At 64.9% G+C, this 114020-nt stretch carries 95 protein-coding genes and 10 pseudogenes (1 of these 105 running past the window's edge); 47 read left to right on the top strand and 58 right to left on the bottom strand.

The window, feature by feature from the left end:
• The 5 genes from HAP54_RS28450 to HAP54_RS28430 form a co-directional block, all read left to right on the top strand.
• Positions 1-336: the 3' end of a flagellar biosynthetic protein FliO gene (locus HAP54_RS28450; protein ID WP_166308505.1), read on the top strand. Its footprint begins 606 nt before the window's first position; only the last 336 of its 942 coding nucleotides appear in the window; its start codon lies beyond the left edge, outside the window; it ends in the stop codon at positions 334-336.
• Positions 333-1085, top strand: coding sequence for a flagellar type III secretion system pore protein FliP (gene fliP / locus HAP54_RS28445; protein ID WP_166306059.1), 753 nt, complete (start codon positions 333-335; stop codon positions 1083-1085). Before HAP54_RS28450 ends, fliP begins: the two co-directional genes overlap by 4 nt.
• An 89-nt stretch (positions 1086-1174) precedes the next feature.
• The gene (locus HAP54_RS28440) at positions 1175-1960 is read left to right on the top strand and encodes a hypothetical protein (protein ID WP_224741757.1); all 786 of its coding nucleotides are present in this window, start codon (positions 1175-1177) and stop codon (positions 1958-1960) included.
• Entirely contained in the window at positions 1930-2061 is a 132-nt protein-coding gene (locus tag HAP54_RS28435) for a hypothetical protein (RefSeq protein ID WP_283843186.1), read from the top strand. The genes HAP54_RS28440 and HAP54_RS28435 overlap by 31 nt, the downstream gene beginning before the upstream one ends.
• 300 nt (positions 2062-2361) lie before the next feature.
• The gene (locus HAP54_RS28430; protein ID WP_166306056.1) at positions 2362-2715 is read left to right on the top strand and encodes a hypothetical protein; all 354 of its coding nucleotides are present in this window, start codon (positions 2362-2364) and stop codon (positions 2713-2715) included.
• Here HAP54_RS28430 and HAP54_RS28425 read toward each other — a convergent pair.
• The 9 genes and pseudogenes from HAP54_RS28425 to HAP54_RS28385 form a co-directional block, all read right to left on the bottom strand.
• On the bottom strand, positions 2712-3953 hold the full coding sequence (locus HAP54_RS28425) for a YbfB/YjiJ family MFS transporter (protein WP_224741758.1): 1242 nt from the start codon (positions 3951-3953) through the stop codon (positions 2712-2714). The two genes, HAP54_RS28430 and HAP54_RS28425, sit on opposite strands and share 4 nt — an antisense overlap.
• Positions 3954-4072: 119 nt before the next feature.
• Positions 4073-4327: a tautomerase family protein gene (locus HAP54_RS28420; RefSeq protein ID WP_166306053.1), complete on the bottom strand. Its 255-nt coding sequence runs from the start codon at positions 4325-4327 to the stop codon at positions 4073-4075.
• A 20-nt stretch (positions 4328-4347) separates the two neighbouring features.
• Positions 4348-5058, bottom strand: coding sequence for an SDR family NAD(P)-dependent oxidoreductase (locus tag HAP54_RS28415; protein WP_166306050.1), 711 nt, complete (start codon positions 5056-5058; stop codon positions 4348-4350).
• Positions 5059-5146: 88 nt separating this feature from the next.
• A pseudogene (locus HAP54_RS28410) lies at positions 5147-6104 on the bottom strand (LysR family transcriptional regulator).
• A gap of 26 nt (positions 6105-6130) precedes the next feature.
• Positions 6131-6367 carry a hypothetical protein gene (locus tag HAP54_RS28405; RefSeq protein WP_166306047.1) on the bottom strand — a complete coding sequence of 79 codons (237 nt, stop codon included), beginning with the start codon at positions 6365-6367 and terminating at the stop codon, positions 6131-6133.
• A gap of 69 nt (positions 6368-6436) precedes the next feature.
• A pseudogene (locus HAP54_RS28400) lies at positions 6437-10244 on the bottom strand (tetratricopeptide repeat protein).
• A gap of 477 nt (positions 10245-10721) precedes the next feature.
• Entirely contained in the window at positions 10722-11525 is an 804-nt protein-coding gene (locus HAP54_RS28395; protein ID WP_166306044.1) for a MotE family protein, read from the bottom strand.
• Positions 11522-12001 (bottom strand): DUF6468 domain-containing protein, encoded by a 480-nt coding sequence (locus tag HAP54_RS28390; protein ID WP_166306041.1) that lies wholly within the window; start codon positions 11999-12001, stop codon positions 11522-11524. Before HAP54_RS28390 ends, HAP54_RS28395 begins: the two co-directional genes overlap by 4 nt.
• A gap of 19 nt (positions 12002-12020) precedes the next feature.
• On the bottom strand, positions 12021-13355 hold the full coding sequence (locus HAP54_RS28385; RefSeq protein ID WP_166294098.1) for an IS1182 family transposase: 1335 nt from the start codon (positions 13353-13355) through the stop codon (positions 12021-12023).
• A 288-nt stretch (positions 13356-13643) separates the two neighbouring features.
• Between HAP54_RS28385 and flgF the strand changes: the two genes are divergently transcribed.
• From flgF to HAP54_RS28345, 8 genes are all read left to right on the top strand, one after another.
• Entirely contained in the window at positions 13644-14408 is a 765-nt protein-coding gene (flgF, locus tag HAP54_RS28380) for a flagellar basal-body rod protein FlgF (RefSeq protein WP_029085396.1), read from the top strand.
• A 16-nt stretch (positions 14409-14424) separates the two neighbouring features.
• On the top strand, positions 14425-15213 hold the full coding sequence (gene flgG / locus HAP54_RS28375; protein ID WP_166306038.1) for a flagellar basal-body rod protein FlgG: 789 nt from the start codon (positions 14425-14427) through the stop codon (positions 15211-15213).
• 2 nt (positions 15214-15215) lie between these two features.
• Entirely contained in the window at positions 15216-16262 is a 1047-nt protein-coding gene (flgA, locus tag HAP54_RS28370) for a flagellar basal body P-ring formation chaperone FlgA (protein ID WP_175619496.1), read from the top strand.
• Positions 16263-16266: 4 nt separating this feature from the next.
• Positions 16267-17019, top strand: a complete 753-nt coding sequence (gene flgH / locus HAP54_RS28365) for a flagellar basal body L-ring protein FlgH (RefSeq protein ID WP_166306032.1) — start codon at positions 16267-16269, stop codon at positions 17017-17019.
• Between the two features lie 115 nt (positions 17020-17134).
• On the top strand, positions 17135-18199 hold the full coding sequence (locus HAP54_RS28360) for an IS630 family transposase (RefSeq protein ID WP_166204319.1): 1065 nt from the start codon (positions 17135-17137) through the stop codon (positions 18197-18199).
• A gap of 288 nt (positions 18200-18487) precedes the next feature.
• Positions 18488-18922 (top strand): hypothetical protein, encoded by a 435-nt coding sequence (locus tag HAP54_RS28355; RefSeq protein WP_224741760.1) that lies wholly within the window; start codon positions 18488-18490, stop codon positions 18920-18922.
• 96 nt (positions 18923-19018) lie between these two features.
• Positions 19019-19312, top strand: a complete 294-nt coding sequence (locus HAP54_RS28350) for an antibiotic biosynthesis monooxygenase (protein ID WP_166306027.1) — start codon at positions 19019-19021, stop codon at positions 19310-19312.
• Positions 19313-19466: 154 nt separating this feature from the next.
• A complete protein-coding gene (locus tag HAP54_RS28345) occupies positions 19467-19805 on the top strand; it encodes a hypothetical protein (protein ID WP_166306024.1) in 339 nt (112 codons plus the stop codon).
• A 45-nt stretch (positions 19806-19850) separates the two neighbouring features.
• Here the strand turns inward: HAP54_RS28345 and HAP54_RS28340 are convergent, their stop codons facing one another.
• The 6 genes and pseudogenes from HAP54_RS28340 to HAP54_RS28315 form a co-directional block, all read right to left on the bottom strand.
• Entirely contained in the window at positions 19851-20354 is a 504-nt protein-coding gene (locus HAP54_RS28340) for a GNAT family N-acetyltransferase (RefSeq protein WP_166306021.1), read from the bottom strand.
• 40 nt (positions 20355-20394) lie between these two features.
• Complete coding sequence (locus HAP54_RS28335; protein WP_166306018.1) at positions 20395-20826, bottom strand: DUF1801 domain-containing protein; 432 nt, start codon at positions 20824-20826, stop codon at positions 20395-20397.
• Positions 20827-20881: 55 nt separating this feature from the next.
• Positions 20882-21107: pseudogene (locus HAP54_RS28330) on the bottom strand (hypothetical protein).
• Between the two features lie 162 nt (positions 21108-21269).
• Entirely contained in the window at positions 21270-21701 is a 432-nt protein-coding gene (locus HAP54_RS28325; RefSeq protein WP_166306015.1) for an SRPBCC family protein, read from the bottom strand.
• Positions 21698-22021 carry an ArsR/SmtB family transcription factor gene (locus HAP54_RS28320; protein ID WP_166306012.1) on the bottom strand — a complete coding sequence of 108 codons (324 nt, stop codon included), beginning with the start codon at positions 22019-22021 and terminating at the stop codon, positions 21698-21700. Before HAP54_RS28320 ends, HAP54_RS28325 begins: the two co-directional genes overlap by 4 nt.
• A gap of 297 nt (positions 22022-22318) precedes the next feature.
• Positions 22319-23164 carry a c-type cytochrome gene (locus HAP54_RS28315; RefSeq protein WP_166306009.1) on the bottom strand — a complete coding sequence of 282 codons (846 nt, stop codon included), beginning with the start codon at positions 23162-23164 and terminating at the stop codon, positions 22319-22321.
• Positions 23165-24446: 1282 nt separating this feature from the next.
• On the opposite strand from HAP54_RS28315, the gene HAP54_RS28310 reads away from it, so the two are divergent.
• Together HAP54_RS28310 and HAP54_RS28305 are read left to right on the top strand one after the other, a co-directional pair.
• Positions 24447-25199 (top strand): carbonic anhydrase, encoded by a 753-nt coding sequence (locus HAP54_RS28310; RefSeq protein ID WP_166306006.1) that lies wholly within the window; start codon positions 24447-24449, stop codon positions 25197-25199.
• A gap of 114 nt (positions 25200-25313) precedes the next feature.
• On the top strand, positions 25314-25670 hold the full coding sequence (locus tag HAP54_RS28305) for a ClpXP protease specificity-enhancing factor SspB (RefSeq protein WP_224742037.1): 357 nt from the start codon (positions 25314-25316) through the stop codon (positions 25668-25670).
• 36 nt (positions 25671-25706) lie between these two features.
• Here HAP54_RS28305 and HAP54_RS28300 read toward each other — a convergent pair whose 3' ends face one another.
• Both HAP54_RS28300 and HAP54_RS28295 read right to left on the bottom strand, forming a co-directional pair.
• Positions 25707-26492 (bottom strand): 2-keto-4-pentenoate hydratase, encoded by a 786-nt coding sequence (locus HAP54_RS28300; protein ID WP_166306000.1) that lies wholly within the window; start codon positions 26490-26492, stop codon positions 25707-25709.
• 108 nt (positions 26493-26600) lie between these two features.
• Positions 26601-27629, bottom strand: a complete 1029-nt coding sequence (locus HAP54_RS28295) for an SDR family oxidoreductase (RefSeq protein ID WP_166305997.1) — start codon at positions 27627-27629, stop codon at positions 26601-26603.
• Positions 27630-27741: 112 nt separating this feature from the next.
• Between HAP54_RS28295 and HAP54_RS28290 the strand changes: the two genes are divergently transcribed.
• Both HAP54_RS28290 and HAP54_RS28285 read left to right on the top strand, forming a co-directional pair.
• The gene (locus HAP54_RS28290; RefSeq protein ID WP_166305994.1) at positions 27742-28116 is read left to right on the top strand and encodes a winged helix-turn-helix transcriptional regulator; all 375 of its coding nucleotides are present in this window, start codon (positions 27742-27744) and stop codon (positions 28114-28116) included.
• Between the two features lie 178 nt (positions 28117-28294).
• On the top strand, positions 28295-29398 hold the full coding sequence (locus tag HAP54_RS28285) for an ISAs1 family transposase (protein WP_166297973.1): 1104 nt from the start codon (positions 28295-28297) through the stop codon (positions 29396-29398).
• A gap of 166 nt (positions 29399-29564) precedes the next feature.
• Here HAP54_RS28285 and HAP54_RS28280 read toward each other — a convergent pair whose 3' ends face one another.
• From HAP54_RS28280 to HAP54_RS28270, 3 genes are all read right to left on the bottom strand, one after another.
• Positions 29565-30371, bottom strand: coding sequence for a phytanoyl-CoA dioxygenase (locus HAP54_RS28280; protein ID WP_166305991.1), 807 nt, complete (start codon positions 30369-30371; stop codon positions 29565-29567).
• A 237-nt stretch (positions 30372-30608) separates the two neighbouring features.
• Complete coding sequence (dksA, locus tag HAP54_RS28275; RefSeq protein ID WP_170991616.1) at positions 30609-30974, bottom strand: RNA polymerase-binding protein DksA; 366 nt, start codon at positions 30972-30974, stop codon at positions 30609-30611.
• 234 nt (positions 30975-31208) lie between these two features.
• Positions 31209-31820 carry an NAD(P)-dependent oxidoreductase gene (locus HAP54_RS28270; RefSeq protein ID WP_166305988.1) on the bottom strand — a complete coding sequence of 204 codons (612 nt, stop codon included), beginning with the start codon at positions 31818-31820 and terminating at the stop codon, positions 31209-31211.
• 103 nt (positions 31821-31923) lie between these two features.
• Here HAP54_RS28270 and HAP54_RS28265 point away from each other — a divergent pair, with 103 nt between their 5' ends.
• Positions 31924-32310 carry a winged helix-turn-helix transcriptional regulator gene (locus HAP54_RS28265; RefSeq protein WP_029085377.1) on the top strand — a complete coding sequence of 129 codons (387 nt, stop codon included), beginning with the start codon at positions 31924-31926 and terminating at the stop codon, positions 32308-32310.
• A 58-nt stretch (positions 32311-32368) separates the two neighbouring features.
• Here the strand turns inward: HAP54_RS28265 and HAP54_RS28260 are convergent, their stop codons facing one another.
• The gene (locus tag HAP54_RS28260; protein WP_166305985.1) at positions 32369-32782 is read right to left on the bottom strand and encodes a flagellar assembly protein FliX; all 414 of its coding nucleotides are present in this window, start codon (positions 32780-32782) and stop codon (positions 32369-32371) included.
• A gap of 264 nt (positions 32783-33046) precedes the next feature.
• Here HAP54_RS28260 and HAP54_RS28255 point away from each other — a divergent pair, with 264 nt between their 5' ends.
• From HAP54_RS28255 to HAP54_RS28245, 3 genes and pseudogenes are all read left to right on the top strand, one after another.
• Positions 33047-34171, top strand: coding sequence for a flagellar basal body P-ring protein FlgI (locus tag HAP54_RS28255; RefSeq protein ID WP_166305982.1), 1125 nt, complete (start codon positions 33047-33049; stop codon positions 34169-34171).
• Positions 34171-34526, top strand: a pseudogene (gene flgJ, locus HAP54_RS28250) (flagellar assembly peptidoglycan hydrolase FlgJ). Before HAP54_RS28255 ends, flgJ begins: the two are co-directional and overlap by 1 nt.
• Positions 34527-34548: 22 nt before the next feature.
• Complete coding sequence (locus tag HAP54_RS28245) at positions 34549-35046, top strand: hypothetical protein (protein WP_166305979.1); 498 nt, start codon at positions 34549-34551, stop codon at positions 35044-35046.
• Between the two features lie 304 nt (positions 35047-35350).
• Here the strand turns inward: HAP54_RS28245 and HAP54_RS28240 are convergent, their stop codons facing one another.
• Positions 35351-36694 carry an IS1380-like element ISBdi2 family transposase gene (locus HAP54_RS28240; RefSeq protein WP_166204320.1) on the bottom strand — a complete coding sequence of 448 codons (1344 nt, stop codon included), beginning with the start codon at positions 36692-36694 and terminating at the stop codon, positions 35351-35353.
• Positions 36695-36842: 148 nt separating this feature from the next.
• Between HAP54_RS28240 and HAP54_RS28235 the strand changes: the two genes are divergently transcribed.
• Positions 36843-37229, top strand: a complete 387-nt coding sequence (locus tag HAP54_RS28235; RefSeq protein WP_166207326.1) for a hypothetical protein — start codon at positions 36843-36845, stop codon at positions 37227-37229.
• A gap of 17 nt (positions 37230-37246) precedes the next feature.
• On the opposite strand, the gene HAP54_RS28230 is transcribed toward HAP54_RS28235, so the two are convergent.
• From HAP54_RS28230 to HAP54_RS28220, 3 genes are all read right to left on the bottom strand, one after another.
• Positions 37247-37612 carry a hypothetical protein gene (locus tag HAP54_RS28230; protein ID WP_166305976.1) on the bottom strand — a complete coding sequence of 122 codons (366 nt, stop codon included), beginning with the start codon at positions 37610-37612 and terminating at the stop codon, positions 37247-37249.
• A 24-nt stretch (positions 37613-37636) separates the two neighbouring features.
• Positions 37637-38002: a flagellar biosynthesis regulator FlaF gene (flaF, locus tag HAP54_RS28225; protein WP_029085370.1), complete on the bottom strand. Its 366-nt coding sequence runs from the start codon at positions 38000-38002 to the stop codon at positions 37637-37639.
• 204 nt (positions 38003-38206) lie between these two features.
• Positions 38207-39382, bottom strand: coding sequence for a flagellin (locus HAP54_RS28220; protein WP_414646149.1), 1176 nt, complete (start codon positions 39380-39382; stop codon positions 38207-38209).
• A gap of 363 nt (positions 39383-39745) precedes the next feature.
• On the opposite strand from HAP54_RS28220, the gene flbT reads away from it, so the two are divergent.
• The gene (gene flbT / locus HAP54_RS28215; protein WP_166305970.1) at positions 39746-40177 is read left to right on the top strand and encodes a flagellar biosynthesis repressor FlbT; all 432 of its coding nucleotides are present in this window, start codon (positions 39746-39748) and stop codon (positions 40175-40177) included.
• 172 nt (positions 40178-40349) lie between these two features.
• On the opposite strand, the gene HAP54_RS28210 is transcribed toward flbT, so the two are convergent.
• Genes HAP54_RS28210 through HAP54_RS28200 form a run of 3 tightly spaced genes read right to left on the bottom strand, consistent with a single transcriptional unit; the run spans position 40350 to position 45973 of the window.
• A complete protein-coding gene (locus HAP54_RS28210; protein ID WP_166305967.1) occupies positions 40350-42230 on the bottom strand; it encodes a flagellar protein in 1881 nt (626 codons plus the stop codon).
• 7 nt (positions 42231-42237) lie between these two features.
• Positions 42238-44115, bottom strand: a complete 1878-nt coding sequence (flgK, locus tag HAP54_RS28205; RefSeq protein ID WP_166305964.1) for a flagellar hook-associated protein FlgK — start codon at positions 44113-44115, stop codon at positions 42238-42240.
• A gap of 46 nt (positions 44116-44161) precedes the next feature.
• Complete coding sequence (locus tag HAP54_RS28200; RefSeq protein ID WP_166305961.1) at positions 44162-45973, bottom strand: flagellar hook-basal body complex protein; 1812 nt, start codon at positions 45971-45973, stop codon at positions 44162-44164.
• A gap of 3 nt (positions 45974-45976) precedes the next feature.
• Between HAP54_RS28200 and HAP54_RS28195 the strand changes: the two genes are divergently transcribed.
• Entirely contained in the window at positions 45977-46201 is a 225-nt protein-coding gene (locus HAP54_RS28195) for a hypothetical protein (RefSeq protein WP_176422205.1), read from the top strand.
• Positions 46202-46264: 63 nt separating this feature from the next.
• Here HAP54_RS28195 and msrB read toward each other — a convergent pair whose 3' ends face one another.
• Together msrB and HAP54_RS28185 are read right to left on the bottom strand one after the other, a co-directional pair.
• On the bottom strand, positions 46265-46765 hold the full coding sequence (gene msrB / locus HAP54_RS28190) for a peptide-methionine (R)-S-oxide reductase MsrB (RefSeq protein WP_029085364.1): 501 nt from the start codon (positions 46763-46765) through the stop codon (positions 46265-46267).
• A 76-nt stretch (positions 46766-46841) separates the two neighbouring features.
• Entirely contained in the window at positions 46842-48329 is a 1488-nt protein-coding gene (locus HAP54_RS28185; RefSeq protein WP_166305958.1) for an NAD(P)/FAD-dependent oxidoreductase, read from the bottom strand.
• 95 nt (positions 48330-48424) lie between these two features.
• Between HAP54_RS28185 and HAP54_RS28180 the strand changes: the two genes are divergently transcribed.
• Positions 48425-48967, top strand: a complete 543-nt coding sequence (locus tag HAP54_RS28180) for a SixA phosphatase family protein (protein ID WP_166305955.1) — start codon at positions 48425-48427, stop codon at positions 48965-48967.
• 157 nt (positions 48968-49124) lie between these two features.
• Complete coding sequence (locus HAP54_RS28175; protein WP_166305952.1) at positions 49125-49550, top strand: universal stress protein; 426 nt, start codon at positions 49125-49127, stop codon at positions 49548-49550.
• Between the two features lie 23 nt (positions 49551-49573).
• Here the strand turns inward: HAP54_RS28175 and HAP54_RS28170 are convergent, their stop codons facing one another.
• Positions 49574-49810: a DUF1127 domain-containing protein gene (locus tag HAP54_RS28170; protein WP_166305949.1), complete on the bottom strand. Its 237-nt coding sequence runs from the start codon at positions 49808-49810 to the stop codon at positions 49574-49576.
• Positions 49811-49992: 182 nt separating this feature from the next.
• On the opposite strand from HAP54_RS28170, the gene HAP54_RS28165 reads away from it, so the two are divergent.
• Positions 49993-51336: a PLP-dependent aminotransferase family protein gene (locus HAP54_RS28165; protein WP_166305946.1), complete on the top strand. Its 1344-nt coding sequence runs from the start codon at positions 49993-49995 to the stop codon at positions 51334-51336.
• 21 nt (positions 51337-51357) lie between these two features.
• Here HAP54_RS28165 and HAP54_RS28160 read toward each other — a convergent pair.
• Positions 51358-51968: pseudogene (locus HAP54_RS28160) on the bottom strand (hypothetical protein).
• 145 nt (positions 51969-52113) lie between these two features.
• On the opposite strand from HAP54_RS28160, the gene HAP54_RS28155 reads away from it, so the two are divergent.
• Complete coding sequence (locus HAP54_RS28155) at positions 52114-52548, top strand: hypothetical protein (protein WP_166305943.1); 435 nt, start codon at positions 52114-52116, stop codon at positions 52546-52548.
• Between the two features lie 19 nt (positions 52549-52567).
• Here HAP54_RS28155 and HAP54_RS28150 read toward each other — a convergent pair.
• The 3 genes and pseudogenes from HAP54_RS28150 to HAP54_RS28140 all read right to left on the bottom strand — a co-directional run bounded on the left by HAP54_RS28150 (position 52568) and on the right by HAP54_RS28140 (position 58623).
• A pseudogene (locus tag HAP54_RS28150) lies at positions 52568-54974 on the bottom strand (EAL domain-containing protein).
• A gap of 147 nt (positions 54975-55121) precedes the next feature.
• Positions 55122-57128: a S9 family peptidase gene (locus HAP54_RS28145; protein WP_166305940.1), complete on the bottom strand. Its 2007-nt coding sequence runs from the start codon at positions 57126-57128 to the stop codon at positions 55122-55124.
• Positions 57129-57204: 76 nt separating this feature from the next.
• The gene (locus tag HAP54_RS28140) at positions 57205-58623 is read right to left on the bottom strand and encodes an MFS transporter (RefSeq protein ID WP_166305937.1); all 1419 of its coding nucleotides are present in this window, start codon (positions 58621-58623) and stop codon (positions 57205-57207) included.
• A 616-nt stretch (positions 58624-59239) separates the two neighbouring features.
• Here HAP54_RS28140 and HAP54_RS28135 point away from each other — a divergent pair.
• The 7 genes and pseudogenes from HAP54_RS28135 (at position 59240) to HAP54_RS28105 (ending at position 68243) form a co-directional block, all read left to right on the top strand.
• Positions 59240-60316, top strand: a complete 1077-nt coding sequence (locus HAP54_RS28135; protein ID WP_166305934.1) for a lysylphosphatidylglycerol synthase transmembrane domain-containing protein — start codon at positions 59240-59242, stop codon at positions 60314-60316.
• A 103-nt stretch (positions 60317-60419) separates the two neighbouring features.
• A complete protein-coding gene (locus HAP54_RS28130; protein WP_166305931.1) occupies positions 60420-62378 on the top strand; it encodes a hypothetical protein in 1959 nt (652 codons plus the stop codon).
• 383 nt (positions 62379-62761) lie between these two features.
• Positions 62762-64347, top strand: a pseudogene (locus HAP54_RS28125) (ABC transporter substrate-binding protein).
• Positions 64348-64407: 60 nt separating this feature from the next.
• Complete coding sequence (locus HAP54_RS28120; RefSeq protein ID WP_166305928.1) at positions 64408-65343, top strand: ABC transporter permease; 936 nt, start codon at positions 64408-64410, stop codon at positions 65341-65343.
• 67 nt (positions 65344-65410) lie between these two features.
• Positions 65411-66232 carry an ABC transporter permease gene (locus tag HAP54_RS28115; RefSeq protein ID WP_166305925.1) on the top strand — a complete coding sequence of 274 codons (822 nt, stop codon included), beginning with the start codon at positions 65411-65413 and terminating at the stop codon, positions 66230-66232.
• Complete coding sequence (locus HAP54_RS28110; RefSeq protein WP_166305922.1) at positions 66229-67209, top strand: ABC transporter ATP-binding protein; 981 nt, start codon at positions 66229-66231, stop codon at positions 67207-67209. The genes HAP54_RS28115 and HAP54_RS28110 overlap by 4 nt, the downstream gene beginning before the upstream one ends.
• Positions 67202-68243 (top strand): annotated as a pseudogene (locus HAP54_RS28105) (ABC transporter ATP-binding protein). The gene HAP54_RS28110 and the pseudogene HAP54_RS28105 overlap by 8 nt, the downstream one beginning before the upstream one ends.
• 95 nt (positions 68244-68338) lie before the next feature.
• Here the strand turns inward: HAP54_RS28105 and HAP54_RS28100 are convergent.
• Positions 68339-68914, bottom strand: coding sequence for a DUF2147 domain-containing protein (locus tag HAP54_RS28100; protein ID WP_166305919.1), 576 nt, complete (start codon positions 68912-68914; stop codon positions 68339-68341).
• A gap of 126 nt (positions 68915-69040) precedes the next feature.
• Positions 69041-70069, bottom strand: coding sequence for an NAD(P)/FAD-dependent oxidoreductase (locus tag HAP54_RS28095; protein WP_166305916.1), 1029 nt, complete (start codon positions 70067-70069; stop codon positions 69041-69043).
• 163 nt (positions 70070-70232) lie between these two features.
• Between HAP54_RS28095 and HAP54_RS28090 the strand changes: the two genes are divergently transcribed.
• Positions 70233-70694 (top strand): acyl-CoA thioesterase, encoded by a 462-nt coding sequence (locus tag HAP54_RS28090; protein WP_166305913.1) that lies wholly within the window; start codon positions 70233-70235, stop codon positions 70692-70694.
• Between the two features lie 6 nt (positions 70695-70700).
• On the opposite strand, the gene HAP54_RS28085 is transcribed toward HAP54_RS28090, so the two are convergent.
• Both HAP54_RS28085 and HAP54_RS28080 read right to left on the bottom strand, forming a co-directional pair.
• On the bottom strand, positions 70701-71021 hold the full coding sequence (locus HAP54_RS28085; protein WP_029085343.1) for a 2Fe-2S iron-sulfur cluster-binding protein: 321 nt from the start codon (positions 71019-71021) through the stop codon (positions 70701-70703).
• A gap of 161 nt (positions 71022-71182) precedes the next feature.
• Positions 71183-71560, bottom strand: a complete 378-nt coding sequence (locus HAP54_RS28080; protein WP_166305910.1) for an Hpt domain-containing protein — start codon at positions 71558-71560, stop codon at positions 71183-71185.
• A 380-nt stretch (positions 71561-71940) separates the two neighbouring features.
• Here HAP54_RS28080 and HAP54_RS28075 point away from each other — a divergent pair, with 380 nt between their 5' ends.
• Positions 71941-78003, top strand: a complete 6063-nt coding sequence (locus HAP54_RS28075) for a negative regulator of septation ring formation (protein ID WP_166305907.1) — start codon at positions 71941-71943, stop codon at positions 78001-78003.
• A 353-nt stretch (positions 78004-78356) separates the two neighbouring features.
• Complete coding sequence (locus tag HAP54_RS28070; RefSeq protein WP_166298615.1) at positions 78357-79703, top strand: IS5 family transposase; 1347 nt, start codon at positions 78357-78359, stop codon at positions 79701-79703.
• A gap of 78 nt (positions 79704-79781) precedes the next feature.
• On the opposite strand, the gene HAP54_RS28065 is transcribed toward HAP54_RS28070, so the two are convergent.
• From HAP54_RS28065 to HAP54_RS28055, 3 genes are all read right to left on the bottom strand, one after another.
• Complete coding sequence (locus HAP54_RS28065; protein ID WP_029085341.1) at positions 79782-80651, bottom strand: MlaD family protein; 870 nt, start codon at positions 80649-80651, stop codon at positions 79782-79784.
• A gap of 108 nt (positions 80652-80759) precedes the next feature.
• The gene (locus HAP54_RS28060; protein ID WP_166305904.1) at positions 80760-81530 is read right to left on the bottom strand and encodes an ABC transporter ATP-binding protein; all 771 of its coding nucleotides are present in this window, start codon (positions 81528-81530) and stop codon (positions 80760-80762) included.
• Positions 81531-81532: 2 nt separating this feature from the next.
• The gene (locus HAP54_RS28055; RefSeq protein WP_166305901.1) at positions 81533-82666 is read right to left on the bottom strand and encodes an MlaE family ABC transporter permease; all 1134 of its coding nucleotides are present in this window, start codon (positions 82664-82666) and stop codon (positions 81533-81535) included.
• Between the two features lie 144 nt (positions 82667-82810).
• Between HAP54_RS28055 and dgcA the strand changes: the two genes are divergently transcribed.
• On the top strand, positions 82811-83812 hold the full coding sequence (gene dgcA, locus HAP54_RS28050; protein WP_166305898.1) for an N-acetyl-D-Glu racemase DgcA: 1002 nt from the start codon (positions 82811-82813) through the stop codon (positions 83810-83812).
• 72 nt (positions 83813-83884) lie between these two features.
• Here dgcA and HAP54_RS28045 read toward each other — a convergent pair whose 3' ends face one another.
• The gene (locus HAP54_RS28045) at positions 83885-84949 is read right to left on the bottom strand and encodes an IS630 family transposase (RefSeq protein ID WP_166204319.1); all 1065 of its coding nucleotides are present in this window, start codon (positions 84947-84949) and stop codon (positions 83885-83887) included.
• A 167-nt stretch (positions 84950-85116) separates the two neighbouring features.
• Here HAP54_RS28045 and HAP54_RS28040 point away from each other — a divergent pair, with 167 nt between their 5' ends.
• Positions 85117-86460, top strand: coding sequence for an IS1380-like element ISBdi2 family transposase (locus HAP54_RS28040; protein WP_166305895.1), 1344 nt, complete (start codon positions 85117-85119; stop codon positions 86458-86460).
• 223 nt (positions 86461-86683) lie between these two features.
• Here HAP54_RS28040 and HAP54_RS28035 read toward each other — a convergent pair whose 3' ends face one another.
• The gene (locus HAP54_RS28035) at positions 86684-88018 is read right to left on the bottom strand and encodes an IS1182 family transposase (protein WP_166202952.1); all 1335 of its coding nucleotides are present in this window, start codon (positions 88016-88018) and stop codon (positions 86684-86686) included.
• 63 nt (positions 88019-88081) lie between these two features.
• Complete coding sequence (locus tag HAP54_RS28030) at positions 88082-89518, bottom strand: IS701 family transposase (protein ID WP_166306603.1); 1437 nt, start codon at positions 89516-89518, stop codon at positions 88082-88084.
• Positions 89519-89688: 170 nt separating this feature from the next.
• Between HAP54_RS28030 and HAP54_RS28025 the strand changes: the two are divergent.
• Positions 89689-90440 (top strand): annotated as a pseudogene (locus HAP54_RS28025) (IS5 family transposase).
• 13 nt (positions 90441-90453) lie between these two features.
• Here the strand turns inward: HAP54_RS28025 and HAP54_RS28020 are convergent.
• Positions 90454-91547, bottom strand: a pseudogene (locus HAP54_RS28020) (MFS transporter).
• 234 nt (positions 91548-91781) lie between these two features.
• On the opposite strand from HAP54_RS28020, the gene HAP54_RS28015 reads away from it, so the two are divergent.
• Positions 91782-92894, top strand: a complete 1113-nt coding sequence (locus HAP54_RS28015; RefSeq protein ID WP_312022808.1) for a hypothetical protein — start codon at positions 91782-91784, stop codon at positions 92892-92894.
• 107 nt (positions 92895-93001) lie between these two features.
• On the opposite strand, the gene HAP54_RS28010 is transcribed toward HAP54_RS28015, so the two are convergent.
• Positions 93002-93910, bottom strand: coding sequence for a DMT family transporter (locus tag HAP54_RS28010; RefSeq protein WP_166305889.1), 909 nt, complete (start codon positions 93908-93910; stop codon positions 93002-93004).
• 88 nt (positions 93911-93998) lie between these two features.
• On the opposite strand from HAP54_RS28010, the gene HAP54_RS28005 reads away from it, so the two are divergent.
• Positions 93999-94601: a CGNR zinc finger domain-containing protein gene (locus HAP54_RS28005; protein WP_166305886.1), complete on the top strand. Its 603-nt coding sequence runs from the start codon at positions 93999-94001 to the stop codon at positions 94599-94601.
• 69 nt (positions 94602-94670) lie between these two features.
• Here the strand turns inward: HAP54_RS28005 and HAP54_RS28000 are convergent, their stop codons facing one another.
• The 3 genes from HAP54_RS28000 to HAP54_RS27990 form a co-directional block, all read right to left on the bottom strand.
• Positions 94671-95660 carry a threonine/serine dehydratase gene (locus tag HAP54_RS28000; protein ID WP_166305883.1) on the bottom strand — a complete coding sequence of 330 codons (990 nt, stop codon included), beginning with the start codon at positions 95658-95660 and terminating at the stop codon, positions 94671-94673.
• 117 nt (positions 95661-95777) lie between these two features.
• Positions 95778-96869 (bottom strand): glycosyltransferase family 4 protein, encoded by a 1092-nt coding sequence (locus HAP54_RS27995; protein ID WP_166305880.1) that lies wholly within the window; start codon positions 96867-96869, stop codon positions 95778-95780.
• Complete coding sequence (locus HAP54_RS27990) at positions 96866-97678, bottom strand: UDP-2,3-diacylglucosamine diphosphatase (RefSeq protein ID WP_026193024.1); 813 nt, start codon at positions 97676-97678, stop codon at positions 96866-96868. The genes HAP54_RS27995 and HAP54_RS27990 overlap by 4 nt, the downstream gene beginning before the upstream one ends.
• 367 nt (positions 97679-98045) lie before the next feature.
• Between HAP54_RS27990 and HAP54_RS27985 the strand changes: the two genes are divergently transcribed.
• Complete coding sequence (locus tag HAP54_RS27985) at positions 98046-99080, top strand: IS110 family transposase (protein WP_166294930.1); 1035 nt, start codon at positions 98046-98048, stop codon at positions 99078-99080.
• A gap of 361 nt (positions 99081-99441) precedes the next feature.
• On the opposite strand, the gene thiD is transcribed toward HAP54_RS27985, so the two are convergent.
• Positions 99442-100239 carry a bifunctional hydroxymethylpyrimidine kinase/phosphomethylpyrimidine kinase gene (thiD, locus tag HAP54_RS27980; protein ID WP_166305877.1) on the bottom strand — a complete coding sequence of 266 codons (798 nt, stop codon included), beginning with the start codon at positions 100237-100239 and terminating at the stop codon, positions 99442-99444.
• 181 nt (positions 100240-100420) lie between these two features.
• Between thiD and HAP54_RS27975 the strand changes: the two genes are divergently transcribed.
• Positions 100421-100666 (top strand): Lrp/AsnC ligand binding domain-containing protein, encoded by a 246-nt coding sequence (locus HAP54_RS27975; protein WP_016845986.1) that lies wholly within the window; start codon positions 100421-100423, stop codon positions 100664-100666.
• A 125-nt stretch (positions 100667-100791) separates the two neighbouring features.
• Here the strand turns inward: HAP54_RS27975 and HAP54_RS27970 are convergent, their stop codons facing one another.
• A complete protein-coding gene (locus HAP54_RS27970) occupies positions 100792-101724 on the bottom strand; it encodes a c-type cytochrome (RefSeq protein ID WP_166305874.1) in 933 nt (310 codons plus the stop codon).
• Positions 101725-101889: 165 nt separating this feature from the next.
• Between HAP54_RS27970 and HAP54_RS27965 the strand changes: the two genes are divergently transcribed.
• Positions 101890-102312 (top strand): CHRD domain-containing protein, encoded by a 423-nt coding sequence (locus HAP54_RS27965; protein WP_029085329.1) that lies wholly within the window; start codon positions 101890-101892, stop codon positions 102310-102312.
• 91 nt (positions 102313-102403) lie between these two features.
• Here HAP54_RS27965 and HAP54_RS27960 read toward each other — a convergent pair whose 3' ends face one another.
• Positions 102404-102850, bottom strand: a complete 447-nt coding sequence (locus HAP54_RS27960; protein ID WP_166305871.1) for a c-type cytochrome — start codon at positions 102848-102850, stop codon at positions 102404-102406.
• A gap of 102 nt (positions 102851-102952) precedes the next feature.
• Complete coding sequence (locus HAP54_RS27955; RefSeq protein ID WP_166305868.1) at positions 102953-105262, bottom strand: xanthine dehydrogenase family protein molybdopterin-binding subunit; 2310 nt, start codon at positions 105260-105262, stop codon at positions 102953-102955.
• Positions 105263-105862: 600 nt separating this feature from the next.
• Here HAP54_RS27955 and HAP54_RS27950 point away from each other — a divergent pair.
• Positions 105863-108304, top strand: coding sequence for a bifunctional diguanylate cyclase/phosphodiesterase (locus HAP54_RS27950; protein ID WP_248114439.1), 2442 nt, complete (start codon positions 105863-105865; stop codon positions 108302-108304).
• 1 nt (position 108305) lies between these two features.
• Here the strand turns inward: HAP54_RS27950 and murJ are convergent, their stop codons facing one another.
• The 4 genes from murJ to HAP54_RS27930 all read right to left on the bottom strand — a co-directional run bounded on the left by murJ (position 108306) and on the right by HAP54_RS27930 (position 113800).
• Positions 108306-109835, bottom strand: coding sequence for a murein biosynthesis integral membrane protein MurJ (gene murJ, locus HAP54_RS27945; protein ID WP_166305862.1), 1530 nt, complete (start codon positions 109833-109835; stop codon positions 108306-108308).
• A gap of 103 nt (positions 109836-109938) precedes the next feature.
• On the bottom strand, positions 109939-111090 hold the full coding sequence (locus HAP54_RS27940) for a DegT/DnrJ/EryC1/StrS family aminotransferase (RefSeq protein ID WP_166305859.1): 1152 nt from the start codon (positions 111088-111090) through the stop codon (positions 109939-109941).
• Between the two features lie 33 nt (positions 111091-111123).
• Complete coding sequence (locus HAP54_RS27935; protein ID WP_166305856.1) at positions 111124-112140, bottom strand: Gfo/Idh/MocA family protein; 1017 nt, start codon at positions 112138-112140, stop codon at positions 111124-111126.
• 247 nt (positions 112141-112387) lie between these two features.
• Positions 112388-113800 (bottom strand): mannose-1-phosphate guanylyltransferase/mannose-6-phosphate isomerase, encoded by a 1413-nt coding sequence (locus HAP54_RS27930; protein WP_166305853.1) that lies wholly within the window; start codon positions 113798-113800, stop codon positions 112388-112390.
• Positions 113801-114020 lie beyond the last annotated feature (220 nt).

Raw genomic sequence — 114020 nt, 5'->3', positions numbered from 1 at the left:
CCGCCGCCGCTGCGCGCGCCCGCGGCCGAGCGCGCCGTCACGCCACCGCCTCCCCCCGCTCCGCCACCGGTCGCGACGCAGGCGCCTCCGGCCCAGCCGCCCGCATCGAATGCCGACGCCAATCTCGCCGAGATGGCGCAGCGGCTCGAAGCTGCGCTGCGCCGCCCGACCGGCCCAGGCGAGACCGTCGCGCCGCCGGTTGCGCCCGCGGCGCCGCCGGTGCGTGCGCCGCGCAGCGAGCCGCCCGCCGCGCCTGCCCAGCCGAAGAGCGGGTTCGAGAATCTCGAGGACGAGATGGCCTCGCTGCTCGGCCGACCACCGAAGTCTCCTTCGTGAGATCAGGGTCCGTCCCGCGTAGAGTTTTTTTCATCGCTGTCCTGATCGCCGCCGGGTCCTTCGCTGATCCGGCGATGGCGCAGGATATCAGCATCAATCTTGGCGGCGGCAATGGCGGCGTGACCAAGCGCGCGATCCAGCTGATCGCGCTGCTCACGGTGCTGTCGATCGCGCCGTCGATCCTGGTCATGATGACGTCGTTCACGCGCATCGTGGTCGTGCTCTCGCTGCTGCGCACCGCGCTCGGCACCGCCACCGCGCCGCCGAACTTGGTGATGATCGCGCTCGCGATGTTCCTCACCGCCTTCGTGATGGGGCCCGTGCTGCAGAAATCCTATGACGACGGCATCAAGCCGCTGGTCGCCAACCAGATCGGCGTCGAGGAGGCGTTGCAGCGCGCTTCGGTGCCGTTGCGCGGCTTCATGCAGAAGAACGTCCGCGAGAAGGATCTGAAGCTGTTCATGGACCTCTCCGGCGAACCGCCGCCGGCGACGCCCGATGAGATGTCGCTGCGCATCCTGGTGCCGGCCTTCATGATCTCCGAGCTGAAGCGCGCCTTCGAGATTGGCTTCCTGTTGTTCCTGCCGTTCCTGATCATCGACCTCGTGGTCGCCTCGGTCTTGATGTCGATGGGCATGATGATGCTGCCGCCGGTGGTGGTGTCGCTGCCGTTCAAGCTGATCTTCTTCGTGCTGGTCGACGGCTGGGCGCTGGTCGCCGGCAGCCTGGTGCAGAGTTACGGGGGGTAGCAGCCCCGCGAAACATTCATGGCCCGTCAGCTGGATCGGCCGTGCCGTTGCACTATCATGCGAGGCACCGCATCCAGGGAGCCGTGCCCGTGCAGCAGCCATTCGACCGCGCCGCAGAAGATCTCGGCAATTCCATCCATCTCGAGCATGTCAACGTCCAGGTGCCGGACCAGCGCCTTGCCGCGCTGTTCTACGTCGCCGGCATCGGGCTGACCCGCGATCCCTATCTGATGGTCTCCGACAGCAACATGTGGGTGAACGCCGGCCGCAGCCAGTTTCATCTACCGACCGGCCGGCCACAGGTGCTGCGCGGCCATACCGGTATCGTGATCGCCGGACGGCAGGCCCTGCTGGCGCGGCTTGCCGCGGTCGCCCCCAAGCTCGAAGGCACCGCGTTCGGCTATCGCGAGCGCAACGATCACGTCGAGGCCACCTGTCCCTGGGGCAACCGCCTGCGCTGTTACGAGCCGGACGCCGACAGGTTCGGGCGCATCGCGCTCGGCATGCCCTATGTCGAATTCGCCGTGCCGCGCGGCACCGCCGAGGCCATCAGCCGGTTCTATCCCGAGATCATGGGCATCCCGGCGAGCGTTGTGAACGGCGACGGCGTCGTCGCGCGCGCCAAGGTCGGCAAGGACCAGTATCTGCAATTCCGCGAGACCGATCAGGCGCAGGGTGAGTTCGACGGCCATCACGTCCAGATCTACATCACGGACTTCTCGGGTCCCTACAAGCGGCTGCGGGAGCGCAATCTGGTCTCCCGCGAGGACAATCAGTACCAGTACCGCTTCTGCGACTCGTCGATCCCACCAATGGCCGGCATCTGTTCACCGTCGAGCACGAGGTGCGCAGCGCCACCCATCCGATGTATCTGAGGCCGCTGATCAACCGCAATCCGGCGCAGACCAACCGCACCTTCGCCAACGGCTATGACCAGGCACCTTGGGCGATGGGACCGGACCAGTATGACGGGTGAGCGCACGCCTCCGCATCACGCATCCTCCGCAATTTTAGCCACGAGACCACATGCTTCCCTCCCAGCGCCACCTCTTCGAGATTCCACGCGAGATCTGCTACCTGAACTCGGCGTCCTACAGCCCGCTGCCGCAGAAGACGCTGCACGCCGGCCGCGCGGCGGTCGAACGCAAGGGCCAGCCCTGGACCATCGATGCCGGTTTTGCCGGCCGCCAGCATGAACGCGCCCGCGCTGCGGCAGCGTGCCTGATCGGTCTATTTCGGCGATCTCACCTATGTCGACGACGCCCGCCGCTACGACATGGGCGAACGCGATCATTTCATCACGCTGGAGATGGCCTCGATCGGCATGGAGATGATGGCGGACTGGAGCGCCGCTGCCGTCAGCGCGCGGCTCGCGATGCTGACCGAGCGGATCGCCGACGGTGTGCGTGACCTCGGGCTCGACGTGCCGGCACGCAGCGTGCGCGCGCCGCACATCCTGAGCCTCGGCATGGCCGGCGGCATTCCGAAGGAGTTGATCGCGCGCCTCGCGGCCGAGGACATCCACGTCGCGTTGCGGCTCGGCCGGATGCGGATCTCGCCGCACGTCTTCAACGACGAGGCCGATGTCGACCGCCTGGTCGCTGTGTTGACGAAGGCGCTGCGCGGTTAACTCTGCTTGCGCCCCAGCGCAACGACGCTGAACAACTCAATCGCCAGCGCGACGGCGACGCCGGCCGCGCCGATCACGAACAGCAGCGCGTAATCGCCACCGCTGTGCGCGAACAAATAGGACAGGCCGTAGGCGCCGGCCGCCTGGAACAGCGCGAAGGTCGTGGTGGCCTGCGCCCAGGCGGAGCGCTGGCTCGCGGCCGAATGCGGGATCAGCTCGTGGATGCGGCCGATCACCAGCGGCACGATGCCGGGCGTGAAGCCGCCGACAATGAGGCTCGACACAATCATTGCGGCCGGTGACGTCGTCACGACAGGCAGCGCGACCGCTACGGCCTCGATCAGGAACGCCACACGGAGCGCAGCGGCAAAGCCTGCGCGATCGGCGAGATGTCCTGACAGCAGCGGACCGACCACGGCGCCGATGCCGTACAGCACCCAGTAATAGGAACCTGCCGCGATCCCCTGTCCGAGTCCGCGGGCCACGAAGTCGACCAGGAACACCATATGCGGCACCAGCGCCAGCGCATTGAGGCCGTATTCCAGGCACAGCGCGACCAGCAGCGGCGAGCGCACGCCATGCGACGCGACGTGCTGTTCTGCGGGAGCATGCGCGGCGGGCGCCTCGGCCGGCCACGCCTTCCAGCTGATCAGGGTCAACACCGCCGACAGGATTCCGAGCCCGTACCAGGCCTGCTTGACGCCCTGCTGCAGCAACAGCGGCACCAACGTGCCCGAGGCGGCGACGCCCAATCCGACGCCGGCGAAGATCACGCCGCCGATCAGGCCGCGCTTGCTCGGCGCGGTGTGCGGCAAAATCGCGGTCGCCGCCAGCACCATGATCACGCCGCCGCTGGCGCCGGCGAGGAAGCGGAAACCGAAGAACCAGATGAAGGAGACCGGCACCGCGCAGGCAAAGCAGGTGATCGCAGCCAGTGTCATCATACTGCGCAGCGCCCATACCGAGCCGATCCGCGCGCCGAGATCGCGCGCGATCAGCGCGCCGGCGAGATAGCCGGCAAGATTGGCGGCACCGAGATAGACCGCTTCCGCCGGCGTGAACCATTTGGCCGCGATCAGCGCCGGGATCAGCGGCGTGTAGGCAAAGCGCGCCAGCCCGAGCCCGACCAGCGAGGCGCACAGCCCTGCGGCCGCGGACAGCCACAGCGGTCCGCCTGCATCGCGATGGGGTCCGGCGTGATGGCGCCTGTCATGATCGACATTGGCTGACATGGACATCGCAGTAGGCCCTCCGGCCGTTCGTGAAAAATGATTAGTTGCGATCGCAGCAATCGTTGACAGCGATCACGCTCGCCTCTCCCGATCGGGAGAGGCGCCGGTTCGATTTTGCGCAGGGGTCAGCGGGAAGATGTCGGCGCCGCTGCAGCAGCCGCAAGCTTCTTGCGATAGTCCAGCGCGGGCAGCCCGCCCCAGCCCCAATTGTCGGTATCGACTTCCTCGATGATGACGAAGGTCGATTCCATGGGCTTGCCGAGCACGTCGCGCAGCAGCTCGCTGGCGCCCTTGATCAGCGCGGCCTTCTGCTCCCGTGTGGTGGACGACGCCCCCGGCGCCGTCCCCTCACGCGTGACCTGGATGGTGACGATAGGCATGACACGCTCCCGCTCGCACCTTAGTGACCTGCGCTCTGGCCGCCATCGACATGCAGGATCTCGCCGGTGACGAAGCCCGCGCCTTCCAGGAACAGCACGGCGTCGACGATGTCCTTCATCTCGCCCATCCGTCCGACCGGATGCTGCTTGGCGAGGAAGTCGTGGGTCTCAGGCGCGTGCATCGGGCTCTTGATCACGCCCGGCGCCACCGCGTTGACGCGGATGCCCCTGGCGGCATATTCGATCGCGAGCGACTTGGTCGCCGCATTCAGCCCGCCCTTGGTCAGCGAGGCCAGCACCGAGGGCACGTTGCTGTTGGCATGGTCGACCAGGCTGGTCGTGATCTGCACGATGTGGCCGGACCCTTGCTTCGCCATCTCCTTCGCCACGCGACGGGTGATGTAGAAGAAGCCGTTGAGGTTGGTCGCGAGCACCGATGCATAGTCCTGGTCGGTGTAGTCGGTGAACGGTTGTGCGACGAAGATGCCGGCATTGTTGACCAGCGTGTCGACGCGGCCGAAGCGCGCGAGCGCCTGCTTGACGACGCGGTCGGCAACCTCGGGATCGCCGATGTCGCCCGCGACCGCCAGCACATCGGCATCGGAGGACGGCCTGATGCTGCGGGAATTGGCGACGACGCGGTAGTTGCGGTCGCGATAGCCCCTGACGAGCGCTTCGCCGATTCCCTGCGACGCGCCGGTGATAATGGCAACCTTCTGCTCTTCACCCATGGTCTCTCTCCATCTGTTGGTGAGGCTGCAACAGCGCCGCCCCGATGGAGAGCAACCTAAATACGTTCAGTTTCCGCGCGAATGCCCGCTATTCGGCAGACACTCTTCCGCGGCGCGAACGACTGGCCTGGCTGGCTTCGCGCGACAACCGCTCGAAATAGCGTTTCAGCCGCGGCGTCGCGAAGTCGACGAAGGCGCGCCTTCGGCACGTCGAAGCGGCCCTGCGGCGCCAAGAGATGCACCGGAAGCGGCGGATGCTCGTCGCTTGCGAGCAGGATCTGCAGCCGCCCGTCGCGGATTTCCTCGGCGATGTGATAGGAGAACAGCCGGGTGATGCCGTGCCCTTCGCTGGCCGAGGCGACCGCCGCGCGCACCGTGTTGACCACCAGCCGCGGCGTGAACTGCACCGCGCGCGCGACCTTCGACTTCGCGGCCGGCGGAAAACTCCAGGAGTCGAGCCCGAAATGCGTCATCGCGATGATCTGATGCTTCGCGAGATCGGCCGGCTCGCCGATCACCGGGTGCTGCGCGAGATAGCCCGGTGATGCCGCGACCACGCGGCGCACCTCGCCGAGCTTGATCGCGACGAAATTGGAATCGGCGAGATGGGCGATGCGCAGCGCGACGTCGATGCCCTCGTCGATCAGATTGACGGTGCGATCGAGCATCACCAGCCGGGCGACCACCGCGGGATGCTCGGTCATGAAGGCATCAAGCACCGGCCGCAGCACATCCTCGCCGACCACGACAGGCGCCGTGATCGTCAGCGTGCCGCGCGGCGCCGAGCGCTCGCCGCCGGCCGAGATGTCGGCCTCCTCGAGCTCAGAGAGGATGCGCCGGCACGCCGCCGCATAACGCTGCCCGGCATCGCTCAGCTTCAGCGATCGCGTGGTGCGATGAAGCAGCTCGGCACCGACATGATGCTCAAGGAACGCGATGGCACGGCTGACCGCCGCCGGCGAGCGCCGCAACTTCCGGCCGGCGCCCGCAAGGCTGCCCTCGTCGACCGCCGCGACGAAAACCTTCATGGCGTCGATGCGGTCCATAAGCTTTCCTCGGCTCGCGGCTGCCGCTACCCCTGCACATCATACTGCTTGCTGAGGTGATCGCCGATCTGCACCAGCATCGCAACGCATTCGGGATAGCCGGGCCTGGCCACCGTGGCCTCGTCGGCGCTGGCACGGAATTCCCAGCTGTCGCCGTCGCGCAGCACGGAGATGTCGATGCCATCAGGGCAATCGGCATGCACCTTCAGCTCGGCGCGCGCCATCGCGATGAGTTCGGCTTCGGTCTTGATCGGCTTGCTCATATGACGACGTCCTCCCGGCTGGCGACTTCCGCCATGGTTGCCGATTTGATGGGCGTCTGTCGAGGGGCGCTACTGTGACGCGCTGGCGCGGCGCTCGCCCTTGATCGCCGGCAGCGTGCTCACCGGCGCGACCTTCGCACTGTCTGGCACCGATCCGGTCGCGACCGGATCGGGCAGCGGCGCGCGGGCGGTGGCGTCGGGGAAGCGGACCTTCATCTCGCGGATGAAGCCGTCGAGCGTGTCGACGCTGGCGGCCATCCGCGCGATCTGGGCGAATTCCGCGCTCGAGGTCGCAACGGGTTTGCTGGCCGCGTCGAACGCCAGCCTGTCGGCATCGCCCGACATCAGCGGCGCGTATTTCTCGCGGAACCGGGATAGCCCGATGGCGTCCTCGGCGAGCGCGTAACCGACCACGGCGCGGATGATGTCGGCCTTCTCGCCCGGGTTGAGCGGGGTGAAGTCGCGCCAGCGATCGCCGTAGTAGAGCTCGATCTGCTCGGACGCCTCGCGCCAGTGCCGTGACGCCCAATAGATGTCCGAGCGCAGCCGGATCGCCTCGCGGCCGGTGATGTTCGAGATGATGTCGAGCGCGAGGTCGTGCCGGCCGACGTCGCTCTGCGCGCGCGCCTCGAGCAACAGCCGCTGCTGGCGCAATTCGCCGGAGAGATCCGCGATCCGGGTCGAGCGCAGCGCGCCGATGGCGCGGTCGGGCTTGCGGTTCATCAGATAGACCATTGCAAGGCGCGCGGCGACCTGGGCGCGCGCCGCGCCTTCGAGACGCTTGTCGACCTGGTATTGCAGGAGGTCGGCGGCCTGGTCGAGCAGATCGACACCCACGAGACGGTCGGCGAGACGGCGGATCATCTCGTCGCCGCGGCGGCCGATCGGCGTCAGCTCGCGGTATTCGTAGAAGGTGCCGAGCGCATCGATCGGCGCCATCTCGTCGCCCTTGGGGCCGAGATAGAGCTGCACGAACAAGGCCGACGCGGCATCCTGCGCCAGCCGCGATTCCGGCGCGTTCGGCTGCAGCCGGGTCGCGGCACGCGTCACCGCGAAGGCGTCGGCATAGCGCGCGGTCTCGGCGTAGATCTTCGACAACACGTAGAGCGTCTTCAGCTCGATGGAGTCGCCGCGCCACAGCATCGACAACAGCTCGAGCTCTTTCAGCACATCGTCGCGCCCGATCTCGCCGCGCTTCTGCTTGAGCAGCGTCTCGAGCAGCCTGCCCTCGGCAGCGGCCTGACGGTCGGCCGAATTGGCGGCGAAGCGGTAGGCGTCAAGCGCGTCCTTCTCCTGGCCGAGCGCTTCGGCGAGCCGGCCGCGCAGCACCGCAACCGCGGGCTTGAGCTCATCGGGAACGCCGACCACGTCGAGATCGCTCTTGCGCCGCGCCGCGCCGGCATAGTCTTTGACCTCGAGCGAGGCCTTCATCGAGTCCAGGGTGACGATGCGCTGCAGGTCGGCAGGCAGCGTCGCGACGGCGAATTCGGCGTTCTTGAACTTCTCGCGCGCCTCGGCCCATTTGCCTTCGCGGGCAAAGGCGAGCCCCTTCCACAATTGGGAATCGTAGCCATTGCCGATCACGGGATTGGCAAGGTCCTTCAGCCCCTGCGCCGGATGCCCGATCAGGATGCTGGCGACCGCGTGCACCATCACCACAGGCGCCGTCTCGCTGCCGCGCTTGCTCTCGGACAGGATCAGATTGGTGACGCCATGCGCTTCGTAGTACATGCCGCGCGCCATGTAGAAATCGGCGAGATCGAGCCGTGCCTGCGGCAGTTGCTCGGCATTGGCGGCGCCGGCCGCCACGATCAGAGCGTCGAGCTGCTTGAGGAAAGTCTCCGACCGGTTCTTGCGCCACTCGTCCGGATCGAACAGCGGCTTCACCGCCGCGGTCGCGCGCTCCGCGGCGACGTCGGCCGACGACAGCGTCAACCCGCCGGGCCGGCCCAGCATCACCTTGTCGGCGCCAACCTCCGCCTTGACGTCGTCGGCGTTGGGATGGACCACGACGCCGTGGATCGATTCCAGCAGCGAGAGCTCGACGAAATCCTGCCGCTTGATGATGCCGCGGGTCGGCGGCGGCGCGGTCACCACCCAGAGCGTATCGCCGGCGTCGGGATCAACCAGTTTATGGAGCTGGCCGGGATTGGCGAGCGGCACGCTGACATTGGCGAGCGCGGGCTCCGAGATGTTGCGCACCACGCTGAGCGGCAGCGGCGGCTTCTGCACCCGGTCGGCAAAGGTCAGCGTCCAGCTCACGCCGCGCGAGCGGTCGTCGCTCTCGAGCGACGGCATCTGCGGCCGGTTGAGGCGGAAGCGCACCGCCTGCCCCTTCTCCAGCGCAATCCGGCTGACGTCTGATATCAGCGAGCCGGCCTTGGCGCGGATCGGATCGACATCGATCGCCTCAGGCGTGTCAAACACCATCCACACCGTGTCGGCGCGGCGGAACAGCGCCGCCGGCGTCGCGCCGGGGAATGCAAAGGTCACCCGCAGCCCGTCGCTGTCGCGCTGGGCATCGACCGCGGGCTTGCCACCGGCACGGGCATCAGTGGGCGGCGATGGTGCCGCGGCCGGCTTCGGCGCTTCCGTTGCCGGCGCGGCCGCGACGGCAGGCGCGGGCTTTGGCGCATCGCTCACCGGCGCCATGTTCGGTTCAGCCGCGGAAGCGGCGCTGCCTTCGCGCGGGGCCGGCGCAGCAGCGTTCTCGACGCCAACAGCCGGAGCAGCTGCGATCTTCGGCAGCTCGGAATTGGGCAGCTCCGATCTCGGCTGTTCCGTTTTGGCGGGCGCGGCTGCCGGCTGTTCGGTCTTGGCTTGCTCGGGCTTGACCGGCTCGGCTTGCGGCGGTTCGGATTTGACCGGCTCCGCCTTGGACTGCTCAGGCTTGGGCTGCTCAGGCTTGATCTCGATCTTGGCCTCTCGCACGATGCTTTCCGACGTCACCGGCGCGATCGCCGCAGCGCCTTTGGCCTTGCCGCGCGGCGTGGGCAGCAGCGCGCTCAGCGCGGGCTTTGCCGCCGGCTGCTCGTTCTGCTGGAACGCGACATCGACGATGTAGTTCTTCTCGTCGCGAAACGAATGCACGTCGACATCGCCGATCAGAGTCACGTCGACCGCCGAGGTGTCGGTGTCGGCGCGCGCGCTGATCGACGCGACGTTCGGGGGTGCGGCGATCTTGGCATCGGCAAGGTCGAAGCTCAGCACCGAGTTGAAGGCCAGCGTCAGCTTCTGTTCGTTCAGCACCGAGGAGACGCTGACACCGTCGGGGACCTCGAACACGAAGCGGACGAAGGTGGGCTGCACCAGCGCGCGAACGCGCACCGGCGGCTTTTTCTTGGCGGCGTCGGCGGCTCGCTGCGCGCGCAGCAACCGCTCGGCGGCGCGGGCGCGCTCGGCAAGCTCGCGGATCACCTCCTGCGGCAGCGACGGCGGCGGCCCGGTCCAGCTGTCGGGCAGGAAGTCGATGAAGATGCGTTCGCCGGCGGTCATGGTGTTGATGGTGACGCGGCGCGCCAGCGACAGGCGGATCGCCGAACCGTCCGGATCGCGGCGCGCGGCGCCGACATAATCGGGCACCGCATCCGACAGTTTCTCGACCGGGATATCGACCGGACGCTTGAAGCGGATCACGATGATCGTGCCGGCGGCGGTGACCTCGGACTCGACATCCTCCTTCAGCTTCAGCACCAGCCGGGCAAAGCCGTTCGCGGCCGAGAATGCCGCCTCACCCGGCACCGGGTCTTCGGCGCGCGCAGCGGGGCGAATATGTGAGGATTGTGAGAGCGAGGCCGGTGGCGAACAGGCACAGACGCGCAGTCCGCGCCCAGGCGCGGCCTAGCGACCATGTTCCAGCGGCAGCCGTTCGCGCCATCTCGAAACGTTTTCTCGGGACCCCAGCCATACCAGCGCGAAGCGCCCTCGCCCACGCGTCCCGATCTTGGATCGGGCGGCGTTAAGGAGCTGTTAACGTCAACGGATTGTTTCGGAGGGGGGTCAGCAAGGACCGAGCAAGTCTATAGGCGATTTCCGAGCTGGCTCCGCCCTGCGGTGCTCTGCCCCTAATGAGGCCGCGAGGTATTTCAGACCATTCTCGAATGCGTTTGCGGTATGGTTAAAGAATGCTTGCCATCACATTGGCCCGGCTTACGGAAACTGGCGACTTGAGATGCCGCTCAAGACAGCAAGGTTCGGCATCAAGGATCACCTGAAGAGACTCGAGCAAGCCGCACCGGCGCTGGACGATGCCGATCCATCTTTCGTCGCAAGAGCCATCGCCGACCTCACCGAGGCCCCGCCTGGCTCGCGGGCGCAAGCCTGCCGGAAGCAAGCCCTGCGCTATCGCGCCCCCTCAATTCGTCTTCGGTGCGAGGATCTTGCCTTCGATCTTGGGGAGATCGTCTGTTGAGGCCGACTTGTCGCCGCCGGCGCGGCGGGCGAGCTCGACGGTGAGCCGCTCGGCGGCCTCCGGCTGCATCAGGCCCAGAATGTCGGACATCTTGCGCGGCTGGATTTGCGAGGCGATCTGGTAGAGCACGTTCATTTCCAGGCGATCGAACACCTTGGCGGCGTCCTTCGGCTTCATGTTCTCATACATGGTGACGATGCCCTTGAAGCGGGCGGCCTCGGCTTCCGCCTTTGCCGCCGCATCGGCGTTCGACTTGGCGTCATTGGCCTTGGCCTCCTCGACCTTGGCCTCGATGCGCTTCTCGGCGGCCTTCAACAGGCCTTCGCGGATATCGACCTCGCGCGCGCGCGTCTCGAGCTCCTGACGGCGCGCCTGCAACCGTTCCAGGATCGCGCGCTCCGACGCCGACACCGGCGCGGGCGCATCCAGATTGACCACCACGCCGTCGGGCTTGGACGGCTCCGCGGCCGGGGCGGCCGGTTTCGGCGCCTCGTCCTTCTTCTCTTCCTTGCCGTGCACCGATCCCGTGATGTCGCCGGGATCGCCTTTGATCTTGCTGTCAGCCACCGCCTTGCCGGCGCCGGGGAAATTGAAGTTCTGCTGCGCCCAAGAGGGGCCAGCCGGCCGCGCCTCGTCAGCGAACACGTAACCGCCATCGAGCACGAGGCCCGCGACCTTCAGCACCATCAGGCCGAAGATCGCGACCAGCACCACTGGCATCACTCTGATGTCACGAAGCAACTTCATGCAGCGAGGCCGCCGGCCCTCCTGCGCTCGGTGAAGGCTTCAGCCGCCGCGGCAACCGCGCGGGCGGCGGAAACCCTGGGCGCCGGCGCCGCCGGTGCAACGGCGTGAGCCGGGACATGCGCGGGCTCGGGCGGCCGCGCGGCCTGCGCGATCTTGGACAGGCGGCGCACCACGCCATCGCCTTCGGCCAGCTGGGTCTTCAGCAGCGCCGACATCTGCGTCGCTGCATCGAGCCGGTTGCCGAGGTTCTCGTTGACGTCGCGCACCGCGTGCTTCAGCCCGCCGATCGCCCGCTCGGCGATCTCGGTCGCGGTGATCAATTCCGCGATCGTCGCCTTCAGCGAATGCTCGTCCGCCTTCAGCCGCTGCAGGCGCTTGTTGAGCAGCCAGCAATAGCCGATGGTCAGCATCAGCAGCACGGCCACCAGACTCTCGATCGCTAGGAGCCCGTCCAGATATGTTTTCGTGACGGGCATTTGTTGTAGAGTAGCAGGCTCAGGCTGCGTTTGCGAGGTTGAACAGCTTGAGGAGGTTATGGACGGTGCAGATCATTGTCCACTCGGCGCGCACTTTCTCGATGCCCCGCAACAGGAACTGGCGGAAGCCTCTTGCCTGTTTGATCTGCCCGAACACCGGCTCCACCACTTGCTTTCGCAATCGGTAGGGTGTTTCGAAGCCGCCATCGTCGATCTTCTTTCGCATGGCCTGTGTCAGCGGGCCGCCGACTTTTCCGTTCGCTACTGTCGGGTGCTTGGCGCGTCCGGGCGCGACATAGCCATCGATGCTGCGTGTGTCGAGCGCTTCGAGATTGGCTTCGCTGCAGTAGCCGGAATCCGCTGAGGCCTGCCGCGGCTTGCGGCCAAGATTGCTCTCGATGGCCTCGATCAGGGGCACCAACTGGCCCTGATCGCTGCCGTGCTGGGTCAGTTCTTGCGCGACAATGATCTGGGCATGTGCATCGACGGCCGCCTGGGGATTATAGGCCTGAACGAAGCCATCCTTCGACTTCATGATGCGGCTTTCCGGATCGGTGAAGTTGCGTTGCGCCTTGGGATTGGGTTCCTCCGATGGCAGCGCCGCCGGTTTGCCCGGCTTCTTGCGGCCTTCGGCCTGGCGCTGCTGTTCCTTTTCGGCCTCGATGCGGCGCTCTTCCTCCGCCGCCAGTTTGGCGTCCGCTTCCAGCGCCGCCATCGCTTGCTGGATCTTCGCCAGCCGTTTCTGCTTGTCGACGGTCCAGTCCGGCAGTTCGTCGCTGTTGCCGAAAGTCTCATCCTCCGAGGCATCCGCCGCCTCGGCGGCCGCCAGCATGCGAGCGACCTCGGCCTTCAATTCCGCCTCGCGCTTCTTCATGCGCTCATAACTCATCGCCTTGTGTTTCGACGCGTTCGCCTTGATCTTCGTACCATCCAGCGCGACATGACCGAGCTTGACCAGCCCGGCCGTCTCGCACAACTTCAGAACCTGCACGAATAGCGCGCCGAGCGCCTTCAAATGTCGCTTGCGAAAGTCGCTGATCGTCCGAAAATCCGGCGCATCCAGCGCCACGATCATCACAAAATCGTTCCGCTCCCGGCAGGCCTTGGCAATCCGACGCGACGAATACAGCCCACTCGCATAGCTATGCAGCAGCAGCGCCACCATCATCCGCGGATCAAACGGCGGCTGCCCAAGCCCGCTCACATAGCTGCCCATGATCTCCCTGAGATCGAGGCTCTCCCGCACCAGATCAACCATAAACCGCGAGACATGGCCTTTCGGCACGAAGTCCTGCACATTCGGCGGCAGAAGCAGCGTCTGATCGATGTTCCAAGGCCGAAAATACTTGCTCATCGCCCAATGTTGAATCAGACCCGACCAGATTTGAACAGCGACTATCCAGACAAGCTCCTAGGAAAAAACTGCCGGCAAACATGGTCAACAAGACCTTTCTGCCGCCCCGCGCACGACCCGGTCAAACATCTAAGATATTCAAATACCTGAATATTTCGAGTTGGCACGGCTTTCGCTGAGAGGACGTCGTAACGAACGGGTTTGGGAGAACCCAATGGTTACCGACGGTCCGGCGTGAAGGTTTGGGAGAACCTCTGCATCGGATCACCTCACAGGGGAGAACCACCGATGCAGAATACGCTTCTGGTCGGACTATCGAAGCAGATGGTGCTGGAACGGCAGATGGATGTCGTCTCCAACAACATCGCCAACATGAACACCAACGGCTACAAGGCCGACCGGTCGCTGTTCCAGGAATATCTGTCCTCGAACGCGCATGAGGACAATTTCGCGTCCTCCGACCGCCGCGTCTCCTTCGTGCAGGACCGCGCGACCTTCCACGACTTCTCGCAGGGGCCGACCGAAGAGACCAAGAACCCGCTCGACGTCGCGATCGACGGCAACGCCTTCCTGGTGGTGCAGACCCCGGCCGGCGAGCGCTACACCCGCGAAGGCAATCTGCAGATCAACGGCCGCGGCCAGCTCGTCACCGCCTCGGGCTACCAGGTGCTCGGCAACGCCGGCCCGATCACGTTCCAGCAGACCGACCACGACGTCAACATCGGCGCCGACGGCAATATCACCGTGCAGGAGGGCACGTCCCGCCTCGACTCGGTGCGCGGCAAGCTGCGCCTGGTCTCGTTCGCGCAGGCCCAGCGCCTGCTCAAGGAAGGCTCCAACCTCTACGCGCCCGGCGAGGGCACGCAGCCGCTGCCCGACACCAAGGCGCAGCTCCGCCAGGGCTTCATCGAGAAGTCGAACGTCAATTCCGTCGTCGAGATGAGCCGCATGATCGAGATCACGCGGACCTACACCCAAATCGCCTCGCTGCTGCAACAGCAGAGCGACCTGCACAAGTCGGCGATCGAGAAGCTCGCCGACGTGCCGAACTGATCCGGGGGATTGACCGATGCGCGCACTTTATACAGCTGCGACCGGAATGGCGGCACAGGAACTCAGCGTTCAGGTGATCTCCAACAACATCGCGAACCTGCGCACCACCGGCTACAAGAAGCAGCGCGCCGCGTTCCAGGACCTGATCTACGACCATGTGCGCCGGGTCGGCGCGCAGGCCTCCGATCAGAACACCATCATGCCGATGGGCATCGACCTGGGCGGCGGCGTCAAGACCGTCGGCACGCCGCGGATGATGACCCAGGGCACGCTGTCGCCGACCGGCAACGATCTCGACATCGCGATCCGCGGCGAAGGCTTCTTCAAGATCCTGATGCCGGACGGCACCTTCACCTACACCCGCGACGGTTCGTTCCAGATGGACAACCAGGGCCGCATCGTCAACACGCAGGGCAATTTGTTGCAGCCGACCATCACGATCCCGCAGAACGCCTCCGGCCTCACCATCAATGCGCAGGGCCAGGTCTCGGTAACGCTGCCGGGCCAGACTGCATCGACCAATGTCGGCCAGATCGGCCTGACCCGCTTCATCAACAAGGCCGGACTGATGCCGATCGGCGACAATCTGTTCCAGGAAACGCCGGCCTCCGGCCAGCCGCAGGACGGCATCGCCAACACCGACGGCTATGGCGACATGCAGCAGAGCAACCTCGAGCAGGCCAATGTCGAGGTGGTCTCGGAAATCTCCGACCTGATCGCAGCCCAGCGCGCCTATGAGATGAACTCGAAGGTGGTCTCCGCGGCCGACCAGATGATGCAGTCGACCTCCAACCTGTTCCGCTGAGGATGATGTTGATGATCGCCCGCTCACTCCTGATCGCAGCCGCGCTCCTCGCCGTCACCGTGGCACCAGCCGCCGCGCAAAGCCGCAGCGAGACCATCGCGGTGCCGACGCTGCGCGCCAGCATCAGGGTCGCGGACGACATCGTGCGGGTCGGCGACCTCATCGACAATGCCGGCAGCATCGCGATCTACCGCGCCCCTGACCTCGGCACCACAGGCACGCTGCCGGTCGCCCAGGTGCTGAACGTGCTGCGCAGCCACCAGGTGATCGGCGTCGACACCGGCGAGCTGAAGGAGATCACGGTCACGCGGCTGGCGCGCACCATCGACAACAAGGAAATCGAGCAGCAGGTGTCGCGCGCGCTCGAGGGCCGCCACGGCCTCGGCCGGGCCGGCAATATCGCGCTGACCTTCGACCGCGATCCCGGCGACATTCGCCTCGAGGCGACCAACACGGGCGCGATGCAGCCGATCGGCGTGCGCTACGACGCGCGCTCGACGCGTTTCGACGTGACCTTCGAGATCAGCAACGACGCCGGGACGGCGCCGTACAAGCTGCGCCTCACCGGCACCGCGATCGAGACCATCGACGCCGCCGTGCTGGTGCGCAATGTCGAGCGCGGCGAGCTGCTGAAGGCCTCCGACGTGCTGATCGAGCGCCGTCCGAAGGCCGAAATCGGCAACGACGCGGCGGTGCGCGACAGCACCATCGGCATGCAGGTCCGCCGCCAGCTCCGCGCCGGCCAGGCCCTGCGCGTCGCCGACCTGGTGAAGCCCGATCTGGTCACCCGCGACCAGAACGTCACGCTGATCTACCGCACCTCCGGTCTCTACCTCACGATCCGCGGCAAGGCGATCGACGGCGGCGCCGAGGGCGACGTCGTCAACGTGATGAACCTGCAGTCCAAGCGCGCCGTCTCCGGCGTCGTCACCGGCCGCGGCGAGGTCTCGATCTCGGTCGCAACCCCGCGCGCCGCGCCGGCCGCCGACGCCACCTCGTCAGATTCCGCTCCCGTCAAGCTGAGTTCAGTCGCACCAAACGCCGAGTAAGTTCATGTCCCAGTACCGTATCAACCGCCTCGTCCTGGCCGGTGCGCTGTTCGCACTCGGAGCGATCGCCAGCGGTTGCTCGTCGATCGACCGTCTCTCCCAGATCGGTGAAAAGCCGAAGCTGACGGAGATCGAGAACCCGACGACGCAGCCCGGCTACAAGCCGGTGCAGATGCCGATGCCGAAGCCCGAGGTCGCTTCCTACAGCCCCAACTCGCTGTGGCGCAGCGGCTCGCGCGCCTTCTTCAAAGACCAGCGCGCCGCGCGGGTCGGCGACATCCTGACCGTCATGGTGAACATCACCGACAAGGCCGCAATCGCCAACGAAACCCAGCGCAGCCGCACCAATTCCGAAGACTCCGGGGTCACCAACTTCCTGGGCTCGCAGACCATCACGCAGCCGAACAAGATTCTGCCGGGCCGCATCCTGACCGCCGACTCGACGGCCTCGAGCGACGGCAAGGGCTCGGTCAACCGCCAGGAAGCATTGCAGACCAACGTCCCCGCTGTCGTCACCCAGCTGCTGCCGAACGGCAACCTTGTGGTCGAAGGCAAGCAGGAGATCCGCGTCAACTACGAAATCCGCGAGCTGATCGTGGCCGGCATCGTGCGCCCGGAGGACATCCAGAGCGACAACACCATCGACTCCTCGAAGATCGCCCAGGCCCGCATCGCCTATGGCGGCCGCGGCCAGATCACCGATGTGCAGCAGCCGCGTTACGGTCAGCAGGTCCTCGACGTGCTGCTGCCCTTCTAACGGCATGATCCCAACCCGAAGGGCCGCGTGAGCGCAAAGTGGAAACCGGTTTTCGGAAAAGGATCATGCCTAGTACCTACTGTTCTTAAAGCGTGAGTCGTGATTCAAGGTCGGGATGATACCCGAAGCAAGAGAAGTCCACCTTTCGAGGAAAGATCGCAAGGTGCTTGAGGCGTGTTGCCGCTCCCCGGTGACGTTGCAGCGCGATTTGAAGCGGGCGCGGATAGTTCTGTTGGCGGCGGATGGACGCAGCACTCGGTCGATCGCCAAGGAAGTTGGGGTCCAGCCGCGGATTGTCAGCCTTTGGCGGCATCGCTATGCCGACCAAGGCCTTGAAGGGCTGCAAGACAAGCCGCGACCGGGCAAGCAGCCAATCTATACGAAGGCCACCGACAAGCGGATTCTGAAGCTGCTGGACAAGCCGCCGCCGGACGGGTTCGCACGCTGGACCGGGCCCCTGCTGGCCGGGGCGCTGGGCGATGTTGACGTCCAATATGTCTGGCGGTTCCTGCGCAGCCACAAGATTGACCTCGCGGCTCGTAAGTCCTGGTGTGAGAGCAACGACCCGAACTTTACGGCCAAAGCCGCCGATGTTGTCGGCCTCTATGTCGCCCCGCCCGCGAAGGCCATTGTGCTGTGCGTGGACGAGAAGCCCTCGATCCAGGCTTTGGAGCGAGCGCAGGGTTATCTGAAGTTGCCCAATGGCCGCGCCTTGACCGGCCAGAGCCACGATTACAAGCGGCATGGCACCACAACATTGTTTGCGGCGCTCGAAGTCGCCACCGGAAAGATCATCGCGGCGCATTCAAAACGCCGACGCCGCGTCGAGTTTCTCGACTTCATGAACAGCGTCACCGCGGCTTTTCCGAACCGGAAGCTTCACGTCATCCTCGACAACCTCAACACCCACAAGAAGAACGAGCATTGGCTCAAGGCCCACCCCAACGTGCAATTTCATTTCACGCCGACAAGTGCGTCTTGGCTCAATCAGGTCGAGGTATGGTTTTCGATCTTGCAGGGGCAGTCGCTCAGCGGCACCTCCTTCACAAGCCTCACGCAGCTTCAGGAGCACATCGATGCCTACGTCAACGCATACAACGACAGAGCCGAGCCCTTCGTCTGGACCAAGAAAAAGGTCCGTCAACGCCGTTTCAAAGGCCGCCGTATCACTCAGCTCTGATTCTGGGTACTAGGTAAGATTTTCACGAGCTCCCACATCTCGTCGCGAACCTAGGCGCGGCGCGGTGTACCAACACGGCCCTCGCTAGCTCCCCTGGCGAGGGCCGTGGCATTTTGTGACCGGTAGCGTGCGCTCGCGCGATCGGCGTGCACCAGTCGGATACCGCTTTCCGAAAGTCACGCGATCGCTTTCTCGGTTCGTTAACCGTCGCAGCAGCGCGCAGTGGAAGTCCGATCGATTGCAACGTAGCTAGGCGACAACGCAGGGTTTTCTATTTGTATGACAGTCATGCAAAGAGACGGTCGGTATGCGGCGTGGTTCCGGACGCCGCGCGGCGAAGGCACCGGAATAGTCCAGCTCGCAAATGGCAGGATCTCGGGTGGCGACGCCATGTTCACCTATGGCGGTAGCTATCAGCTTGAGGATGACCGCTTCACCGCGATCCTGACGACGCACAGATATGCCGACGGCCCGTTCACCACGGTGTTCGGCTGCGACGAGGTCGAGGCGCAGCTGACCGGCTCGTTCAACGGCAACCGGGCGGTGTGCTCGGGCACCGCCAAGCAGGCCCCCGGTGTGCTGTTCGAAGCCACGCTGTTTCTACAGCAGCACGAGCCGGAGCCCACCCCCGGCCCAAAAGCCACGACAACACGCGCGGATGTCGCGAGACTGCCAAAACTCCCCGACCGCCGCACGACCGTCGTAACCAGGCGTTTCAGCTGACCCGTCCGCAATGGCGATGGCGTCCCCGCCCTATCAGGCGTAGCATTGCGCATGCGCGAAGCGCAGCACGATCGATGCAGCCGGAAGGAGGACCGCATGTATGCCGCCATCCGTCACGCCAAGGCGAAGACTGGCAGCGCCGAAGAACTCGCGCGCCGGATCAAGGAAGGCGCTATTCCGATCATCAGCGACGTCGAAGGCTTCATGGCCTATTACGTGGTCTATGCCGGCGACGACACGGTCACCGCGATCAGCGTGTTCAACAATTACGCCGGCGCCGAGGAGGCCAACCGCCGCGCGCTGGCCTGGATCGATGACAATCTCGGTCCATTGCTGATCGGGCCGGCCACCGCTGTAGCGGGTCCAGTGATCGTGCACACCAAGGCGTAAGTGCCACGCCAGGCAGACTTCGCCCGGCAGAAGCTGCCCGCCGCGCGCCGTACGCGCATGGGAGCGCCGCGATCTCCTTGAAATCACTGGCGCGCCGGATGGCACGCCAATTGCTCCGCGGTTGCAGCATTGCAAACGGGGACCGCGCGCACAGATGACGTCGATCTCAGCCTTCGGATCGGTCGCGGCCGGCATGACGACCGGCACGTTGAAGAAACCGCTGACCGCCGACGCCACCGGATCGACGCAAGCCGCAAGCGGCAGTTCGCTCGACGACAGCGTCGAGCAGAAATTTCTCAAATACGCGCAGATGAGTCCGATGGACCGCATGCGCGCCAACATCCTCAAGAGCATGGGCATGTCGGAGGAGGACCTCAAGAACATGACGCCGGATCAGCGCGCAGCGGTCGAGCAGAAGATCAAGGAGCTGATCGAGCAGTCGTTCCAGAAGAACGCCGGCAAGGCCGGCCAGGCCATCGACATCTCGGCGTAGAATGCTCGGTACCCGCTGCCCAGAGTTGTGCCGCGAGAACGACGGCTATGGCGGGGCGTCGGGCCGGTCGCTCAGCACAACGAACGCCTTGCCGTTAAAGTCGTACCGCGCGACCTCGCGCATACCGAGCCGCAGATGCGCCTTGAGCGAGCGCGGATTGTCGTCCCTGATGAAGAGGATCGCCTCACGGCCGGGAAAATTTGCCTGCAGCCTCGCGTACAACCCCTCCAGGACTCCAAGGCCGCGCGCGTCCTGCGAGATGCATACGGGACCATACACATAGGCATCTGGACGCCCCGGCCAGGCCCGCAGCATGGCCTGCACCGGCGGAGCCTCGTCAAATCCCTTCTCCGACGTCAGGAGCGCGCCGAGCAGTCTGCCCGCTTCGTCGGTCGCGATGACGATCGATTGCCCGCTTGCAATGCGCGTCTCGATCACATCGCGCGGCCATTGCCCGAGCAGCATGCCACCCCGGTCACCGCTATTGGCCATCAGCAACGCGGAGACGGCTTCCGCGTCCGACGATGTGGCGAGCCTGGTCCTGATCATCTCAGCTCGATCGAGTCAGCGGGCAACGCACGATCACAACTCACGCCTTTTTCTTCGCGGCCGCGCGGGCACCCGCCGCCGCTTTCGCAGCTTTCTTGGCCGGCTTCTTCGATTTGGCCTGATTGAGTTCGATCGCGGCGCGGATCAGGGCCCTAAATGCGCGGTCGTTGATCTTGTCGCCCTCGAACAGGTCGATCGCGCGCCGCACATTGCCCTCGAAGCCGGTGTTGAACAGCTTGTCGGGGTCCGGCAGCTGCGCGCCGTACATGAAGGTCAGCTTCACCTTGCCCTTGTGCGCGTTGCCGACCGCGATGATTCCGTCACGCGACCACACCGGGCTGCCCATCCACTTCCACTCCTCGATGATGCCGGGGTCGGCGGCGAGGATGCTCTTGCGCAGGCTGGCCAGCGTCTTGCCGCGCCAGTCGGTGAGATCCTCGATCATCCGGTCGATACGTTCCGATGCCGTCATGTCCGCCTCGTGTTCCTCACCTGCGTCATGCAATCATATTTGAGATGCCCGGGCATCACACTTGTGATGCCGAGGTCGGTCCCCGCCGCGGTGCCAGATAGGGCAGCGCGAACAGATACAGGCCGCTGAGCAGCATGAAGATCAGCGGAAACAGCGCAAGCAGACCGATCCACACGGCTTGCTGCTGCTGCACCAGTGGCGATGATGTTGATGATGACGGCGACCGTGAAGGCAATCGAAAGCCAGCGGTGAAGTTGCCTGATCCAGTTCTTCCAGTTCAATGTGACCTCCTGTGGGGTGGTGTATGTGATTAGACCGTCATCGCGAGGAGCGTAGCGACGAAGCGATCCATCCATCCGCATACGCTGCTGATGGATTGCTTCGCGGAGCCTGTCATCGGGCGCGCCTTCGCGCGACCCGTTGGCTCGCAATGACGGAGACGGTTAGCCTTCCCGGACCATCAGCTGATCGAGATTCTCCAGGAACTGCTTCCATCCGGCATGGGCGCCGCCATAGGCCTGCTTCTGATGCGGCTGGAAGCCGGACTGCTCGACGCGCAGATGGGTGCCCTTCGCCGTCGGCGTCAGCGTGAAGACCACCACGCTCTCGAGATTGTAGGCGGCATCTTCATGCGCGAAATTCCAGGTGTAGGACAGCGTCTTGTGCGGCTCGACGGCGAGCACCTTGCAGTCCAGCACGCCGCCCCATTCGCCGCGCAGATTAAAGCTGTGCCCGACCTCGGGCTTGAAGTCGTTCTTCATCAGCCACTCCTCGATCAAATGCGGTTGGGTCAGCGCGCGCCAGAGCTTTTCCGGCGCATGGGGAAATTCGCGCTCGACGATCGCGGTGCGCGTTTCAGCGGTGGTCTTGTTCATTGGTCCATCCTTTTGAGAAGATCTTCGAGGTGGTCGAACCGGTTCTGCCAGAAGCCTGCCATCTGGCTGGTCCAGTCGATCAGCGGCGCCAGTGCGCCGAGTTGCGCGCTGTAATGCGTCTGCCTGCCTTCATGGCGATCGCGCACCAGCCCGGCGTGTTTCAACACGCCGATATGTTTCGACACCGCCGGCTGCGAGATTTTCCCGCGGGCCGTCAGCGCGCCGACGGTCTGCTCGCCCTCGCGGCACAGGCGCTCGAAGATCGCCCGGCGGGTCGGGTCCGCGAGGGTTCGAAACAGCATGTCGTGGGCGTCAGGCATTTTGCGATCCATAACCTAATGGCTATGGATTAACTCATAACCGGTCAGTTATGGATATATCAACGGGAAGCTTGCGAGGTGCGATTGCGATGAAACCCGTCTCGTTAAGGCTTTTGCGGCTCCATTCCGAGCAATGATCGCTCCAGCCTTTCATAGCCCGCGGGTTATTCGCCGAAGCCGATTTGTCCGCTGGAGCAAGTCGGCCAGATCCGTCAAGCCTGCCGAATGCGGCCGCGCCAATTCGGCTCGGCCAACAACAGACCGTCCCGCAAATGCAAGGCCCAAGAGACTTTCGGACTACTCTTTTGGCAGCACCGTACGCAGATAGGCGACGATGGCATCGAGATCGGCAGCTGACACGGTGGCGTAGTAGTGGAAACCCATCGGCGGATTGAGCTTGCTGCCATCCTTGCTGACGCCCTGAGTGATGGCGCGTTTGATCTCGTCGTCGGTCCAGCCGCCAATGCCGTTCGTCTTGCTGGAGCTGATGTTCCTCGAAACCGATACACCCCAAGGTCCCGGAAACTTGCCGCCACCAGCGCCCAGCCTGGTTGCAAATTCTCGCCCTTGCGGCCCCATCGGCGTGTGGCACTCCATGCAGTGCGCGATCGTGGTGAGGTAGAACCCTTGCTGCACCTTGTCGCCCAGCATCGCCTCGGTGTACGCGCTATCACCGCCCGGGGGGACGGGATGTCGTTGCACCATCCTGTAGATCGGGTCCGGCACCGCATTCTTGATCGGCTTGATCGTGCGCAGATAAGCGATCACCGCATCGAGATCGCGCCCGGTCATAATCTCGTAGAAGCCGCTTGGCATGATCATGGCGACCGGTGCGCCGTTGCGCTTGATGCCCTTGCGCAGGAGTTGCCTGAGCTCGGCGTCGGTGTAATTGCCGATGCCGGTTTCCTTGTCCTGCGTGATGTTCGAGGCGGTGACCTTGAAAGGTGGCTCGTCCCATGACGCGCCGCCGGAAAATGCCTTATCCGTGATCTCGCCCGATGGCCCCTTCGGCGTATGGCAGTTGCCACAGGTCAGGATGCCATTGACCAGATAATCACCCCGCGCGACCAGGTCCGATGCCGCGCTCACCGGGCTGATCAATATCGCACCGATAACGAGTGCTAACGATCCGCTGCGGATCATGACGATGCCTCCAATCAATTAAATATGTTGATCGAGCACTGATCGATTTCTGGATTCAAAATGTACGTCAGCGAAATGTGCGCGCCGCTGTCGACACTGCGAAAGCCGGCGCAAAAACTACGTATCTGGTGCGCTCGAAAATGCCGTGCGCGAATCGATGGTACGATCGCCAGCCTTCTTTTGGCAGGACCAATTGCCCGAGGGCCAACTGCACGAAGCTATCAGATTTCACTGCGGTGAGAAGACGGGTTTTCGAATCAGAACGATGCGATGCGTTTCGATCCAGAAACACTTCCATCGTCACTCCGGGCTCGCCAACGGGTCCGCGCAGAGCGCGGCCCGATGACAGGCTCCGCGAGAACCCGGAATCCATCGGGCCGCACATCTCGCGGATGAATGGTTTCCGGACTAAGCTCGAGCCTGTCATCAAGCGTGCATCGCGCGAACCGCTGAAACTGTCCCGGAATGATGAGGGGATAGCGGCTGGCCCCTGCTACTGAGTTGCCCGACGGCGCAAGCCCCCGCAGCAAAAGTATTTCGGTTTATCGGAACGATAATTTGATGTATGGTTCGCCCGTCTCACCCGATCGAGGGGCGCTTCGCGGTCGTCACGAACGCGGTGTGGGATGCGGTGGACGCCGAGCGTGGCACTGACGAGGACGCGCAAGGCGGACGGTGAAGTGGTGTGGTCCTGACGCCCTAGCGGCCGGTGTCCCCTTGTGAGACGCAATTGCGTCTTGCGAAGGCGGTGACAAACAAGCCCAGTCTCGCCGGGGAGAGCACGTATAAGCCGTAACCCATCGCGCAGGGAAAGCCGGATTGCTCCGGTTACACCTGTGGTCCTACCCCCGAGCTTTCATCCTTTGCTCGGGGCCCATGGGTGCGATCGGCACCCGGCTTTCCCTGCGCCCTCTGTTCGAAGAGGGCGGAACGAAGAGCAAAGCTCGGGCAAATCATGTCGCGAGAACGCGAAGTTGCGTCCCCACCCACACTGTCATCGCCCGGCTTGACCGGGCGATCCAGTACGCCGCCCCCTCGGCTCAAGCACTAGCGTCTCTGGAATACTGGATCGCCCGGTCAAGCCGGGCGATGACAGCGAACAAGCTGTTTGACAGGTTGAATCGAGAACCATCCTCATCGTCGTCCTGGCTCCCGTGCGCAATTGCGCACTAGGCCAGGACGACAACGGTGTATGTCGCGCGACATGAGAGCCCGTTGCGATGGCGCTGCGCATGATTTACAACCATTGCACGGATGCAGTCCTTGTTCACGGAGATCCCTGATGTGCCAACTCTGCGACGTCACTCTTCCCACCCAGACCTCACGGCGCCGCTTCCTCGCTGCCGCGGCGTGCACCGCAGCCAGCCTCGCCCTTGCGCCGCAGGTCTCCGCCAAGGAGACGAAACCGCCGCCGAAACCGCAGAACGTGCTGTCGCCGGACGCGGCGCTGGACCGGCTGGTGAAGGGCAATCTCCGTTATGTCGAGGGTGTCTCGCGGCGGCATGATTTCAAGCACGAGCGCGAGGCGCTGGCCGGCGGACAGAATCCGTTCGCCGGCGTCCTGAGCTGCGCCGACTCCCGCATCGCGCCGGAGTACGCCTTCGACACCGGCCGCGGCGATCTGTTCGTCTGCCGCGTCGCCGGCAATTTCGCCAGCGATGAGATGATAGCAAGCCTCGAATATGCGGCGGCGGTGCTCAACGTGCCGCTGTTCATGGTGCTCGGCCATGACGCCTGCGGGGCAGTCGACGCCACCATCAAGTCGCTGAAGGACAACACCACCCTGCCCGGCCATCTGCCTTCGCTGGTCAACGCGCTCGCGCCGGCCATAAAGGCGACCGAAGGCAAGCCCGGCGACCGGCTCGCCAACGCCATCACGCAGAACGTCATCGACAATGTCGCGAAGCTCAAATCGGCGACGCCGATCCTCAGCGCCGCGGTCGATCAGGGCAAGCTCAGGATCGTCGGCGCGGTCTATCGGCTGGCCGACGGCAAGGTCGAGCTGGTCACGGACGCGAAACGACCGGCGACGTGAACCTCGGCGTGGACTCCGGCCACTGAAACCATGCGAGCGGCATGGAGAGGTCGGATGTGGCACGGGCAGCGAAGGATTGGGCAGCGAAGGATCGGGTGCGGAAGGATTGCTTTGGTGCTGCTGCTGGCGGCCTCGTTCACCAGGCGCGCCGGCGCCGAACCCTGCAACACCGCGCCGAAGCGGATCGAGATGGCCGCATCGCTCCGCCATGCCGCGGAGGACCGGCCGGTCAACATCACCTTCGCAACCAGGGCCGATGGCGTGAAACTGCCCGCCGCCGTGATCGAGCAATACCCCGAGGAGATCACGATCATCCTGCAACACGAGTTCGATCGCCTGGTGGTGAAGGATGACGGCTTCGAGGTCGGGGTCTGGTTCAAGCGCAAATATGCCCGGCTGACCGTGCCGTTCGAGGCGGTCAGGGCCGTGTGGGACGGTTCGGTTCAGACATGTGCGAGCGGTCACCCCTAGGGAATGGCGACCATTCGACATGGCGAGCATGGCAAGTCAGGTGAACGTCGCTTCCACCTTGCCGAGCCCCTCGAGCTCCATCACGACCGCATCGCCGGCCTTCAGCCATATTGTCTTGACCAGGCTGCCGGTCAGCACGATCTGCCCGGCATGCAGGCCGCGGCCTTCGGCGGCGAGATGATTGGCGAGCCAGGCGAGCGCATTGTGGGGATGGCCGAGCACGTCGGCGCCGGTGCCGCGCCCCTCCTCCTTGCCGTTGACGAGCGCGCGTCCGGTGACCTTGCGCAGATCGGGCACGGTGATGCGCGGCACCGCCTCGCCGAGCACGCAGCCGGCCGCGAAGAAGTCGTCGGCGATCAGCGTCGGCGCGCCGAGCGTCTCCCATTTGACGTAGCGGTCGTCGACGATCTCAATCGCCGGATAATAGGCCTCGATCGCCTCCGCGACCCATTCGGCGGTGAACGGCGCTTCGCCGGGAGCGAGACTGCGCGCGAGCCGCACCGCGATCTCGCACTCGACGCCGACATGGACGAAATCGGCCGCCGGCAGCTGCACGCCGCTGTCATGCACGACCTTCTCGAACACGCCGCCGCCGCAGGGGTGCGGGATGTTGATATATTCCTGCATCACCGCGCTGGTGCAGCCGATCTTGTAGCCGACGAGGCTGCCGACCTGTTCCAGCAGCAGATCGTGCAGCGCGTACTGGACGGCATAGCCTTCGGCCTCGTCGCGCGGCACGACGTCCTTGGCGAGCGCCTTGAGTGGCGCGCGATTGCGGCGCGCGCTGGCGATCGCTTTTGCGGCCGCGAGGACCCGATCCATCTGCGCAGCCTCCCTGATGTTCTCCGCGGCGCCGTGGCGCCCCTGTCTGCTGACAGCAATTCAGCACTCGCCGACGCATCTGGCAAGCACGCTGGACGGCAGCTCCCGTCAGGCCTTGACCAAGCCGAGCCTGATCAGGCTCTCGGCGGTCGCCACAATCATCTCCTCATTGCCGCGCGGGCGCCAGCCGAGCATGTTCTGCGCCTTGGCGCTGGTCGAGCGGCGCACCTTGCCCAGCAGCGGCAGGGTGGCGCGGGCCAACGGGTTGCGCCGTGCGGCGAGCCGGATCAGCCAATCCGGCGCCTGGAACCGCGGCACACGCCGCGCCTTGCTGCCGAGTTTTTCACGCAGCAGGCGGGCAACCTGCAGCACCGACAGGGTCTCGCCGGCGACCGCCAGGAAGCGCTCGCCGCTGGCCTTGGGCGAGGTCATGGCGCGCAGATGCAGGTCGGCGACATCGCGCACGTCGACGAGCCCGAAATGGATCCGCGGCACCGCCGGCATCGCGCCGTCGAGCAGCGCCTTGATGATGCCGATCGACTCGGAGAAGTCGGCGCCCAGCGCCGGGCCGAACACCGCGGTGGGATTGATCACGGCAAGCTCGAGGCCATTGCCTTCGCGCGAGATGAAATCCCAGGCCGCGCGCTCGGCCAGCGTCTTCGATTTGGGATAGGCCTGCACATCGCCGCCATCGAGATTGGACCAGACGGTCTCGTCGAACGGCGCCGCTTGCGGCGGATGGCCATAGCCGATCGCGGCGAACGACGATGTGATGACGACACGCTTGACGCCAGCCTCGCGCGCCGCGCGCAACACCCGCAACGTTCCTTCACGCGCCGGAACGATCAGCTCGTTCTCGTCCTCAGGCACGTGGGCGCCGAGCGGCGATGCGACATGGAGCACGTAATCGCAACCCCTGACCGCCTCGCGCCAGCCGTCGTCGCGCAAGAGATCTGCGGTGACGAAACCGACCTGGTCGGGCGTATCAGCACCGCCCTCGCGCAGCATCGCGATGACGTCCTTGCTGCGATCCGGATTGCGGAGCGTGGTGCGCACCGCGTGCCCGGCGGCAAGCAGCTGCAGAATCGTATGCGCGCCGATGAAGCCCGTTCCGCCCGTGACCAAAACCGTGCTCATGCCCTCGCCTCTCCATGGTTCAGCGGGTCCGGACGTCGCGCCGCCCACCCTGCACAGACCGCATCTGGTCACTATCTCTGTTCGGGCAAGTAGAATGAAAATCGAGACCGGTATGGAAAACAATACCAGCGATCTGTGTGACGGCAGTGACTGCGAGAGTTGCCCGACCGACCCCGCGTTGCTGCTCGAGTTCAAGCACGCGATCCACGCGCTCAGCGGCAAGTGGAAGCTCGAGATCCTGTTCACGCTGATGAATGGCGGCGTGCGGTTCGGCGCGCTCCGCCGCGCGCTCGCGCCGATCACCCAGCATATGCTGACCGCGCAGCTGCGCGAGCTCGAGCGCGACGGGCTGATCGCGCGCAAGGTGCTCACCGAGAAGCCGCTGCAGGTCGCCTACCAGCTGACGGATTCGGCCTGGAGCCTGACGCCGGCCTTCCGCGAATTGCTGGCGTGGTCGAAGATCTTCGGCCCCGACGAAGCGCCGTAGCAGGCGAGACGCAGCTTGGAGTTGGAATTGGCTGAGTGAGGACCGATTGCATCGGCACCGGGACTCGGCCCCCTCTCCCGCTTGCGGGCAGGGGAATCGCATATGGGGTTTCGCTGGCTATTGCATTGTAAGGCAACACCGATTCTGAAGACGACTCCCGGATTAAGGAGGGGGTCGGATGAAGAAGTTCAAGACGGCCTTTCGGCGGTTGCCGGACCCGCGCGCGGACAATGCCAGGCACGATCTGTTGGAAGTGCTGTTCATCGCACTGGCGGCGATGCTGTGCGGGGCGGAGTCGTGCTCGGACATGGCGGACTTCGGGCAGTCGAAGGAGGAGCTGTTGCGGCTCTTTCTTCGCCTGGAGCATGGCATCCCAAGCCACGATACATTCAGTCGGGTGTTCCGCCTGCTCAAACCGCAGGCCTTTGAGTGCGCATTTCGTCGCTTCATGGCGGCCTTTGCCAAGGCCAACCGCATCAAGCTGACTGGGGTCGTGGCGGTTGACGGCAAGGCCCTGCGCGGGGCCTACGAACGCGGCGGCAAGGCCACCCCGCTGCACATGGTCAACGTCTTTGCGGTGGATGCCCGCATGGCCTTGGCTCAGCAAAAGGCATCTGGTCGCAACGAGACGGCGGGCGCTCTGGAGGTACTGGACCTTCTGTCGCTGGAAGGCTGCATCGTTACCGCCGATGCGCTGCATTGTACCCGCGCCTTTGCGGCTACGGTGCGCGAGCGCGGCGGCGACTATGTTCTGGCGATCAAGGCCAACCGCGGGCGCTTGTTCACCGCGGTGACCCAACAATTTGCGCGATCGGGCAAGCGCAGCACAGCCGAGCAGATCGACCCTTCCACCCACGATCGACGCGAAGTGCGACGTGCCACAGTCATGCGCAATACCAGTTTGGCGGACCTCTATGGCTTCCCAGGGGCCGCCGCGATAGGGCGCATCACCTCGCGCAGACGCCTGCGGAAGCAGCGCGCCGATGCGCCTGTCGTGCGTCACTATCTCCTGTCCAAATACATCGCTCCCAAGCGGCTGCTCCACGTCACTCGCAGCCATTGGGGCATCGAGAACCAACTCCATTGGGTGCTCGACGTCCATTTTGCCGAGGATAGCAACCGCTCACGCTGCGACCATGCGCCCGAGAACCTTGCCATTCTGCGCAGGCTCGCCCTCAACATCCTGCGAACTCACCCGGATCCAGCCTCCCTGCGGCGCAAAATTAAGCGCGCCGGCTGGGACAATGCCTTCCTCATGGCAGCCCTCAGCCATATGCGATAGCCCTGCGCTTGCGGGGGAGGGTTGGGGCGGGGGTATCACCACGAGTCGTATTGCGGAGAGAGCCCCCACCCGGATCGCATCTAACGATGCGATCCGACCTCCCCCGCAAGCGGGAGAGGTGGAGCCAGCGCGTGGCGCGGCCGCTTCACCAAACGGCCATCGCACTTCACCCCATGCCGAGCGCACGCCGGATCGCGATCTCGACCGGCGAGTAGGCGCCGTCGTCACGCTCGAGCCGGTATGGCTCGCCACTGCCGAGCGCCGGCTGGGCCATGAAGCGCGGCCTCGTTCCTCGATGCATCTGCGCGGCGTGCACGAGGAAGGGATGGCAGAGATAGACCGTCCCCGCCGCGCCAGTCGCGAGTGCGACCTCGCAATCGGCGCCCATCTCGTCGAGCACCATGCGCGCACGTCCTGCCTCGCCCGCCGGCGCAAGATAGCGCGCGATCGGCAGGTGCGATCCGACCCTGATCCGGGTCGGCGCGTCGGGCTCGCCGACATCGGAGAACAGGAACAGCATCAGCAGCGCCCGGCCGCGCGAGACGATGTTGACCCGCCAGGCGGAGAAGTCGCTGCGTTCGTTCGGGTCGCAATCGTCGCCGGGAAAACTGACATCGATATGCCAGCCGGCATCGCCGGGATCGTCCGGATGCGGAAACCGCACCGGAAAGGTCCCGATGTTGTGGCGCGGAGACCAGCGGCCGAGGCCGGCAATCTGGTCGAACGCCCGATACAGCACCGGCGTGTTGATCGCCTGCCGGAACGGTTCCTCGCCATAGCCGGGCAGCCGCACCACCGGATGCGTCCAGGTCGAGGGATCGTGCTCGCTGCACGGCAGGTCGCGCCACATGATGGCGCGTCCGGCATCGGCGAGTTCGCGGGGAAAGGCGTTGTCGATCCGGACAAAGCCCTGTTCGATGAATTGCTCAATCTGCGCGCCGTCAAGCGCACGCGCGTCGTCTCGATGAATCATGACTGTCTCTCAAACTGTCGCCAGCCATCGCTGCTCCGCGATGCGCGGAACCTGACCGGCTCATTCGGTTCACTGGAACCCGGCCAAGCAGATCTTGCCGGGGCGATCAGCGCTTCCTCGTGGAAGCGGGATCAACCCAGGAAGAAGACCGAGGCGATGTTGAGAGTACGTGTCATCATGGCGGCGCGAACCTACAACCGGTGCGCACCGGGATCAATCCGTGGCGATCAGCCGCCACTATTCGTCGCGATAGACCTTCTCGCGCTTCTCGTGGCGTTCCTGCGCCTCCACCGACAGCGTCGCGATCGGGCGGGCTTCGAGCCGCTTCAACGAGATCGGCTCGCCGGTCTCTTCGCAATAGCCGTAGGTGTTGTCTTCGATGCGCTGGAGCGCCGCGTCGATCTTGGAGATCAGCTTGCGCTGACGGTCGCGGGCACGAAGTTCGATCGCGCGGTCAGTTTCCGAGGACGCTCGGTCCGCGAGGTCGGGGTGATTGACGTTCTCTTCCTGCAACGTCTGCAGCGTGACCTTCGATTCGCGGAGGATCTCATCCTTCCAGGCCAGCAGCTTGGCGCGGAAATAATCGCGCTGCCGCTCATTCATGAAAGGCTCTTTTTCAGTCGGCCGGTAGTTCTTCAGCTTTTCCAAAGGCAGCCATGTCCCTGTCAGGCGGAGGGAACAAAACCCCTCCGCGCGGCGCCTTATATAGCCACGACATGTGACAGACAATATCTGCAACCAGGAAAGGCGGGCTGCCCCCAAGGCCTTGCACAGGCAAACTTATCCGCCCTGCCTGGGGGCCGCCCTGCGCCGTCTCTTGCGCCCTCTCCCGGCCCTTCAATAACCGACCGTGAAACGCCTGCGGATATGGGCCGGGCGCTCGATTTCGTCGGCGAGTGCAACTGCGAAATCCTCGAACGAGATCCAGCTTTTTCCGTCCGTGGCGGTCAGAAGCTGGTCGGTGCCGAGGCGGAACTTGCCGGTCCGCTCGCCCGCCACGAACAGGGCAGAAGGCGACAGAAAGGTCCAGTTCAGGTCCTTTTCCTGGCGCAGCAGGTCGAGGAACTCGGCCCCCTTCGAGGCTTCGGCCTTGTACTGGGCCGGGAAGTTCGGGGTGGTCACCAGGCGGACGCCGGGGGCCACTTCGAGGCTGCCGGCGCCGCCGACCACCAGATAGCGGCCGGTCCCGGACGCCTTGGCCGCCCCGATCAGCTTGGCGGGGTCGCTGACCGAGAAATGGACGGAACTGATCGCGGCATCGTGGCCGGCCCACAGCGCGGCCAGGGCGGCCTCGTCATTCACGTCACCCTTCTTGGCGGTGACACCGGGCAGATCGGCGATCTTCTCGGGGTTGCGGGCGATGGCGGTGACGGCGTGGCCGCGGCGGGCGAGTTCCGCCGTGATGCGCGACCCGGCCTGGCCGGACGCGCCGGCGATGGCGATCTTCATCTCAAGTCTCCGATTGATGGTTTCCAGTGGTGACTAGATAGCGAAATGGATGTAGGTGTGAAGAAGGCACTCTTGTCTCACCTGATTACGCCGGAGTAACCCGATGAAAGCCGCCAGCCTGAAGCCGGACGCCTATGCCGCCAATTGCCCGACGCGCCAGATCCTCGACCGGGTCGGCGACAAATGGGCGGTGCTGATCCTGCTATTGCTGCGCAGCGAGCCGATGCGATTCAACCAGCTCCGCCGCGCCATCGAGGGCATCTCGCAGAAGATGCTGTCGCAAGTGCTGAAAAGCCTGGAGCGCGATGGGCTATTGCGCCGCCGTGCGATCGCGACCGTTCCGGTCACCGTGGAATATTCGATCACGCCGCTCGGATCGACGCTCGCCGAAGCGGTCGATCCGCTACGCGATTGGGCCGAACAGAATCTGAAGGAAGTGCTGGCCGCGCAACGCCGCTACGATACGCAGCGCAAGGCACTGGCGGCCTGAAGCACTGGCGGACTTGAGACGTCAGTTGCGCAAGACAGATGAGTTGATCGGGAGGAGCCTAGTACTGCCCGGCCTTGGCGAGCTCGACCTCGACGCGCAGCTCGATCTCGCCGAGCACCGCATCGAGACCGGGATCGCCGGAGGATTCCTTCAGGCTCGCCGCGGCACTGCGCAGCTGGCTCACGGTGGAGGGATCGAAATTGCCGGACAGCAGTCCGAGCTTGAGCGCGTCGAGCACGTCGAGCGCCCCCTTGCCGCGGGCCACCGAGCGCTTGCGGCGTTCGGTCGGGTCTTCGACGCCCTGCAGCGCGAGCAGCGCATCGAGGCTGGCGGCGGCCTTCGGTGCCGCGGTGGAGCGGACCTCCTCCTGCGCGGTCGTCGCGTCCGGCAGCGAGAAGCCGCTCGACGAGGTCCGCCGCGTGGAACTGGTCGACGTGCCAAGCGTGGTGCCGTTCGGTCCGTAGATGCGCATCGTGGTAATCCCGCAGGCCTGAATGCCGCGAGCATCGCCGTTTTATGGTTAACGGTGCGTAAACGACCCGGCAATTTCTGCCGCCACACGGCAGTTTCGCGCGCCCTGGCGAACCGGTGGCGAATGGCCATCCGACAATTTCGATAAATATATCAACACATTGCCCCGCCAAAGCGATGTGGCACGCCACTCGCATGGTTAATGGCGGATCGCCGTCATGGGAGTGTCGCGCGATCCGCGAGTTAGGTCTGAGGGGAGTTTGGGATGCCCGGCATCCGGATCGCACGTTTATTCGGGATGGCCTGCGCCGCGCTGCTGGCGCTGGCGGCGTCCGCCGGGCCTGTGGCCGCAACGTCGCGGATCAAGGATCTCGCCAATATCGAGGGCGTGCGCCAGAACCAGCTGATCGGCTACGGCCTCGTGGTCGGCCTCAACGGCACCGGCGACACGCTGAACAACATCCCCTTCACCAAGCAGTCGCTGCAGGCGATGCTCGAGCGCATGGGCGTCAACATCCGCGGCGCCACCATCCGCACCGGCAACGTCGCCGCCGTGATGGTGACCGGCAATCTGCCGGCGTTCGGCACCCAGGGCACGCGCATGGACGTCACCGTCTCCGCGCTCGGCGATGCCAAGAACCTGCAGGGCGGAACCCTGCTCGTCACCCCCCTGCTCGGCGCCGATGGCAATGTCTATGCGGTGGCACAGGGATCGGTCGCGGTCGCCGGCTTCGCGGCCGAAGGCGCCGCCGCCAGCGTCGTCCGGGGCGTGCCGACCGTCGGCCGGATCGCCAACGGCGCCATTATCGAGCGCGAGATCGAGTTCGCGCTCAATCGCCTGCCTAACGTGCGGCTCGCGCTGCGCAATGCCGACTTCACCACCGCCAAGCGGATTGCCGCCGCGGTCAACGACTATCTCGGCGTCAAGACCGCCGAGCCGATCGATCCCTCCACCGTGCAGCTTTCGATCCCGCCGGAGTTCAAGGGCAACGTCGTCGCCTTCCTGACCGAGATCGAGCAGTTGCAGGTCGATCCCGACCTCGCGGCCAAGATCGTGATCGACGAGCGCTCCGGCATCATCGTGATGGGCCGCGACGTACGGGTCGCCACCGTCGCCGTGGCGCAAGGCAATCTCACCGTCTCAATCTCCGAGAGCCCGCAAGTCAGCCAGCCCAATCCACTGTCGCGCGGCCGAACCGTGGTGACACCGCGCACCAGCGTCGGCGTCAGCGAGGATGGCAAGAAATTCGCGGTCGTCAGGGACGGCGTCTCGCTGCAGCAGCTCGTCGACGGCCTCAACGGCCTCGGCATCGGGCCACGCGACCTCATCAGCATCCTGCAGGCGATCAAGGCCGCCGGCGCGATCGAAGCAGATATCGAGTTGATGTGATGGCGAGCCTGATCAACAGCACCACGGGCAGCATGCCGAACAAGGCGCTGATGCCGATGTTCAACGGCCGCCCCGATCCCGTGCTGCAGGACGCGATGAAGAAGGTCTCGCCGCAGCAGATCACTAAGGCGAAGGCGACCGCGACCGATTTCGAATCGATTTCCTCAATTCGATGTTCTCGCAGATGACGACTGGCCTGAAAGGCGACGGCCCGTACGGCGACACGGTCGGCACCGGCGCGTGGCGGTCGATGCTGACCGACGAATATTCGAAGAACTTCGCCAAGGCCGGCGGCGTCGGCATTTCCAACGAGGTGTTCCGCTCGCTGATCCTGCAGCAGGCGAACAAGAGCTGATACGGTCCCAAGGAGAAGCGCGATGAACCAGCGTCCACCGCAGCGGCCAGCGCCCGCCCCCGCCGCGCGTCCCGCGACGTCGACGCCTCCGGACGTCGCACGGCTCGCCAACGAGCTGACGGAAGTGATGAGCGGCCTGCTCGCCGTCATCGAGCAGGAGACCGAATTCGTCCGCGCCGGCAAAATCCGGGAAGGCATGCGGCTCGAGGCGCAGAAATCCGATCTGTCGCGGCGCTACATGCTCGCGGTGGAGCATCTGAAATCGATGCAGAAGATGCTGACACAGACCGACCCCGAACTGCTCGCGACGCTGCGGCGTCATCACGAGACGTTCCGCGCTATGCTGCAAGTCAACTTGACGGTGCTTGCGACTGCGCACGCCGTCTCCGAAGGGATCGTGCGCGGCGTCAATGCCGAGGTGCAGCGCCGCAACATTCCGAACACCTATACCGCAAGCGGACAGCGCGCCACGCCGGGCCCGCGCAACATGACGCCGATCGCGGTCAGCCGCACGCTGTGACGCGCGTGCTTGCAATTTAGCTCAATTCGACGCGGTCGCGGCAGCGCGGCATTCAGCGTGTTTTCTAACACCGTATTGAGAGGTTCCCCGTAGAGTTGCGGATCGTGAGGGGTTGGGATTTGACTCAAGCAAACTAGCCCGTCCTATTCGTGAGAGTGCTTTTTTTAGTCCGATTGATGTGGCCGCACATCTGCTCTGACGAGGCGCGCGGGATTGCCTTCGGCTTTTCACCGCCTGACCGACCCGTACTTTGCAACGCGCTTGAGGTGTAGGTTGGGCGAACGGGGGGCGGACGCCCCGCCGGTCAAGGACCGAGCGGCAGCAGCGCGCCTGGCAAGCCGCGGATCAGGTCGGCTTCGGGACATGCCGCGGCAAACGCAAGGCGAATGCGGCTCGTGGTCTCGACCACACGGGCAGCGAGTTTCAAGAGACGAAGACGCAGCGTCGCGAACTCGGCTGTGGCCAATTCCCGGGCTTTGGGAATCGCGTCGCGCACGGTCAGCATCAGCCAATAAGCGGCGGTGTGGAGAACGAGGCGGACTTGATTGGCGAGCGCCGAACGGCAGCTGGTGCGATCGGAGGCGAGCTGTGTCTTATGCAGCTTGATCAGATTCTCGGCTTGGCCGCGCGCGCAATACAGGCTGTCGTAGATCCACTCGGCCGAACCGACATCGAGGCTGGTGACGACGAAACGGATGTCGAGGCCGAGCATCGTCGCCTCAATACGGGCGACGGTACGCCGTTCGCGATCCCAGGACTTGGCCTTGTGGCGCGTCTCGGTATAGCCACGCAGAACCGGCAGGTTCTCGATGGCGCGTCGCGTGCGGATGTCGTCGGCGGCCTCGTCGAGTTTTCTGGCGAGCGGCTTGGTGCCGGACAGACCGAAGATGTAGTCGATGCCGTTGGTCTCGCACCACGCCATGGCCTCCGGCCGGGCATAGTGCCCGTCGCCACGGAACGTGATTCGCGTGTTGTGCCACCGCGTCCGGATATGCCGTATCAGGCGGCGCAGATGGGCACGCACCTCGACGCCGCCCGGCGTCTTGCCGGGCCGCAGCACGACCGCCACGGGCCGGCTCTTCTCCGTGTCGTAGACGTGGATCGGCAGGAAGCAGCGTTCGTCATAATGAGCGTTGAACAGCGAGAGCTGCTGATGGCCGTGGACGACATCGCAGGTATCATCGATGTCGAGCGTGACGGATGCCGGCTCGCGCGGGTAGCTATCCATCCATGCGTCGACCAAAGTGTAGGTCAGTCGGATCACGTCGCGCAGGCGCGGAGCATTCTCCAGCCGCGACAGCGTCGGTTGGGAACACAGATCGCGACCCGTGTCCGGCAGCCGTCCGCAGGCCAGCTTGAATGCGGGATCGGACCGCAGATGATCGAGGTCGTCGGCGTCCTCGTAGCCGCAGCAGATCGCGAACATGCGCGCGCGGAACATATCGACAAGGCTGTGCACGACCCGCGTCGGATCGCGCCGATCCGGGAACACCCGGGCCAAATTGTCGGCCAAGCCGAGACGCCGCTCGGCCATCGCCAGAAGCATCACGCCCCCGTTCGAGGTCAGCCGACCGCCATCGAAGGCAGCTGTGACTTTCTTGGCGTGAACGGCTGGAAACGAGAAGGGCAGAATCGTATCGTCGGTCATGGCGGGCCTGGCGTTCGCGGTTGAGGTGATGGGGTTGGCTTTGCAACCGAATCCTACGCCGCATCAGCGCTTTACACCACGCTCGCCAGCCTCTCAGGCGCACTCTGACGAACAAGACGGGCTAGTGCCTGTGCACTACGAGGCTGCCATGAGTACAGATTTCAACATCAAGCCGGTGGGGGCACCGGTCGCGGCGCCGATGATCACTCCCGTGAGCGATGCGGCGCAGAAGGCGGTCAAGACCGAACTGCCGGCGAGCCAGAGCGTCACCGCTCCGGAGCCGAGCGTGCGCGTCACGATCGATCCCAACGCCGTCAACGCATCCATTTCAAATCAGGCCCCGTCGGTCACCGACCAGGTCATCATCGACCGCGACGCCCGCGCCGTGGTCTACCAGGTGGTCGACAATCGCACCAACCTGGTGGTGAGACAGTTTCCGGAAGAAGCCGTATTGCGCCGCCGCGCCTATTTCCACGCACTCGATCTCAGCAAGGATGCGCCGACGCGGGCGCGCGCAACCGACCGCCGCGCATAAGCGCAGACGGGCGCCCGTCAGGTCTGTTGGGTGGCGTAGGCCTTGTCGAGATAGGTCGATCCGGTCGCCGGGTCGGTGACAACATTGGCGATCAGCGCCGTCCCCTGCTGCACCAGCGAGAACTTGGTATCGCCGATCCGGAAGGCGCCGTCCTTGATCAGCACGTCCTGATACTTGCTGGTGCCATCGCTCTGATAGTGGGCCTTGGCGCGGAAGCCATCGACGTTCGACACCGAAATGTTGAACGACTTGTTGTTGGCGTATTTGCCGCTCCAGCTGCCCTCATAGAGGTTCGGATCGACAGCCACATAGGGCGTCTTCGACGGCACCGTCAGGCCGGCGGCCTTGTAGTTGGCCGACAGGATGCTCAACACGTCGGCCATGCCGAGGGCTCCGCTGCCGGTCGATCAGCCGCGGCCCGACAGGCCGGCGGCGATGTTGCAGTTGATGTCGATCAGCGACTTCAGCTTCGCCGGGTCCGGATTCATCTGGATGTCGATGGTCTGCTTCATCACGAACACGCTGATGTTGGCGATGTTCTGACGCACCTCGAGCGGCTGCGGATTGTCGTCGCCCTCTGCCGCGCTGAGGAAGATCGACCACAGCCGGCGGTTGAACAGCAACGCGTGATCGAGCGCCTTGTCGAGGCCGTTCCAATTCGCCTGGACTTCCTGCAACTGCCGGGCCGCCTTCAGGAGCGCCTGCGCCTCGATTTCACGTGGGGACGCCGTCGTCGTGGACGTACGAGCGTAGGCCTGGGCTGCATTCGACATTCAATGACCTCGATGGGATGCGGATTTCTCGAGCCGCGGAGACGCAATTCTAGCGCCCGATATTTATGCATCGGCCGCCTTTAAATATGGTTAGCAGGCGTTACGAACTGCGTCGTTCTGACGGCATAGACAGATACCGTAATATCCCGGAGACAAAAGAAAACGGCGGGGTTTCCCCCGCCGTTCCCAGACTGCTTGTCGCGCTTAGCGGAGCAGCTGCAGCACGCTCTGCTGGCTCTGGTTGGCGAGCGCCAGCGCGGAGACCGCGATCGACTGGCGGGTCGACAGCGCCTGGCTGTTGGCCACTTCCTCATTGGTGTCGGCCAGCGTCAGATTCGACGAACCGGTCTGCAGCACGTTGATCAGGTTCTTCGAGAAGTCCTGACGGATCTGCACGATCGACAGGTTCGAGCCCAGCGTCGAGGCTTCGCTGCGCAACGAGGAGCTCGCCGTGCCCAGCGCCGTCAGCACCTTGTTCGCCGAGTTGTTGTCGAGGAAGTCGGTGCCCGCGGTCAGCGAGTTCAGGCCGAGGCCGGCGGCATTGAAGGTGACGCCGGTGATGGCCAGCGTGGACTTGCCGGTCTCGTTGAAGGTTAGCTTCAGGCTGTGGCCGTTCAACAGGTTGATGCCGTTGAACGACGCGTCCTGCGCCGTGGTCGTGATCTGCGCGATGGTGTTGTTGTACTGCGTCACCAGGGCGGCGCGCGCCGACTGCGAGGCCGAGTCGGCAACCGGAGCCGTGCCGGCAGCGCTGAACGTCGCGGTGCCGCCGCCGGTGTTGGTGAAGGTCACCGCACCGATCGTCGAGGACGCCGCGTCGTTGGTCGTGGAGATGACGAGCTTGTTGGAGCTGTCGAGCGTCGCCGTCAGGTTGCTGGCCGCCAGCGACGAGTTCAGCTGCGCGAGCGAGTTGCTGGCCCCGAAGGTGAAGGTGAAGGCGGGCTGGCCGGCCGACGCCGCGATCGACAGCACGTCGCCGCTCTTGATGGTGGTGCCGTCGACGAGGTTGGCGGAGGTGCCGCCGAGCGCCGCGGTGGAGGTGACCTGCGACCTGGTGGTGTAGCCCGTCGGGCTCTGCAGCACCTGGTTGGCGATCGACTTCGCGGTATCGACCAGCTTCTGCAGCGAGGTGATGCCGGTGTTGGCAGCCTGCAGCACCTGCACACCGTTGCCGATGCCGTCGAGCAGGTTGTTGATGTCGCTGGCACGGTTGTCGAGCGACTGTGCGGTGAAGAAGTTGGTCGGGTTGTCGAGCGCCGTATTGACCTTCTTGCCGGTGGCAAGACGGTTCTGCGTGGTGGAGAGCAGATCGGCGGTGGACTGGAGGGAGAGGAGGTTCTGACGAACGGAGGAGGAGAGAATGATATCGGACATTTTCATACCTTTCTGGTGTGAAACTGAGGAAAAGCCCGCGCCAATCCTTTCTGATCGGGCGGATGAGCCGATCCTGCGGTCAAGCCGCCAAGGAAAAAGAAATCTCCAACACGGCATTTGAGACGAATGCCGAAGAATAAAATTGTCGCTATTGGGCGAAGTTCGCTGCGAAAACTACTGAGACAATTGCCGATTCCGGACGAGCGGCGACACCCGCGCCCGCCCTTTGTTTACGAAGCATTAACCATCATGGGAAAGGATCGCTGTCGCATCGGCACCTAGCCGCATCGGCGGCTGCTAAGCAGTGCCGAACACAATTTCGTTCCGCTAGCGACGACATCGCGCGACTGCCGGCAAAGGAGAACGGTCATGGCCCTGAAGGTCGAACTGAAACCGAACGAGCGCATCATCGTCGGCAATTGCGTGATCACCAACACCGATCAGCGGGCCCGCCTCTTGATCGACGGCGACCGGATCCCGATCCTGCGCGAGAAGGATATCCTGACGCCCGAGACCGCAGACACGCCGGCGAAGCTGATCTATCTCGCCGTGCAGCTGATGTACCTGTCGCCGGACCCGATGGCGCACCACCCGACCTATTTCAGCCTGGTGCGCGACATCATCACCGCGATGCCGAGCGCCTGGCCGTTCATCGAAAGCGTCAACAATTTCATCCTCAACGGCGATCTCTATCACGCGTTGAAGGAATCCAAGAAGCTGATCGCGCATGAGGAGAAGCTGCTGGAAAGCGCGCGCAGTCAGCAAAACGCCAATCAGGACGACTCCCGCAAGAGCGCGTAGAGCATGATCAGGAAAAGTGCGAAGCGGTTTTTCGAAAAGATCATGCTCAAACAAAGAGCTAAAGCGCGATGATGATTCATAATCTCATCGCGCTTTAGACATCCCCTCACCAGAAACGAAAAAGGCCTCCGCGAGGAGGCCTTTTGCTGTCCAATGGATGCGCGGCGGGCGATCAGCTGATCGGCAGATATTTCAACAGCGTGGTCTGATACAGCATCGATGTCGTCTGGTACGACGCCTGCAAGCTGGTCTGCAGCGCCAGGATCTTGGTCGCCACCTCGTCCTGATTGACGCCCTCGACCGAGTCCAGCATCGTTTCCGCCATGCCCTTGAGCTGGGTCTGGCGATCGGTGGCCGCCTTCGTTGCCGTCTGGGCGCCAGCGAATTCCGCCTGCACGTCCTGGATCTGCTGCTGACCGTTCTGCGGAGCGAGGTTCGCACTGACGCGCTGCGCCAGCGCCGTCACTTGCTGGCTCGCATTCGGATTGCTGGCATTGGTGGTGACAGCCGCATACACCGCGACGTTCTGCAGCAGATAGCGGAAGGCCTGCTCGTTGGCGCGCGCGCCATACTGCACGGTGATCGATTGATCGACCTGCGCGACGGCGGTGCCGCGCGCCGATCCCGGGCCGTTCTCGCCGGTGTACCAGTAGACGGTGTTAGCCGGCGTGCCCGCGACCAGGCTGGTCGCGGTGTCGAATGGCGGTCCGCCGACCCTGAGCGGCGCCGGCGTCGCGGTCGTATTGTTGGCGATGCCGAGCGCGCCGAGCGCTGCCGCATTGGAGCTCGATACCGAGAGGCTCTCACCGTCGGCGCCATGCAGCGTGATCGCACCGTTGCTGATGGTCGACGGGTTCTTTGTGCCGCTGATCTGGTCAATCTTCGCCATCAGCGTCTGCACGCTGTCGGTGACGTTGAGCTGGTTTCCGGTGGCGCCCGAGGCAACGAAGGTAATCGGGGTGCCGTTCACCGTGATGGTGTCACCGGCCACGAAGCTCGTGGACAGCGAGTCGGTGCCGGCTGCGCCCGAAAGCGCCGTGGCACCGCTGATCGGCGCCGGCGGCGTGTTGTGGTTGTTGACGGCGGCGCCCGAGACGGTCGCGACCGGATTGAAGAAATTGTTGGACGCCGCGACCGCGGAGGCCGCGACCAGCGAGGTGTCGCTCAACGTCTTGATCGACGACGTCAGCGTCGACTGCAGGTTGGCGGTCGTCGCCGCAGTGTCGGCGCCGATCAGGAACGAGCCCGCGGGCGGCGGGTTCGTCGTCGTCGCCGTCAGCTCGATCGCATCGGTGGTGCCGTCGGGCAGCGTGAAGTTGAACTTGATCTTGTCGCCATCCTTCGGATTGACGGCGCCGAGATCGACCGAGGTCGCCTTCGGCGTGCCGGTCGGCTGTGTCACGGTGGCGCCGGTCAGTGACGACTGCACCGACAGGAGCTTGAGGCCGAACGGCGAGCCGTCCTCGGCGACGCTTGTCACCGTCGTGGTCGCCGGGGGCGACGAGACGCTCAACCGTCCCATCAGGTTGGCGCCCTGATCGGCCTGCTTGCGCTCATTGATGAGCTGGGTGAGCCCGGCCTGGGTCGCCGTGCCCTTCAGCATGGTATCGGCGGACACCGTGGCCGGAGTATCCATCGCACGGCCCGAGAACAGATAGCGGTCGCCGGACTGGCTGTTCAGCATCGCGACCGCATTGGCGAAGGCCGCCTGCGCCGTGATCTGCCCCGAGGTCTGGCCGCTGTCGTTGAGGGTCAGCGTCGCCGTCGTCGCGGAGTTCTTCACCTGGGTGCCGACGTCGGACAGCCCCTGCAAAGTAAGGTTGGCGACGCTCAGGCGCGTGTTGAGGTTGGTGGCCGTATCCGAGAACGCATTGATGCCGCTGATCTGCGCGCGCAGACTGAGCGCAAAGCCGCGATCGAGCCCCTGCCCCGCATAGGTCGTCGAGACCTTGCCGGTCGCAAGCTGCGTCGTCAGGTCATTGAGCTGATTGCGCAGGTTGAGGATCGTGGTGCCGATATAGGAAGTTCTGCCGCTTACGCCGTCGATCGACATGTTACCCTCACGTGAGCTGCAGCAGCGCGTCGTACATCTGCTTGATCGACGACATCACGCGCGCATTGGCCGAATAGGCGTTCTGCAGCGAAAGCAGATGCGCCATCTCCTCGTCCATGTTGACGCCGGAGGTCGAGCCCATCTTGGTCTGCAGCGTGTTCAGCACGACGTCCTGACCGTCGGCCAGTTGCTTGGCGGCGGTCGCCGACTCGCCCTGCTGGCTGATGAACTGCTTGGCAAAGTTCAGCAGCGTGCCGGTGAACGGCGCACCAGTGGTGCCAAGGCCGGTCTGCGGCGAATAGCTGTAGGAGGCGTTCGACAGCTGGTTCAGGATGAGGTTGGCGCGCGTGGTGTCGCCGGCCGGGGTCTGCGGATTGGTCGAATAGATGACCATGCGCGAGGGATCGCCGACCAGCGCGGTGTTGACGCTGATCCGCGCGGCAAGGCCGATGGTCTGCGAGCCGTTCGCGGTGATCGCGCCGGTGTAGAGCCCGCCATTGTCGGTGAACAGCGGAAGCTGCGGATCGCCCGATGTCAGCGACGAGACGGTTGACGTGACCGACGCCGCGGTCACATCGGCCTTGTTGGCGGCGCCGTCGTCGAGTACGCGCAGCGTCGATCCGGACGGATTGGAGAACTGCAGGCCGGTTCCGCCGAGCGCCCCGTTGAGCTGCGACAGCACCGAGCTCATGCCGCCGGAGAAATCCACTCCCAGCACCTCGTCGTTCGGATCGACGGTCGCAGTATTGCTCAGCGGCAATACGCTCGGATCGTTGACGCGGATGATCGACAGATTGTGCGTCAGGCCGGTGGTGTTGTCCTTGTAGGAGACGTGGATGGTATTGCCGCTCTGCAGTCCCGAAAGGTCGAGGTCGAATCCGGACTGAGCCCCCGCCGTCGCGGCAGTGCCCGCGGTCGTCTTGTCCGACAGCGCGCTCGACATCGCGGCGGCGAACTGGTCGATCTGCGTCTGGGACTGCGCCAGCGTGTTGTCGCGCAACTCGAGATAGGCGGCGATCTTGCCGGAGCGGATCGAGTTGGTCGACACCATGTCGTAGGTGCCGCCATGCGGGAATGTGATGGTGATGGTGCCGACGGTGCTCTTGGTCGGGTCGGTATTGTACAGCGTGTTGGGCGTCATCGTGCCCTGGGCGTTGAAGCTGAGCGCCGCCGCCTCGGTGCCGACCAGCTGCACGCCGGAATTGGTAAACACAGTCACCTGATTCTGGCTGTTGGTGACGGTACGGATGTCCATCAGCTGCGAAAGCTGCGTGACGTAGCGATCGCGCTGATCGAGCAAGGCCGCGGTCGACGCGTCGGCCGTGCCGCCATTGGCCTGCAGCTGGACATTGAGACGCGCGATCTGCTGCAACGCATTGTTGGCGGTGTTGATGGAGTCGCTGATGCCGGCCTCGGCGTTGGCACGCAGCGTCTGGATGCCCTGCGAGGTCGCGTTGAGCTGCTGCGCCATCGACTGCGCGGCATTGACGACGCCGATGCGGGCCGACTGCGATTCCGGGCTGGTCGACAAGCCCTGGACCGCAGTCAGGAACTTGTTGTAGGCGTCCTCGATCGTGCCGGTGGAGTCGGGATTGCCGTACACGCCCTGCAGATTGGAAAGGAAGTCCGAGCGGACGTCGGCGTAAGCGGCTCCCGAGGTCTCGGTGCGAAGCTGGGTCTGTAGGAATTCGTCGAGCTGGCGGTTGACGCCGGTGATGAGGACGCTCGATCCGTACTGGCCGGTGGTGCCGGTGACCTGGTTGAGCGTCTTCCTGACGTAGCCGGGCGTCTCCGCGTTGGCGACGTTCGACGACACGAGCGAGAGCGAGGCCTGCGTGGCTCGCAGGCCCGACATCGCGGTGGAAAGGGCTTGGCCCAAACCCATGATCTGTACTCGCCTTTACTGCTTCACTCGTGCATCGTCGATGCGATCAGCGCACGACGTTCAGGAGATCCTGCACCATCGAATTGGTTGTCGTGATGACCTTGGTGTTTGCCGAATAGGCCTGCTGGGTCACGATCAGCTTGGTGAACTCGTCGGCAATATCGGTGTTCGAGCTTTCGAGCGACGAACCGACGATGGTGCTGCCGCCCTTGCCGAACAGCGCGCCACCGGACTCGTCGGTCGCCTCGAACGCACCACCGTCGATGCGCTTGAGGAAGTTGGTGCCGTTGAAGGTCGCCACCGATATCTCGGCGAGGTCGATGTTGCGGCCGTTGGTGTAGTTGCCGACGATGCGGCCGTTGGTCGAGACGCTGACCGACTGCAGCTGCCCGGCGGGAAAGCCGTCCTGCTGGATCTGGTTGACCTGGACGTTGCCGTTGGCATCCGCGAACTGGGTCACGCCGCCGGAGCCGAAATTGATCGCGGGGCTGCCGAGCGACACGCCGTTGACGACCGCATTGTTGAGCGTCACCGAGGAGATCGCCGGCGACATCTGGCCGTTCGAGGCGAAGGTGAAGTTGATGTTGGCGTTCTGCCAGGAGACCTGCGTGCCGGTCGCATTGGGATTGACCTGATAGAACAGGTTCCAGGTATCGGTATGCCCGGAGCCCAGCGAGGAGCTGTCGGTCTTGGCCCAGCGGAATTGCAGGTTCACCGGCGCACCCGAGACGTCGTAGGCCGTGACCGCGCCGCCCGAGACGGATTCGTTCAGGAAGGTCGAGTTGTCGTTGCCGACGACCTGGCCGGTGCCGACCGTTCCGCCACCGCCGCGGTTCGCAACCGCCGAGCCGGTGAAGCCGAGCGCCGCGAAGGCTGCGGTGTTCGAGCTCGTTACGTTGAGGTCGGCCGCGGTGCCGGAGTGCATCGTGATCGAACCGTTGCTGGCGATCGTCGACGAGATCCCGGAGGCAGTGATGGAGTCGATCTTGTTGAGCAGCGTCCCGATCGTGTCGGTGATATTGAGCTGGTTGCCGGTGGCGCCCGAGGCGACAAAGGTCAGGACGGTGCCGTTGACCGTGATGGTGTCGCCCGCCACGAAATTGGAGGCGATCGAGTTGCTGGGCGCGGTACCGTTCAGCGTGGTGGCGAGCGTATTGGCGACCGACGGGGTCGCCTTGTTGTTTTGTGCGGTGCCAGTGACGGAGGAGTCGGTCGGGGGCGCGGCCGGCGTACCGATCACCAGCGGGTTGTGACCGGCACTGAACGCGCCCGGCCGCAGCAACTCGGAGCCGGGAACCGAGGTGTCGTGCGCGGTGGTCAGGGGGTAGGACGCAAGGTTGGCGCGATAGTCGATCTTGGTGGTCTGCTGCGCCGGCAGGAAGTCGTTCTTGAATTGCAGCACTTGCGGCGAGCTGCCCGCGGGGTTGCCCGTGGTCGGGTCGATCGGCACGCCCTCGAGATAATAGCCGGCGCCGTTGACCAGATAGCCGTCCTTGTTGAGCTGGAAATCGCCGCGGCGGGTGTAGCGGTCGACGCCGTCGAACACCGGCGCACCGTCTGTGAAGCTGCCGGGCTTTTGCACCGCAAAGAAGCCGTTGCCGTTGATCGCCATGAAGGTCGCGACCGATGCCGACTGCACGTCGCCCTGCACCGAGTTGGTCGAGCGGGACTGCGCGGTGACGCCGCCGGCGAGTTGCGCAGTTAGCGCGGTCTGCGGGACGAGGTCGAGGAACGAGGTATCGATGCGCTTGAAGGCCGTGGTCTGCGAGTTGGCGATGTTGCCGGAGATGTTTTCGAGCGCGTACGACCCTGCGCGCAAGCCACCGACCGCCGTCGTAAGAGCGCCGAAGATACCCATGACATGTTCTCCAATTCGATTCCCGGCGGCTGGCAATCACAAGAGTGGCCGCATCGGCCGAGCATGTCGCAAGGGTCGTGCCAGGAAACGAATCGTAACAAAATCATGCGCTTGAAAAAAAGCCCCGGCCGTTTAACCGGGGCACAATTGCCGGGCAGGCAACAATTGCCGGGACGGAGCGCCGTTCCGACCGCGCTCTTTCATTCCTATTTTGACGCGTTTTCTTGACGCGAACCGGCACCCATCCCGCATCAAGTGCGGGACAGGCTTCGCTCGAAAACGCGATGGCCGTCAGGTCGCCGACGGCGCCGCCGGATGAAACACCAGCGCAAAACCGTCCATGCAGTAGCGCAGCCCGGTCGGCTTCGGGCCGTCGTCGAAGACGTGGCCGAGATGGCCGCCGCAGCGACGGCAATGCACCTCGGTGCGCGCCATCCCGAAGGTGCGGTCGGTCGTGGTGCCGACCGCATTCTCCAGCGGCTTCCAGAAGCTCGGCCAGCCGGTGCCGCTCTCATATTTGGTCTCGGACGAGAACAGCGGCAGGTCGCAGCCGGCGCAGGCGAAGGTGCCCTTGCGGTGCTCCTTGAGCAGCGGGCTCGATCCCGGCCGCTCGGTGCCTTCCTTGCGCAGGATCTCGTATTGCTGCGGCGTCAGCTGTGCACGCCATTCGGCGTCGGTCTTCTCGATCTCGAATTTCTCGGCGGCCTGCGCCGGCGAGGCGCGCAGCCAGCGGAAGGCGGCAAGGCCGAACAGGCCGGCGACGGAAGCAAGCAGGATACGGCGATCGATCATCAATCAGCTCCGTTTGCGGAGGGCCCAGGGTACGTGCCCACGGTTCGTTACCAGGTACGAACACCGCCCTCCGACGTTACATCCGCCCGTCGGAGATCTGCTCACTTTCTTGCGAGGCGGGAGGATGCGGCTCCTCGGCCGGCAGGGTTGCGGGTGGCGGCATTGGCCGCGCCACGGGCACCGGCGGACGGCGCGGCGCCGGCCCCCTGGTTCCCGCCTTGAAATTGGCCTCGGCCAGCCGCGCCTCGCGGAGGCGTTCCTTCGCACGTGCACCCTCGCGGTAGCGCGCCAGGACGCCCGCGGCGGACGAGGCTCCCCTCGCCCACAGGCCGATGAAATGACCGGCAACCCGGCCGGTGGTGCCGCCGGCCCAGACCAGCTCGAACGGCGAAAACAGCCGCCAGCGGTCGTCGCCCCACAGGATGCTGCGCGCAATCAACTGTCCGGCCAGCGCCGAGGTATTGAGCCCCTGCCGGCCAAAGCCGCTCGCCACCCACAGGCCTCTGCGCAACTGGCCGATCTGCGGCATGCCATGCACGGTGACGCCGACCGCGCCGCCGAACATCTCTGCGATCGGAACCTTGCCGAGCTGTGGAAACACCGTGGCGATGCGGCGCTGCACCGTCGCGCCAAGGCGCTGCGGCCGCGCGTTCCAGGTGGTTTCAGGACTGGCCCACAACAGACGATCGCCATCGACGATGCGAAAATGGTCGATACCGTCGCTGTCGGCGACCGAGCCGGAAAACGCGATCGTCTCTAAAAGCCGTTCCCCGAGCGGCTCGGTCAGCGCCGCGTAGCGCCACACCGGAAGCAGCGTGTCGGACAAGCGCTTCAGCGGCGCACCGAGATGGATATTGCCGGCGAGGACAATATGGTTGGCGCGCAGCCGCGCCGTCGGCGTCACGATGCGTTTGCGGATGCCGGAAAAATCGATGCTGACGACCGGCGTCTCCTCGAAGATCCGCACCCCCGCCCGGGTCGCCAGCGCGGCGAGGCCGTGCACATATTTGCGACCATCGATCTGGAACGCCTTCGGATAATAGATGCCGTGGAAATAGCGGCCGGTCTTCAGCACGCTGCGCACGCGGTCGACCTGCCAGCCTTCGACCTCGGTCGCAAAATCCACACCCAGCGTCTGCAGCCGGCTGATCAGCGCCTCGCCGACATCGACATTGGAAACCTCGAGCGCGCCATCGCTCGGGTTGATGCCCGGGATCAGATCCTCGGTTGCGGTGGCGCGGACATAGTCGGCGCCCTCTTTCGACAGCGCCCACAATTCGCGGGCATCGTCGAGGCCGACACGCTCGATCACATCTGATATCGGCAGGCCGAAGCCCGGCATCACGGTGCCGAGATGGTGGCCGGAGGCGTTCCAGCCGACCTGGCGGCCCTCGAGCACGGCAACGCTCGCGCCAAGCCGCGCCGCCTCGCGCGCCACCGTCAGGCCGGCCAGCCCCGCTCCGATCACGCAAATGTCGACGTCGAGGTCGAATGCCAGACGGTCGCGGAACGGCGATGCCGTCTCGTCCGGGCCGTCCGCCGCACTTGTGGAAGTCTCGCTCATGGCGTTTCTTACGAACCGCTGCGGCGCTTGTCACCTTGTCCGGGGCATGAGCCTGTAGAATTAATGCGACCAGACCGAATCGAGAATGGAAGTCCATGCGCCGTTTGCTGCTGCTGCGTCACGCCAAGACCGAAACCGACGCGCCTTCGGGGCAGGACCAGGACCGCCGTCTCGACGAGCGCGGCCACCGCGAAGCGGCGGAGATCGGCGGCTGGATCGCCCGCCATCCACCCCTGCCCAACCTGGCGCTGGTGTCGCCGGCGGTCCGCACCACGCAGACCTGGGAGATCGTGCGCGAGGCGCTGAAGGGTGCTGGAGCTGCGCCGAAGGTCGAATTCGTGCCGGACCTCTACGGCGCCGATCCGGCACAGCTGCTGACCGCGATCCGGATGGCATCGGTCACCGATCCGAAGCGGCTGATGCTGATCGGCCATAACCCTGGCATGCACGAGCTCGCGCTGACGCTGACCGGCGGCGGCGACGAGGCCGCGAAGCGCGCGCTCAATGACAATCTGCCGACCTCGGGGCTCGCCGTCTTCGACTTCGCGACCGACGACTGGAACGACGTCTCGTTCCGGCGCGGCAAGCTTGTCCTGTTCGTCAGCCCTAAACTGTTGAAGCAGGCCTCGCGCGGCTGACGCGGGCGGACAGCGCCGCTCCGCCATGCTATATTGATGTCGGCGCGACAGGGGGACCGGTTCGCGGCGACACTACAAGCTGCTTCAAGAAAAAGAAGGCGCGCGTCCCGGCACAGGGACCAAACGGCTCCAGACCAATCGCGGACAGGAGGCGCAAATGTACAAGTCCATTCTCGTGCCGATCGACCTCTCCGATACCGATCTGGCGAAGCCAGCGATCGCAACCGCTGCGACGCTGTCGCAGACATGGAACGGCTCGGTGCGCCTGCTCAACGTGCTGCCGATGACGCCGGTGATGCTCGCCGAATATGTGCCGGCGGATTTCGACAGCCAGCAGCGCGAAACGTCGGAAGAGGCGCTCGCGATCGTTGCGCGCGAATCCGGCATTGCGCCCGAGCGCATCTCGGGCGTGGTCCGCCAGGGCGGCATCTATCACGAGATCCTCGAGGAGGCCGCGATCATGAAGGCCGACCTGATCGTTATGACCTCGCACCGCCCGGCGATGCGCACCTACTTCCTCGGCTCAAATGCCGGCCACGTGGTGCGCTACGCCAAGTGCTCGGTGCTGGTGGTGCGGCATTAGTCCAACGCCGCACCGCTGACGCCTCAACGGATCCGCACCAGCTCAAGGTTGAGATCGCCGGTGACGGCTGGCTCGATCTGGCAGCGCGAGATTCCGATATCGCGCAGCGTCCGGTCATCGAGCTGGCGCAGCGTCTTGATCGCCTCGCGGCGCCCCCAATGGGTCGCGAGTGCATCGCCCCACACTCGGAGCAATCGGAGCAATCCGCCCAACATGCTGGGCCGCGCGGGCGCCACGGCGGTTGAGGATAGCGTCGTCATTGTCATCTCCTTCGATGCCCCTACGGCAAGGCTATGCCGTTGACGCAAGTGCCATTTTGGCACCTGCACCCGTCGTCACCTCGGATTGCTTGCGCGCTCCTCGGTACAATCAGGGGCTTGTTCCCTCTTAAATGATCCGGTACATTGCTCGGAGCAAGTAAAACATTGCTCTCGGTGCAATAATGTCGCGATTCGAGTACCTGAAACTGGCGGATACGGTGGCCGCCGAGATCGCCAGCGGCGCGCTCAAGGCAGGCGACCGCCTGCCGCCGCAGCGTCATTTCGCCTATGACCGCAACATCGCCGTCTCGACCGCGAGCCGGGTCTACACCGAGCTGTTGCGGCGCGGGCTGGTGGTCGGTGAAGTCGGCCGCGGCACCTTCGTGTCCGGCGAGGCGCGCCGCGGCATCGCGGCCCCGACCGAGCCGCGCGGCGCCCGCATCGACCTCGAATTCAACTATCCGCTGCTGCCGCATCAGGCGACGATGATCGCCAAGAGCCTCGAAGGGCTCGAACGGCCCGAGGTGCTCGAGGGCGCACTGCGGCCGGCGACCAGCTTCGGCACGCGGGCGGCGCGGACCATTTCCGCGGAATTCCTCGCGCGCAAGAGCTGGACGCCGAACCCGGACCAGATCGTGTTTACCGCCAACGGCCGGCAATGCATCGCCGCCGCGCTCGCCGCCGTCGTGCCGCCGGGCGGACGCTGCGGCGTCGAGGCGCTGACCTATCCGTTCGTGAAGGGCATTGCCGCACGGCTCGGCATCGCACTGGTGCCGCTCGCGATGGACGAGCATGGCGTGCGCTCGGACGCCGTGCAGAAGGCGCACCGCGAGGCGCATTTGTCCGCGCTCTACATCCAGCCCACGATCCAGAACCCGCTCAGCATCACGATGCCGGCCGAGCGCCGGGCCGAGCTGCTGCGCGTGACGGAGAAGCTCGGCCTCGTCGTCATCGAGGACGGCGTCTACGGTTTCCTCGACGACCAGGTGCCGCTGGCCGCGCTCGCGCCCGACAGCTGCATCCTGCTCGACAGCCTCTCGAAGAAGGTGGCGCCGGGCCTCGCGCTCGGCTTCATCGTCTCGCCGCCGCGGCTGCGCGAGAGCATCATGGCCGCGGTGCGCTCCGGCGGCTGGACGGCGTCGGGCTACGCCTTCGCCGCCGGGCAGCGGCTGATGGCCGACGGCACCGCCGCCGAATTGTCGCGGCTGAAGCGGATCGACGCCGGCCGCCGCCAGCAGCTGGCAGCGAAATATCTGGCCGACTTCGAGATCCAGACCAACCCAAAATCCTATCACCTCTGGCTGACCCTGCCGCCGCATTGGCGCTCGCAGACGCTGGTCGCCGCCGCGGCGCGCCGCGACATCGCGCTGACGCCGTCGACGACCTTCGCCGCCACGCCGGGACACGCGCCCAATGCGGTACGGCTCGCGCTCGCCGCACCGCCGCTGGAGCAGCTCGAGCTCGGCCTGCGGACACTGGCAGGAATGCTCGGCGCGACCGAAGAGGATTTTGATTCGACGGAGTGAACGCGACGATGTCGCGGTTCATCACGCTTGATTGCGGGGTCGCTTCGGCAGCAGCGCATCGGGCAATCGATCGAAGCTGTAGCGCCGCGGCCGGTTGCGCGTGATGAAGCCGCCGACCTGCCAGGCGAACAGCGCGGCAAAGCCGACCAGGAACAGCGCGCCCATCCAGTTCGATGTCAGCAGCGCCGTCAGCAGCAATCCGATCATTGCCACCGCAAGGCATGCCAGCATCGCCAGCGCGGCGGTGTAGGTCTTCGGCCCGAGACCTCCGACCAGCCTGGCGGTCTGCCCGCGGCCTGCATCCGGCGATGCAGCTCGACGATGAAGGCGCGATACAGGTCTCCCTGCGGCGCGACCAGCGTCGCGGTCTGCCAGGTGGTCGAGAGGACCGCGATCCGCCCGCCTTTGGCATTGTCGATGTCGGCGCGAAATCGCTGCTGCTGCATCGAGACCGGGCGATACGACAGTTTCACGGCGGAGATGTCGGCGTAATCCCACACGCCAGACCTGCCGGCGATCCGCCACGCCAGCCCGTCCTCGGTCAGCTCGAACTGGTGCGCCGAGCCGACCAACGAGGCCTTATAGGCATAGCGCACGGCTGAGCCCTCGCCTGCCTCCGACCGGTCCTGCAACGTTGTTGGCAATCCGCCGTTCCACCTGCTCAGCCACGTGCTAGCACTCTTTGCCTGAGCATGATCTTTTCGGAAAACCGGTTTCCACTTTTCCGGATCATGCTCTAGCTTGCGCAGCACGTCGCGCCTATCCTACAAGCGAGCCATGCCCGAGACGACCTATTTTCCGCGTTACCTCATCCTCGGCGGCGCGATGATTTCAGGCGTGCTGCTGGCGCTTGCCGTGCATATGCTCGGCGCGCGCTACGGGCTCGATCTCGGCGGCCTGTGGCGCTCCGATACCCACGAGTTCATGGCGGCAGGTGCTGCGATTGCGTGGTGGCTGATCGCGAGCGTCGGGTTTTCGGGGGGCTACTTCACCGCCAACCTGATGCACAGCGCGGTGGCCGGCCAGATTCCGCAGCGGATGCGGCAGTTCCTGATCGTCGTCGGCGTGCTGATGCTGGCCGGCGCCGGCCAGGCCGCGGCGGCGCCGAGCACGGTCTCGACCATTTCCGCCGTGCTGGCCGGCCTCGCCGCGCTGTGCCTCGGCGCCGTCATGGCGTTTTGCGGCGCCTATTTTGCTCTCCGCAAGAGCTAGGCGTCCTCGCCGTCGTTGATCAAGCCACCGATCGTTCCGGCAGCCTGCGCAGCAGCATCTTGGCGACATCAGCGGCCGGCCGCGGCGGGCTGAACAGATAGCCCTGTGCCTGCGTGCAGCCTTCCCTGCCGCAGCAGGTCGAACTGGGTATCGGTCTCGACGCCCTCGGCCGTGGTCACGATGCCGAGACTCTTGCCGAGGCCGGTGACCGCGCGCACGATCGCCATCGAGTCCTCGCGCGTCGCAAGGTCCGTCACGAAGGAACGGTCGATCTTGATCTTGTCGAACGGGAAGCTGCGCAGATAGCTCAGCGAGGAGTAGCCGGTGCCGAAATCGTCGAGTGAGATGCGGACGCCGAAGCCACGCAGCTCATGCAGCACCGCGAGCGTCGCCTCGCTGTTCTGCAACAGCACCGATTCGGTGATCTCGAGCTCAAGCCGGTCCGCAGACAGGTGAGACGCTTCCAGCGCCGCCTTCACCGACGACACCAGGTTCGGGTTCTTGAACTGCACCGGAGACAGGTTGACGGCGACCGCGATGTCCTTGGGCCAGCCTGCGGCATCGGCGCAGGCCTTGCGCAGCACGATGTCGCCAAGCGGAACGATCAGCCCGGTTTCCTCGGCGACAGGAATGAAATTGTTGGGCGCGATCAGGCCGCGCAGCGAATGGTTCCAGCGCGCCAGCGCCTCGAAGGCGACCACCTGTTCGCCCACGACATCGCGGATCGGTTGGTAATAGACCTCGAACTCGTCGCGCTCGAGCGCCAGCCGCAGGTCGCGCTCCAGCAGGCGGCGCGCCTGCGCGCGCGCGTCCATCCCGGTCTCGAAGAACCGGTAGGTGCCGCGGCCGTCGGCCTTGGCGCGGTACAGCGCCAGATCGGCCTTTTGCAACAGTTCATCGGGACCCTTGCCGTCTTCGGGTGCGAGCGAGATGCCGATGCTGACGCCGATCACGAGCTGATGGCCGCCAATCTCGTAGGGCGCGGCGATCCGCTCGACCACGAGACTTGCCAGCTGCGACACGACTGATGGTTCGCAGTTGCTGCAGAACTGCACGATGGCGAACTCGTCGCCGCCAAGCCGCGCCACGGTGTCATGCTCGGTCACGCATTCGCCGAGCCGCCGCGCGACCTCGCGCAGCAGCGCGTCGCCGATCGGATGCCCGAGCGTGTCGTTGATCTCCTTGAAATGATCGAGGTCGAGACAGAGCACCGCGAGCTGGTCGGAGCGCTTGGCCAATCTCGAGGCCTTCTCGAGCTGCTCGCGGAACAGCGTCCGGTTCGGCAGGTTGGTCAGCGCGTCATGCCGCGCCATGTGCGAGATCTGTTCCTGGGCCTGCTGCCATTCGGTGATGTCTTCGAAGGTTGCGACCCAGCCGCCGCCCTTCATCGGCTGGTCGACCACGCGGATCGCGCGGTCATTGCGGCTGACGATCCGCGTCGCGCTGTGGCCGGCTTTTGCCTCGGCGACGAGAATATCGCAGAACTCCTCGGGATCGCCGTCCCACTCGCCGATGGAATGCAGGTCCTGCAGGACGTCGATCAGCAAGCGTCCCTTGAGCGGCACGCGGTTGCGACCCATGATCTCGCTGTAGCGCTCGTTGAACAGCATGATGCGGCCATCGGCATCGAACATGCACAGCCCCTGCGACATGTTCTCGAGCGCGGTATCCAGCACCACTTTCTGCTTGTGAAGCTCGGTCTTGGCGCGACGATCGAGGATGGAAGCGATCAGTGACAGGCCGAGGATCGCGAAGGCCGCAACCGCAGTCATGAACGAAAGCACGCGCGGCGAGACCGAAAGCCCGTCGGGAACGATCGTAGGATCCGGGACCAGGGTGACCGCACCCATTGCGGTGAAATGATGCGAGACGATCGCAACGGTCAGAAGGCCGGTCGCAGCCGCGGTGGTGCCGAGGCGTTCGCCACGCGTGGCAACGACAAGCGCGAGCGCGCCAAACAGGCTTCCGAATGCGATCGACGCGGCCACGATGCCGGGCGACCAGATGATCCGCGCAGGCAACTGCAGGCCCAGCATGCCGGTGTAATGCATCGCCGCAACACCTGCGCCGACGATCGCGCCACCAGCCGCCACCGTCCACCAGCGCTCGTCGAGCGTGGCGACGGCCAATCCGACGGCCAGGATCGCAACCGCAAGCACCAGCGACAGCAGCGTGATGGGAATGTTGTATCCGGCCTCGATGCCGGGATCGTACGCCAGCATGGCGACGAAATGGGTGGCCCAGATCCCGCAACCGCCCACCGCCGCATCAAGACCGATCCAAATCTCGCGGGCGCGGCCCTCTGCGGCGCGGGCGCGGTGAAACAGGCTGATCGCGACGGCGCTGGCGAGCAGGCAGATCACTCCGCCAAGGACGACCAGCCGCCAGTCATGTTCCAAAGTGAGACAGGTCAAAACGCGATACATTATAGGCCCCATTTATGGACCTATAAAAACCAGCGCATTCGTGTACGAACGGTAACCGCACTGCAACAAGGTTCCACGCATGGTGAAGAAGCCTTGAACGCAGGACATATCGTGAGGGAAAACGGCAATCCCGAGTTGCAATTCGTCTCAGCCGCGCAGCCCGGGCACCAGTTCAGCTCCGGTCTCGACCTTGAGTGACGAGCCGGCGAAATCGTTTCCGATTGGCTGGCAACGGCCGCCGAGATGCTTGGCAAGGAACGCTTCGGTGACGCCATAGAAGGCAAGCCGATTTTCCGGCCGCACAAAACCGTGCCCTTCGTCAGCGAATGTGACGTAGGTCACGGGTATTCCGCGCTGCTTGAGCGCATTGACCATCTGCTCGGACTCGGCAGCCACAACCCTGACATCGCGCAGGCCCTGGGCGATCAGGATCGGCTTGATGGCACGGTCGATGTGGGTCAGCGGCGAACGTTCGACCAGGAATGCGCGGCCGGTCTCGGTGTCGGGATCGCCAAGCCGGTTTTTCCAGACACTGATCCACGGGCCCCAGTAGGGCGGGATCGTCGCCATGAAGGTGACGAGGTTGGAAATGCCGAACAGATCGACGATGCAAGCGAACACGTCGGGCGTCTTGGTCGCCGCCATCAATGCCGAATAGCCGCCATAGCTGCCGCCGAAGAAGCCGACGCGCTTCGGATCGGCGATGCCTTGTGCGATCGCCCAATCGACCGCATCGATCAAATCGTCGTGCATCTTGCCGCCCCATTCGTGGTCGGCGGCGGTGACGAAGGCTTTGCCGAAGCCGGTCGAGCCGCGGTAGTTGACGGCAAGCACCGCATAGCCCCGGCTGGCGAGCCACTGATGGACCTGGCTGAATCCCCAGCTGTCGCGATAATACGGCCCGCCATGGATCACGAGCACCAGCGGCACCCGGCCAGCCTCGGCCTCGACCGGCCGGGTCAGATAGCAGTTGAGGCGCAGCCCGTCGCGCGAGGGGATCACGACCGGCTCGAGCTTGCGCAGCGCAACGCCGTCGAGCGCGCGGCGCTGCGTGAACAGCTTGCGCACCTCACGCGTTCGGCGGTCAAGCAGCGCATATTCACCGCTCTCGGTGTCGCGCTCGAAATGGACCGTGCCCAGCTGGAGATCATCGCTGTTGCTGACAAAACTGATGTCGCCGGCGCCATAGCGGCTCAGATCGGCGAGGTCCCTGGCGACGCTTTGATCCACGGTGTGCCAGCGCATCCGGTCGGTGATCGCCAGCGCCGCCAATGGCCGGCGATTCTCGTCGAAGATCGCTCGCACGATGTCGGCATCATCATCGGCAGCAAGCAGTGTGGTCTGGCGCGTGGCCATGTCGAGGGCGAACAACGCCGCCTTGTCGCGGCCGCGTGAATCGATCAGATACAGCGTCTTGCCGTCGGCGCTGAAATCCAGCATCTGCGTCGTATCGGTGTCGGCGATCGGCACCGTCATAAAGGGCGCCCAGCTGCCGTCCGGACGGCGCTCGAACACCTCGGCCGAGCCGTCGGCGATCAGGCGCGATGCCAGGCGTAGCTGGAATGCGCTGTCGGTGATCAAGCCGACATAGTCGTGGTTCTCGTAGACGAGCTCGCTCGTGCCGGTCACGACGTTGGCGCGGTACAGGTCGAAGTAGCGCTTGTCGCGCTGGTTGTGCCGCAGCAGCATCTCCTCGGGGAATTTGCGGTCGGATTCCTGCAGGAAGGCTTTGACACCGGTCTCGGGCGTCAAGGGCACAATCTTCCCGTCGGTGATGTCGACGCTGGCGGCACGCCAGTTCTCGTCGCCGTCACGCTCGCGGAAGAACACCACATGGCGGTTGGTGTGTGCCCAGCGATAGCCGGCCGAGATGTTGCGGTCGGTGACGCGCGTGACCGGCCGCGCCGCCTTGAGATCGGAAAGCGGGGCGACCCAGAGATTGTTCACACCGTCGAGCGGCGCGACATAGGACAGCTGCGTCCCGTCCGGGCTGAGACGGACGTTGATGTAGTCGGGATTGTCGAAAAACACCCTCCGGGCGATCAATTCGGACGACTGGCCGCGCGCCGGGCCGATCAGTTTGACCAGCGGCAGCGAAGCGCCGAGCAAGGCGGCGCGGCGCAGCAAGAGGCGACGGTCGATTGACACAGGCATCTGATCGGACCCCGTCGGCGGCCGCCGACGACGCAACGTTAGATGCAGGCGGGCGGCCGTGCAATCGCCGGTTCAATTATTGCCGCGCTTGTGAAGACGCGCCGATCCAGATCAGCGCGGCGGCCGTCAGCAACACGCCGACACAAATGACGAGCGCCGTATGCAGGCCGGCGATGAAGGCTGCGGACCGGCTGACCAGCGAGCCGAACAGCGCAACACCGAGCACGCTGCCGGTCTGCCGGGTCGCATTCAGCACCCCGGCCGCGACGCCGGCATGCTGCGGCTCGGCACTGCCGAGCAATGTCGACGTCAGGGGCGGCACCAGGAGGCCAAGGCCGGCGCTCATGGCAAGCAGTTGCAGGCAGATCGCGAGATAGCTGGTGCCGTGACCCATGAACAGCATCCCCAGACATCCGGCGGCCGACAGCGCGGCACCGAGCGCGATCGTTGCCGGCGCACCGATCCGCTCCGCAACATGCGGCGCGATCAGATTGGCCGGGAGCACGGCGCCGAGCATCGGCACGAACGCCAGACCGGTCTCGAAGGCGGACAGGCCGTTGACCTGCTGGAAGTAGAGGCTGAGCACGAAGATCAGCCCGTAGAACGCAACGTTGACCAGGAGGCCGACCATCGAGGTCAACGCAAACATCCTGTGGCCGAACAGCGAGAGCGGCAGCATCGGCTGCGCCGCGCGAGCCTCACGCCAGACGAACAGCACGGAGAACACGGCGGCGAGAATAAAGCCTGCAACCACGAACGGGCTGCTCCAGCCAAGCGCGCCGCCCTCGATGAGCGCGCCGGCCAGCGTGCCGAGCGCGGCGATCGCTGCGAGCTGTCCCGGCAGATCGAGCCGGTGCTGCTGATGGCGGATAGTTTCGCCGGCAAAGCGCCAGGCGAGCCACAGCCCGGCCAGGCCGATCGGCAGGTTGACCAAGAAGATCGCCCGCCAGCCGACCAGTGTGATCAGCGCGCCGCCGACGAACGGGCCGGCGGTCAACGCAAGGCTCGCGCCCGCGGCCCAGACGGCGACCGCGCGTCCCCGCGCCTTGTCATCCGCATAGGCATGGCGGAGCAGCGCGAGCGAGTTCGGCACCAGGATGGCCGCGGCCAGTCCCTGCACGCAGCGCGCGACGATCAGCGTCACGGCGTCGGGCGCGATTGCGCAGGCAACCGACGACGCGGTGAAGATCACAAAGCCCGCCATGAAGACGCGCTTGGCGCCGATCCGGTCGCCAAGCGCGCCCGCCGTCAGGATGAAGGCGGCAAAGGCGATGGTGTAGGCGCTGACCACCCATTGCAGCTCGGCGACGCCGCCGCCGAGCGAGCCGCCGATGGCATTGAGCGCCGTGTTGACGATGGTAACGTCGAGCTGCACGACGCCGTAACCGAGACTCATCGCGGCCAGCGTCAACGTTGCCGCAAGGCCGGTCGGCGCCCGATGGCAGGCTGCGCTCCCGTCCGGCATACGCCGAACGTTCAGGGATGTCTGCTGCATGGTCTTGTCCTCGCTCTGGCCAACCAATGCGAGAGATAGGCCTTCGTTTCGACGTAATACTTCGCCACCGATCGAAGTGTGCTGTCGTCATGCCGGCCGGCCCATGCGGCTGCGGCCATCTTGCGCGGCGTTTTGCCTCAATAGACCTACGGACCGGGTCTTGCGCGACTCATCCGGGCCTGCGCGGCGGTCTGCCGCCGGACCACGCAGATGTGCACGGCGACTTCATGCTTTGGTAAACGCCGCAGCCGCGCTCCGGCGTCCCCGTGCTGATGCATATCGTCTATTCGCTTCGCGCCGACTGCCCCGCGCCGGTGCCGAGACGGCGGCAAAATCGGCAAAAATGCCGATGAAATCGCCGGGAACGGCGGCAGAACGGCGGAACGTGCCGCATCTCCGCCGCAGCGGACGGATACAGGCGACTCACATTCCGCAGAGCGAGACCATATGTAGCCAATATGACAATGACGCTGAACGTGAGCCGAAGGTTGGCTTGTCAAGGGCTGCACAACGCATCGGTTTTGCCTTATGGGTCATCGCGTACGGTGCGTTTGCCCCGTTACCCGTCGCTATCCGTGACCGGGTCCCACTGAAATTGTCCCTGCCGGGAGGATGAATGCTTCGGCTGCTGACCACGCTTGGGCGTGGCTTCAAGGAAAAGATCGGCTGGAAACGGCTCGGGATCGCTGCGAGCGTGCTCATCATCGCGTTCGCAATCACGACGCTGGTCCACACCCTGAAGGGCGTCGATACCGGTATCATCCTCACCGCGCTGACCGACATTGCACCGCACCGGATCGCGCTGGCGGCGCTCTGCGTGGTCGGGGCGTTCTGCACGCTGACCTTCTATGACTTCTTCGCGCTGCGCACGATCGGCAAGACCCACGTCCCCTACCGCATCGCAGCGCTGTCGAGCTTCACGAGCTACACGATCGGCCACAACATCGGCGCCACCGTCTTTACCGGCGGCGCGATCCGTTTCCGGATTTATTCCGATTACGGCCTGTCCGCGATCGACGTCGCCAAGATCTGCTTTCTGTCGGGCCTGACGTTCTGGCTCGGCAATCTGTTCGTGCTCGGCTTCGGCATGGCCTGGCACCCCGCGGCGGCATCGGCAATGGACCTGCTGCCGCCGGCGATGAACCGCCTGATCGCGCTCGGCTGCCTAGCCGGCATCGGCGCCTATTTCGTCTGGCTCCTGACCGGCGAGAAGCGCCGCGAGCTCGGCCAGAACGGCTGGAAGGTGGTGCTGCCCTCCGCCAGGCTGACGCTGCTGCAGATCATCATCGGCGTGGTCGATCTCGGCTTCTGTGCGTTTGCGATGTATCTGTTGATGCCGACCGAGCCGCATATCGACTTCGTCTCGCTCGCCGTCGTGTTCATCCTGGCGACCCTGCTCGGCTTCGCCAGCCATGCCCCCGGCTCGATCGGCGTGTTCGACGCCGCAATGCTGGTGGCGCTGCCTGAGTTCAGCAAGGAACAATTGCTGGCCACGCTGGTGGTGTTCCGTATCCTCTATTTCCTGATTCCGTTCGGAATTTCGATCTCGATCATGGGCATGCGCGAGCTTTGGCTCAACGTGGTGAAGCCCTGGCAAGAACGAAAGCGACTGAGCCAAGCCTGCACGGCTTCGGCGACCGTGCGGCAACCGATCGAAAGCCGGCAGCAGCAGATCAGGCGGCTGAGACGGTAACAGCGACGTTATCGGCCCCAGGTCCCAGCTCTTCGATGCCGGTTTTTCGATCCCCGCACCCGCTTCTCTTATTTTCGCCGTACCGCTCACGTCAAACCGCGCCATGATTGGCTCTTTGGTTCGATTTTGGTTTCGTGTGACGGTCTGCAGCGTGCTGCTCGGCAGCGCACTGCTGGCGGTATTCGCATCAGTAGCGGACGCGCAGGACAGTCAGCTGCAGATCTCCTGGGAGGTCCGCAACCGCTTCCGTCTGTTCCGCGAGGAGCGCGACTTCCGCCTGCATGTCGAAAGCGGGCTTGGCCGCAGCGTGCTGGCCACGGAACAGGCGCTGGAACTGCAAAGCGATGGCCGCGGCTGGGCGCGCAACATGGTCAACCGGCTCTGCATCGACCTGCAGGGCCGGGTCAGCGAGCCCTGCACCCGCGACAACGTCAAGGAAAGCTACCTGACGCCGATCGATCACCCGATCGTGGTTCGCCTCACCGGCCCGGTTCCGGTCGGTGCGACCTGCGCCTGGTCGTTCGACGACGGCGACGGGCCGCAATCCTCGACCTTCGATTGCGCCGAGCCGGTCAATCTGCGCGTCCGCTACGGCCGCACCACGGTCGCGACCGTCGACGTCGCAAGCGGCGCGGACGCCAACCAGCGCCTCACGACGCAGATCGCGGTACGCGATCTGCTGATTGCGGGGCTCGGCGACAGTATCGCATCCGGCGAGGGCAATCCCGATCGCGCGATTGCGCTCTCCGACGAGGGCTTCTGCTTCCGCTCCTATCTCGGCGGCGCGCAGTATTACCGGCCGAGCCGCGCCGGCTACAAGGGCGGCCGCGCCTGCGAGGCGCCGGACACCCTGACCAACTGGCAGCGCCAGAGCGCGCTGTGGCTCAACTCGGCCTGTCACCGCTCGCTGTACAGCTACCAGACCCGCACCGCCCTTGCGCTTGCCGTGCAATATCCGCACATCGCGGTGACCTACCTGCCGCTGGCCTGCACCGGCGCCACCATCGCCGACGGCCTGCTCGGCTCGCAGCAGGCGCGGGAATGCCTGCCGACCAAGACCGCCAACACCTGCTCGGGCACCGTCAACGGCCAGATTGCGGAGCTGCGCACGGCGCTCGCGGCCGCCAAGCGCCGGCAGCCGGACCGCACGCTCGACCTCATCTTGCTCTCGGTCGGCGCCAACGACATCTATTTCTCGGGCCTCGTCGCCAACGTGATCGTCGACACCCCGACCGAGCGCACGCTGTTCAGCCGCGGCGGTTCGATGGCCAGTGTCGACGATGCCCGCTCCGCGCTGGCGCGCGATCTGCCGGCCGATTTTGCCAAGCTGCGCGATGCGCTGAAGCCTTTGGTCGGCGGCGACCTCTCGCATGTCGTCTACACCGCCTATGCCAATCCGGCGCTGGCCAATGGCGGCGCACCCTGCCCCGGCGGCCGCGCCGGCTTCGAGATCCATCCCTCGTTCAACGCCGATCCCAAGCGGCTCGCGTCGGTCTCGGGCTTCGTGCAGAACGAGTTCCTGCCGCAGCTCAAGGCGATCGCGCAGTGCCAGTCCGGCATCATCTGCCGCAATCCGCAGGCCGACCGCATGACCTTCGTCGACGCGCATCAGGATGCGTTTGCAAGCCATGGCTTCTGCGCACGCGCGTCGACCGATCCGGAGTTCGACCGCGACTGCTTCGCCGCCAACGGCGACAGCTTCGTGTCCGACATCGTCGCCGCGGCCAACCAGCCGCTCAAATGCGGCCGCAGCGCCGGCGAATATCGCGCCTATCTGCCGCGCGCGCGCTGGATCCGCGACGCCAATGACAGCTATTTCGCGGCGATGACCTATCCGCAAGGCCTGCCGTCCTCGATGCAGCCGACCGACATCCACGACGCGACATGGGGCATCTTGTCGGCGGTGTATGGCGGCGCTGTGCACCCGAGCGCAGAAGGCCATGCGGCGATGGCCGATGCCGCGGTCCCCGCGGCCGCCACCGTGCTGCGATTGAACACCGTCGTGCCCGAGGTGACGTCCGAGCCGGTCGCACCGCTGCCGATTGCGCCGGAGCAGCGCTGAAGTCGTGAGCCGTTCCTGAAACGAGCGACCTTCCCGAATTCGGCGCAGAACTAAAATTTCATTCAATCGCAATTGCTTACAGCCCCCGCGCAAGCTATGGACAAGGGCTGAGTGCGATTGAATCAATTCCAGCGAGCATCCTGCCGATCCAACCCTAGATATCAACTTCCGCGCCCTGCCCTTTTCATTCGACACGCGCCCTGGTCACCTCGCGAGCGACATATCGAACCGGATGGCGCACCGCGCGCCGCCCCCGATGGTTGTCCGCGCGCTCGCTTTGAGGCTGCACACGTATTGGACCCGATCGCCATCAACGTGTGCTTGCGCTTGACGTGCTGCGAGTGGTCAACTCGCTGATCAATACTCCGGTTTGGAGAAGCATGATGTTCAAGCAGATTGCGATGGTGGCAGGTTTGGCACTGGCACTATCCGCCGCGGCGGAGGCCCAGACACCGCGCAAGGGCGGTACCATTCGTATGACGGCGCCCTATGGCTCAAGTTTCACCAGCATGGACATCCATACGACACAGCGCGCCCAAGACGAGATCTACGCCAAAGCCCTGCATCGATCGCTCTACATCTGGAATTCCGCCGAAGGCAAGCCGGTGCTGGAACTGGCCAAGGAGGACATCGTCTCCGGGGAGGTCTCGTTCATACCTTCAAGCTGCGCGACGACGCTTATTTCCACCATGGTCGCAAGATGACCGCCGATGACATCATCTGGAGCTACAATCGCATCATGGACGGCAGCAAGGCCTATCCCGGTGCGCGTTTTGTCCGCGTGATCGAAGGCGCCGCAGCGGTCGAGAATGGCGCGGCCAAGGAGATCTCCGGCCTCAGGAAGATCGACGACTTCACGCTCGAAATGAAGCTGACCGAGAAGGTCGATCCGGGCTTCTACTTCTTCACCGCGCTGACCTCGATCTATCCCGCCGACGAGGCCGCGAAGGAGGGCTTCCTGCAAAAGCCGATCGGTCTCGGCCCATTCAAATTCGTCGAGCACGTGCCGGGATCGCGCATCGTGCTTGAGCGGTGGGAGAAATTCTACAAGCCCGGCAAGCCGTACGCCGACAAGCTCATCGTGTCGCTGATGGGCGAAGCCGCGGCACGCGATGTCGCCTTCCGCAACAAGGAAATCGACACCTCGGTGCTCGGGCCCGCGCAGTATGTCGCCTATCAGGCCGACCCCGATCTCAAGGGCACGATCGTCGAAGTCGCCGAAGTCTTCACGCGTTACATGGGGATGAATCCCGCATTCAAACCGTTCTCCGACAAGCGGGTCCGGCAGGCGATCAACCATGCGATCGATACCGATCTGATCATCAAGAAACTGGTCAAGGGCAAGGCCTATCGCGCCACGAGCTGGCTGCCCCTGACCTCGCCGTTCTACGACAAGGCCATGAAGCCCTACGCCTTCGATCCCGCGAAGGCGAAGCAATTGCTCGCGGACGCAGGTTATCCCTCCGGCTTCGAATTCGAATGGACGACCAGCCAGAATGAAAGCTGGGGCCTGCCGATCGTCGAGGCCATTATCCCGATGCTGGACAAAGTCGGCATCAAGGTGAAGGTCAAGCAGGTCGAGACCGCGGTGTTGTCGGAAGTCATTCGCAAGGGCGACTTCCAAGCCTATATCTATTCCCAGTCGACCGGCCCGGATCCCCAGGCGGCCCTCAAATGCTTTCACTCGGCGACGCCGCAATCAGCCTGCAACTATATGAGCTTCAAGAACGCGGACTTCGACAGACTGATCGATGAGGCCGGGCAGACCGATGACGCCGCCAAGCGGGGCCAACTGCTGCAGAAGGCCAATGCGCTGCTCTATGACGAAGCGCCGGTCTGGTTCTTCAACTACAACAAGGCGGTCATGGCGGTGCAGCCGTGGCTCAACGGGATCCAGTTGAACGCCACCGAACTGCCCCACCAGAACGTCGAAGACCTCTGGGTCGACGAGACCTCGCCCGCGAAGTGACATGTGCTCTCGCCCTCCCTCCATCGCAGCGACTGATGGAGGGAGGGAGGAAAACGTCCAATGCTCGCCTTCCTGATCCGTCGAATCCTGCAAACCATTCCGACCGTGCTGGCCGTCGTGCTGGTGATCTTTGTACTGTTCAGCGTCGTTCCGGGCAGCATCGTATCGAGCATGGGCGATGACGGCAGAGGCCCGACGGACCCGCAGGTCGTGGAGCGCATGAAGAAGCAGCTCGGCCTCGACGATCCCGTCTACATCCGCTTCGGCTCCTACATTGCGAGGCTCGCGACAGGCGATTTCGGGACGTCGTTCCGGACCCGCGAGCCGGTCACCACCATGATCGCCAAACGGATGTGGCCGACGCTGCAACTGATATTCGCAGCCATGACGTTTGCAATTGTGGTCGGGGTACCGCTCGGTTTCATCGCAGCACTGCGGCCGGGCGGCACCGTCGACACGGTCTCGATGGTGGTGGCGGTGTCCGGCCTCTCGATGGCGAAATTCTGGCTCGGGCTGCTGTTGATGTACCTGTTTGCGTTGAAGCTCGGCTGGCTGCCGAGTTTCGGCTATGGCGATGGCGGGCTCAAATATCTGATCCTGCCTGCCGTCACACTCGGCGTCTCGCCGATGGCGCTGCTGGCACGGACGACGCGCGCCGCGGTTCTCGAGATCATGACCGCGGATTTCGTGCGGACCGCGCGCTCGAAGGGCATGAGCGAGACCCGGGTCGTGAAATGGCATGTGCTGCGCAATGCGCTCGTGATCATTCTCACGACCATTGGCCTGCAATTCGGCGCGTTGATGGGACAGGCGGTCGTGGTCGAGAAATTGTTCTCCTGGCCCGGCATCGGCTCACTGCTCGTCGACAGTGTCCTGCAGCGCGATATTCCCACCGTCCAGGGCTCCATTCTCGTGGTGGTGCTGTTCTTTCTCGCGGTCAATACGTTGATCGACGTGGCCTATGCCGTGATCGATCCGAGGATCAGATACGCATGAGCGCCGGTCGGCTCTCTCACAGGTGCGCGCGATTGACCGTACCGCCTGTCGCGGCGGAGCGGCCGCGATGAAGCTCGGAACCAGTCTCATCATCGGCGGGGCGCTGTTTGCGCTTGCGGTCTTCGTCGGCCTGTTTGCGCCCTGGCTGGCGCATACCGATCCCGTCATGGATGCCAACCTCTTGAATGCGGAGGAGCCGCCGAGCTGGATCTGGTGGTTCGGCACCGACGCGCAGGGCCGCGACATCTACTCCCGCGTCCTGTACGGTGCGCGCATCTCGCTGACCGTCGGCATCGTCTCGCAGCTCGTCAACAGTGTGATCGGCGTGACGCTGGGCCTGACCGCCGGCTATTGGGGCGGCTGGTGGGACGACGTCGTCAACGGGCTGACCAATCTCATGCTCGCAATTCCCTCGCTGATCTTCGCGCTTGCCATCATGGCGGTGCTTGGACCCGGCCTGACCAGCCTCCTGATCGCGCTCGGGCTGACCAACTGGTCGTTCTCCTGCCGGATCGCACGGGCGTCGGCGCTGTCGCTCAAGAGCCAGGGCTATGTGCAGGCGGCGAAGGTGCTGGGCTACGGCGATTTGCGCATCATGATCACGCAGCTGCTGCCGAACATGCTCGGGCCGATCATTGTCATCAGCACGCTCGGCATGGGCGGCGCGATGCTGGCCGAAGCGGCCCTTTCGTTCCTCGGCCTCGGAATCCGCCCGCCCTTTCCAAGCTGGGGCAGCATGCTGTCGGAGGCCCGCGACCAGATCACCACGGCGCCGTGGCTGTCGGTTTTCCCCGGCCTCGCCATCTTCCTGACGGTGCTCGGCCTGAATCTGCTCGGCGATGGCCTGCGTGACATTCTCGATCCACAGTCGCGGAGCCGGCGCACATGACGGGCCGTCCTCTGATCGAAGTCGAGAACCTGCGTATCGACCTCGACAACGGGTCCAGCCGGGTTGCGGCGGTCGAGGGCGTTTCATTCCGCATCGATCGTGGCGAGACATTCGGCCTGGTCGGCGAATCCGGCTGCGGCAAGAGCATCTCGGCGCTCGCCTTGATCGGTCTGTTGCGCCGGCCGCTTTCGATCGGCGCCGGCGCTATCCGATTTGAGGGCCGCGAGATCCAGGGGCTTCCGGCTGCCGAACAACGCGCGCTGCGCGGCAATCGCATCGCCATGATCTTCCAGGAGCCGATGACGGCGCTCAACCCGGTCTCGCCCGTTGGCCGGCAGATCGCGGAGATGTTCGTGCTGCACCAGGGCAAGAGCTGGCGCGAAGCCGACCAGCTGGCCGTCGAGGCGCTGGCGAGCGTCCGCGTCCCCGCGCCCGAGCGACGAGTGAAGGATTACCCACACCAGCTTTCGGGCGGCATGCGTCAACGCGTGATGATCGCCATCGCACTCGCATGCGTGCCGGACCTCCTGATCGCCGACGAGCCGACCACCGCGCTTGATGTGACCGTGCAGGCGGAGATCATCGAGCTGATGCGGAATTTATGTGCCGAGAGAGGCACGGCGATCCTGATGATCAGCCACGATCTCGGCCTGGTCGCCAACCTCTGCCGACGCGTCGCCGTCATGTACGCCGGCCGCATCGTCGAGGAGCGCGGCTCGGACGATGTCTTCCGCGCATGCGCGCATCCCTATACGCAAGGCCTGGTCGACGCGTTGCCGCGGCTGGGCACGCGTGCCGCACTCGGCCGGAGCAGGCTCAAGGAGATCGCAGGCGTCGTCCCGGCGATTGCGGATTTCCCGGCTGGTTGCCGGTTCAATCCACGTTGCGCGCAGGCGACCGAGATTTGCCGGACCACCGCGCCGGAGTTGACACTGCTCGGGGAAGACGGATTTGTCAGGTGCCATCACCATGCATGAACCTGCGCACGGGTCCGGCGACGATGTCATCCTCAGCGTGGAGGATCTCGCGGTCCATTTTCCGATTGGTGGCGGCTTTCAGGGCGGCGGTCGGAGGCTGTTGCGCGCGGTCGACGGCATCGATCTCGAACTGAAGCGCGGTGAATGCCTCGCTCGTCGGCGAATCCGGCTGCGGCAAGTCGACTGTCGCGCTTTCGATACTTGGCCTGCTGCCGCCGACGCGCGGCCGCATCGTGCTGGACGGGCAGGTCGTGACCGGGCGGCAATCGATCGATCGAAAGGCATTGGCCCGCATCGTCCAGATCGTGTTTCAGGATCCCTACGCTTCGCTCAATCCCCGCCAGACCGTTCGTCGCACGCTCGAGGCCCCGCTGCGGCTGCATGGCGTGACGGCCAGAAGCGAGATCGACGGACGCGTCGAGGCAATGCTCAAACATGTGGGCCTGCGGCCCGAGCAGGCCGGCCGCTACCCACATGAGTTCTCGGGCGGCCAGCGTCAGCGCATCGGCATCGCTCGCGCGCTGATCCTCAATCCCAGGATCGTCATCTGTGACGAGCCGGTATCGGCGCTGGATGTCTCCATCCGCGCCCAGATCATCAATCTGCTGCTGGAGCTGAAGGAAACGCTCGCACTCTCATACATCATGATCAGCCATGACCTCGGGGTCGTCGAGCACATGAGCGACCGGGTCGCCGTCATGTATCTCGGCCGCATCGTGGAGACCGGCGGCTGGCGCGAAATCTTCGAACGGCCGGCGCACCCCTATACCCAAACCCTTATCGCCGCGATTCCCGATCCGCTGCGCCGCGCGCCGCTTGCAACGACAAGGGGCGAGCCTCCCAGTCCGCTGAATCCGCCGGACGGATGTGCGTTCAATCCGCGCTGTCACTATGCCGAAGCGATCTGCTGCCACGAGCCTGGGCCATCGCTGGAAACGCGCCCCGACGGACACGCGGTCCGGTGCTGGCGAACTGAAGAGATTGCCGGTCGGGCTTTCGCCGACCCTGCCCCAGCCTTCAATCGAGATATCTGAAGTTCTTTGAACCTAATTCAGACGTCAGCGCTCTCGCTCCAAGGAAATCCTTGGCGCGCACGGGAGCACAACTCAAACCAGGCTGAGAGAGGGCCTTACCGCTTCTTCAGCGGCTGCGGCGGTGGCGGCGGAGGCGGCTTCACCGCTGCGGCTTGCGCCGGCAGATATTTGGCGACGATCGCGGGATCGAGCTGGGCGATCGCGGTATCCGGCAGTCGGGTCCAGACCTCGTCCTTGCCGAACAGCGAGATGCCGAGATAGCCGCGCATGGTCAGCGTCTGTCCATCGGCGCTCAGCGTCATCTTGGCCTTGTAGATCTTGCCGTCACGAGGATCGAGCACGTTGCCGTTCTCGTACTTCAGGCCATCGCGCTTCATGTCGCGGATAAAGGACAGACCAAGCCACGGCGCGTTCCTGCGGTCGTCAGTGCATTTCGAGCAGACCGGATTCGGCGGATCATCCGGATCGGAGAAAATCTTGGCGATCACACCCTCGAAGATGCCGTTGTGGTCGATCACCAGGAACCAGCCGTCGGGCTTGCCGTCCACTAGCTTCTGCCAGAGGCCGGCCGCGGATGATGGGTCGGCCGCCCTGGCTGCAAGCGGAGCAGCGAGAGCGAAGGCCGCCGCGATCGCAACGATCAGCCGAAATCTGGACAGCGCATTCCGCATCGTCATCACCTGATCAATCGACAACTCGAATAGAAGCAGACTACGGCCATTTCACGGAGGGTTCCAGTACCCGCACCGCGCAGGTCATGGCCGATGCCTCCGGCATTGGTCGCTATTGGAGCGGAATCAGTTCACTCCAAGCTTTTTCTGCAAACTCGATGACGAGGTTGTGTACTGGAACACCAGCCGCTTGTCAGGATACACGTAGCGGTGGGCCTTCTGCGCCATCAGCGCGCCCTCGTGGAAGCCGGAGAGAATCAACTTCAGCTTGCCCGGATAGGTATTGATGTCGCCGATCGCGAAGATACCGGAAACGTTGGTCTCGAACGCCGCGGTGTCGACCGGTACCAGATTGTTCTCCAGCGCCACGCCCCAGTTCGCGACCGGGCCGAGCTTCATGGTGAGCCCGAAGAACGGCAGCATCGTATCGCAGGCAATGGTCGAAAGCGCGTTGTCGTTGCCCTTCAGCGCCGCGCCGGTGAGCTGGCCATTGGCGCCTTCGAGTCCCGTGACCTGACCGATCTTCAGATCCATCCTGCCGCCAGCGACCAGCGCGCGCATCTGCTCGACGCTGTGCGGCGCTGCGCGGAAATCATCGCGCCGGTGCAGCAGCGTGATGCGCTTGGCGATCGGATGCAGATTGAGCGTCCAGTCGAGCGCGGAATCGCCGCCGCCGACGATCAGGATGTTCTTGTCGCGAAACTGCTCCATCTTGCGCACGGCATAGAACACCGACGTGCCTTCATAGGCCTCGATGCCGGGCACCGGCGGCCGCTTCGGCTGGAACGAACCGCCGCCGGCCGAGATCACGACGACCTTGCACTCGAACTCCTTGCCGGCGTCGGTCTTCACGCGGAACAGGGGATCGCCGATCTTCTCGACCGACTCCACCATCTCGTTGAGATGGAAGGTCGGGTTGAACGGCTTGATCTGTTCCAGCAGCTGCTCGGTCAGGCCATGGCCGGTGACGAAGGGAATGCCGGGAATGTCGTAGATCGGCTTCTCCGGATAAAGCTCGGCGCACTGCCCGCCGATCTTGTCGAGGATGTCGACCAGATGCACCTTCATGTCGAGCAGGCCCAGTTCGAACACGGCGAACAGTCCGCAGGGACCCGCGCCAATTATCAGCACATCGGTTTTGATCACTTCGCTCATATCCGCTTCTTTTCAGTTGAAATCGGCCGGACGGCTTTCGCCTGCCCCAGCCAAGTATGGCCGGACCGGGACATGCATAATAGGGACAGCGGCTGGCGCGGCAACCCCTTGCCGAGCCTGCGCAACTCGGCTGTATGGGCGGAAACCGACGGAGATCCCCCTCGTGAACGCCCCTGTCCGCGCTGACGATGCGCCGCGCCTGGAAGACTTTCCCTACCGCCTGTCCGACAATGTGCGCTTTGCCGATCTCGACCCTAACGGGCACGTCAACAACGCCGTCTATGCAAGCTATTTTGAAACCGGCCGCGTCACGCTGGTGAAGGACCGCAGCATGGGGCTGATGCCGGCGGGGCTCGGCTGGATCATGGTGCGCCTCGACATCCATTTCCGCGCCGAGTTGCACTGGCCCGGTCAGATCGAGCTCGGGCTCGGTCTCGTCAAGTTCGGACGGACGTCGACCACCTTCGATCAGGTGGTGTTTTCGGAAGGCAGATGCGTGGCGTCGGCGAAGGCGGTCACGGTGATGATCGATGAGGCCACGCGCAGGCCGACGCCGCTGCCGGCGGAGGTCAAGGACAACTTCCGCCGCTGGGTCCGTCGCGGTGTGAACCCGGACGGCGAATAAGGGACCTTAAGCTTGCCGCTCCGGCGTCGACACGACCAATCCGTCGAGGTCGTCGGTTACCTTGATCTGGCAGGACAGCCGCGAGTTCGGACGCACGTCGAAGCCGAAATCCAGCATGTCCTCTTCCATCGGCGACGGCGCGCCGACCTTCTCGCGCCAGGCTTCATCGACATAGACATGGCAGGTTGCACAGGCGCAGGCGCCGCCGCATTCGGCTTCAATGCCGGGAATGGCGTTGCGGATCGCGCCTTCCATCACCGTCGCGCCGTTCTCGATATCAATGGAGCGTTTCTCTCCGGAATGGTCGATAAAGTGGATTTTGGCCATGATTGCTCGTGCTGCCGGAATGCGCCGGACGATGGTTGGAAAGGTCCCGGCAGTCGTATAACGGGTCGATCCGCACTGCGCTAGCGCGGAGACCGAAAACCTGCCGGCCGGCCCGGACGGGCGCTCAGGCCGCGGCGACGGGCCGTGGAAGCGTTGTAAGGCTAGGAGCGGCGCAGGATCAGCTCGATCGCCGTGCGCGCCTCGGCGATCGCAGCCCCGAGCGCGGCCAGCGGCTGGGCCGGATCGGAACCGCCGGTCAGCGCGGTTTCGAGCTGGGCGGCAGCCTCGGCGACGCCGAATGCGCCGACGGCCCGCGCCGATCCTTTCAGGGTGTGGGCATGGGTCGCCGCCTCGGGCGGCAAGGCAGCCAGCTCGCCGAGGATCCGGGCGGACTGGGTCGAGAACATGGCCAGGACTTCCCGCTCCAGCCCCGGGTCGCCCAGCGTCATGCGCTGCAGGTGATCGAGGTCGATCGGCCCGTCGCCGGGCGCGAGCGGTGGCGATTGCGTCCATTCAACCCGTTCGAGATGAAGCGGCATGGCCTGTCCCTGTCGTCTCCGCCGGGTCTCGCCGGCGGCGCGTTGGCCAAGCCAATCACGAAACTGGTTAACGGATTGTTGTCGGGATGATCGGCAAAACCGCCCCATTCTGGACAATTTCCGGACACAATCGACGCGCTAACGCAGGAATTTCGAGTACCCATAAGGCCTTATGGCGCAAAGCTGTTAACGATGATTAAGAAAGTATTAATCGCAAGCATTTCATTCGCATCGCTCAGCCAATAGGATGTTTGCGGATGTAGCGGACAAGCCGCCGAGGGGGGCGCTTGCGCTCCGCTTGTGGGCACCGGCTTCGAGCTTGCGTAGGGACGATCGCAGGCTCGCCGACGCGTAAAATAGTGAGAGGGCTTGGACTGAACATGGCGAACACTCCCAAGAAGGTCAAAGATCCCACCGAAGTCGCGCTTTCTGCCATCCAGGAAGCCCTCAACATCAGCGAACAAAGCGCGGAGAACCGCAGCCCCCTCAACGAAGGCGCCGCGCCGCCGAATCTGCCGCCGCCTGCGCCCGATTTTTCAGCTGCAGCGTTCGATCAGCGTCCGAATGCCGATCGCCCGGCGTTCGAGCCGATCGAGGAGTCGCGCGCCTCGCGGCGCGCCGCCAACGATGATCGCGAGACCATCGGCCAGATGCTGCAGACGCTGCAGGGCGGCCGTTCCGCACACAACGCCTTCACGCTGTTCTTCGTCTGCTCCGGCGCCTGGCTGCTCGGCGGCGCGATCCTCACCATCGCGTTCTGGCCCGCGCTGCAGGCATCGATGGCCCAGGGCACCGGCGTGCTGGTGCTCACCGGCCTCGCCGCGCTGTTCGCCGTGCCGATCCTCCTGTTCTACTATCTCGCCAGCCTCGCCGCGCACGGTCAGCGCATGCAGATGATCGCGCAATCGATGGCGCAGGTCGCAATGCGATTCTCCGAGCCGGAAAACGCCGCCGCCGATTCCATGGTGACGGTCGGTCAGGCGATCCGCCGCGAGGTCGCGGCGATGGGCGACGGCGTCGAGCGCGCGATCGCGCGCGCCGGCGAACTCGAGACGCTGGTTGCCAACGAGGTGGCGGCGCTGGAACGCGCCTATTCCGACAACGAAGTGCGCATCCGCGCGCTGCTGCAGGACATCGCCCACCAGCGCGACAATCTGGTCGGCCAGGCCGAGCAGGTGCGCAGCGCGATCTCCGGCGTGCAGATCGACCTGCGCCACGACATCGCGCTGATCTCGGACGCGATCGCCTCGCGCGTCGACGAGGTCGCCAAGAGCATCACCGGCGCGCTGGAAGAGCGCGGCCAGCACATCACGACGGCGCTGAGCCATGCCGGCGACAACATGATCCTCGCGCTCGGCGAGCGCGGCGGCGACCTGCTCGACCGCCTCGAGGAAGCCAGCGCCGAGACCACCCGCGCGGTGATGGACGCCTCCGAGCGGCTCACCACCAGCCTCAACTTCAAGACCGGCCACGTCCATGACGAGTTCGTCGATCTGGCCGATCGCGTCCACGAGATGCTGAACGAGCGCGTCGACCGCATCACCGGCGAGTTCGAGCAGCGTTCGTCTGCGATCGTCGACGGCATCTCCGACCGCACCGAAGAGGTCCACGATTCCCTGAAGAACTCCGCGGACTCGCTGCTGCTCGAGCTCGAGCTGCGCAGCAACGACCTCGTCAGCAAGATCGACGACGCCGGCAACCGCCTCGCCGGCCAGATCATGACGTCCGGTGACAAAGCGAGCGAGGCGCTCGACGTCACCGTCAATTCGCTGGTCGCCAAGGTGGTGGGCCAGACCGAGACCGCGCACGATTCGCTGTCGCTGCAGATGAGCGCGTTCGACGACCTGGTGAAAAACCACGGCAGCGAGCTCGCCGAGAAATTCGCCCGCGACTCCGGCACGCTCGGCGCGCTGATTACCCGCCACATCTCGGAATTCGACCGCACGGTGAAGACCTTCGGCGGCGATATCGTCGAACGCATGGGCCAGCGCACCCAGGACATCGCCGACAGCCTGAAGACCTATGTCGACACCTTCGACCATCGCGTCACCACGAACAGCGGCGATATCACCGCCTCGCTCGACCAGCGCCTGCTGCAGTTCGAGACCACGCTCGGCAGCCGCGTCACCAATCTCGACGCCTCGCTGAACGACAAGCTGTCGTCGTTCGACTCCTCGCTCGCCAGCAGGATCGGCTCGTTCGACGGCCGCCTGCAATCGCTGGATGACACGATCGACGGCCGCATGAGGACGCTCGAGGTCACCTTCGAGAGCCGCGCCAAGTCGGTCACCGACACCATCGACGGCCATCTCGGCACGCTCGCGACGCAACTCACCGAAGGCGCCACCCAGGCGATCCAGTCGATCGACTCGCGGCTCGGCCTGCTCACCACGACCCTGACCGAGGGCACGGTGCAGGCGATCGCCGCGGTCGACCACCGTATCAACGGCGTCACCGAGACCATCGACAACCACAGCAACCGGCTTGCCGACACCATCAACGGCCACAGCACCCGCCTCGCCGAAACCATCGACGGTCACAGCACTCGCCTCGTCGAGACCATCAGTGGTCACAGCTCGAACCTGACCGACACCATCACCGCGCGCTTCACCGATATCCGGCAGGGCATCGAGAGCCGCGTCGGCGTCATCGCCGGCGACATCGACACCCGCGTCGCGCAGTTCGAGGACCTGCTGGGCTCGCGCGTCGAGGCCGTCGCCGGCCGCATCGAGAGCAGCGGCCGCCAGGCGAGCGAGGACCTGATGTCCCGCGCCGAGCTGCTGTCGTCGAGCATCAAGTCCCATGTCGAGGACGCCGAGCGCTCGCTGACCAACCTCGTGGTCAACACCAGCGAGACGATCCAGACCGGCGCGCGCACCGCGCAGCAGGCGCTGCTCTCCGTGTCTTCAGACGTCGGCAACCAGCTCAAGCAGAGCTCGGCCGAGGTCGAGAGCGTGCTGACCGCCGTCGGCACCAGCGCCGCCAATTCGATCCTCACCAGTGCCCGCGACGCGCAGGTCTCGCTGGTCTCCGCCTCCGGCGACGTCGCCTCCCAGATCAAGGCGCTGTCGGAGGATGTCGAGCGCACGCTGCAGGCCGCCGGCAGCGCCACCGCAGCCTCGGTGCTGTCGGGCGCCCGCGACGCGCAGACCACGCTGGTCTCGGCCTCGGCCGAAGCCGCCAGCCAGGTCAAGTCGCTCGCCGCCGACGTCGAGCAGTCGCTGTCGATGTCCGGCTCGGCCGCCGCCGAAGCGATCATGACCGGTGCGCGCGAGGCCCAGACCACGCTGATCGCGACCTCGACCGACGTCACCGGCCAGGTGAAGTCGCTCGCCAGCGACGTCGAGCGCTCGCTCTCGATGGCGGGTTCCGCGACCGCGGAAGCCGTCGTCGCCTCCGCCCGCGAGGCCCAGAGCACGCTTGCCGGCGCGTCCACCGAAGCCGCCAATTTGGCCCGCACGCTCGCGGCCGACGTGCAGCACTCGCTCTCGACCGCCGGCACCGCGACCGCGGAAGCCGTCGTCGCCTCCGCCCGCGAGGCCCAGAGCACGCTTGCCGGTGCGTCCACCGACGCCACCAATCTGGTCCGCACACTGGCGGCCGACATCGAGCGCTCGCTCTCGATGGCCGGTTCCGCCACCGCGGAAGCCGTCGTCGCCTCCGCCCGCGAGGCCCAGAGCACGCTTGCCGGTGCGTCCACCGAGGCCACCAATCTGGTCCGTACACTGGCGGCCGATATGGAACGCTCGCTGTCGATGGCCGGCTCCGCCACCGCGGAATCGATCACGTCAGGTGCGCGTGAAGCCCAGAGCATGCTGGTCAGCGCATCCGCCGAGTCTGCGACACAGGTGACGGCGCTTGCCGCCGACATCCAGCGCGCGCTGTCGATGGCCGGCAGCGGCACCGCCGAGGCGCTGACTGCCGGTGCCCGCGAGGCGCAGAACACCCTGGTCGCTGCGTCGACAGAAGCCGCCAACCACGTCAAGTCGCTGGCAGTCGATGTCGAGCGTGTGTTGACGTCGGTCGGCACCAACACCGCGCAGTCGATCCTCGGCAGCGCCCGCGATGCCCAGAACTCGTTCGTGGCAACGTCGAGCGAGGCCGCAAGCCAAATCCGCTCGATCTCCGCCGAGATCGAGCGCTCGCTGACCACGGCCGGTGCGGAGACCGCGCAGAGCGTCCTGGGCAGCGCCCGCGAGGCCCAGAGCTCGTTCGCGGCGATCTCCACCGAGGCGGCGACCCAAATCCGCGCGATCTCCGCCGAGATCGAGCGCTCGCTGACCACGGCCGGCGTGGAGACCGCGCAGACCGTGCTGGGCAGCGCCCGCGAGGCGCAGAGCTCGTTTGCGGCGACCTCGGCCGATGCCGCCGCCCAGATCCGCACGCTCTCGACCGATATCGAGCGCGCGCTGGGTGCGGTCACGGCCAAGACCACCGACAACATCCAGACCTCGGCGCAGAACGCGCAGGCCGCGCTGATCAACATGTCCAACGAGGTCTCGACCAAGGTCAAGACGACCTCCGCCGACATCGAGCGCTCGGTGCTGTCTGCTTCCAGCGCGTTCGGCTCGGCGATGACCGGCAAGACCGACGAGATCGTCACCTATGTGCAGCAGCAGACCGAGCGCCTGTCGCAGATCGTCGACGGCCGCCGCGGCTCGCTGGTCGAGGCGCTGACCGCCAAGACCACGCAGCTTGCGACCGACATGGATCGCGCCACTGCGGACGCGCTGAAGGCGATCGAAACCCGCGGCGTCGCCTTCTCGCAGTCGATGTCGGCGCACGGCAGCGATGTCGCGCGCAACATCACCTCGGCCGGCGACCAGGCGACCGGCGCGGTGGCGAAGTCGCTCAAGGAGCTCGAGCAGGCCTCGCGCGCGGCGATCGATCAGTCGCGCCAGGTCTCGATCTCGGCCGTCACCGAGATGCAGGAGACCAGCAAGATCCTGCGCACCGATACGGTCGCGCTGTTCGAGCGGCTGCGCGAGGGCAACATCCTGCTGCAGGAAGTGTTGACCGGCGCCCACGACAACCTCAACTCGCTGGAGCGCGCGCTGGTGACCCGCGTGGCCGACTTCGTGTCCGCCATGAACGACGTCACCTCGCGCAACGGCGTGGCGACCCAGACGCTGGAAGACCAGCTCACGGTGTTCAACAGCAAGACCGGCAAGGCGCTGGAAGATCTCGGCGCGCTGTCGAGCCAGTTCGAGACCCATGGCAAGGCGCTGATCGACGCGGCTGCCGTGGTCGAGCAGGCCAACCGCTCGACGACGGCCTCCGTCAGCGAGCGCAAGTCGGCGCTGGAATCGCTGGTCACCACCATCGACCTGCGCACCACCGATCTCGACCAGCGGCTGTCGCGCTTCACCGGGCTGCTCGATGAATCGCTTGCCGCGGCCGAGGAGCGCGCCCGCGACATCGCACGCGTGGTGGCGGAGACCGCAGGCGCCGGTTCGGCGGCGATCAGCAAGCAGTTCGAGGCGGTGCGCATGGCGGCCGAGAACGAGCGGCAGCAGACCGTCGACGCCATGAACGACCTGTACCAGCAGAGCAACGCCGAGACCGACGCGATGTTCAAGGACTCGACGGAGAAGTTCTCCGCGATGGTCACGGCGATGAAGCAGATGGCGAGCGAGATGCACAACGAGCTCGAGGCCACCCGCAACGAGCTGCGCCGCGGCGTGCTCGAGATGCCGCAGGAGGCCGCCGAGAACACCGCGCAGATGCGCAAGGTGATCGTCGACCAGATCGAGGCGCTGGCCGAGCTGAACCGCATCGTCGCCCATCACGGCCGCGGGCTCGACGTGGTCAGCACCAACCGCGCCAGCGTCCGCCACGAGGAGCCGGTGATGGCTGCCGCCGGCGGCCGCGGCGACGTCCGGATGCGCGACAATGGCAACAGCGCCGCCACGCTGCCGCCGCCCGATCTCGGCATGGCGAGTTCGCGCCGCACCGAGGCCCCGTCGGTCAGCCCGGCAGGCCCCAACAACAACAACAACAACGGCGACGGCTGGCTGTCCGACCTGCTCAACCGCAGCGACGCGCCGCCGCCGGCACAGCCGAGCCGCGACGCCCAGCGCCCGCGCCTGCAGCAGCAGCCGGCCGCCAATCCGCTGGAGTCGCTGTCGCTCGACATCGGCCGGCTGATGGACCGTACGCTTGCCGCCGAGATGTGGGATCGCTACCAGCGCGGCGAGAACAAGGCGTTCAGCAAGCGCCTCTACACGCCGGCCGGCCAGAAGGCGTTCGATGAGGTGGCCCGCAAGTACCGCGCCGACCGCGGCTTCAAGCAGACGGTCGACCGCTACATCGCGGAGTTCGAGCGGCTGCTCGATGAAGTCGCCCGCGAAGGCCGCGGCCAGCAAGAGCTGGCTGGCCACCTGACCTCGGAGACCGGGCTGGTCTACACCCTGCTCGCGCATGCGGCAGGACGGCTGGGGTAAGCCGGCGAATAGCGAGTGGCGAATAGCGAATGAAAAACGGAGACCGAAAGGTCTCCGTTTTTGCTTGGGGCGGCGGCCGCTGAGTCTCGCCGTGGAAAGGCGCTCCGGTGTTAGCCGGCGTCATTGCGAGGAGCGCAAGCGACGAAGCAATCCACGCAACAGCGAGTCGAGAGATGGATTGCTTGTCGCCCGTTAAGAAGCTTCCAGGCGACTGATCTGGAATCGTAATTTGGCTGGAATGACGTTCTGAGATTGCAAGGTTTTGGTGTTTTGTGCATCGGAAGCTTGCAATTTCGTTTTCGAGATTCCCTCGACGGGCGAAGCATGATTCCCTGTCCGCATCGGAGGGCACGATGCGGCCGAAGAAGCACAAAACGACGGGAGCGAACGATTTTTTCCGGGCGCGGCTCGACCAGATCATCAATCTGAAGCACGAGCTGGTCCGGCTCACCGGCAAGATCGATTGGGACTGGATCGACGGCGAGATCGCGCCGCTCTACAGCGAGAACGGCCGGCCGGGGATTGAGACCCGCTTCGTGATCGGGCTGTTGTTGCTCAAGCACATTTACGGGCTGTCCGATGAGGGGGTATGCGAACGCTGGGTCCACGACCCGTATTTCCAGTACTTCACTGGCGAAGAGTTCTTCCAGCACGCATTCCCGCACGAGCGCTCGGACCTGAGCCATTGGCGCAAGCGGCTCGGCGACAGACTGGAACTGCTATTGGCCGAGAGCCTGCGGGTGGCGCACGACGTCGGCGCGTTACGCGGCAAGGACCTTGAGCGGGTCACGGTCGACACCACGGTGCAGCCGAAGGCCATCACCTTTCCGACCGATGCCAAGCTGCTGCATGCGGCGATCCAGGGGCTCAACCGCCTAGCGAGGAAGCACGGAGTGCGGCTGCGGCAATCCTATTCTCGGATCGCCAAGGCCACCGCGATGATGGCGGGACGCTACGCCCATGCCAAACAGTTCAAGCGGCACCAGCGGCAGTTGCGCATCCTGCGCAGCCGCCTGGGCCGGATCATCCGCGACATCCGCCGCAAGATCGAAGGCCAGGATGCGCTCGAAGAGGCGTTCGCACTCCCGTTGAGCCGGGCCACGCAGATCCGCTCGCAGCAGCAGCGCCAGCGCGGCTGGAAGCTGTATTCCTTCCATGCCCCCGAGGTGGAGTGCATCGGCAAGGGCAAGGCCAGCGCGCCTTACGAGTTCGGCGTGAAGGCTTCCATCGTCACCAACAACCGGCCTGCTCCCGGCGGCCAGTTCGTGCTGCACGCCAAGGCGCTGCCCGATAACCCTTACGACGGTCACACCCTGCGGGACGTCATCGACCGAACCGAGACACTCACCGGCTGCGCGATCCAGTGCGCCTTTGTCGACAAGGGATACCGCGGCCATGACGCACAGAACCCGCGCCGCGTCTTCATCTCCGGCCAGAAGCGCGGCGTCTTCGGCACTATCAAGCGCCAGCTGCGGCGCCGCTCCGCTATCGAGCCCGTGATCGGCCATTTGAAGGCTGACGGACACCGCGGCCGCTGCTACCTCAAAGGCCGCGCCGGCGATGCCGCCAACGTCATCCTCTCCGCCGTCGGTTACAACTTCCGCCGCATCCTCGCCTGGCTAAGGGCTCTTTGGTACCTCTTCCTGGCTGCCTTCTTCTCAGTCACCAGCCACCGCACACCACTCAAATCGGCTTCTTAACCGACGACTTGCTTCGCTTCGCTCGCAATGACGTGACAGACTGGAAGGCTACTCGCTACTCGCCATTCGCCGATCACGTCACTGGCGCCGTCGCGGTCCGGGTGCTGCGGCCGGAGCCGGCGCGGGCTCGGGTGCGGCGTTGTTGCTGCCGCCGAAGATCACCCGGCTCGGGTTGCGGTCGAAATTGTTCACGGCGCGGCTGATGTCGGAGAGCGTGCGGCGGCCGTCGGTGATCAGGGCGGTGGAGCGCTTGTCGAGATCCTCGGCGAGTTCGCGGATCGACTTCACCATCAGGTTCAGCTCGCTGCCGCTGTTGCCGCCGGCGATCGCATTGAGGCCCAGCATCAGACTGTCGGCCTTGCCCATCACGCCGTCGACCTTGAGCATGACATTGTCGATCTTCTCGGAATTGCGCGCCAGCGCCTGGGTGAAGACCTCGAGATTCTTCAGCGAATTCTTCACCGACTGCTGATTGTCGGCGACGATGCGGTTGACGTTTTGCAGCGTGGCGCGGATCGCCTCGGTGACGTCCTGCAGCGCATTGGGGTCGGCGGTCAGAACCGGGATGCCGTCCTCATCGAGCGGCACCGGCGGGGCGGCCTCCTCGCCGCCCTTCAGCGAGATCGCGGCGACGCCGGTGAGGCCCTGGAATTCGAGACCGACCAGGGTGTCCTTGCGGAGCGGCGCGTTGTTCTCGATCATCGCCAGCGCGACCACGCGTCGCGGGTTGTCGAGCTTCACTGAAACCACCTCCCCTATCCGGATACCGTTAAAATTGACGTTGCCGCCATTGCGCAGGCCCGACGCCGGCCCTTCGAAGATCACCCGCAAGGGGCTGCGCTGCTTGGTGGTGTGCAGGCTCTGGAACCACAGCACGAAGCCGAACGCGGCGGCAATTACCGCCAGCGTGAAAGCCCCGATCAAGACGTAGTTCGCCCGCGTTTCCATCAATCACTCCTGAGCTCTCGCGCAGTCAGCCTGCGCTCGAGCCCGTCGAATTCCCTGTTGGCGCATGATCTCGTCCGAAAACCGGTCTCCTCGCTTCGGGATCATGGGCTAGGCCACAACGGCACGGGCGCGCTTGCCGTTGAAATATTGCTGCAGCCATGGATGCTGCGATGCCTTCATGTCGGCGATCGATCCTGCAGCAATGATCTTACCGTTCCCTAACACGGCGATACGGTCGCACGCGGTGTAAAGACTGTCGAGATCGTGGGTTACCATGAAAACGGTCAGCCCCAAAGTACGCTGCAGGGTGCGCACCAGCTCGTCGAAATCGCCGGCGCCGATCGGATCGAGGCCCGACGTGGGCTCGTCGAGAAACACCAGTTCAGGATCGAGCGCGAGTGCGCGCGCCAGCGCGACGCGCTTGATCATGCCGCCGGACAGCTCCGACGGATAGCGATCGGCGACCTCGGGCTTCAGCCCAACCATCACCAGTTTCGCCACCATGATCTCGTCGAGCAGCCGCTGCGAGACGCGCAGATATTCGCGCGCCGGAAACTGGATGTTCTGGCGCACCGTAAGCGAAGAGAACAGCGCGCCTTGCTGGAACAAGATGCCCCAGCGCCGCTCGACGGCTCGGCGCTGCGCCGAACTCGCGGCATCGAGATCGACGCCGAACACTTCGATGCGGCCGGAGACCTTTGGCACCAGGCCAATGATGGTGCGCGTCAGCACCGATTTGCCGGCGCCCGACGGACCGACGAAGCCGAGGATCTCGCCGCGCTTGACGTCGAGGTCGAGGCCGTCGAGCACGCGCGTCTTGCCGAACTGCACCGTGATGTCGCGGACCCGGATGATGGCGTCGTCGTCCTGCTCGGCCATGATCACATCCCGATCGAGGCGAAGAAGATCGCGAACACGCCGTCCATCACGATCACGAAGAAGATCCCTTTCACCACCGAGGCGGTGGTGTGCTGACCGAGCGACTCCGCCGAGCCCTGCACCGCCAGCCCCTCGACGCAGGCGACGATGCCGATCACCGCCGCCATCACCGGCGCCTTGACCATGCCGACGATGAAATGGTCGATCGATATGGCATCACGAAGGCGGAGCAGGAAGGCTTCCGGATCGACGCCGCCATAGAGCCAGGCCACCAGGCCGCCGCCATAGAGCGCGGCCATCGCGCCGAGAAAGGCCAGGATCGGCAGTGCCAGCACCAGCGCCAGCATGCGCGGCAGGATCAAGACCTCGATCGGATCAAAGCCCATGGTGCGCAGCGCGTCGATCTCCTCGCGCATCTTCATCGAGCCGAGCTCGGCGGTATAGGCCGAGCCGGAGCGGCCTGCGACCATGATCGCGACCAGCAGCACGCCGATCTCGCGCAGCACCAGCACGCCCAGCATGTCGACGACGAAGATGTCGGCGCCGAACCTGCGGAAATGGAAGATGCCCTGCTGCGAGATGATGCAGCCGATCAGGAAGGTGATCAGCACCACAATCGGCACCGCGCGCCAGCACACCTGCTCGAGGTGATGCACGGTCGAGGTCAGGCGGAAGCTGCGCGGATGGATCAGCACATTGCCGGCTGCGGCAATCACCGCACCGAGCATGTCGATGAGGCCGATGATGGTACCGCCGATGCCGGCCACGGTGCGCCCGATCTGCTCGAGCATGCCTGATATCGAGAGCGGGTCGCTCACGACCTTGGGCGCTGCGCCGACGCGGCGGACCTCGTCGACCAGGCTGGAATAGTTGGCGGAGAGGCCCGCGATCTCGGCTTCGGCGCTGGCGTTGCTGAGGCTGCGGCGCAGCCGCTCGATCAGCCAGGCGCCGAACGTGTCGAGGCTCGCGACCTGCGACACGTCGATGAAGATGTGCGGGCGGCTGCCGCGCAGCTTCTCGGCGTCGGAGACGATCCGCTCGAGCGCAGGGGCAAAGCGGGCGGTCCAGTTGCCCGCCGCGCACAACGCCAGTCCTTCGCCTTGGGCTATCCGCTCCAGTGTCGGGTCGCCGCTCACCTTTTGCCTACCCCTTGAAGCCGGCTGGCCGCCGCTCACGCAGATCTCCGGCGGCTTGCCGGATCGGCTTGTCGAATCTGCCACTAACCAGCCATAGTTGGTTGCGCGTCGCAAGCTACGGTTCAGGAAATAGTAGACTTTAAAATGACTTCCACCCCATCCCGAGCTATTTCCCTTAACGTGGGGATCGAGCGCTGGCCGATCGCCGGGACGTTTACGATCAGCCGCGGCGCCAAGACCGAGGCCGTCGTCGTGGTGGCCGAGGTGAGCCAGGGCGGCGTCATTGGCCGCGGCGAATGCGTGCCCTACCCGCGCTATGGCGAAACGCCTGAGGCGACGCTGCAAGCGATCCAGGCGATGCAGGAACCGCTCGCCGGCGGTATCGACCGGATTGCCCTGCAGGCCCGGATGCCATCAGGCGCTGCCCGCAATGCGCTGGATTGCGCGCTGGCGGACCTCGAGGCCAGGCTCAGCGGTCAGCGCATCTGGAACCTGCTCGGACGGCCGGCGCCGGAGCCCCGCACCACCGCCTATACGATCTCGCTCGGAACGCCGGAGGCGATGGCGGAAGCCACTGCCAAGGCCGCACACCGTGCGCTGCTCAAGATCAAGCTCGGCGGCGAAGGCGACGGCGCACGGATCGCCGCCGTGCGCAAAGCGGCGCCGGCATCCGAACTGATCGTCGACGCCAATGAAGCCTGGACCGACGATAACCTCGCCGCCAACCTCGCGGCCTGCGCCGATGCCGGCGTCACGCTGATCGAGCAGCCGCTGCCAGCGGGCAAGGACGAATCGCTGGCGCGGATCAAGCGCCCGGTTGCGGTCTGCGCCGACGAAAGCGTACATGACCGCGCTTCGCTTGCGGGCCTGCGCGGCCGCTATGACGCCGTCAACATCAAGCTCGACAAGACCGGCGGGCTGACCGAGGCGCTCGCGATGGCGGATGCCGCGAGCGCGCTCGGCTTCGAGATCATGATCGGCTGCATGGTCGCGACCTCGCTTGCGATGGCACCGGCGATGCTGATCGCGCAAGCCGCGCGCTTCGTCGATCTCGATGGCCCGCTGCTGCTGGCGAAGGACCGCGACAACGGGCTGCGCTACGAGGGCAGCCTGGTCTACCCGCCGGACGCCGCGCTCTGGGGCTAGAGCATGATCCGGAAAAGTGTGTAGCGGTTTTCCGAAAAGACCATGCTCAAATCAAAGAGCTAGTACCCAGAATCAGAGCTGAGTGATACGGCGGCCTTTGAAACGGCGTTGACGGACCTTTTTCTTGGTCCAGACGAAGGGCTCGGCTCTGTCGTTGTATGCGTTGACGTAGGCATCGATGTGCTCCTGAAGCTGCGTGAGGCTTGTGAAGGAGGTGCCGCTGAGCGACTGCCCCTGCAAGATCGAAAACCATACCTCGACCTGATTGAGCCAAGACGCACTTGTCGGCGTGAAATGAAATTGCACGTTGGGGTGGGCCTTGAGCCAATGCTCGTTCTTCTTGTGGGTGTTGAGGTTGTCGAGGATGACGTGAAGCTTCCGGTTCGGAAAAGCCGCGGTGACGCTGTTCATGAAGTCGAGAAACTCGACGCGGCGTCGGCGTTTTGAATGCGCCGCGATGATCTTTCCGGTGGCGACTTCGAGCGCCGCAAACAATGTTGTGGTGCCATGCCGCTTGTAATCGTGGCTCTGGCCGGTCAAGGCGCGGCCATTGGGCAACTTCAGATAACCCTGCGCTCGCTCCAAAGCCTGGATCGAGGGCTTCTCGTCCACGCACAGCACAATGGCCTTCGCGGGCGGGGCGACATAGAGGCCGACAACATCGGCGGCTTTGGCCGTAAAGTTCGGGTCGTTGCTCTCACACCAGGACTTACGAGCCGCGAGGTCAATCTTGTGGCTGCGCAGGAACCGCCAGACATATTGGACGTCAACATCGCCCAGCGCCCCGGCCAGCAGGGGCCCGGTCCAGCGTGCGAACCCGTCCGGCGGCGGCTTGTCCAGCAGCTTCAGAATCCGCTTGTCGGTGGCCTTCGTATAGATTGGCTGCTTGCCCGGTCGCGGCTTGTCTTGCAGCCCTTCAAGGCCTTGGTCGGCATAGCGATGCCGCCAAAGGCTGACAATCCGCGGCTGGACCCCAACTTCCTTGGCGATCGACCGAGTGCTGCGTCCATCCGCCGCCAACAGAACTATCCGCGCCCGCTTCAAATCGCGCTGCAACGTCACCGGGGAGCGGCAACACGCCTCAAGCACCTTGCGATCTTTCCTCGAAAGGTGGACTTCTCTTGCTTCGGGTATCATCCCGACCTTGAATCACGACTCACGCTTTAAGAACAGTAGGTACTAGCCCGTCTTATTCGTCAGAGTGCGCCTGAGAGGCTGGCGAGCGTGGTGTAAAGCGCTGATGCGGCGTAGGATTCGGTTGCAAAGCCAACCCCATCACCTCAACCGCGAACGCCAGGCCCGCCATGACCGACGATACGATTCTGCCCTTCTCGTTTCCAGCCGTTCACGCCAAGAAAGTCACAGCTGCCTTCGATGGCGGTCGGCTGACCTCGAACGGGGGCGTGATGCTTCTGGCGATGGCCGAGCGGCATCTCGGCTTGGCCGACAATTTGGCCCGGGTGTTCCCGGATCGGCGCGATCCGACGCGGGTCGTGCACAGCCTTGTCGATATGTTCCGCGCGCGCATGTTCGCGATCTGCTGCGGCTACGAGGACGCCGACGACCTCGATCATCTGCGGTCCGATCCCGCATTCAAGCTGGCCTGCGGACGGCTGCCGGACACGGGTCGCGATCTGTGTTCCCAACCGACGCTGTCGCGGCTGGAGAATGCTCCGCGCCTGCGCGACGTGATCCGACTGACCTACACTTTGGTCGACGCATGGATGGATAGCTACCCGCGCGAGCCGGCATCCGTCACGCTCGACATCGATGATACCTGCGATGTCGTCCACGGCCATCAGCAGCTCTCGCTGTTCAACGCTCATTATGACGAACGCTGCTTCCTGCCGATCCACGTCTACGACACGGAGAAGAGCCGGCCCGTGGCGGTCGTGCTGCGGCCCGGCAAGACGCCGGGCGGCGTCGAGGTGCGTGCCCATCTGCGCCGCCTGATACGGCATATCCGGACGCGGTGGCACAACACGCGAATCACGTTCCGTGGCGACGGGCACTATGCCCGGCCGGAGGCCATGGCGTGGTGCGAGACCAACGGCATCGACTACATCTTCGGTCTGTCCGGCACCAAGCCGCTCGCCAGAAAACTCGACGAGGCCGCCGACGACATCCGCACGCGACGCGCCATCGAGAACCTGCCGGTTCTGCGTGGCTATACCGAGACGCGCCACAAGGCCAAGTCCTGGGATCGCGAACGGCGTACCGTCGCCCGTATTGAGGCGACGATGCTCGGCCTCGACATCCGTTTCGTCGTCACCAGCCTCGATGTCGGCTCGGCCGAGTGGATCTACGACAGCCTGTATTGCGCGCGCGGCCAAGCCGAGAATCTGATCAAGCTGCATAAGACACAGCTCGCCTCCGATCGCACCAGCTGCCGTTCGGCGCTCGCCAATCAAGTCCGCCTCGTTCTCCACACCGCCGCTTATTGGCTGATGCTGACCGTGCGCGACGCGATTCCCAAAGCCCGGGAATTGGCCACAGCCGAGTTCGCGACGCTGCGTCTTCGTCTCTTGAAACTCGCTGCCCGTGTCGTCGAGACCACGAGCCGCATTCGCCTTGCGTTTGCCGCGGCATGTCCCGAAGCCGACCTGATCCGCGGCTTGCCAGGCGCGCTGCTGCCGCTCGGTCCTTGACCGGCGGGGCGTCCGCCCCCCGTTCGCCCAACCTACACCTCAAGCGCGTTGCAAAGTACGGGTCGGTCAGGCGGTGAAAAGCCGAAGGCAATCCCGCGCGCCTCGTCAGAGCAGATGTGCGGCCACATCAATCGGACTAAAAAAAGCACTCTCACGAATAGGACGGGCTAGGAGCCCGTCCAGATATGTTTTCGTGACGGGCATTTGTTGTAGAGTAGCAGGCTCAGGCTGCGTTTGCGAGGTTGAACAGCTTGAGGAGGTTATGGACGGTGCAGATCATTGTCCACTCGGCGCGCACTTTCTCGATGCCCCGCAACAGGAACTGGCGGAAGCCTCTTGCCTGTTTGATCTGCCCGAACACCGGCTCCACCACTTGCTTTCGCAATCGGTAGGGTGTTTCGAAGCCGCCATCGTCGATCTTCTTTCGCATGGCCTGTGTCAGCGGGCCGCCGACTTTTCCGTTCGCTACTGTCGGGTGCTTGGCGCGTCCGGGCGCGACATAGCCATCGATGCTGCGTGTGTCGAGCGCTTCGAGATTGGCTTCGCTGCAGTAGCCGGAATCCGCTGAGGCCTGCCGCGGCTTGCGGCCAAGATTGCTCTCGATGGCCTCGATCAGGGGCACCAACTGGCCCTGATCGCTGCCGTGCTGGGTCAGTTCTTGCGCGACAATGATCTGGGCATGTGCATCGACGGCCGCCTGGGCATTATAGGCCTGAACGAAGCCATCCTTCGACTTCATGATGCGGCTTTCCGGATCGGTGAAGTTGCGTTGCGCCTTGGGATTGGGTTCCTCCGATGGCAGCGCCGCCGGTTTGCCCGGCTTCTTGCGGCCTTCGGCCTGGCGCTGCTGTTCCTTTTCGGCCTCGATGCGGCGCTCTTCCTCCGCCGCCAGTTTGGCGTCCGCTTCCAGCGCCGCCATCGCTTGCTGGATCTTCGCCAGCCGTTTCTGCTTGTCGACGGTCCAGTCCGGCAGTTCGTCGCTGTTGCCGAAAGTCTCATCCTCCGAGGCATCCGCCGCCTCGGCGGCCGCCAGCATGCGAGCGACCTCGGCCTTCAATTCCGCCTCGCGCTTCTTCATGCGCTCATAACTCATCGCCTTGTGTTTCGACGCGTTCGCCTTGATCTTCGTACCATCCAGCGCGACATGACCGAGCTTGACCAGCCCGGCCGTCTCGCACAACTTCAGAACCTGCACGAATAGCGCGCCGAGCGCCTTCAAATGTCGCTTGCGAAAGTCGCTGATCGTCCGAAAATCCGGCGCATCCAGCGCCACGATCATCACAAAATCGTTCCGCTCCCGGCAGGCCTTGGCAATCCGACGCGACGAATACAGCCCACTCGCATAGCTATGCAGCAGCAGCGCCACCATCATCCGCGGATCAAACGGCGGCTGCCCAAGCCCGCTCACATAGCTGCCCATGATCTCCCTGAGATCGAGGCTCTCCCGCACCAGATCAACCATAAACCGCGAGACATGGCCTTTCGGCACGAAGTCCTGCACATTCGGCGGCAGAAGCAGCGTCTGATCGATGTTCCAAGGCCGAAAATACTTGCTCATCGCCCAATGTTGAATCAGACCCGACCAGATTTGAACAGCGACTATCCAGACAAGCTCCTAGTCCTACTGCGTCACAAACGATGATCTGTCTAGTGGTCGAACTTGATCGCACAACAAGGACATCTCGACAGCGTTCGGACGAGCCCATGTTCGAGGCGCCGTCGCATCGTCGCGATCGAATTTGGAATGTGACGTTGGGTCCGCAGCGGCAAATCCGCGGGGTCTGTAATCTGCGGGAATGCGATCGAGCAGGATCGGCCGGGCGTGCCGAGTGCCTGAGGGGGGAATCGTCTCCCGCTCGGAGATCAGGAATCCGTAGGCTGCGATGCACATTGTTGCGTGATGATGAAAGCCGCGCCAGCCGCGTCCCTCGAAGTGGCCGAGCCCGACCTCCTGCTTGAGTTCCTGATAGTCGCGTTCGATGCGCCAGCGCAATTTAGCCGTCTCAACGAGAGTCCGGAATGCCACATCCTCCGGCAATGTCGAGAGCCAGTATTTGGTAGGCTGGTCCTCGCCTTTTGGCCATTCGATCAGCAACCATTCCTCCAATCGCCGGGTGGTTTGCCAATAATCACGATGCGCGGCACGGACCCGCACGCGGGCAAAGCGCGAGGTCAGCTTTTCGTTCGTTCCTTGCCGCCACGTGATGGTGCGCCAAGCTTTGGCCGGCAGGCCGATCGCGAGCGCCTTGACGGCGGCCGGCTGATGCTGACGGTTGCGGCGCATCAGTTTCGGTGGACGGCCGCGGCCCGACCATGGCTTCGGCGGCAAGGGACCGGTACCGGGCGCCCATACCGTTGTGCTCGACAGAAGACCCGCCACATAGGTCAATCCCAGCGCCGTGATCTCCGTGCGCAGGTCGCTGTTATTGCCATAGCCCGCGTCCATCAGTACGACACCGCGTGGAAGGCCGCTCGCGCAGGCCCACCGCAACTGCTCCAGCGCGATCTCCGGCTTGGTCCGGAAGCCAACTTCGGCAGGAATGCCCACCTTGCGCCGCCGATCGCAGTCCTCAGTCCATTCCTTCGGAAGATAAAGGCGATAAGCGACAGGCAGGCTGGCGTGGTGGTTGGCAATCGACAGTGACACCGCCACCTGACAATTATCCTGCTTGCCGAGCTGCCCGCAATATTGCCGTGCAACTCCAACTGAATGTCGGCCCTGCTTGGGAAATCCGGTATCGTCGATGATCCAGGCTTCGATGGGGCCCTGGCGTTCAATCGCCGGCAGGACCATCTCACGTACCTTGCCCAGCACCTTCTCATCCGACCAGGCGCCGCTGCCGACGAAATGCAGCAGCGATTGATGCTGGGCGGCCGTCCGTTCCGGAGCTGTCACCGCCGCCATCGACTCCACGCTCTTGCGACCGCCACAGGCCATCAGGCCGACGCAATAGTCGCGCAGCGGCGCCTTCCGATCAGCATGACCGATGACACTGGCAAGCCCTTCCAAATACGTCGCAAATCGCTTCTCGCTCGTCTTGGTGCCACGCCCGCTCATGTCGGCCTCTCGACTGATGGTCCGTGCTTCATCCATCGCTGATTCTGGCCGGCGGTTTTGTGACTCAGTCAGACTAGAGCGGGATGACGATTCGAAGAAGAGTCATCCCGCTCTAGGGCCTGTTTGGATTCCGGATTCTCATCCTGGCTTGGTTGTGATTCAAGCTTGGGATGGACCGATTCGTTTTGACTGATGCCCAATGGGCGAAGATGGAGCCGCTTTGTCTTGGCAAGCCGGGTGATCCCGGCCGGAGCGGCAATAACAACCGGCTGTTTGTCGAAGCCGTGCTGTGGATTGCGCGCACGGGCAGTCCGTGGCGCGATCTGCCGCGCGCCTTCGGCAACTGGATAACCGTGTACACGCGCTTCCGCGACTGGGCCAAGGCGGGCGTCTGGAAGCGCATGTTTGATGCGGTCTCGGACGAGCCGGACATGGAGTACGTCATGGTTGATGCCACCATCGTCAAAGTCCACCGCCACGGACAGGGCGCAAAAGGGGGACGCAAAACCAGGCGATCGGCCGCTCGAAAGGCGGAATGACCACCAAAATCCTGGCACTGACCGACGCGCTCGGCAATCTCCTGCGTTTCGTGCTGCTGCCAGGACAGCGCTTCGACACGGTCGGCGTCCCGCCGTTGATCGAAGGGCTGACCTTCGATGCGATGATCGCCGACAAGGCGTTCGACAGCAACGCCATCATTGCCGACCTCGACGCACGCGGCGCCAAGGTCGTCATCTCCCAGCACCCGCGGCGCGCAAAACCTCTCGCCATCGACGCGGAAATCTACAAATGGCGACATCTGATCGAAAGTTTCTTCTGCAAGCTCAAGGAATTCAAGCGGATCGCCATGCGAGCCGACAAAACAGATATCAGCTTCGAAGCCATGATCAATCTCACCGCCGCTGTGATAAATTCAAGATGAATCCAAACAGGCCCTAGTGGACTAGTCGCTTCCGCGCGAACCACATCACGAGCCCGCCCAGAGCCGCCATCACAGCCATCATGTCGTAGACGCCGAGCCCGATGCGCGCATAGACCAATCCGCTGACGATCGCAGTCGTGCTCGCGACGATGCCGGCGCAAGCGGTGAGATAACCTTGTGCCCGCGCCATCACGTGAACCGGCACGTGATGCACCGCGGGTCCTGCGCGGTGATCGCCCAGCGCGCCATGGCGCTGGCGGCCGCGATCATCACCAGCACAGCCGACGGCAGCGTGAAGCGCGGCGAGAGCGCAAACAGCACGATCTCGGCGATCACGCCGAGCACCCAGAGACAGGCGATGGTCAGGCCGCTGAACCCGGCCTGCTGCCAGGCGATCGATGCGAAGATGTAATAGGCGCCATGGCTGCCCTGGATCAGCGCCGAGGACACGATGATGGCGAGGAAGGTCGGATTGCGCAGCAGCTTCGGCGCGCCGGCTGCAGGCGCAGTGGCCGCTGCCGGACGGCCGAGCGGTCGCAATGTCAGCCCGACCAGCGCCCCGAGCACGGTCACCGCCGTGATGATCCAGATCAGATCGACCTCCGCGACGTAGCGGAGCAAGAACCCGCTGACGAGCGCGCAGACCGCGAAGGCCGCCGAGCCCCAGAGCCGCAGCGGCCCGTAGCTGAGACCGAATTGCCTGACGCCGCGCAGCGCATAGGCGTCGGTCAGCGGCACCATCGGCGTCCAGACGCAGCAGGTCAGCGCATAGACCGCGAGCAGCACGAACGGCTGATGCTGGGTGCCGATCACGGCAAAGCCGCACACCGTGGCGAAGCCGGTGGCGATGATCGCGCCGCGCAGCATCTGGCGCCGTTCCGCCACTGCTGTGACCAGCGGCAGCACGGTGAAGCGCGTCACCGGCGGCACCGCCGTGATGATGCCGATCCAGGTGGCATCGATGCCGATCACCTTCAGCCACACCGTGAAAAACGGCAGGTGAACCCCGGTCATGCCGAACAGCGTGGCATAGAATGCCGCAAGGCTGACAGCGAATCGCCGCGATGCAAGCTTTGCTGCAATGGGGATTTGTGATTCGGAAGACATCAATTCAATTGCGATTCGCGCGATATCGTGATGATCGTTAGCGTAACGCGCAGTGATTTGCGCGAAGAGATTGTGATGGCCGAAGAAGCATTCGCCCTGTCGCCGATATCCGCCCGCGCGGCCCTGCCGAGCGAGGAGGACTATGCCGCGATCAGCGCGGCCTTCATGGAGACCTCGCGGGGCCGCTGGTTCCTCGGCGAATATGCCAAGCGCAACCGCAACGCCGACACAAGCATGGTGCTCGATGCGGTGGCGCGGATCGAGGAAAGCCTCAGCGCGCAGCGGCAGGCCGCCGCGGACGCCATCCGGGACGAGCAGCTGGCACAGGCGCTGGCCGCCCTGCGCGGCGCGATCGAGGCCGCGCAGGTCTCCGCCATCACAGCGCTCGACGGCGTCAGCTTCGAGCAAAACCTCGCGCCGGTGCGCAAGGGCGTGCGGGTGATCAGGGAAATCTCCTGGCGGCTGCGCGAGATCGGCAATGACGGCCGGATTTGCGACATCATCGATTCGCAGGCCAGCGCGATCGAGGCCGGCGCCGCTGAGGTTTCGATGGACGACGCCAAGGCCGTGCTGGATGCCGCCTTCGCGGCGCTGGCCCGCCGGCTCGGCGAGTTCGATCCGGACAAGGCGGCGACCCCTGCGGCCGAACCTGATGTGGCCGAGGCTCCGGTTGCGGAACCGCCTGCGGCCGCGCCCTCACCGCCACAGGTGACCGAGAGCGCTGCCGCCGACGCCGCGGTTACCACGCCGCCAGCGCCGCCTCAGGAGGCCGCTGCAACGCCGCCCGCCGAAGCTGCGATGGCCGTCACGCCGCTGCCGAGCGAAGCCTGGATCACGGCCGAGACCGCGCTGGCCGAAGCAGAGGCCGCAGAGCTCGCCCGCGTCGCCAACGAGGCGGCCGCCGACGCCCAGGACGAAGCGATGCTCGATCTCATCGCGATGGAAATGGGCGCGCCCGATCCGATCGACGAAGAGGCGATCGCCGAGGAAATGCGCGCCGCCGAGGAGATGCGCGTCGCCGAGGCGATGGCGGCCGAGCCCGAAATGGCTGAACCCGAAATGGCTGCACCATTGGCTCAGGCCGAGCTCGCGGCGGCGCCCGAGCCGAAGATCGAGGTCAGGGTCGAGCCGCCGCCGGTGGCCGCAGCGCCGGTTGCCGAAGCCCCGGTCGTGGCGCCGCCTCTCCCGCCCGCCGTTGAGGCTGCCGCCGAACCTGCAAGAGAGATCTCGCTTGGCTCGACCATCATCGCCAGCGGTCTCCTGAAAAGGCCAAGCGTCGCGGCCAACGATCCGCTCGCGCCAATCCGCCGCATGAGCCAGGCCGAGAGGATCGCGTTCTTTTCGTAAGCGCGGCGTATTCGCACCTCGTGCGCGAGCATTTTTCTCACATTGGTCATCCGCGAAGCGTGACCCAACTCACGTACCGCCGATGGCCATGGGTAGAGGTCACGGCTTCAGGTGTTGATTCGGGACGTGGTCCACGTTGCAAATCGCGGAATTGGACCGCCGCTAACGATATAGACGCCCGCTGAGATCAGACCGATCGCCCCCCAGTCAAACGGTCCAGGCCATTCGCCGAGGACCGGAATTCCCAATAGCGCCGTGATGGCCGGGCAGAGCGCCGCGAAGGCGGCGCCGCTCGAGGCGCCGAGGATGCTGACGGCTCGTCCATAAAGAAGCAGGGAGATGATCGCGGTGAACACGCCCTGCACCACAGCCTGCAGCGCCACGTCGCCCCACGGTGCTGCCGCAAGTGTTGTTCCAGGCAACAACGTGAAGACAGGCAGATACAGGATCATGGCGCCGACGGCGGATATGGCCGCGGCATGCAATCCATCCAGACGAGCCTTTCGCAGATCGACCGTGTAGCAGGCCCACGCCAGTGCGGCGCAGAGAAACAGCCCGTGACCGACATTCTGCAGCGATCCCAACTCACCGCCGGAGCCCCACGCGATGACGAGCACACCCGGCAGAATGAGGGCGAAGCCGATCTTCTTCACCGTCGTGAACACCTCCTTCAAGAGCGCCGCCGCAAGCAGCGCGACCATCAACGGCATCACACCCGGAAACAGAGCGCCCGCATGCGCTGCCGGAGCGAACAGAAGTCCGGAGTTGGCGAAAAAGACCGGCCCCGCGCCGCCAAGCACAATGGCCGCCAGTCCGAACCAGCCGAGACGATCGAATGCCAGTCCGTTCTTGACCAGGTAGGGCAACAGCAGCATCCCGGCGACGCCGAAGCGCAACGCCGCGATATCCCAGGGTGTGAGGCTGGTCCGAAGGCCAAGGCGCGCCACGACGATCCACCCCGACCAGATGCTGACGGCCGCGAGACCGCAAAGCGCACCGTCGCGTTGGCTCGACATTGCCTGTGGTCACCTTGGACGCCGCAATGGTACATAACCCTTATAACGTGTATTATGGGTTATGATCACATCGCAGGCAAGGTCGGGGATGACCGGACCAACCAACCCATTCGACTGGAGCGGAGGTCATCCCGCCCTGGACCTCGTCAACACGCTGGACGAGCGGCCCTCCGACGCACCGATCGAGACTCTGACCGCCTACGGCGCTTTGGTGAGTTTCACTGAGCTGGCCGGGCTTATCGAGCCTTCCGCGGCGAAGCGGTTGCGATCGCTCGGTGGGCCCGCTTGCACACGCGTCATACGGCGCGCTCGCGAATTGAGGGAACACCTGTACACAATCGTTGGCGCAATCCACGATGGGCTATCCGTTCCGCAGAACGATCTGGACGCGATTGCCGTGGAAGTCCGTCGGGCACACGCCGCCAGAGCCCTCACCGCAACCGGAGCATCAAGCGCCATCATATCCGGCTGGAGGTTGCCCACCTCCCCGGAGATACCCGTGCATGCCTGCGCCCTGGCGATCGAGGATCTGCTTCTATCCACAGACCACAGCCGCATCCACAAGTGTGGCGCGGCCGACTGTGAAGTCTACTTTATAGATACCAGCAAGGCGCACCGGCGACAGTGGTGCAGCATGAAGAACTGTGGCAACCGCGAGAAGCAGAGGCGCTGGCGCTCGGCGGTAGAATAGATTTCTGTGCAGCGACACGGGGGAGAGCGATAAGCCGCCCTCGCCTGCCCCTTCGAAAACATGCTGGTCTCAGGCGACGAGCTTCGCGAACAGATCGGCGTCGACATTGCCGCCCGAGAGCACGATGACGACGTTCTTGCCCTTGACGTCGATCCGCCCGGCCAAGAGCGCGGCAAGCCCAACCGCGCCGCCGGGCTCGACCACGAGCTTCAGCTCGCGATAGGCAAAGGCCACCGCGGCGCCGACCTCATCATCGGAGACGCTGACGCCATTTGCGAGCAGCTTGCTGTTGATGGCGAAGGTCAGTTCGCCCGGCATCATCGCCATCAGCGCATCACAGATGGTGCGCGCCGCGACCGGATGCGCCTCGCGATGGCCGACCTTAAGCGACAGAGCGTGATCGTCATAGCCCGCGGGCTCGGCGACGATCACCTGGGCCTGCGGATATTTCGCCTTCACCGCGGTGGCAACGCCGGCAATCAAGCCGCCGCCCGAGGCCGGCGCGACCACGATATCCGGCACAAGCCCGAGCGCCGCCATGTCCTCGGCGATCTCGCGGCCGGCGGTGCCCTGTCCTGCGATCACGAAGGGATCGTCATAGGGACGCACCAGGGTCGCGCCGCGCTTGCTGGCGATGCCGTTGGCGATCGCCTCGCGGTCGTCGCGATCGCGATCGTAGAGCACGACCTCGGCGCCATAGGATTTGGTCCGCTCGCGCTTGGTGAGCGGCGAGTCCGCAGGCATCACGATGGTCGCCTGCATGTTGAGGATCTTGGCCGCCGCGGCGACACCCTGCGCATGGTTGCCCGACGAGAACGCGACGACGCCGCCGCTGCGCTTGTCCCGCGGAATCGAGGCGAGCTTGTTGAAGGCGCCGCGGAACTTGAACGATCCGGTCCGCTGCAGCATTTCGGGCTTGAGGAAGACCTGGCTGCCAACGCGTTCGTTGAGAACGGGGAAGGTCAGGAGCGGCGTGCGCACCGCGAACGGCGCGACCACCCTTGCCGCGGCATCGATGTCCGCGGCAGCGACGGGTGGATTGAGAGTGGTGTCCGTCATCCACGATTTGTATCGCGGGGGGACGCGGCCCGGCAAGACGCTTTATAGCGTTTTCGAGCGAAGTGGGTACCGGTTCGCGTGAAGAAAACGCGTCAAAACAAAGACGCATGAGATCGTTCAGCGTGACGTGGGATGGGGGGCCGGCAGGGCGGCGAAATGGTGCTCTTCGGCGCCGAATTCGAGCGCTTGCCCCTCGCCGTCGGGTGCCGCGGGGCGGACGTTCATGCAGCGGTCGATGAACACCCGGGCCGACGCCTGCCAGGTATGGAGCGCGGCGAAATCGACGCAGGCCTGGCGCGAGATGCCGAGCGCCTCCAGGCAGGCGTGGTGCAGATCGTCGTCGAGCACGCCAACCGGCGCCGCGCCGATCACGTCGCGGGGGCCGGTGACCGGAAAAGCGGCAACCGGCAGGCCGCTCGCCAGCGCCTCGAGCAGCACCAGGCCGAACGTGTCGGTCCGGCTCGGGAACACGAACACATCGGCGGCGGCGTAGATTTCCGCCAGTTCCTCGCCGTGGCGGGCGCCGAGGAAGACGGTTTCAGGGTATTTTCGCTCCAGCGCCGCCCGCGCCGGGCCGTCGCCGACCACGATCTTGGTGCCGGGCAGATCGAGATCGAGGAACGCCTCGAGGTTCTTCTCCACCGCCACCCGGCCGACGCTGAGATAGACCGGCTGCGGCAGGCAGAGATCGACGTCGCGCGGATGGAACAGCGCGGTATCGACGCCGCGCGACCACAGCACCACGTTGCGGAAGCCGCGTTGGCGCAGCTCGGCCGCCAAGGCCGGGGTCGCCGCCATCACCGCCCGGCTCGGCCTGTGGAACCAGCGCAGCGCACGCCACACCCAGGCTTCGGGGACAGGCGTCCGTGCCGAGACATATTCGGGGAAGCGGGTGTGGAAGCTCGTCGTGAACGGCAGGCCGCGCTTGCGGCAATAGCGGCGAACCGCAAGCCCGATCGGGCCTTCGGTCGCGATATGGATGCTGTCGGGCCGGGCCGCCTCGATCAGGCTGGCGACCTTGGCCTGGTACGGCAGCGCCAGCCTCAGATCGCGATAGCTCGGCATCGCGAAGGTACGGAACTCGTCCGGCGTCAGGAAGCTCACCTCGACGCCGAGCGATTTCGCCGCCTGCGCCATCATGGTCAGCGTGCGGACAACCCCGTTGACCTGGGGATGCCACGCATCGGTCGCGACCAGGATATGCGTCATGCAGCGCGTGCCGTCACTCGCGGGACCGGCGCGATCCGGCGCACCGGATCGGTCCAGGTGATGATCTCGAAATGGCCGTCCTCATGCTCGGCGAGCGCGGTGCAACTCTCCACCCAGTCGCCGCAATTCATGTAGCGGATGCCGTGCTCGTCATGAATCGTCGCGTAGTGGATATGGCCGCAGATCACGCCGTCGCAGCCGTGGCGCCGCGCCTCGCCGGCAAGCGTCGCCTCGAACGCGCCGATATAGTTCACCGCCTTCTTGACCTTCAGCTTGGCCCATTGCGACAGCGACCAATACGGCACGCCGAACATCTTGCGGAAGAAGTTGACGAAGCGATTCATCTGGATCGCGAAGTCGTAGGCCTTGTCGCCGAGATGGGCGAGCCAGCGCGCGTTCTGCACCACAAGATCGAAGATGTCGCCGTGGATCACGAGGTAGCGCTTGCCGTCGGCGCCGGTGTGAACGGTGTTCTCCACCACATCGATGCCGCCGAAATGCGTGCCGTAATACTTGCGCAGAAACTCGTCGTGGTTGCCCGGAACGTAGATCACCTTGGCGCCCTTGCGCGCCTTGCGCAGCATCTTCTGCACGAAATCGTTGTGGGTCTGCGGCCAGTACCAGTTCGACTTCAGCGCCCAGCCATCGACGATATCACCAACGAGGTAGATCGTGTCGGCATCGTGAGAGCGGAGGAAGTCCAGCAGGCGGTCGGCTTGCGAACCGCGGGCTCCGAGATGGACATCGGAGATAAACAAAGTGCGAAAGTGCCGCTCGGGACTTTCTTCACTCAAGGAGTCACTTCCCATGCCTGTGCACCTAACAGATTCCTGTGACAAGGCGATGACGACCCCCGTGACCCAAGGCCTCACTAACAGTTAACGAGAATCAGCAGCACGCCCCTTCCCTGCGGATAACAGCGGCGTGCGACAATCTGGCGACATGGACGGTCGCCGCTGTGCGGAACAGACGGTGTGTTGCCGCGATATCGCGGCGGAACAAGGCGCGCGGACGACTGCGTAGATGGGGTAACGGGCCGGCCGCCCGCTCGCTACGGCGCGATTTGGAAGCGCGCTCGCGAGCGGCCTGTTGGTTGGAAGGCGGTCGTCCCTCAAACTGATGGTGTCAATAAACGGAGTCGGGCAAGCCCGCTCCAAGCATCATTAAGGGACGACCATGTACCACTATGCAGGAATCGACGTGTCTTTGGAATGCTCGAGCGTCTGCCTTGTCGATGGGACAGGTAAGATTTTGCGCGAGGCGAGGGTTGCGAGTGAGCCGGAGGCCTTGATCACCTGGTTGCGGTCGCTGGGGTTGGTGCTGGAACGGATCGGGCTGGAGGCTGGTCCGCTGTCGCAATGGCTCTACGCAGCGATGCGGGATGCGGGCCTGGCAGTCGAACTGTTGGAGACGCGGCACGTCCGCGATGCCTTCAAGGCGATGCCGGTGAAGTCGGACCGCAACGATGCCCGCGGGATCGCGCAACTGATGCGGCTGGGCTGGTTCCGGCCGGTGCACTGCAAGTCGATCGAAGCGCAAGAGACGCGGGCGGTTCTGACGGCACGCAAGCTGCTGCAGTCCAAGCTGCGCGACATCGAGAACAGCCTGCGCGGCGTGCTCCGCGGCTTCGGTCTGAAGGTCGGCACGACCACCGAGCGCACGTTCGCCGAACGCATCCGGGAGCTCGTAGCGGGCCATCCCGGACTTGAGATCGTGGCACAGGCGCTGCTCGAAGCCCACGCCGTGCTGCGGCGCGAGTTCAATGGCCTGGATAAGCACACCCAAAAGCTCGCCAGGTCGCACCCTCAAGCCCGCCTCCTGATGACGACACCGTCCGTCGGCCCGATCGTGGCGCTTACCTACGCCTCGGCGGTCGACGACCCGAAGCGCTTCCGGTCCTCGAAGGCGACGGGAGCGCATTTTGGCCTCACCCCGAAGAAGTACCAATCGGGCGAAACCGACTATACCGGCCGCATCAGCAAGATCGGCGATGCCTCCGTGCGCGAGGCGCTCTATCAAGCGGCTCACGTCATGCTGACCAAGCCGGTCAGGAACTGCTCGGCGCTGAAAGGCTGGGCGATGCGGATCGCCCGGCGCGCAGGCCTGCGCAAGGCCAAGGTGGCGCTCGCACGCAAGCTCGCCGTCGTTCTGCATCGCATGCTCGCCGACGCCAAACCGTTCAACCCGATGGCCAAGGCCTCGGCAACCTAAGCAAGGAGCAGCAATCGGTTCTGGGCGGGCCACGACACCAGGCTCTCCCTGAGCGAGGTCCCTGCGCCGGGACGATGGATCCGGTCAGGCCGCCATCCGGGAAGTGGCTCACAACCACGCTTCCGTAGATTGGCCGGCCGGCTCCTCAATGCACCCCATCAGGCGACGGCCTTCGCGCCGATCCCGTACAGAAGCAAGTGCCCGGCGAGTGGATCACGCAAAAAGGGATTGACTTACAAAGGCCCGTTACAGAAGCCCGGATGGAGCGAAGCGCAATCCGGGTCCTGCATCCGCGGATAATCCGCTCCCGGATTTCGCTGCGCTACATCCGGGCTACAAGATTGATCCGCGCTACGCCGGCTCAGTAGAATTTGTGGAAGTGATGCACCGGCCCGTGGCCGTGTCCGACGGCGAAGCGATCGGCAGCGGCGATCGCGTCCGTGATCCAGGCCTTCGCGTTGCGCACCGCGGCCTCCATCGCCTCGCCCTTCGCAAGCCCCGCTGCGATCGCCGACGACAGCGAGCAGCCGGTGCCGTGCGTGTTTGATGTGGCGATGCGCGGCGTCGCCAGCGCGATGCTGCGCTCGCCATCGATCAGATAGTCGATGCTCTCGGCACCATGCCCGTGACCGCCCTTGACCAGCACCGCGCGGCATCCCATCGCCAGCAATTGCCTGCCCTGCCGCGCGACGTCGGCCTCGCTGGAGGCAACCGGCTGGTTCAGCAGCGCCGCCGCTTCCGGCAGATTCGGCGTGATCAGCGATGCCAGCGGAAACAGCATGGTCTTCAGCGCATCGACGGCCTCGGCCGCGAGCAGCCGATCGCCCGAGGTTGCGACCATCACCGGATCGAGCACAATGTGGCGCGGTGCCCAGCGCTTCAGCCCGTCGGCAATCGCAGCGATTGTCTCGGCCTGCGCCACCATGCCGATCTTGACCGCGCCGACGTCGAGGTCTGAGAACACAGCATCGATCTGGGCCGTGACGAACGCCGCAGGCACCGGATGGATGCCGCTGACGCCCCTGGTGTTCTGCGCGGTCAGCGCCGTGATCGCGGAGGCCCCGAAAACGCCGAGCGCGGCAAAGCTCTTGAGGTCGGCCTGGATGCCCGCCCCGCCCGAGGAATCCGAGCCGGCAATGGTGAGCGCGACCGGCGTCATCTCGCAGCACCGGCGGTTGATACGAATGAGACCGTTACGATCAAGACCATGGCCTGTCCTAGCCCGGCCGCCCATCGGCAGCAAGTTCGCCTGACTTTACCGCGAGTTGGCCTTGAGTTGGCCTTGCCTTGGCGGCCCGTTTTGGGCCTATAGTCGCGAAAATCCCCCGGAGACGACTTTGATGGTTCCTTTCTTCGTCCAGATCAAATGCAAGCTCGGCCAGTCCTACACCGTCGCCAACGCGCTGGCGGAAGCCGAGATTGCCTCCGAGATCTACTCCACCGCGGGCAATTACGATCTGCTGGTCAAGTTCTACGTCGACCACGACACCGACATCGGCCATTTCATCAACGAGAAGGTTCAGGTGATCCCGGGCATCCAGGACACCCTCACCATCATCACCTTCAAGGCGTTCGGCGCGAAGTAGACTTCGACTCCACTTTCGTCATGGCCGGGCAGATTCGCGAAGCGGGTCTTCCCGCTAGATCTCCCGGGCATGACCAAGCCAGGTGAAAGCGCCTGACGACATGGATCACGCTCTGAGCAAACCTCTCAGGAATCCTTCGCGGGCTTCTTCACCGGTTTCGGCGGTCCCTCGACCGGCGGCAGCGACTTGATGTATTCGGCGATTGCGTCGCGATCGTTCGGCGAGAGCTGCGAGGTGTTGCGGATCACGCGCACCATCGATCCGCCGGCGCTATCGCCGTCCGGCGTCTGCCCGCTCTCGAGGAAATAGGCGACATCCTTCGCGCTCCAGTCCGACAGCCCCCTCGGCGTGATGTTGGGCACCCAGCCCTCGCCCTCCGGATTCGGGCCGCCGGCGAAGCGTTGCGCGCTGATGATGCCGCCGAGGAAATTCCGCGGGCTGTGGCACTCGGCGCAATGGCCAAAGCTGTTGACGAGATAGGCGCCGCGATACCACTGCGCCGAACGGCTGGGGTCCGCGATGAACGGCTGGCCGTTCATGAACAGGAATTTCCAGACGCCGACATTGCGCCTGATGTTGAAGGGAAACGGCAAATCGTGATCGCGCACCTTGCCGGCAACCGGCGGCAAGGTCTTCAGATAGGCAAACAGGTCACGCACGTCATTGAGCTTGGCGTATTGATAGGACGTGTAGGGAAACGCCGGGAAATAGTGCGCCCCCGATGGCGAGGTGCCCTTCATCACCGCGGTGACGAAATCCGCCTCGCTCCAGCGGCCGATGCCGTCGTTCGGATCGGGCGAGATGTTCGGCGCATAGAAGGTACCGAACGGCGACGGTATCGCAAGCCCGCCACCGAGCCTGGTGCGGTCGTCCTGCTTCGGCACGGCGTGGCAGGAGGAACATCCCCCCGCATTGAACGTTGTGAGGCCGTTGGCCAGGTTGGGCTGGTAGGCGGGCAGCGCGCTTGCGGCAACGGTCGCGGGGATCGTCAGCCACCAGAACACGCCGAAGCCGATTAAGCCGGCCAGGACGGCCAGGAGAAGAATTCGTCGCAACATTCACCGATCCGTCATTGGTCGCTTCAGCCTCTCAACCAGTATGATGGCAACCCGTCGCACAAGCTCGCATCAAATTTGCCGCAGGCACGATCAATTTGGGAATAAATCCGAAAAGCCGCTGTTTGAAGACTGCAACCATCGTGTGACGTCAAAGGGGAGAGAACCATGTCCAACAAGACCTTGCTTGCCGCGCTGACGCTCGGCGCCGCCATCGCCCTCGCCGGCCCGGCCTTCGCCGAAAAGCTGACAGCGAAGCTGGACGGCAAGGCGGAAGTGCCGGCAACCACCACTGCCGGCACCGGCACCGCCGATATCGACTACGACGCCGCGAGCAAGAAGCTCAGCTGGAAGCTGACCTATTCCGGTCTCTCGGGCCCCGCCACTGCCGCGCACTTCCACGGCCCCGCCGAGGCCGGCAAGAATGCCGGCGTCGCGGTCGCGATCCCGAACGCGACGTCGAGCCCGGTCGAAGGCAGCGCAACACTGACCGACGCGCAGGCCGCCGATCTCCTCGCGGGCAAGTACTATGTCAACGTCCACACCGCGGCCAACCCGGGCGGCGAGATCCGCGGCCAGGTCACCAAGTAGTCTCTGACGAAGCAACCACAACAAGAAGCGGCCGGCACAAAAAAGGGCGGACGCCTCAAAGCGTCCGCCCTTTTGATTGACCGAACGACGATCAGCCCTTCTTGAGGCGATAGGTCTCGTGGCAGCCGCCGCACTGCTTGAACAGCCCCGGCATCTCCGCCTTCAGCGTGTCGACATCCTTGACCTTGCCTTTGGTGTCGGCGACGACCTTGGTGAAGCTCGCAATGTGGGATTCGAATCCGGCCTTGTCTTCCCAGATCTTCGGCGAGGCGGAGTAGTCGCCCTCCGGCTTGAGGCCCTTGGTGCTCTCCGGGAACAGCGTCGGCAGCTTCTTGGCGGTGTCTTCGAACTTCGCCAGCGCGGCATCGACGGTTGCCTGATCGTAGGGCTTCTCGCCCTTGATCATCGCCGCGATCGCCCCCGCATTCTTGCCGGTTTCCTTCATCTGGGCCTGGGTCTTGTTGACCTGGTCCTGCTGGGCGACGACCGCGCCCGCACTCAACGCAAGCATCGCAGCAACGACGACAATCCGCTTCATCGGCAAAACCCCTCAATCCTGCTCTGTCCCGGTCCGCGGTGTGCGGCCGGCCTGGTTTGCAAACACCGCAGGCGGAATCCTCATTCCGCCTGCGACAATTTATCAGAGATTATGCCGGCGCTGCGCCTCGCGGATCGCGATCCAGACCCGCTCCGGCGTGGCCGGCATGTCGATGTGGTCGATTCCGTATTCGCGATGCAGCCCCTCGACGATCGCGTTGACGACCGCCGGGCACGAGCCGATCGCGCCCGCCTCGCCTGCGCCCTTCACGCCAAGCGGGTTGGTCGTGCAGGGCACGTTATGGGTCTCGAACACGAAGGGGGGACCGTCGGAGGCGCGCGGCAGCGCATAATCCATGAACGTGCCGGTGACGAGCTGACCGTCGGCCGGGCTGTAGACCGCCTGCTCCATCAGCGCCTGCCCGATGCCCTGCATCGCGCCGCCATGAACCTGTCCCGCAAGCATCAGCGGATTGAGCGTGACACCGAAATCGTCGACGATGACGTAGCTGACGATCTTGATGATGCCGGTGGCCGGATCGATCTCGACCTCGGCGAGATGCGTGCCGTTCGGATAGGTGCCGTCGGCGCTGGCGAACGTCGCGCTGGCGTTCATCTTCGAGGAATCGCCGCCGGGACGCCTGGCCAGATCGGCAAAGCTGACCGAGCGGTCGGTGCCGGCGATGCGGATGCGGCCATCGGCGATCTCGAGGTCGCCGGTGCCGGCTTCCAGCGCCTGTGCCGCGAGCTCCTTCAGCTTGTTGCCGAGGTCGTGCGTCGCCCGCTGCACGCTGACGCCGCCCGACGGGATCGATGCCGAGCCGCCGGTACCGAGGCCGGTCGCGATCTTGTCGGTGTCGCCCTGCAGCACGTGGACGCGCTCGGGCGGCACGCCGAACTGCTCGGCGACGATCTGCGCATAGGCGGTCTGGTGACCCTGCCCGCTCGACTGCGTGCCGATCAGGATCGAGATATCGCCATTGGGATCGAGCGCCACATTGGCGGTCTCCTCGCCCATGGTGCCGCAGACCTCGACATAGCTCGCCATGCCGATGCCCCGCACTAGGCCGTCCTTCTTAGCCGCCTTGGCGCGCTTCGGAAACTCCTTCCAGTTGGCAATCTCCATCGCACGCTTCATATGCGCGACGAAGTCGCCGGAGTCGTAGACCTTGCCGGTCGCGGTCGTATAGGGCAGCGACTTCGGCGGAATGAAATTCTTCCGCCTGATGGCATCGGGCGTCATGCTGAGTTTTCGCGCGGCCGCATCCACCAGCCGCTCGATGACATAGGCGGCTTCCGGGCGGCCGGCGCCGCGATAGGCATCGACCGGCACCGTGTTGGTGAACACGGTGCGGACCCGGCAGTGAAAGGCCTGGATGTCATAGAGGCCCGGCAGCATGCCGGCGCCGCCATGCGGGATGTAGGGCGCAAAGGTCGAGAGATAGGCGCCCATGTCGCCCATCAGGTCGACATCCATGCCGAGGAATTTGCCGTCCTCGGCGAGCGCCATCTTCGCGGTGGTGAGATTGTCGCGGCCCTGCGCGTCGCCCATGAAATGGTCGGAGCGCTCGGCGGTCCATTTGATGGTCTTCTTGAGCTGGCGGGCGGCGACCGAGATCAGCGCATATTCGCGGTAGGGAAACAGTTTGGTGCCGAAGCCGCCGCCGACATCGGGGCAGATCACCCGCATGTTTTCCTTCGGCATCTTCAGGATCATGTCGCAGAGGATCTCGCGCAGGCGATGACTGCCCTGGCTGCCGATCGTCAGCGTCAGATGATCCTTCCTCGCGTCGTATTCGGCGACCGCGGCGCGCGTCTCCATGAAATTGGTGATGACGCGCGGATTGACGATGGTGATCTCGGCCACCGCATGCGCCTTGGCGAAAGCATCTTCCGCGGCCTTCTTGTCGCCGATCGAGACGTCGAACAGCACATTGCCGGGCTTGTCCGGCCACACCTGCGGCGCGCCCTTCTTCACCGCGTTGACGAGGCCAGCCACCGCCGGCAGCGGCGTCCATTTGACGTCGATCGCCTCGATCGCGTCACGCGCATGATCGACGGTATCGGCGACCACAAAGGCGATGGCGTCGCCGACATGGCGCACTTCGTCCTTCGCCAGGATCGGATAAGGCGGCGCCGTGAACGGATCGGTTTCGAGATTGAACAGGCACGGCAGGCCGCCGAGATCGGCGACATCGGCTGCGGTCAGGATCAGCGCCACGCCGGGCATGCCGCGGGCCTTGCCGGCATCGATCGTGTAGGTCGCGTGCGCATGCGGCGAGCGCAGCATCAGCGCATGCAATGCGGGAGACGGGGCGACGTCGTCGGTGTAGCGGCCCTTGCCGCGAATCAGAGCGTCATCCTCCTTGCGCCGCACACTTTGTCCGACGCCGAACTTGATGGGAGCTGCCATCGTCTCTCCAATTGCCTTGGTTGTTTGCATGCATATTGGCGTGGTTGTCCGCGAAGCGCAAACCGCTTTCCGCCGCACGTGGCGCGATCACACAACTGGCACCTATGCATTTGATTTGACAACGCAAAACCAGAGCGTTTTCGAGCGAAGCGGGATACCGAGCCTCTCCATCGGAACGAGGCTCCAAACCATGAGATGCAGAATCTCTCGCAACGGCCGTGGCGAAAACTTCTGATGATAGAGAATTCGACCCGACGGATTTGTCGGAGCAGCGGGGATAGAGACGACTGCCAAAGCAACCTGAACTTAACCGCGACAACAAGAGTTTCATCCAGATTGGGTTCTTCCGCACACTTGGTGCCGGTTGCAGGATTCACAAAAACTACACCAAAGAACCGGAAGAACCCCAGGTTGTGACCGCCGTCGCTGCTAGATTGTCGCGCGATATGCTATCGAGTTTGCCGCGTAATTGTAGTTTGGCATTTTGGTTGGGGACCGATGGCCGCTCGCAAATTGTCGCAAGGGCAGGCCCCCACGCGGATCGCGCGTCGGCGTTGGCACGAAGAGCGGTCGTTGCGGTGTGCCATCAGGTTGGCCCGCATGGGCTGCTGGGAAGCGGAGAGTCCCGCCGCGACCGATTTCTGGATATCGCCTGAGCTCGCCGCCTTCTACGAGTTCGAGACGGCCGACGGCTTCATCCCCATCGCCACGGTGCGCGAGCGCTATTTGCCTGAAAGCCGGAAGGTTCTGGAGGCGCATTACGCGGCCTGCTGGGCGGAGGGGCAGCCCTATGCGGTGCAGACGACGCTCCGCAGTTCCGATGGCCGCCTGCTCGACTGCGTGGTGCATGGCGAGCCGGAGTTCGACGCGCACGGTCAGGTCCGGCGCGTGTCCGGCATTGTCCGCGACGTCACGGAGGAGACCTCCGCGCTGCGCCGATTGGCGGAGAGCGAGCAACGGCTGGCCGATTTCGTCAGCACCGCCTCGGACTGGTGCTGGGAGAGCGACGCCGCCCATCGGCTGCTGCCCTATCCCAAGTCGCTTGCCGGCAATGCGGCCTTCCAGATCGTTGCGAGTGGCGGGAGGGCGCGCTGGGAACTGGCTTACGCGCCCGAGGACGCAGAGGCCATGGCGCGGCACCGGGCCGACATGGAGGCCCACCGCCCTTTTCGCGACTTCACCTATACGCTGGTCGGCCAGGACGGATCGCGCGTCAGCATCTGCACCAGCGGCAAGCCCATCTTCGCCGATGACGGCAGCTTTCTCGGCTATCGCGGCACGTCCAGCGACACCACCCAGCTCAGGGCGGCCAAGGCGCTGCTCGACCAGCGCACGCGGGCGCTGGAGGAAGCCCACCGGCTCGGCAAGATCGGCACCTGGAGCTACCGGCTGGACGTCGGCCGCACGGTCTGGGCGCCCGAGCTCTACCAGCTTCTCGGCTTCGAGCCCGACGCGTTCGAGCCGACCAATGAGAACATGAGGCCCTATTTCCTGGACGGCGACGCCGACCGCTTCCGGGAGGTGCAGAAACGGGTCCTACGCAGCCGCAGGACCGAGGCCACCGACCTGCGCATGTTGCACGCGGACGGCACGGCCCGCGATCTTGCGGTGATCTGCAAGGCCGAGGTCGCCCACGACAAGGTCATCGGCATCATCGGCACCGTGCAGGACGTCACCGAGCGCAAGGAGGCCGAGCGCCAGCTCGAGCAGCTCGCCTACACCGACCCCTTGACCGGCCTTGCCAATCGCGCGCTGTTCAAGCGTCGGCTCGCCGACTTGATCGAGGGCTGCGCCCTGGAAGGCCGCAGCGGCGCGCTGCTGCTCATCGACCTCGATCGCTTCAAGGAGGTCAACGACTCCCTCGGCCATGCCGCCGGCGACGAATTGCTGATCCGGGTGGCGGCTGTGCTGCGGCAGGACCTGGGGCCGCGCGCCTTCATCGCCCGGCTCGGCGGCGACGAATTTGCCGTGCTGGCGGAGGGATGCGGCATGTCCGACGCCGCGCTGACCGGGCTTGCCGATCGGCTCATCGGCAAGCTGTCCGGCCCCGTCGATCTCACCGAGGGCGAGGCCTTCGTCGGCGCCACCATCGGCATCACCCGCCTGCCGGAGCATGGCGCAGCGGCGGAGAGCGCCGTGCGCAATGCGGACCTGGCGCTGTACATGGCCAAGGAGGCCGGGCGCGGCCGGGCGCAACTGTTCGAGCCGGTCCATGCGCAGGCGGTCGATCAAAGGCTCGATCTCGGCCGGCATCTGCGCCGCGCCGTGGAGGCCGGCGCCCTCGAGGCCCATTATCAGCCGCAGGTGGATTTGGGGACCGGCCGCGTCACCGGCTTCGAGGCGCTGCTGCGCTGGACCCATCCCGAGCGCGGGCCAATCTCGCCGGCGGAGTTCATCCCCATCGCCGAAAGCTCCGGGCTGATCGTCGATCTCGGCCTGTGGGTGCTGCGCGAGGCCTGCCGGCAGGGCCGCACCTGGCTGGATGCCGGGCTGCCGCCGCGCTCTGTCTCGGTCAATGTCTCGCCGGCGCAGATCTGGAACGTGGATTTCGAGACGGCAGTTTCGGCCGTGCTGGCGGAGACCGGCTTTCCGGCGGAGCTGCTCTGCCTGGAGCTCACCGAAAGCCTGTTCGTGGATCATACCGAGCAGCGGATCAGTCGCACGCTGACGGCGCTCTCCGGTCTCGGCATCCGGCTGGCGCTGGACGATTTCGGCTCGGGCTATTCCTCGCTCGGCTATCTGACGCGCCTGCCCTTCGACTGGCTGAAGGTGGACCGCGCCTTCGTCGATGGCATTTCCACCGCGCCGGAGAAGCGCAAACTGCTCGGCGGCATCATCGCTTTGTCGCACGGGCTGGGCATGAAGGTGGTCGCGGAGGGAGCCGAACTGCCGGCCGAACTGGACGTGCTCGGCGGGCTCGATTGCGACCTGGTGCAGGGCTTCGTCTTCTCCCCGCCCGTCGCCGCCGACAAGGCGCCGCTGGTGGCCGCCAGCATCGAGCGCGAGGCGTGCCGGATACAGCCAAAACGAAATCGCCTCTAGGCTATACGCGGCGCAGTGCGAACAGCCAGCCGCGGCCGAACAGCGTGAGGATCAGCAAGGCATAGACGAAGATGCCGACTGCAATCAGCAGCAGCAGGATCAGCTCGTCGCGAAGGATCTGCATCGGCGCGAACCATACATAGGCGAAATGCCAGGTCAGCCATAGCGCAAGCGCGAGCAGGAGGCCGCACAGCGCGAAGGTGCCGAACGAGCGGATCAGCGCGCGATCGAGCACGAGATAGCCGCGGCGGATCGCGAACATCAAAACGAGCAGCAGATTGACCCAGGCTCCGATCGCGGTCGCGAGCGCGAGCCCGACCTGCGCCAGCGTGCCGACCAGCGCGATCTTCAGCGCGACGTTGACCGCGACCCCGGTCAGCGCCGCCTTCACCGGCGTTGCGGTATCCTTGCGGGCATAGAAGGTCGCGACCGCGCTGCGGATCATCACGAATGGAATCAGCCCGACCGCATAGGCCGCGAGCGTGGCGCCGGCGCTTGCCGCATCGGCCTTCGAGAACGCGCCGCGGGCGAACATCGCACGCATGATCGGATCGGCGACGGTCAGGAACGCCGCCACGAAAGGCACCGAGAACAGCAGCGTGAAATCGAAGGCGCGGCGCTGCGCGGCCATGGCGCCGGCGTGGTCGTCGGCGGAAAGCCGCCGCGACATCTCCGGCAGCAGCACGGTGCCGATCGCGATCCCGATCACGCCGATCGGCAATTGATTGAGGCGGTCGGCATAATACAGTGCCGACAGCGCGCCGGCCGGCAGGAAGGTCGCGATGATGGTGTCGGCGAACAGCGCAACCTGCGTTCCCATCGACCCAAGCGTCGCCGGGCCGAGCGCGCGGAAGAAGGCGCGGACGTCCTCGTCGAGCCTCAAGGGCGCGAACCGCGGCAGCCCGCCATGACGCGCGAGGTCGCCGGCGAGCAGGAAGTACTGCAGGAAGCCCGAGATCAGCACACCCCAGGCCGCGGCATGGCCCGCACTGGGAAAGAACGCCGCCAGCGCCAGCGTCATCATCATGGCGAGGTTGAGGAAGATCGGCGCCGCGGCCGCGTTGGCGAAGCGATGCATCACGTTGAGCATGCCGCCATAGAGCGTCACCATCGTGATCAGGAGCAGATAGGGAAAGGTGATCCGCGTCAGCTCGATCGCGAGCTTGCGCTGCGCCGCGTCCTCGGTGAAGCCCGGCGCGAGGATGCTCATCGCCTGCGGCATGAACGCCATCGCCACCACCAGCAGGACCACCTGCGAAGCAAACAGCAGCGTGAAGATGCGGTCGGCGAACAGCCGCGCCGAGGCTTCGCCGCGCTCGCCATGGACATGGGCATAGGCCGGCACGAAGGCGGCGTTGAACGCGCCTTCGGCAAAGATCGCGCGGAAATGATTCGGCAGCCTGAGCGCCACGAAGAAGGCGTCGGCGACCGGCCCGGCGCCGAGGATCGCCGCGAGCATGATGTCGCGCGCGAATCCGGTCACCCGCGATAGCAGGGTATAGCCGCCGACGGTGAAGATGCGCCCAAGCATCCGCTGCTTCTAGCGCATCATCACCCTACGTCAAAATGACGTATTCAGGACGTTAACGATCAAGGCATGATCCAGCCCGAAAACCGGAAGCCACTTTTCGGGATCATGCCTGTAGCGCGCTGCGCACAGCCGCGATGACGCGGTCCTGCGTCGCCTCGTCGAGATAGGGGTGCATCGGCAGGGCGATGACGTCCTTCGACAGGCGTTCGCTGACCGGAAGGCCGCCGTCCGCGACCGGGAAGTGGCTATAGGCCGTCTGCTGGTGGACCGACTTCGGATAGTAGATCATGGTCGGAACGCCCTGCGCCTTCAGGGCGGCCGCGAAGGCGTCGCGATCGATGCCGTTGGACAGACGGATGGTGTATTGCGCCCACACCGAGGTGCAGCCGGGAGCGAGCCGCGGCACCGCGACCAAATTGCCGAGCGCGCGCGTATAGCGTTCCGCCACCTTGTTGCGCGCCGCGATCTCGTCGTCGAAGATCTTCAGCTTCTCGAGCAGGATCGCCGCCTGCATGGTGTCGAGCCGCGCGGTGAGGCCGAGCCGCACGTTGTCGTACTTGTCCGAGCCCTGGCCGTGCACGCGGATGCTGCGCAGCGTGCGTGCGAGCTCCTCGTCGTCGGTGAAGATCGCGCCACCGTCGCCGAAGCAGCCGAGCGGCTTGGCCGGGAAGAAGCTGGTGCCGGTCGCGAGCCCGAAGGTGCCGAGCTTGCGGTTCTTGTAGGTGGCGCCAAAGCCCTGCGCGGCGTCATCGAGCACGAACAGGCCCTCGGCCTCGGCGACCGCGGCGATCGCATCATGATCGGCGCTCTGGCCGAACAGATCGACCGGGATCACGGTGACCGGCTTCAACCCGCGCGCCCACGCCGTCGCGATGCCGCGCTTGAGCGAGTTGACGTCGATGTTGAAGGTCTCTTCGTCGACATCGACGAACACCGGCGTCGCGCCGGTCAGCGTCACGACCTCGCCGGTCGCGCAGAAAGTGAAGGTCGGGCACAGCACCGCATCGCCCGGCCCGACATTCTTCGCCATCAACACCATCAGCAGCGCGTCGGTGCCGCTGGCGCAGCTCACCACGTGCTTGGCGCCGCTATAGTCCGCCAGTGCCTTCTCCAGCGCGGTCACTTCCGGCCCGTTGATGAACTGGCAATGATCGAGCACGCGCGCGACCGCGTCATCGATCGACTTGCCGAGCCGCTTGCGCTGCGCGGAGATGTCGATGAAGGGAATGGGCTCAAGCTGCAGGTGCTGGTTCATGGAGGCTCTTTGCAAATGTTGAATGATTGACGGTCAGCCGGCGATGCGGCGCGGCCCCTTGCGCATCGTCGAGGCCGCAGGCCGCGCGGGCGATTCGAGGCAGCGGATCGCGATCTCGAGGCTCGCTACGCCCTCGTCGCCGGACACCGCCGGCACCTTGCCGCTGCGCACGGCATCGAGGAAGGCGATCAGCTCGGCGCGCAACGGCTCGTCGTGACCGACCGGCAGATGACGCATCGAATAGCTGCCGTCCGGCTTGAAGCCGAAACATTCGGTGACCTGGCGCGTCAGCAGGTCGCCCATCACATATTTGCCGCGCGTCGCCACCGTCACGTTGCGCGCCTTGAACGGCGTCAGCCAGTTGGTGTTGATGTGGGCGAGCACGCCGGACGCGGTACGGAATTGCAGCAGCGCGATGTCCTCGCGCTCGGCGACCGCGCTCGAGAGCTGCGGCTGCACCTCGACGATGTCGGACTCGGTGAACCAGCGGATCAGGTCGATGTCGTGCACGGCCAGATCGATCACGACGCCGACATTGGACATCCGCGGCGGGAACGGGCCGACCCGGGTGATGCCGATCGACAGGATGTCCTCGCCCGAGATCGCCTGCTTGATCGCGGCGACCGCCGGATTGAAACGCTCGACATGGCCGACCATCAGCGTCACGCCGGCCTTCTCGGCGGCGGCAACGATCTCGCGCCCCTCCTCGACCGTGGACGCGACCGGCTTCTCGACCATGATATGGATGTTGCGCGCGATGCAGGCGAGCGCGATCTCGTGATGCAGATGGGTGGGCGCTGCGATCGTCACCGCATCGACGCCCTCGGCGAGCAGTTGATCGAGGCTTTCGAACGCACGGCAACCGACCAGATCGATGGCGCGCGTGCGGTGTTCGGGCAGCGGATCGACGATGCCGACCAGCATGACGCCGGGTAGTCCGGCCAGCACGCGGGCATGGTTGCTGCCCATCACGCCGGCGCCGATCACGCCGACGCGCAATACGCGGCCGATATCGGCCTTCGCGCCGGCTGCGGACACTTTTGCATTCATATCGTAGACCCCAAGTGACGTTCTGGCGGTTGTCCCGGGCTTCTCGCAGAGCCACCCCCGGCTCCCGCGGAATCAGGGCCCCTCTTCCCGATCTGCGCCTCCGGCGCAAATCACCCCGCTTCGTTGGCAGCCGCTATAGCACGGCGCCCCAAATGTGGCGAATGCCAACAACGAAATCCGGACACGTTTTGATTCAAAGAGTTACATCGTCCCGCGGCTCATGAATGGCGCGGGAACCGGCTCGCCCTCAGGTGCGCTGATAGTCGTCCTCGATGCGGATGATGTCGTCCTCGCCGAGATAGCTGCCGGTCTGCACCTCGATCAGCTCGAGCTGAATCTTGCCCGGGTTCTCCAGCCGGTGCACCGCGCCGATCGGGATGTAGATCGATTCGTTCTCGTGCACCGTCTTGATCAGCTCGTTGACGGTGACCTGCGCGGTGCCGCGCACCACGATCCAGTGCTCGGAGCGGTGATGGTGCTTTTGCAAGGAGAGCCGCCCGCCCGGCCGGACGATGATGCGCTTGACCTGGTGGCGGTCGCCATTGTCGACCGACTGATAGGAGCCCCAGGGGCGATGCACCTTGATGTGGTTCTCGGTCACCTCGGGCGCCGCGACCTTCAGCTTTGCGACCAGCCGCTTCAGCCCGTTGGCGTCCTTCTGGCGCGACACCAGCACGGCGTCCTGGGTCGCGACCACGACGAGATCGTCGACGCCTTCGAGCGCGACCAGCGCCCGGTCGGTCGTGACGTTGCAGTTGCGGGAGTCCTCGAACACGGCAGTACCGCGCGCGGCATTGCCCAGGCTGTCCTTGTCGGACAGCTCCCAGACCTGGCGCCACGAGCCGATGTCGGACCAGCCGCACGCCACCGGCACCACCGCAGCATGCGATGTCTTCTCCATCACGGCATAGTCGATCGAGATCGCCTTCGCCGCACCGAAGGCCTGCGCATCGAGCTTGACGAAGCCGAGATCGCGCGCCGCCGATGCAACCGACAGCTCCACCGAGACAACGCTGTCGGCATCAACATTGCGATACTCGTCGAGCAGCACGCCGGCACGGAACATGAAGTTGCCGCTGTTCCAGAGATAGCCCGCATCGATATAGCCCGCCGCCGTCGCGGCATCCGGCTTCTCGACGAATTTCGCCACCGCGCGCACCTCGCCGGCGACCACCTCGCCCGGGCTGATGTAGCCGTATTCGGTGGCGGGCCGTTCCGGCTTGACGCCGAACGTCACGATGCGGCCGGCTTCCGCAGCAACCAGTCCGCCGCGGCACGCGGCGACAAAGGCCTGGGTATCCCGCACCAGATGGTCGGCGGCGAGCGCCAGCACGATCGCCTCGCCGTCACGGCTCTGCGCGAACACCGCACCGGCCGCAATGGCAGGGCCTGAGTCCCGGCGCATCGGCTCCAGCAGCACGTCGGCCTCGCGGCCGATCTCGGCCAGCTGCTCCAGCACCATGAAGCGATAGGCCTCGTTGGTGATCACGATCGGCCGCTCGAACACGCTGGCGTCCGAGACCCGCAGCAGCGTCTCCTGGAAGGTCGAGCGAGCCCCGAACAGCGACAGGAACTGCTTCGGATGCACCTCGCGCGACGCCGGCCACAGCCGGGTGCCCGCGCCACCGCACATGATCAGGGGAATAATTCGTCGATCCATCGATGCCTCAAGTCCTGTCGTGTCCGTGGACGACACACTAACATTGCGCCCGGGCGGCCGCAGCGGACAGCCGTGTTACCTCGAAAGCACGATCCGAGGAGCATAACGTGCGCCCCCGCACGTCCGGTCGGATTTTACCTGTAATGGTAAACCCCGGCGGAGTGCCGTCCTTCCTGTTTCGGGCCTCTTTAGCCGCCCCGTCGAGCGGGCCGCAATAGGT

Source organism: Bradyrhizobium sp. 2S1 (assembly GCF_011516625.5).
In the GTDB taxonomy this organism is placed as follows: Bacteria; Pseudomonadota; Alphaproteobacteria; order Rhizobiales; family Xanthobacteraceae; genus Bradyrhizobium; species Bradyrhizobium septentrionale.
This window is presented reverse-complemented; position numbering and strand designations above follow the sequence as displayed.

Excerpts from the sequence above, each read along its gene's own strand:
- HAP54_RS27985 (WP_166294930.1), top strand. The coding sequence starts at position 98,046 with ATGTACCACTATGCAGGAATCGACGTGTCTTTGGAATGCTCGAGCGTC.
- HAP54_RS28165 (WP_166305946.1), top strand. The coding sequence starts at position 49,993 with ATGTCGCGATTCGAGTACCTGAAACTGGCGGATACGGTGGCCGCCGAG.
- HAP54_RS28235 (WP_166207326.1), top strand. The coding sequence starts at position 36,843 with ATGAGTACAGATTTCAACATCAAGCCGGTGGGGGCACCGGTCGCGGCG.
- HAP54_RS28395 (WP_166306044.1), bottom strand. The coding sequence starts at position 11,525 with ATGAAGTTGCTTCGTGACATCAGAGTGATGCCAGTGGTGCTGGTCGCG.
- HAP54_RS28390 (WP_166306041.1), bottom strand. The coding sequence starts at position 12,001 with ATGCCCGTCACGAAAACATATCTGGACGGGCTCCTAGCGATCGAGAGT.
- HAP54_RS28385 (WP_166294098.1), bottom strand. The coding sequence starts at position 13,355 with ATGAGCAAGTATTTTCGGCCTTGGAACATCGATCAGACGCTGCTTCTG.
- HAP54_RS28260 (WP_166305985.1), bottom strand. The coding sequence starts at position 32,782 with ATGCGCATCTACGGACCGAACGGCACCACGCTTGGCACGTCGACCAGT.
- HAP54_RS28110 (WP_166305922.1), top strand. The coding sequence starts at position 66,229 with ATGACGGGCCGTCCTCTGATCGAAGTCGAGAACCTGCGTATCGACCTC.
- HAP54_RS28210 (WP_166305967.1), bottom strand. The coding sequence starts at position 42,230 with ATGTCGATCGACGGCGTAAGCGGCAGAACTTCCTATATCGGCACCACG.
- HAP54_RS28010 (WP_166305889.1), bottom strand. The coding sequence starts at position 93,910 with ATGTCGAGCCAACGCGACGGTGCGCTTTGCGGTCTCGCGGCCGTCAGC.
- HAP54_RS28280 (WP_166305991.1), bottom strand. The coding sequence starts at position 30,371 with ATGATTCATCGAGACGACGCGCGTGCGCTTGACGGCGCGCAGATTGAG.
- flgH (WP_166306032.1), top strand. The coding sequence starts at position 16,267 with ATGTCCCAGTACCGTATCAACCGCCTCGTCCTGGCCGGTGCGCTGTTC.
- HAP54_RS28425 (WP_224741758.1), bottom strand. The coding sequence starts at position 3,953 with ATGTCCATGTCAGCCAATGTCGATCATGACAGGCGCCATCACGCCGGA.
- HAP54_RS28180 (WP_166305955.1), top strand. The coding sequence starts at position 48,425 with ATGCGCCGTTTGCTGCTGCTGCGTCACGCCAAGACCGAAACCGACGCG.
- HAP54_RS28095 (WP_166305916.1), bottom strand. The coding sequence starts at position 70,069 with ATGAGCGAAGTGATCAAAACCGATGTGCTGATAATTGGCGCGGGTCCC.
- HAP54_RS28015 (WP_312022808.1), top strand. The coding sequence starts at position 91,782 with ATGGTGCTCGATGCGGTGGCGCGGATCGAGGAAAGCCTCAGCGCGCAG.
- HAP54_RS28430 (WP_166306056.1), top strand. The coding sequence starts at position 2,362 with ATGGGCGAACGCGATCATTTCATCACGCTGGAGATGGCCTCGATCGGC.
- HAP54_RS27995 (WP_166305880.1), bottom strand. The coding sequence starts at position 96,869 with ATGACGCATATCCTGGTCGCGACCGATGCGTGGCATCCCCAGGTCAAC.
- HAP54_RS27950 (WP_248114439.1), top strand. The coding sequence starts at position 105,863 with ATGGGCTGCTGGGAAGCGGAGAGTCCCGCCGCGACCGATTTCTGGATA.
- HAP54_RS27955 (WP_166305868.1), bottom strand. The coding sequence starts at position 105,262 with ATGGCAGCTCCCATCAAGTTCGGCGTCGGACAAAGTGTGCGGCGCAAG.
- HAP54_RS27975 (WP_016845986.1), top strand. The coding sequence starts at position 100,421 with ATGGTTCCTTTCTTCGTCCAGATCAAATGCAAGCTCGGCCAGTCCTAC.
- HAP54_RS28315 (WP_166306009.1), bottom strand. The coding sequence starts at position 23,164 with ATGATCCGCAGCGGATCGTTAGCACTCGTTATCGGTGCGATATTGATC.
- HAP54_RS28085 (WP_029085343.1), bottom strand. The coding sequence starts at position 71,021 with ATGGCCAAAATCCACTTTATCGACCATTCCGGAGAGAAACGCTCCATT.
- HAP54_RS28100 (WP_166305919.1), bottom strand. The coding sequence starts at position 68,914 with ATGCGGAATGCGCTGTCCAGATTTCGGCTGATCGTTGCGATCGCGGCG.
- dgcA (WP_166305898.1), top strand. The coding sequence starts at position 82,811 with ATGACTTCCACCCCATCCCGAGCTATTTCCCTTAACGTGGGGATCGAG.
- HAP54_RS27965 (WP_029085329.1), top strand. The coding sequence starts at position 101,890 with ATGTCCAACAAGACCTTGCTTGCCGCGCTGACGCTCGGCGCCGCCATC.
- msrB (WP_029085364.1), bottom strand. The coding sequence starts at position 46,765 with ATGATCGATCGCCGTATCCTGCTTGCTTCCGTCGCCGGCCTGTTCGGC.
- HAP54_RS28415 (WP_166306050.1), bottom strand. The coding sequence starts at position 5,058 with ATGGGTGAAGAGCAGAAGGTTGCCATTATCACCGGCGCGTCGCAGGGA.
- HAP54_RS28175 (WP_166305952.1), top strand. The coding sequence starts at position 49,125 with ATGTACAAGTCCATTCTCGTGCCGATCGACCTCTCCGATACCGATCTG.
- HAP54_RS28325 (WP_166306015.1), bottom strand. The coding sequence starts at position 21,701 with ATGAACAAGACCACCGCTGAAACGCGCACCGCGATCGTCGAGCGCGAA.
- HAP54_RS27940 (WP_166305859.1), bottom strand. The coding sequence starts at position 111,090 with ATGAACCAGCACCTGCAGCTTGAGCCCATTCCCTTCATCGACATCTCC.
- HAP54_RS28290 (WP_166305994.1), top strand. The coding sequence starts at position 27,742 with ATGGAAAACAATACCAGCGATCTGTGTGACGGCAGTGACTGCGAGAGT.
- HAP54_RS27970 (WP_166305874.1), bottom strand. The coding sequence starts at position 101,724 with ATGTTGCGACGAATTCTTCTCCTGGCCGTCCTGGCCGGCTTAATCGGC.
- HAP54_RS28355 (WP_224741760.1), top strand. The coding sequence starts at position 18,488 with ATGCAAAGAGACGGTCGGTATGCGGCGTGGTTCCGGACGCCGCGCGGC.
- HAP54_RS28270 (WP_166305988.1), bottom strand. The coding sequence starts at position 31,820 with ATGAAGATCGCCATCGCCGGCGCGTCCGGCCAGGCCGGGTCGCGCATC.
- HAP54_RS28040 (WP_166305895.1), top strand. The coding sequence starts at position 85,117 with ATGACCGACGATACGATTCTGCCCTTCTCGTTTCCAGCCGTTCACGCC.
- flaF (WP_029085370.1), bottom strand. The coding sequence starts at position 38,002 with ATGTCGAATGCAGCCCAGGCCTACGCTCGTACGTCCACGACGACGGCG.
- HAP54_RS28075 (WP_166305907.1), top strand. The coding sequence starts at position 71,941 with ATGGCGAACACTCCCAAGAAGGTCAAAGATCCCACCGAAGTCGCGCTT.
- HAP54_RS28240 (WP_166204320.1), bottom strand. The coding sequence starts at position 36,694 with ATGACCGACGATACGATTCTGCCCTTCTCGTTTCCAGCCGTTCACGCC.
- HAP54_RS28405 (WP_166306047.1), bottom strand. The coding sequence starts at position 6,367 with ATGAGCAAGCCGATCAAGACCGAAGCCGAACTCATCGCGATGGCGCGC.
- HAP54_RS28360 (WP_166204319.1), top strand. The coding sequence starts at position 17,135 with ATGATACCCGAAGCAAGAGAAGTCCACCTTTCGAGGAAAGATCGCAAG.
- HAP54_RS28140 (WP_166305937.1), bottom strand. The coding sequence starts at position 58,623 with ATGCAGCAGACATCCCTGAACGTTCGGCGTATGCCGGACGGGAGCGCA.
- HAP54_RS28080 (WP_166305910.1), bottom strand. The coding sequence starts at position 71,560 with ATGCCGCTTCATCTCGAACGGGTTGAATGGACGCAATCGCCACCGCTC.
- HAP54_RS28230 (WP_166305976.1), bottom strand. The coding sequence starts at position 37,612 with ATGGCCGACGTGTTGAGCATCCTGTCGGCCAACTACAAGGCCGCCGGC.
- HAP54_RS28135 (WP_166305934.1), top strand. The coding sequence starts at position 59,240 with ATGCTTCGGCTGCTGACCACGCTTGGGCGTGGCTTCAAGGAAAAGATC.
- HAP54_RS28300 (WP_166306000.1), bottom strand. The coding sequence starts at position 26,492 with ATGGATCGGGTCCTCGCGGCCGCAAAAGCGATCGCCAGCGCGCGCCGC.
- HAP54_RS28005 (WP_166305886.1), top strand. The coding sequence starts at position 93,999 with ATGACCGGACCAACCAACCCATTCGACTGGAGCGGAGGTCATCCCGCC.
- dksA (WP_170991616.1), bottom strand. The coding sequence starts at position 30,974 with ATGAATGAGCGGCAGCGCGATTATTTCCGCGCCAAGCTGCTGGCCTGG.
- HAP54_RS28000 (WP_166305883.1), bottom strand. The coding sequence starts at position 95,660 with ATGACGGACACCACTCTCAATCCACCCGTCGCTGCCGCGGACATCGAT.
- HAP54_RS28195 (WP_176422205.1), top strand. The coding sequence starts at position 45,977 with ATGTTCTCCAATTCGATTCCCGGCGGCTGGCAATCACAAGAGTGGCCG.
- HAP54_RS28350 (WP_166306027.1), top strand. The coding sequence starts at position 19,019 with ATGTATGCCGCCATCCGTCACGCCAAGGCGAAGACTGGCAGCGCCGAA.
- HAP54_RS28340 (WP_166306021.1), bottom strand. The coding sequence starts at position 20,354 with ATGATCAGGACCAGGCTCGCCACATCGTCGGACGCGGAAGCCGTCTCC.
- HAP54_RS27935 (WP_166305856.1), bottom strand. The coding sequence starts at position 112,140 with ATGAATGCAAAAGTGTCCGCAGCCGGCGCGAAGGCCGATATCGGCCGC.
- HAP54_RS28255 (WP_166305982.1), top strand. The coding sequence starts at position 33,047 with ATGCCCGGCATCCGGATCGCACGTTTATTCGGGATGGCCTGCGCCGCG.
- HAP54_RS28345 (WP_166306024.1), top strand. The coding sequence starts at position 19,467 with ATGACGTCGATCTCAGCCTTCGGATCGGTCGCGGCCGGCATGACGACC.
- HAP54_RS28030 (WP_166306603.1), bottom strand. The coding sequence starts at position 89,518 with ATGAGCGGGCGTGGCACCAAGACGAGCGAGAAGCGATTTGCGACGTAT.
- flgG (WP_166306038.1), top strand. The coding sequence starts at position 14,425 with ATGCGCGCACTTTATACAGCTGCGACCGGAATGGCGGCACAGGAACTC.
- murJ (WP_166305862.1), bottom strand. The coding sequence starts at position 109,835 with ATGCTTGGGCGCATCTTCACCGTCGGCGGCTATACCCTGCTATCGCGG.
- HAP54_RS28265 (WP_029085377.1), top strand. The coding sequence starts at position 31,924 with ATGAAAGCCGCCAGCCTGAAGCCGGACGCCTATGCCGCCAATTGCCCG.
- HAP54_RS28070 (WP_166298615.1), top strand. The coding sequence starts at position 78,357 with ATGCGGCCGAAGAAGCACAAAACGACGGGAGCGAACGATTTTTTCCGG.
- HAP54_RS28145 (WP_166305940.1), bottom strand. The coding sequence starts at position 57,128 with ATGCCTGTGTCAATCGACCGTCGCCTCTTGCTGCGCCGCGCCGCCTTG.
- HAP54_RS28060 (WP_166305904.1), bottom strand. The coding sequence starts at position 81,530 with ATGGCCGAGCAGGACGACGACGCCATCATCCGGGTCCGCGACATCACG.
- HAP54_RS28295 (WP_166305997.1), bottom strand. The coding sequence starts at position 27,629 with ATGAGCACGGTTTTGGTCACGGGCGGAACGGGCTTCATCGGCGCGCAT.
- HAP54_RS28420 (WP_166306053.1), bottom strand. The coding sequence starts at position 4,327 with ATGCCTATCGTCACCATCCAGGTCACGCGTGAGGGGACGGCGCCGGGG.
- HAP54_RS28185 (WP_166305958.1), bottom strand. The coding sequence starts at position 48,329 with ATGAGCGAGACTTCCACAAGTGCGGCGGACGGCCCGGACGAGACGGCA.
- flbT (WP_166305970.1), top strand. The coding sequence starts at position 39,746 with ATGGCCCTGAAGGTCGAACTGAAACCGAACGAGCGCATCATCGTCGGC.
- HAP54_RS28245 (WP_166305979.1), top strand. The coding sequence starts at position 34,549 with ATGAACCAGCGTCCACCGCAGCGGCCAGCGCCCGCCCCCGCCGCGCGT.
- HAP54_RS28155 (WP_166305943.1), top strand. The coding sequence starts at position 52,114 with ATGCCCGAGACGACCTATTTTCCGCGTTACCTCATCCTCGGCGGCGCG.
- HAP54_RS28335 (WP_166306018.1), bottom strand. The coding sequence starts at position 20,826 with ATGACGGCATCGGAACGTATCGACCGGATGATCGAGGATCTCACCGAC.
- HAP54_RS28130 (WP_166305931.1), top strand. The coding sequence starts at position 60,420 with ATGATTGGCTCTTTGGTTCGATTTTGGTTTCGTGTGACGGTCTGCAGC.
- HAP54_RS28320 (WP_166306012.1), bottom strand. The coding sequence starts at position 22,021 with ATGCCTGACGCCCACGACATGCTGTTTCGAACCCTCGCGGACCCGACC.
- HAP54_RS28115 (WP_166305925.1), top strand. The coding sequence starts at position 65,411 with ATGAAGCTCGGAACCAGTCTCATCATCGGCGGGGCGCTGTTTGCGCTT.
- HAP54_RS27960 (WP_166305871.1), bottom strand. The coding sequence starts at position 102,850 with ATGAAGCGGATTGTCGTCGTTGCTGCGATGCTTGCGTTGAGTGCGGGC.
- HAP54_RS28310 (WP_166306006.1), top strand. The coding sequence starts at position 24,447 with ATGTGCCAACTCTGCGACGTCACTCTTCCCACCCAGACCTCACGGCGC.
- flgF (WP_029085396.1), top strand. The coding sequence starts at position 13,644 with ATGCAGAATACGCTTCTGGTCGGACTATCGAAGCAGATGGTGCTGGAA.
- HAP54_RS28045 (WP_166204319.1), bottom strand. The coding sequence starts at position 84,949 with ATGATACCCGAAGCAAGAGAAGTCCACCTTTCGAGGAAAGATCGCAAG.
- HAP54_RS28200 (WP_166305961.1), bottom strand. The coding sequence starts at position 45,973 with ATGGGTATCTTCGGCGCTCTTACGACGGCGGTCGGTGGCTTGCGCGCA.
- HAP54_RS27930 (WP_166305853.1), bottom strand. The coding sequence starts at position 113,800 with ATGGATCGACGAATTATTCCCCTGATCATGTGCGGTGGCGCGGGCACC.
- HAP54_RS28170 (WP_166305949.1), bottom strand. The coding sequence starts at position 49,810 with ATGACGACGCTATCCTCAACCGCCGTGGCGCCCGCGCGGCCCAGCATG.
- HAP54_RS28220 (WP_414646149.1), bottom strand. The coding sequence starts at position 39,382 with ATGAAAATGTCCGATATCATTCTCTCCTCCTCCGTTCGTCAGAACCTC.
- thiD (WP_166305877.1), bottom strand. The coding sequence starts at position 100,239 with ATGACGCCGGTCGCGCTCACCATTGCCGGCTCGGATTCCTCGGGCGGG.
- HAP54_RS28035 (WP_166202952.1), bottom strand. The coding sequence starts at position 88,018 with ATGAGCAAGTATTTTCGGCCTTGGAACATCGATCAGACGCTGCTTCTG.
- HAP54_RS28285 (WP_166297973.1), top strand. The coding sequence starts at position 28,295 with ATGAAGAAGTTCAAGACGGCCTTTCGGCGGTTGCCGGACCCGCGCGCG.
- HAP54_RS28120 (WP_166305928.1), top strand. The coding sequence starts at position 64,408 with ATGCTCGCCTTCCTGATCCGTCGAATCCTGCAAACCATTCCGACCGTG.
- HAP54_RS28065 (WP_029085341.1), bottom strand. The coding sequence starts at position 80,651 with ATGGAAACGCGGGCGAACTACGTCTTGATCGGGGCTTTCACGCTGGCG.
- HAP54_RS27990 (WP_026193024.1), bottom strand. The coding sequence starts at position 97,678 with ATGGGAAGTGACTCCTTGAGTGAAGAAAGTCCCGAGCGGCACTTTCGC.
- flgK (WP_166305964.1), bottom strand. The coding sequence starts at position 44,115 with ATGGGTTTGGGCCAAGCCCTTTCCACCGCGATGTCGGGCCTGCGAGCC.
- flgA (WP_175619496.1), top strand. The coding sequence starts at position 15,216 with ATGATGTTGATGATCGCCCGCTCACTCCTGATCGCAGCCGCGCTCCTC.